General features: G+C 71.9%; 102 protein-coding genes, 1 tRNA gene and 1 pseudogene (1 of these 104 running past the window's edge). 66 read left to right on the top strand and 38 right to left on the bottom strand.

Going from position 1 to position 114,013, the window contains the following annotated elements; all coding sequences use genetic code 11:
* Positions 1-312: 312 nt before the first annotated feature.
* Positions 313-915, bottom strand: coding sequence for a hypothetical protein (locus tag ACH4NX_RS23590; RefSeq protein ID WP_351397132.1), 603 nt, complete (start codon positions 913-915; stop codon positions 313-315).
* A 223-nt stretch (positions 916-1,138) separates the two neighbouring features.
* Between ACH4NX_RS23590 and ACH4NX_RS23595 the strand changes: the two are divergent.
* Positions 1,139-1,774, top strand: a pseudogene (locus ACH4NX_RS23595) (penicillin acylase family protein); the annotation flags it as partial.
* 4 nt (positions 1,775-1,778) lie between these two features.
* Here ACH4NX_RS23595 and ACH4NX_RS23600 read toward each other — a convergent pair.
* Positions 1,779-3,407: an IS200/IS605 family accessory protein TnpB-related protein gene (locus ACH4NX_RS23600; protein ID WP_398129873.1), complete on the bottom strand. Its 1,629-nt coding sequence runs from the start codon at positions 3,405-3,407 to the stop codon at positions 1,779-1,781.
* Positions 3,408-3,767: 360 nt separating this feature from the next.
* Positions 3,768-5,033: an exo-beta-N-acetylmuramidase NamZ domain-containing protein gene (locus ACH4NX_RS23605; protein ID WP_398129872.1), complete on the bottom strand. Its 1,266-nt coding sequence runs from the start codon at positions 5,031-5,033 to the stop codon at positions 3,768-3,770.
* Between the two features lie 174 nt (positions 5,034-5,207).
* On the opposite strand from ACH4NX_RS23605, the gene ACH4NX_RS23610 reads away from it, so the two are divergent.
* The 3 genes from ACH4NX_RS23610 to ACH4NX_RS23620 are packed head-to-tail and all read left to right on the top strand — an operon-like array spanning position 5,208 to position 8,273.
* On the top strand, positions 5,208-5,978 hold the full coding sequence (locus ACH4NX_RS23610) for an SDR family oxidoreductase (protein WP_351397128.1): 771 nt from the start codon (positions 5,208-5,210) through the stop codon (positions 5,976-5,978).
* Positions 5,975-7,645 (top strand): AMP-binding protein, encoded by a 1,671-nt coding sequence (locus tag ACH4NX_RS23615; RefSeq protein ID WP_351397126.1) that lies wholly within the window; start codon positions 5,975-5,977, stop codon positions 7,643-7,645. The genes ACH4NX_RS23610 and ACH4NX_RS23615 overlap by 4 nt, the downstream gene beginning before the upstream one ends.
* 34 nt (positions 7,646-7,679) lie before the next feature.
* Entirely contained in the window at positions 7,680-8,273 is a 594-nt protein-coding gene (locus ACH4NX_RS23620; protein WP_351397124.1) for a TetR/AcrR family transcriptional regulator, read from the top strand.
* Positions 8,274-8,327: 54 nt separating this feature from the next.
* Here ACH4NX_RS23620 and ACH4NX_RS23625 read toward each other — a convergent pair whose 3' ends face one another.
* From ACH4NX_RS23625 to ACH4NX_RS23655, 7 genes are all read right to left on the bottom strand, one after another.
* A complete protein-coding gene (locus tag ACH4NX_RS23625; RefSeq protein WP_351397122.1) occupies positions 8,328-9,542 on the bottom strand; it encodes an acyl-CoA dehydrogenase in 1,215 nt (404 codons plus the stop codon).
* A 6-nt stretch (positions 9,543-9,548) separates the two neighbouring features.
* A complete protein-coding gene (locus tag ACH4NX_RS23630; protein WP_398129871.1) occupies positions 9,549-10,574 on the bottom strand; it encodes a phosphotransferase family protein in 1,026 nt (341 codons plus the stop codon).
* A 224-nt stretch (positions 10,575-10,798) separates the two neighbouring features.
* Positions 10,799-11,095 carry a hypothetical protein gene (locus ACH4NX_RS23635; RefSeq protein WP_351397119.1) on the bottom strand — a complete coding sequence of 99 codons (297 nt, stop codon included), beginning with the start codon at positions 11,093-11,095 and terminating at the stop codon, positions 10,799-10,801.
* 125 nt (positions 11,096-11,220) lie between these two features.
* Complete coding sequence (locus tag ACH4NX_RS23640) at positions 11,221-11,571, bottom strand: DUF202 domain-containing protein (protein ID WP_351397117.1); 351 nt, start codon at positions 11,569-11,571, stop codon at positions 11,221-11,223.
* A 2-nt stretch (positions 11,572-11,573) separates the two neighbouring features.
* The gene (locus ACH4NX_RS23645) at positions 11,574-11,966 is read right to left on the bottom strand and encodes a DUF202 domain-containing protein (RefSeq protein ID WP_351397114.1); all 393 of its coding nucleotides are present in this window, start codon (positions 11,964-11,966) and stop codon (positions 11,574-11,576) included.
* Between the two features lie 118 nt (positions 11,967-12,084).
* Entirely contained in the window at positions 12,085-12,594 is a 510-nt protein-coding gene (locus tag ACH4NX_RS23650; RefSeq protein ID WP_398129870.1) for an NUDIX hydrolase, read from the bottom strand.
* A gap of 130 nt (positions 12,595-12,724) precedes the next feature.
* Positions 12,725-13,618, bottom strand: a complete 894-nt coding sequence (locus tag ACH4NX_RS23655; RefSeq protein WP_398129903.1) for a DMT family transporter — start codon at positions 13,616-13,618, stop codon at positions 12,725-12,727.
* A 273-nt stretch (positions 13,619-13,891) separates the two neighbouring features.
* Between ACH4NX_RS23655 and ACH4NX_RS23660 the strand changes: the two genes are divergently transcribed.
* Together ACH4NX_RS23660 and ACH4NX_RS23665 are read left to right on the top strand one after the other, a co-directional pair.
* The gene (locus tag ACH4NX_RS23660) at positions 13,892-14,836 is read left to right on the top strand and encodes a hypothetical protein (protein WP_398129869.1); all 945 of its coding nucleotides are present in this window, start codon (positions 13,892-13,894) and stop codon (positions 14,834-14,836) included.
* A 133-nt stretch (positions 14,837-14,969) separates the two neighbouring features.
* On the top strand, positions 14,970-16,508 hold the full coding sequence (locus ACH4NX_RS23665) for an APC family permease (protein ID WP_351397102.1): 1,539 nt from the start codon (positions 14,970-14,972) through the stop codon (positions 16,506-16,508).
* Between the two features lie 3 nt (positions 16,509-16,511).
* Here ACH4NX_RS23665 and ACH4NX_RS23670 read toward each other — a convergent pair whose 3' ends face one another.
* The 3 genes from ACH4NX_RS23670 to ACH4NX_RS23680 all read right to left on the bottom strand — a co-directional run bounded on the left by ACH4NX_RS23670 (position 16,512) and on the right by ACH4NX_RS23680 (position 19,762).
* The gene (locus ACH4NX_RS23670) at positions 16,512-17,108 is read right to left on the bottom strand and encodes a hypothetical protein (protein WP_398129868.1); all 597 of its coding nucleotides are present in this window, start codon (positions 17,106-17,108) and stop codon (positions 16,512-16,514) included.
* Between the two features lie 632 nt (positions 17,109-17,740).
* Complete coding sequence (locus ACH4NX_RS23675; RefSeq protein ID WP_351397099.1) at positions 17,741-19,138, bottom strand: gluconate:H+ symporter; 1,398 nt, start codon at positions 19,136-19,138, stop codon at positions 17,741-17,743.
* Positions 19,139-19,234: 96 nt separating this feature from the next.
* The gene (locus ACH4NX_RS23680; protein ID WP_351397096.1) at positions 19,235-19,762 is read right to left on the bottom strand and encodes a gluconokinase; all 528 of its coding nucleotides are present in this window, start codon (positions 19,760-19,762) and stop codon (positions 19,235-19,237) included.
* A gap of 137 nt (positions 19,763-19,899) precedes the next feature.
* Here ACH4NX_RS23680 and ACH4NX_RS23685 point away from each other — a divergent pair, with 137 nt between their 5' ends.
* Positions 19,900-20,601, top strand: coding sequence for a FadR/GntR family transcriptional regulator (locus ACH4NX_RS23685; protein ID WP_351397093.1), 702 nt, complete (start codon positions 19,900-19,902; stop codon positions 20,599-20,601).
* Between the two features lie 39 nt (positions 20,602-20,640).
* On the opposite strand, the gene ACH4NX_RS23690 is transcribed toward ACH4NX_RS23685, so the two are convergent.
* The gene (locus ACH4NX_RS23690; RefSeq protein ID WP_398129867.1) at positions 20,641-21,024 is read right to left on the bottom strand and encodes a YchJ family protein; all 384 of its coding nucleotides are present in this window, start codon (positions 21,022-21,024) and stop codon (positions 20,641-20,643) included.
* 82 nt (positions 21,025-21,106) lie between these two features.
* Positions 21,107-21,194: transfer RNA gene (locus tag ACH4NX_RS23695), tRNA-Leu, on the bottom strand.
* A 149-nt stretch (positions 21,195-21,343) separates the two neighbouring features.
* Here ACH4NX_RS23695 and ACH4NX_RS23700 point away from each other — a divergent pair.
* From ACH4NX_RS23700 to ACH4NX_RS23710, 3 genes are all read left to right on the top strand, one after another.
* Positions 21,344-22,669, top strand: coding sequence for a M20/M25/M40 family metallo-hydrolase (locus ACH4NX_RS23700; protein ID WP_351397087.1), 1,326 nt, complete (start codon positions 21,344-21,346; stop codon positions 22,667-22,669).
* 167 nt (positions 22,670-22,836) lie between these two features.
* Positions 22,837-23,070, top strand: a complete 234-nt coding sequence (chpH, locus tag ACH4NX_RS23705) for a chaplin ChpH (protein ID WP_351397084.1) — start codon at positions 22,837-22,839, stop codon at positions 23,068-23,070.
* A 167-nt stretch (positions 23,071-23,237) separates the two neighbouring features.
* On the top strand, positions 23,238-24,029 hold the full coding sequence (locus tag ACH4NX_RS23710; protein ID WP_398129866.1) for a chaplin family protein: 792 nt from the start codon (positions 23,238-23,240) through the stop codon (positions 24,027-24,029).
* Positions 24,030-24,134: 105 nt separating this feature from the next.
* Here the strand turns inward: ACH4NX_RS23710 and ACH4NX_RS23715 are convergent, their stop codons facing one another.
* A complete protein-coding gene (locus tag ACH4NX_RS23715) occupies positions 24,135-24,323 on the bottom strand; it encodes a DUF5703 family protein (protein ID WP_055416095.1) in 189 nt (62 codons plus the stop codon).
* Positions 24,324-24,370: 47 nt separating this feature from the next.
* Here ACH4NX_RS23715 and ACH4NX_RS23720 point away from each other — a divergent pair, with 47 nt between their 5' ends.
* Positions 24,371-25,162 (top strand): hypothetical protein, encoded by a 792-nt coding sequence (locus tag ACH4NX_RS23720; RefSeq protein WP_398129865.1) that lies wholly within the window; start codon positions 24,371-24,373, stop codon positions 25,160-25,162.
* Positions 25,163-25,342: 180 nt separating this feature from the next.
* Here the strand turns inward: ACH4NX_RS23720 and ACH4NX_RS23725 are convergent, their stop codons facing one another.
* A complete protein-coding gene (locus ACH4NX_RS23725) occupies positions 25,343-27,766 on the bottom strand; it encodes a helix-hairpin-helix domain-containing protein (RefSeq protein WP_398128437.1) in 2,424 nt (807 codons plus the stop codon).
* Positions 27,763-28,749, bottom strand: a complete 987-nt coding sequence (locus tag ACH4NX_RS23730) for an aldo/keto reductase (RefSeq protein ID WP_351397072.1) — start codon at positions 28,747-28,749, stop codon at positions 27,763-27,765. The genes ACH4NX_RS23725 and ACH4NX_RS23730 overlap by 4 nt, the downstream gene beginning before the upstream one ends.
* A 112-nt stretch (positions 28,750-28,861) precedes the next feature.
* On the opposite strand from ACH4NX_RS23730, the gene ACH4NX_RS23735 reads away from it, so the two are divergent.
* Positions 28,862-29,917 (top strand): LLM class F420-dependent oxidoreductase, encoded by a 1,056-nt coding sequence (locus ACH4NX_RS23735; protein ID WP_351397069.1) that lies wholly within the window; start codon positions 28,862-28,864, stop codon positions 29,915-29,917.
* 259 nt (positions 29,918-30,176) lie between these two features.
* Entirely contained in the window at positions 30,177-30,965 is a 789-nt protein-coding gene (locus ACH4NX_RS23740) for a ferritin-like domain-containing protein (protein ID WP_351397066.1), read from the top strand.
* 47 nt (positions 30,966-31,012) lie between these two features.
* On the opposite strand, the gene corA is transcribed toward ACH4NX_RS23740, so the two are convergent.
* The gene (corA, locus tag ACH4NX_RS23745; protein WP_351397063.1) at positions 31,013-32,008 is read right to left on the bottom strand and encodes a magnesium/cobalt transporter CorA; all 996 of its coding nucleotides are present in this window, start codon (positions 32,006-32,008) and stop codon (positions 31,013-31,015) included.
* Positions 32,009-32,069: 61 nt separating this feature from the next.
* Between corA and ACH4NX_RS23750 the strand changes: the two genes are divergently transcribed.
* The 4 genes from ACH4NX_RS23750 to mshC all read left to right on the top strand — a co-directional run bounded on the left by ACH4NX_RS23750 (position 32,070) and on the right by mshC (position 35,635).
* Positions 32,070-32,756, top strand: coding sequence for a histidine phosphatase family protein (locus ACH4NX_RS23750; protein ID WP_345591384.1), 687 nt, complete (start codon positions 32,070-32,072; stop codon positions 32,754-32,756).
* Between the two features lie 88 nt (positions 32,757-32,844).
* Positions 32,845-33,435, top strand: a complete 591-nt coding sequence (locus ACH4NX_RS23755) for a DUF3090 domain-containing protein (protein ID WP_398128436.1) — start codon at positions 32,845-32,847, stop codon at positions 33,433-33,435.
* On the top strand, positions 33,399-34,229 hold the full coding sequence (locus ACH4NX_RS23760; RefSeq protein WP_351397056.1) for an SCO1664 family protein: 831 nt from the start codon (positions 33,399-33,401) through the stop codon (positions 34,227-34,229). The genes ACH4NX_RS23755 and ACH4NX_RS23760 overlap by 37 nt, the downstream gene beginning before the upstream one ends.
* Positions 34,230-34,405: 176 nt before the next feature.
* Positions 34,406-35,635: a cysteine--1-D-myo-inosityl 2-amino-2-deoxy-alpha-D-glucopyranoside ligase gene (gene mshC / locus ACH4NX_RS23765; protein WP_398128435.1), complete on the top strand. Its 1,230-nt coding sequence runs from the start codon at positions 34,406-34,408 to the stop codon at positions 35,633-35,635.
* Positions 35,636-35,712: 77 nt separating this feature from the next.
* Here mshC and parJ read toward each other — a convergent pair whose 3' ends face one another.
* The 6 genes from parJ to ACH4NX_RS23795 form a co-directional block, all read right to left on the bottom strand.
* Positions 35,713-36,723 (bottom strand): filament polymerization regulator ParJ, encoded by a 1,011-nt coding sequence (parJ, locus tag ACH4NX_RS23770; protein ID WP_351397050.1) that lies wholly within the window; start codon positions 36,721-36,723, stop codon positions 35,713-35,715.
* Positions 36,724-36,885: 162 nt separating this feature from the next.
* Positions 36,886-37,557, bottom strand: coding sequence for a FadR/GntR family transcriptional regulator (locus ACH4NX_RS23775; RefSeq protein ID WP_351397048.1), 672 nt, complete (start codon positions 37,555-37,557; stop codon positions 36,886-36,888).
* Positions 37,558-37,705: 148 nt separating this feature from the next.
* Positions 37,706-39,322, bottom strand: a complete 1,617-nt coding sequence (locus tag ACH4NX_RS23780; RefSeq protein WP_398128434.1) for an FAD-dependent oxidoreductase — start codon at positions 39,320-39,322, stop codon at positions 37,706-37,708.
* A gap of 8 nt (positions 39,323-39,330) precedes the next feature.
* Positions 39,331-40,869 (bottom strand): glycerol kinase GlpK, encoded by a 1,539-nt coding sequence (glpK, locus tag ACH4NX_RS23785; protein WP_351397042.1) that lies wholly within the window; start codon positions 40,867-40,869, stop codon positions 39,331-39,333.
* Between the two features lie 85 nt (positions 40,870-40,954).
* Complete coding sequence (locus ACH4NX_RS23790; protein ID WP_398128433.1) at positions 40,955-41,749, bottom strand: MIP/aquaporin family protein; 795 nt, start codon at positions 41,747-41,749, stop codon at positions 40,955-40,957.
* A gap of 386 nt (positions 41,750-42,135) precedes the next feature.
* Positions 42,136-42,900: an IclR family transcriptional regulator gene (locus ACH4NX_RS23795; RefSeq protein ID WP_351397036.1), complete on the bottom strand. Its 765-nt coding sequence runs from the start codon at positions 42,898-42,900 to the stop codon at positions 42,136-42,138.
* A gap of 591 nt (positions 42,901-43,491) precedes the next feature.
* Between ACH4NX_RS23795 and metH the strand changes: the two genes are divergently transcribed.
* From metH to ACH4NX_RS23810, 3 genes are all read left to right on the top strand, one after another.
* Entirely contained in the window at positions 43,492-47,004 is a 3,513-nt protein-coding gene (metH, locus tag ACH4NX_RS23800) for a methionine synthase (protein ID WP_351397033.1), read from the top strand.
* A 128-nt stretch (positions 47,005-47,132) separates the two neighbouring features.
* Positions 47,133-47,834 (top strand): HAD family phosphatase, encoded by a 702-nt coding sequence (locus ACH4NX_RS23805; RefSeq protein WP_351397030.1) that lies wholly within the window; start codon positions 47,133-47,135, stop codon positions 47,832-47,834.
* 446 nt (positions 47,835-48,280) lie between these two features.
* A complete protein-coding gene (locus ACH4NX_RS23810) occupies positions 48,281-49,879 on the top strand; it encodes an ABC transporter substrate-binding protein (protein ID WP_351397027.1) in 1,599 nt (532 codons plus the stop codon).
* 110 nt (positions 49,880-49,989) lie between these two features.
* Here ACH4NX_RS23810 and ACH4NX_RS23815 read toward each other — a convergent pair whose 3' ends face one another.
* Together ACH4NX_RS23815 and ACH4NX_RS23820 are read right to left on the bottom strand one after the other, a co-directional pair.
* Positions 49,990-50,661, bottom strand: a complete 672-nt coding sequence (locus ACH4NX_RS23815) for a response regulator transcription factor (RefSeq protein WP_279565151.1) — start codon at positions 50,659-50,661, stop codon at positions 49,990-49,992.
* Positions 50,662-50,675: 14 nt separating this feature from the next.
* Positions 50,676-51,677, bottom strand: coding sequence for a RecB family exonuclease (locus tag ACH4NX_RS23820; protein ID WP_351397024.1), 1,002 nt, complete (start codon positions 51,675-51,677; stop codon positions 50,676-50,678).
* Positions 51,678-52,454: 777 nt separating this feature from the next.
* On the opposite strand from ACH4NX_RS23820, the gene ACH4NX_RS23825 reads away from it, so the two are divergent.
* The 3 genes from ACH4NX_RS23825 to ACH4NX_RS23835 all read left to right on the top strand — a co-directional run bounded on the left by ACH4NX_RS23825 (position 52,455) and on the right by ACH4NX_RS23835 (position 55,647).
* Complete coding sequence (locus tag ACH4NX_RS23825) at positions 52,455-53,858, top strand: site-2 protease family protein (protein ID WP_398128432.1); 1,404 nt, start codon at positions 52,455-52,457, stop codon at positions 53,856-53,858.
* A 59-nt stretch (positions 53,859-53,917) separates the two neighbouring features.
* On the top strand, positions 53,918-54,820 hold the full coding sequence (locus tag ACH4NX_RS23830) for a tRNA (adenine-N1)-methyltransferase (protein ID WP_351397019.1): 903 nt from the start codon (positions 53,918-53,920) through the stop codon (positions 54,818-54,820).
* A 248-nt stretch (positions 54,821-55,068) separates the two neighbouring features.
* On the top strand, positions 55,069-55,647 hold the full coding sequence (locus ACH4NX_RS23835; protein WP_351397016.1) for a hypothetical protein: 579 nt from the start codon (positions 55,069-55,071) through the stop codon (positions 55,645-55,647).
* Between the two features lie 73 nt (positions 55,648-55,720).
* Here the strand turns inward: ACH4NX_RS23835 and ACH4NX_RS23840 are convergent, their stop codons facing one another.
* The gene (locus tag ACH4NX_RS23840) at positions 55,721-56,026 is read right to left on the bottom strand and encodes a ferredoxin (protein ID WP_351397014.1); all 306 of its coding nucleotides are present in this window, start codon (positions 56,024-56,026) and stop codon (positions 55,721-55,723) included.
* 245 nt (positions 56,027-56,271) lie between these two features.
* Here ACH4NX_RS23840 and arc point away from each other — a divergent pair, with 245 nt between their 5' ends.
* The 6 genes from arc to prcA all read left to right on the top strand — a co-directional run bounded on the left by arc (position 56,272) and on the right by prcA (position 62,434).
* Entirely contained in the window at positions 56,272-58,038 is a 1,767-nt protein-coding gene (gene arc, locus ACH4NX_RS23845) for a proteasome ATPase (protein WP_351397011.1), read from the top strand.
* Positions 58,039-58,270: 232 nt separating this feature from the next.
* Positions 58,271-59,782: a depupylase/deamidase Dop gene (gene dop, locus ACH4NX_RS23850; protein ID WP_351397008.1), complete on the top strand. Its 1,512-nt coding sequence runs from the start codon at positions 58,271-58,273 to the stop codon at positions 59,780-59,782.
* A gap of 177 nt (positions 59,783-59,959) precedes the next feature.
* Positions 59,960-60,178: a ubiquitin-like protein Pup gene (locus tag ACH4NX_RS23855; protein ID WP_043374843.1), complete on the top strand. Its 219-nt coding sequence runs from the start codon at positions 59,960-59,962 to the stop codon at positions 60,176-60,178.
* On the top strand, positions 60,168-60,809 hold the full coding sequence (locus tag ACH4NX_RS23860) for an endonuclease VII domain-containing protein (RefSeq protein ID WP_351397004.1): 642 nt from the start codon (positions 60,168-60,170) through the stop codon (positions 60,807-60,809). The genes ACH4NX_RS23855 and ACH4NX_RS23860 overlap by 11 nt, the downstream gene beginning before the upstream one ends.
* Positions 60,761-61,606 (top strand): proteasome subunit beta, encoded by an 846-nt coding sequence (prcB, locus tag ACH4NX_RS23865; protein ID WP_345591412.1) that lies wholly within the window; start codon positions 60,761-60,763, stop codon positions 61,604-61,606. Before ACH4NX_RS23860 ends, prcB begins: the two co-directional genes overlap by 49 nt.
* A 60-nt stretch (positions 61,607-61,666) precedes the next feature.
* Complete coding sequence (gene prcA / locus ACH4NX_RS23870; RefSeq protein ID WP_398128431.1) at positions 61,667-62,434, top strand: proteasome subunit alpha; 768 nt, start codon at positions 61,667-61,669, stop codon at positions 62,432-62,434.
* 60 nt (positions 62,435-62,494) lie between these two features.
* Here the strand turns inward: prcA and ACH4NX_RS23875 are convergent, their stop codons facing one another.
* Entirely contained in the window at positions 62,495-63,511 is a 1,017-nt protein-coding gene (locus tag ACH4NX_RS23875) for a LacI family DNA-binding transcriptional regulator (protein ID WP_351396997.1), read from the bottom strand.
* Positions 63,512-63,618: 107 nt separating this feature from the next.
* On the opposite strand from ACH4NX_RS23875, the gene ACH4NX_RS23880 reads away from it, so the two are divergent.
* The 16 genes from ACH4NX_RS23880 (at position 63,619) to ACH4NX_RS23955 (ending at position 80,064) form a co-directional block, all read left to right on the top strand.
* Positions 63,619-64,878, top strand: coding sequence for an MFS transporter (locus ACH4NX_RS23880; protein WP_398128430.1), 1,260 nt, complete (start codon positions 63,619-63,621; stop codon positions 64,876-64,878).
* Positions 64,879-64,887: 9 nt separating this feature from the next.
* Positions 64,888-66,249: a Pup--protein ligase gene (pafA, locus tag ACH4NX_RS23885; protein ID WP_351396991.1), complete on the top strand. Its 1,362-nt coding sequence runs from the start codon at positions 64,888-64,890 to the stop codon at positions 66,247-66,249.
* A gap of 169 nt (positions 66,250-66,418) precedes the next feature.
* On the top strand, positions 66,419-67,420 hold the full coding sequence (locus tag ACH4NX_RS23890) for an FKBP-type peptidyl-prolyl cis-trans isomerase (protein ID WP_398128429.1): 1,002 nt from the start codon (positions 66,419-66,421) through the stop codon (positions 67,418-67,420).
* Positions 67,421-67,480: 60 nt separating this feature from the next.
* On the top strand, positions 67,481-67,852 hold the full coding sequence (locus tag ACH4NX_RS23895; RefSeq protein ID WP_279565137.1) for an FKBP-type peptidyl-prolyl cis-trans isomerase: 372 nt from the start codon (positions 67,481-67,483) through the stop codon (positions 67,850-67,852).
* Positions 67,853-67,989: 137 nt separating this feature from the next.
* Positions 67,990-68,943 carry a WYL domain-containing protein gene (locus ACH4NX_RS23900; RefSeq protein ID WP_351396985.1) on the top strand — a complete coding sequence of 318 codons (954 nt, stop codon included), beginning with the start codon at positions 67,990-67,992 and terminating at the stop codon, positions 68,941-68,943.
* An 18-nt stretch (positions 68,944-68,961) separates the two neighbouring features.
* A complete protein-coding gene (locus ACH4NX_RS23905; RefSeq protein WP_351396982.1) occupies positions 68,962-70,008 on the top strand; it encodes a WYL domain-containing protein in 1,047 nt (348 codons plus the stop codon).
* A 29-nt stretch (positions 70,009-70,037) separates the two neighbouring features.
* A complete protein-coding gene (locus ACH4NX_RS23910; RefSeq protein WP_398128443.1) occupies positions 70,038-70,298 on the top strand; it encodes a hypothetical protein in 261 nt (86 codons plus the stop codon).
* Positions 70,299-70,384: 86 nt separating this feature from the next.
* On the top strand, positions 70,385-70,579 hold the full coding sequence (locus tag ACH4NX_RS23915) for a hypothetical protein (RefSeq protein ID WP_398128428.1): 195 nt from the start codon (positions 70,385-70,387) through the stop codon (positions 70,577-70,579).
* A gap of 279 nt (positions 70,580-70,858) precedes the next feature.
* A complete protein-coding gene (tatA, locus tag ACH4NX_RS23920; RefSeq protein WP_279565133.1) occupies positions 70,859-71,149 on the top strand; it encodes a Sec-independent protein translocase subunit TatA in 291 nt (96 codons plus the stop codon).
* Positions 71,150-71,196: 47 nt separating this feature from the next.
* A complete protein-coding gene (tatC, locus tag ACH4NX_RS23925) occupies positions 71,197-72,141 on the top strand; it encodes a twin-arginine translocase subunit TatC (RefSeq protein WP_351396975.1) in 945 nt (314 codons plus the stop codon).
* Between the two features lie 79 nt (positions 72,142-72,220).
* Positions 72,221-75,073 (top strand): DEAD/DEAH box helicase, encoded by a 2,853-nt coding sequence (locus ACH4NX_RS23930; RefSeq protein ID WP_398128427.1) that lies wholly within the window; start codon positions 72,221-72,223, stop codon positions 75,071-75,073.
* 365 nt (positions 75,074-75,438) lie between these two features.
* Complete coding sequence (locus ACH4NX_RS23935) at positions 75,439-77,061, top strand: ATP-binding protein (RefSeq protein WP_351396969.1); 1,623 nt, start codon at positions 75,439-75,441, stop codon at positions 77,059-77,061.
* A 26-nt stretch (positions 77,062-77,087) separates the two neighbouring features.
* Positions 77,088-77,465, top strand: a complete 378-nt coding sequence (locus tag ACH4NX_RS23940; protein WP_398128442.1) for a roadblock/LC7 domain-containing protein — start codon at positions 77,088-77,090, stop codon at positions 77,463-77,465.
* Positions 77,462-77,878 (top strand): DUF742 domain-containing protein, encoded by a 417-nt coding sequence (locus ACH4NX_RS23945; RefSeq protein WP_351396966.1) that lies wholly within the window; start codon positions 77,462-77,464, stop codon positions 77,876-77,878. The genes ACH4NX_RS23940 and ACH4NX_RS23945 overlap by 4 nt, the downstream gene beginning before the upstream one ends.
* Entirely contained in the window at positions 77,859-78,479 is a 621-nt protein-coding gene (locus ACH4NX_RS23950; protein ID WP_351396964.1) for an ATP/GTP-binding protein, read from the top strand. Before ACH4NX_RS23945 ends, ACH4NX_RS23950 begins: the two co-directional genes overlap by 20 nt.
* An 88-nt stretch (positions 78,480-78,567) precedes the next feature.
* On the top strand, positions 78,568-80,064 hold the full coding sequence (locus ACH4NX_RS23955; RefSeq protein ID WP_398128426.1) for a cytochrome P450: 1,497 nt from the start codon (positions 78,568-78,570) through the stop codon (positions 80,062-80,064).
* Here the strand turns inward: ACH4NX_RS23955 and ACH4NX_RS23960 are convergent.
* On the bottom strand, positions 80,058-81,023 hold the full coding sequence (locus ACH4NX_RS23960) for a pseudouridine synthase (RefSeq protein WP_351396958.1): 966 nt from the start codon (positions 81,021-81,023) through the stop codon (positions 80,058-80,060). The genes ACH4NX_RS23955 and ACH4NX_RS23960 overlap by 7 nt on opposite strands.
* Before the next feature lie 80 nt (positions 81,024-81,103).
* On the opposite strand from ACH4NX_RS23960, the gene ACH4NX_RS23965 reads away from it, so the two are divergent.
* A complete protein-coding gene (locus tag ACH4NX_RS23965) occupies positions 81,104-81,685 on the top strand; it encodes a GNAT family N-acetyltransferase (RefSeq protein ID WP_351396955.1) in 582 nt (193 codons plus the stop codon).
* Between the two features lie 81 nt (positions 81,686-81,766).
* Here the strand turns inward: ACH4NX_RS23965 and ACH4NX_RS23970 are convergent, their stop codons facing one another.
* On the bottom strand, positions 81,767-82,612 hold the full coding sequence (locus ACH4NX_RS23970; protein ID WP_398128425.1) for a siderophore-interacting protein: 846 nt from the start codon (positions 82,610-82,612) through the stop codon (positions 81,767-81,769).
* A 206-nt stretch (positions 82,613-82,818) separates the two neighbouring features.
* Positions 82,819-83,724 (bottom strand): 5'-3' exonuclease H3TH domain-containing protein, encoded by a 906-nt coding sequence (locus ACH4NX_RS23975; RefSeq protein ID WP_398128441.1) that lies wholly within the window; start codon positions 83,722-83,724, stop codon positions 82,819-82,821.
* Between the two features lie 238 nt (positions 83,725-83,962).
* Here ACH4NX_RS23975 and ACH4NX_RS23980 point away from each other — a divergent pair, with 238 nt between their 5' ends.
* The 4 genes from ACH4NX_RS23980 (at position 83,963) to ACH4NX_RS23995 (ending at position 89,451) form a co-directional block, all read left to right on the top strand.
* Positions 83,963-85,051, top strand: coding sequence for a glycine betaine/L-proline ABC transporter ATP-binding protein (locus ACH4NX_RS23980; protein ID WP_351396950.1), 1,089 nt, complete (start codon positions 83,963-83,965; stop codon positions 85,049-85,051).
* Positions 85,044-87,659: an ABC transporter permease/substrate binding protein gene (locus ACH4NX_RS23985; protein ID WP_351396947.1), complete on the top strand. Its 2,616-nt coding sequence runs from the start codon at positions 85,044-85,046 to the stop codon at positions 87,657-87,659. The genes ACH4NX_RS23980 and ACH4NX_RS23985 overlap by 8 nt, the downstream gene beginning before the upstream one ends.
* Positions 87,660-88,073: 414 nt before the next feature.
* Positions 88,074-88,643 (top strand): XRE family transcriptional regulator, encoded by a 570-nt coding sequence (locus tag ACH4NX_RS23990; protein ID WP_279565120.1) that lies wholly within the window; start codon positions 88,074-88,076, stop codon positions 88,641-88,643.
* 82 nt (positions 88,644-88,725) lie between these two features.
* Positions 88,726-89,451 (top strand): helical backbone metal receptor, encoded by a 726-nt coding sequence (locus ACH4NX_RS23995; protein WP_351396943.1) that lies wholly within the window; start codon positions 88,726-88,728, stop codon positions 89,449-89,451.
* Here ACH4NX_RS23995 and ACH4NX_RS24000 read toward each other — a convergent pair.
* Positions 89,378-90,535: a TDT family transporter gene (locus ACH4NX_RS24000; RefSeq protein WP_351396941.1), complete on the bottom strand. Its 1,158-nt coding sequence runs from the start codon at positions 90,533-90,535 to the stop codon at positions 89,378-89,380. The two genes, ACH4NX_RS23995 and ACH4NX_RS24000, sit on opposite strands and share 74 nt — an antisense overlap.
* Positions 90,536-90,605: 70 nt before the next feature.
* On the opposite strand from ACH4NX_RS24000, the gene ACH4NX_RS24005 reads away from it, so the two are divergent.
* On the top strand, positions 90,606-91,565 hold the full coding sequence (locus tag ACH4NX_RS24005) for a LysR family transcriptional regulator (RefSeq protein ID WP_351396938.1): 960 nt from the start codon (positions 90,606-90,608) through the stop codon (positions 91,563-91,565).
* Positions 91,566-91,751: 186 nt separating this feature from the next.
* Here ACH4NX_RS24005 and ACH4NX_RS24010 read toward each other — a convergent pair whose 3' ends face one another.
* Complete coding sequence (locus ACH4NX_RS24010) at positions 91,752-92,492, bottom strand: gamma-glutamyl-gamma-aminobutyrate hydrolase family protein (RefSeq protein ID WP_351396935.1); 741 nt, start codon at positions 92,490-92,492, stop codon at positions 91,752-91,754.
* Positions 92,493-92,616: 124 nt separating this feature from the next.
* Positions 92,617-93,351: an FCD domain-containing protein gene (locus tag ACH4NX_RS24015; RefSeq protein ID WP_351396932.1), complete on the bottom strand. Its 735-nt coding sequence runs from the start codon at positions 93,349-93,351 to the stop codon at positions 92,617-92,619.
* Positions 93,352-93,425: 74 nt separating this feature from the next.
* On the opposite strand from ACH4NX_RS24015, the gene ACH4NX_RS24020 reads away from it, so the two are divergent.
* The 4 genes from ACH4NX_RS24020 to ACH4NX_RS24035 are packed head-to-tail and all read left to right on the top strand — an operon-like array spanning position 93,426 to position 97,993.
* Positions 93,426-94,790 carry a glutamine synthetase family protein gene (locus ACH4NX_RS24020; RefSeq protein ID WP_398128424.1) on the top strand — a complete coding sequence of 455 codons (1,365 nt, stop codon included), beginning with the start codon at positions 93,426-93,428 and terminating at the stop codon, positions 94,788-94,790.
* Positions 94,791-94,798: 8 nt separating this feature from the next.
* A complete protein-coding gene (locus tag ACH4NX_RS24025; protein ID WP_398128423.1) occupies positions 94,799-96,199 on the top strand; it encodes an aldehyde dehydrogenase family protein in 1,401 nt (466 codons plus the stop codon).
* Complete coding sequence (locus tag ACH4NX_RS24030; protein ID WP_351396923.1) at positions 96,196-96,978, top strand: 3-oxoacyl-ACP reductase; 783 nt, start codon at positions 96,196-96,198, stop codon at positions 96,976-96,978. The genes ACH4NX_RS24025 and ACH4NX_RS24030 overlap by 4 nt, the downstream gene beginning before the upstream one ends.
* 37 nt (positions 96,979-97,015) lie before the next feature.
* On the top strand, positions 97,016-97,993 hold the full coding sequence (locus tag ACH4NX_RS24035; RefSeq protein WP_398128440.1) for a DUF2510 domain-containing protein: 978 nt from the start codon (positions 97,016-97,018) through the stop codon (positions 97,991-97,993).
* A 52-nt stretch (positions 97,994-98,045) separates the two neighbouring features.
* Here ACH4NX_RS24035 and ACH4NX_RS24040 read toward each other — a convergent pair whose 3' ends face one another.
* Positions 98,046-99,248, bottom strand: a complete 1,203-nt coding sequence (locus tag ACH4NX_RS24040; RefSeq protein WP_351396921.1) for an amino acid deaminase/aldolase — start codon at positions 99,246-99,248, stop codon at positions 98,046-98,048.
* Between the two features lie 1,084 nt (positions 99,249-100,332).
* On the opposite strand from ACH4NX_RS24040, the gene ACH4NX_RS24045 reads away from it, so the two are divergent.
* Both ACH4NX_RS24045 and mycP read left to right on the top strand, forming a co-directional pair.
* Entirely contained in the window at positions 100,333-101,286 is a 954-nt protein-coding gene (locus ACH4NX_RS24045; protein ID WP_398128422.1) for a hypothetical protein, read from the top strand.
* Complete coding sequence (gene mycP, locus ACH4NX_RS24050) at positions 101,283-102,488, top strand: type VII secretion-associated serine protease mycosin (RefSeq protein ID WP_398128421.1); 1,206 nt, start codon at positions 101,283-101,285, stop codon at positions 102,486-102,488. The genes ACH4NX_RS24045 and mycP overlap by 4 nt, the downstream gene beginning before the upstream one ends.
* 124 nt (positions 102,489-102,612) lie before the next feature.
* On the opposite strand, the gene ACH4NX_RS24055 is transcribed toward mycP, so the two are convergent.
* Positions 102,613-103,395 carry a serine hydrolase gene (locus ACH4NX_RS24055; protein WP_398128420.1) on the bottom strand — a complete coding sequence of 261 codons (783 nt, stop codon included), beginning with the start codon at positions 103,393-103,395 and terminating at the stop codon, positions 102,613-102,615.
* Between the two features lie 93 nt (positions 103,396-103,488).
* Between ACH4NX_RS24055 and ACH4NX_RS24060 the strand changes: the two genes are divergently transcribed.
* The gene (locus ACH4NX_RS24060; protein WP_398128419.1) at positions 103,489-104,232 is read left to right on the top strand and encodes an SseB family protein; all 744 of its coding nucleotides are present in this window, start codon (positions 103,489-103,491) and stop codon (positions 104,230-104,232) included.
* 16 nt (positions 104,233-104,248) lie between these two features.
* Here the strand turns inward: ACH4NX_RS24060 and ACH4NX_RS24065 are convergent, their stop codons facing one another.
* Positions 104,249-104,605 (bottom strand): DUF1844 domain-containing protein, encoded by a 357-nt coding sequence (locus tag ACH4NX_RS24065; RefSeq protein WP_351401358.1) that lies wholly within the window; start codon positions 104,603-104,605, stop codon positions 104,249-104,251.
* Between the two features lie 399 nt (positions 104,606-105,004).
* On the opposite strand from ACH4NX_RS24065, the gene infC reads away from it, so the two are divergent.
* The 8 genes from infC to ACH4NX_RS24105 form a co-directional block, all read left to right on the top strand.
* The gene (infC, locus tag ACH4NX_RS24070; protein ID WP_351401369.1) at positions 105,005-105,670 is read left to right on the top strand and encodes a translation initiation factor IF-3; all 666 of its coding nucleotides are present in this window, start codon (positions 105,005-105,007) and stop codon (positions 105,668-105,670) included.
* A 110-nt stretch (positions 105,671-105,780) separates the two neighbouring features.
* Positions 105,781-105,975 carry a 50S ribosomal protein L35 gene (rpmI, locus tag ACH4NX_RS24075; RefSeq protein ID WP_003977225.1) on the top strand — a complete coding sequence of 65 codons (195 nt, stop codon included), beginning with the start codon at positions 105,781-105,783 and terminating at the stop codon, positions 105,973-105,975.
* A 100-nt stretch (positions 105,976-106,075) separates the two neighbouring features.
* Positions 106,076-106,459: a 50S ribosomal protein L20 gene (gene rplT / locus ACH4NX_RS24080; RefSeq protein ID WP_003977226.1), complete on the top strand. Its 384-nt coding sequence runs from the start codon at positions 106,076-106,078 to the stop codon at positions 106,457-106,459.
* A gap of 160 nt (positions 106,460-106,619) precedes the next feature.
* Positions 106,620-107,477, top strand: coding sequence for an RNA methyltransferase (locus ACH4NX_RS24085; RefSeq protein ID WP_351401355.1), 858 nt, complete (start codon positions 106,620-106,622; stop codon positions 107,475-107,477).
* Positions 107,478-107,527: 50 nt separating this feature from the next.
* Entirely contained in the window at positions 107,528-108,667 is a 1,140-nt protein-coding gene (locus ACH4NX_RS24090; protein ID WP_398128418.1) for an ATP-binding protein, read from the top strand.
* A 208-nt stretch (positions 108,668-108,875) separates the two neighbouring features.
* Complete coding sequence (gene pheS / locus ACH4NX_RS24095) at positions 108,876-109,997, top strand: phenylalanine--tRNA ligase subunit alpha (protein WP_351401351.1); 1,122 nt, start codon at positions 108,876-108,878, stop codon at positions 109,995-109,997.
* The gene (gene pheT / locus ACH4NX_RS24100) at positions 109,997-112,519 is read left to right on the top strand and encodes a phenylalanine--tRNA ligase subunit beta (RefSeq protein WP_398128417.1); all 2,523 of its coding nucleotides are present in this window, start codon (positions 109,997-109,999) and stop codon (positions 112,517-112,519) included. Before pheS ends, pheT begins: the two co-directional genes overlap by 1 nt.
* Before the next feature lie 452 nt (positions 112,520-112,971).
* Positions 112,972-114,013, top strand: the 5' portion of a protein-coding gene (locus tag ACH4NX_RS24105; protein ID WP_351401347.1) for a transcriptional regulator. 299 nt of this gene lie beyond the right edge of the window; 1,042 of the gene's 1,341 nt are visible here — the first part of the coding sequence; the start codon lies at positions 112,972-112,974; its stop codon lies off the right edge, out of view.

The following is a 114,013-nucleotide window of genomic DNA, read 5'->3' on the forward strand; positions in this document are numbered from 1 at the left end:
TACCCCGGGCAACCGGCCCTGACCCCGGGCAACCGGCCCTGACCCCGGGCAACCGGCCCTGACCCCGGGCAACCGGCCCTGACCCCGGGCAACCGGCCCTGACCCCGGGCAACCGGACGGGCCCCCGACAACCGGACGGGCCCTTCGACCTGACCCCGCGTCACTTGCCACCCCGCCGGGCCACGGATCATTCCGTCAGGTGCGCCAGCGGCAGCGGCACCGGCTGTCGTCGGTGCCGCCACGGGCTCCGCTCACGCACACCCGCACCATCCCCCATGGTGCAGGGAGCCACTGACCACACCCGCCGGCCGGCTACGCCGACATCAGCAACCGTCCGCGCCGGGCGTCCGCCAGCGCGTCGGGGGTGAGGACGGGCCGCGGGACGAGGATTCCGCAGTCCGTGCAGACGGGCCCGGTCGAGGGCTCGTGGTCCAGGTCGTACGTCCAGACGAGGCGCTCCCCGTCGCACACCGGGCACACGGACCCCGGCTCGCGCTCCAGCGCGGAGATCAGGCCGCGCAGCACCTCCGCCAGCGGTCCGTCGGGATGGACCCGGGGGTCGTCGCACCAGGCGACACCGAAACCGCCCCAGGTCAGCCGGTGCCAGTCGTCCACGCTGCCCGGCCTGCGCAGCCCGTCGTGCTTCTCCTTCCTGCGCCGCTCGGCGAACCCGGCCTCGTAGGCCAGCCACACCGAGCGCGCCGCCTCCAGCTCCTCCAGTGCGGCCACGAGCCGCGCTGGGTCGGGAGAGCGGTCCTCGGGGCCGAACCCGGCCCGGGAACACAGATGGTCCCAGGTCGCCCTGTGTCCGTAAGGGGCGAACCGCTCAAGGCACTTGCGCAGCGAATAGCGCCGTAGCGCCAGGTCGCACCGTGGATCGCGGACCTGTCTCGCCAGACTCCGGAAACCGGCCATCGCCCTGCACCTCCGTCACACCTGCACCTGCACTTCGGTCACTTCGGCGTCGTCGTACGGACGTCGCCGAATAGACGTATCGACACGCGATTCGGCTCCATCCGATTTCCGATGCCCCTCATAAGCCGATCCACCCGCTCCAAAAAAAGTGACGCATGTTCATCTTCCAACTCGGAGATACCGGCGGTAACGTCCGGCCCACCCCCAGTCGGGAGGAGCTGCCATGCCACGGCGCACCCCACGCAACGCCCTTGACAGACTGAGAACTCCCCGCGGCTTCCACGGGTTCCTGAAGGGCGCGTCCGTATGCGTCCTCGTCGCCGGACTTCTGTCGCCGCTTTCCCCCGCGATGGCCGTGGGAACGGGCTTGACCTCGGAGAGAACCGCCGAAGCGGCCACCGAGAAGACCACGGAAAAGATCACCGAAAAGATCTCCGCTTCGGCGGCGAACGACCATTGCGGCGGCCAGTGTTCCGACATCCTGCCGCCCGGCCAGAACGGCAACGCCACCCTCGCCCAGATCCTCCTCAACCAGGCCTTCGGCACCCGGCCCGCCCACGCCGAGGACCAGCTCGGGCCCTACGCCGACCTCGCCACCGGCTATGAGGGCCTGACCAACGACAAGATCGACGACTTCTTCAACGACGCCTCCTTCGGCGTCCCCGAGGGCCAGGTCGCCTCCACCGTCCGCCCCGCCGGCCGCGGCGACGTGACCATCGTCCGCGACAAGAAGACCGGTGTGCCGCACATCACCGGCACCACCCGCTACGGCACCGAGTTCGGCGCCGGCTACGCGGCGGCCCAGGACCGGCTGTGGCTCATGGACCTCTTCCGGCACGTCGGACGAGGCCAGTTGACCGTTCCTATTCAGTGAGCAGGAGTGAGTCTTGGGCCCATTCCTGCCTACTGCGGACATCCCGAACGGTTTTGGGTGTCCTGGTCTCCCGCGTTCGCTCCGCGTCCGGTGGCACGGATCGTGTCCGTGGTCCGGGAACGCGGGGGCGGGATCCCTCACGCCCTGGGGTGTCCGGTGGGGCCTGGACGGTCCGATGCCCGCATCCATCGCTCTGGTGGGTGCGGGGCGGTGCCGTCCGACGCCGGACCGGAAACCCCTGGGCGCGTCGCCCGATCGCGATGCTCGCCGCATCGTGACGGGTCGTCCTACGAGTTTGGCTGGTGAGTGGTTTCTGCCAGTGCTGGGCGCCCCAGCGGGAGGTGTAGGCGGGGTCGACCGCGACGATGGTGATGCCGGTTGCGTCAGCCATGGAGGTCAGGCGGGCGCGTAGGCGGCCGGTGGGCATGCCGGAGACCAGCTGCCGGAACCGTTTCCTGCCGCCGTGCTTCTCCCGGGTGGTCTCGGCGGTGAAGTCCAAGTCCTCGACGGCGATCGCCTTCACGCCACAGGACCGGGCCCAGTGCAGGAGGCGGGTCAAGGCGTGGCGGACCTGCGCGTCCCGGTGCTCGGCCGTGCCGGTGAGGTCGTAGAAGAAGCGTCGGGGGTGTCCGGTGGGGTTGCCGTGGGTGTCCAGGCGCCAGGCGGCGAGGTGGTCGGCGTTCATGTCGACCCCGATCACGCCGTCGGCCAGCGCGGAGGTCAGCGGAATCGTCCGCGTCGCGGGGAGTTGCCAGGAGGCGGTGACGTACCAGCGGTCGCGGGCCGTGTCGTGGTGGATGCGGTAGGCGACGGCCCGGTTCGCTGCCGCCCGGTCGGCCCATTCCTGCCCGCGGTGCGCGTACCGGACCCGGCCGGTGAGGACGTACCGGCCGTGCGCCGCATTGGCCAGATGCTTAAGCGGGGCGGGGAGTCTGATGCTGACCTCACCGTCCGGGGTGATGCGGATGGTCTCGTTCCCGAACCGTTTCCCGCTCTCCCCGTCCGCCTGCAGAAACCAGCGCGCCGCCTCCCACCGCTCCCGCCACCGGTCCTCGGTGAGCCGGGCGTCGGGCAGGTGGTGCCGGGTGCGGGCCAGGTGCTTGCCGCCGCGTACGACGTGCACGGTCCCGGTCTTCCAGTCGACGCGTTCCCGTGTCAGCCGGTCCTCCAGGACGTGCAGTCGGCGGGCCTTGGCATGCCACTCCCGCCGACTGCGGTATCCACCCGGCGCCCGCTTGCTGCCCTTCGCGCCCACCGGCATCGACAGCCGCTGCCGGAGCGTACGCACCCCCGCCTCCAACGACTGGATGTGCGCGAGAGCGCAACGGCGGGCCAGCGCCCACTGATCGTGCGTGGCCTTGGTGACCGCACCCGCCCACCGGGCCGAGGACTGCGGTGTCAGTGCCCGCTTGCGCACCGCCCACGCCCCGGCGTCGTGGCCCAGGCCGTTACGGCAGCGCACCTTCAGGTCACGGGAGGCCAGCGTGCCCAGGTGCGCTCCCACCCGCCGCAGCACCTCCACGTCAGCGGCGGTCAGCTGCTTGAGCCGGGTACGGACCGCCACCCCCGACGGGCCCAGCGCGACGAACGGCGCCGCAAGCTCCCGCAGAACACCCACCCCACACCCCCCAACAGGCAGTCAAGCACTGACAAGCACTGGAAGCCCGCTCACCACACTCAACGAGCACATCCGTCAAAGGTCACGCATTCGACCCATGGACTCCCGTTCCCTCCAGCTACAACAGGGCCCAGGACCACCTCGCCCCGACCACACCCCGCACTCACTCAAACGCGCCAGAGCACACCCATGCGCAGTCAGAAGACCAACAGCTTCCAACCCCTTTCGCCGGCGGCGCTCCCGCCGACCAGGGACTGGAGCAGCAGATCTGGCGCAGCGCCCCGTGCGGCTGGCAGAACCGGCCGACCTACCAGCAGGTCGTGGAGTTCACGTCACACCGGTGACCGGCCGGTCACGCGGTCACCTGTAGAGGAGGTACTGGCGGCGCGTCCTGCGGAACGCCGCCAGTTCCGCCTCCCAGCCGCCCACCACCTCGTCGGTGTCCGCACCCGCGTCGATCATCGTGCGCACCCGCGCGGAGCCGGTGAGCTTGTCGATCCAGTGGTCCGACCGCCAGGCGAAACCGTCCCAGGTCCGCTTCGCGGTCACCAGGAGGGCGATGCCGGTGCGCACCGGGTCGAACGCGGCCCGGTCGTGCACATGGAGTTGCACACCGCCGACGGTCTTCCCCTGGAACTTGGAGAAGGTGGGCGCGAAGTACGCCTCCCTGAAGCGCACCCCGGGCAGGCCGAGGCCGTTCGCGGCGGCGGCCCAGCTCCCGTCGACGCCCTCGGCTCCGATCAGCTCGAACGGGCGGGTGGTGCCGCGCCCCTCCGACAGGTTCGTGCCCTCGAACAGACACGTGCCCGAGTAGACGAGGGCGCACTCCGGCGTCGGCATGTTCGGGCTCGGCGGCACCCAGGGCAGTCCGGAGGTGTCGAAGAACTCCGAGCGCTTCCAGCCGGACATGGTCACGGTCTCCAGCGGCACCGGCGACGTCAGGAACTCGCCGTTGAACAGCCGCGCCAGCTCGGCGACCGTCATGCCGTGCGCCTGCGCGATCGGCTGCCGGCCGACGAAGGTCGCGAACTCCTTGTGCAGGACCGGGCCGAGGGCCGCCCGCCCGGTCACCGGGTTCGGCCGGTCCAGGACCACGAACCGCCTGCCCGCGAGCCGGGCCGCCTCCATGCAGTCGAACAGCGTCCAGATGTACGTGTAGAAGCGCGCGCCGACGTCCTGGATGTCGAAGACGACGGTGTCCACACCGGACGCCGTGAAGATGTCCGCGAGCGGCTGCCCGCTCTTCAGGTACGTGTCGTAGACCGGCAGTCCGGTGGCGGGGTCGTCGTAGCGGCCCTCGGAGCCGCCCGCCTGCGCGGTGCCCCGGAAGCCGTGCTCGGGGCCGAAGACGGCGGTCAGGTCCACCCGGTCGTCGGCGTGCATGACGTCGACGAGGTGACGCACGTCCCGGGTGACGCCGGTCGGGTTGGTGACGACGCCGACCTTCTGCCCGTCGAGGAGGGCGTAGCCGTCGTCTGCGAGGTTCTCGAAGCCGGTGCGCGGCCGGCGGCCGCCGTGGCCCCCGGGCGCCGCCTGCGCCGTGCCGGTCGTGGCGGCGGTGGCGGCGGCGGTGGCGGCCGTCACCGCCGCCGTCGTGGCGAGCAGGGACCGTCTGGACAGCGTCATGCGGTGACCTCCGTGATCGCGGCGGGTGTCATGCGCACGCACGCTAACCCGCGCCCCCCGCCGCACGGAACGAGTCGAACCGCGGTTCGCCTCTTCCGTCGCACATACCGACTGGTTAGTCTGGCGCTGCAACGGGGAGCGAGCAGCGCCCGAGCCGTGTGTCGAAGGAGACCGATGGTGGAAGCCGTGCAGAACGCCGGAGTCGTCGTCACCGGGGCGGGAGGCGGCATCGGCGCCGCGCTGGCCCGCCGCTTCGCGGCCGAGGGCGCCCGGGTCGTCGTCAACGACCTGGACGCCGGCCGGGCCGGGGCCGTCGCCGACGAGATCGGCGGCATCGCGGTCCCGGGCGACGCCTCCGCGATCATCACCGAGGCCCGCGACGCGCTGGGCGGCACGGTCGACGTGTACTGCGCCAACGCGGGCGTCGCCTCCGGGGGCACGGAGGCCGCCGACGAGAACGTCTGGGCACTCGCCTGGGACGTCAACGTCATGGCACACGTACGCGCGGCACACGAACTGATCCCCGACTGGCTGGAGCGCGGCAGCGGCCGCTTCGTCTCCACCGTCTCGGCCGCCGGACTGCTCACCATGATCGGCGCCGCGCCCTACAGCGTCACCAAGCACGGCGCGTACGCCTTCGCCGAGTGGCTGTCCCTCACCTACCGCCACCGCGGGATCAAGGTCCACGCCATCTGCCCGCAGGGAGTGCGCACCGACATGCTCACCGCGAGCGGCAGCGCGGGCGAACTGGTGCTCCGGCCCACCGCGATCGAGCCGGGGGACGTCGCGGACGCCCTCTTCAAGGGCATCGACGAGGACCGCTTCCTGATCCTTCCGCACCCCGAGGTCGCCGAGTACTACCAGGCCCGTGCCGTCGAGCCCGACCGCTGGCTGCACGGCATGAACCGGCTCCAGCGGCAGTGGGAGGAGGCGACCGCCCGGTGACCGGCTCCCCTTACTCGGCCAAGCCCTGGCTGGACCTGCTGACCGACGCCCAGAAGGCCCCGCTCGACCCCGACGCCTCCCTGGTGCACGCCCTGCGCCGGGCCGCCGTCGAGGCCCCCGACCGCGCCTTCCTCGCCTACTTCGACGGCCGCCTCACCTACCGCGAGGTGGACGAGCTGAGCGACTCCGTCGCCGGTCACCTCGCCGCGCGCGGCCTGGAGCGCGGCGAGCGGGTCGCGGTCCTGTTGCAGAACTCCCCGCACTTCGTGCTCGCCGTCCTCGGCGCCTGGAAGGCGGGCGCGGTCGTCGTCCCCGTCAACCCCATGTACAAGTCGGGGGAGGTCGGCCACGTCCTCGGGGACGGCGAGGTGGCCGCGCTGATCTGCTCCGACCGGGCCTGGGAGTCGTACCTGCGCGAGACGGCGGCCCACTCGCCGGTGCGGATCGTGCTCACGGGGTGCGAGCTGGACTTCCAGACCCGCCAGGACACGCGCGTACTGGACTTCGAGCGGCCGCCCGCGGCCACCGACGCCGACGACCTCGCGGAAGCGGCCCGCGCCGGACACGAGGCCCCGGCCGGCCGTGACCCCGAGCCCGGCGACACCGCGCTCATCAGCTACACCTCGGGCACCAGCGGCACACCCAAGGGCGCCACCAACACGCACCGCAACATCATGTACAACGCCGAGCGGCAACGCACCGGACTCGGCCTGCCCGACGCTCCGGTCTACTTCGCGCTGGCGCCGCTGTTCCACATCACCGGCATGGTCTGCGAGCTCGGCGCCTGCCTGAACAGCGTGGGCACGCTCGTCCTGGCGTACCGCTTCGAGACGGGCGTCGTGCTCGACGCCTTCGCCGAGCACCGGCCCCACTACACCGTCGGCCCGGCCACCGCCTTCATGGCGCTGGCCGCCCACCCGTCCGTCACGCGCGAGCACTTCGCCTCCTTCGCGAACATCTCCTCCGGCGGAGCCCCGCTGCCGCCCGCCCTGGTGGAGAAGTTCCGCGCGGGCTTCGGGCCGTACATCCGCAACGGCTACGGACTCACCGAGTGCACCGCCCCCTGCGCGTCCGTCCCGCCGCACCTGGAGGCGCCCGTCGACCCGGTCTCCGGGACCCTCGCCGTCGGCGTGCCCGGGCCCGAGAGCGTCGTCCGGATCGTCGACGAGCAGGGCGCGGAGGTGCCCTTCGGGGAACAGGGCGAGATCGTCGTCGGCGGCCCGCAGGTCGTCCCCGGCTACTGGCGGCGCCCCGACGCCACCGCCGAGACCTTCCCCGGCGGCGAACTGCGCACCGGCGACATCGGCTTCATGGACGCCCAGGGGTGGCTCTACGTCGTCGACCGCAAGAAGGACATGATCAACGCCTCCGGGTTCAAGGTCTGGCCGCGCGAGGTCGAGGACGTCCTCTACACCCACCCGGCGGTGCGCGAGGCCGCCGTCGTCGGCGTGCCCGACGGGTACCGCGGAGAGACCGTCAAGGCGTACATCAGCCTCCGTCCGGGTGCCGTGACGGACCCGGACGCACTCGCCGCGTACTGCGAGGAGAGACTGGCCGCGTACAAGTACCCGCGCCAGGTGGAGATCCTGCCCGACCTGCCGAAGACGGCGAGTGGGAAGATCCTCCGTCGGGAACTGCGTTCCCGTACGCACCAGGACGGACAGTGAACGGACACTGAAAACGGAAAGGCAGGTGACGGCAGTGCCCAGGACCACGGACGGGGACGGCACTCCGGTGCCGCAGCGGCTCCTGGCCGCCGCCACCCGGCTCTTCGCGGAGCAGGGCTACGACCGCACCTCGGTACAGGAGATCGTGGAGGCGGCCGGCGTCACCAAGGGAGCGCTGTACCACTATTTCGGCTCCAAGGACGACCTGCTGCACGAGGTCTACGCGCGCGTGCTGCGCCTCCAGCAGGAACGCCTGGACGCCTTCGCGGACTCCGGCGAGCCGGTCGAGAGGCGGGTGCGGGACGCGGCGGCCGACGTCGTCGTCACCACCATCGACAATCTCGACGACGCGTCGATCTTCTTCCGCTCCATGCACCAGCTGAGCCCGGAGAAGAACAAGCAGGTGCGCGCGGAGCGCCGGCGCTACCACGAGCGCTTCCGGGCGCTCATCGAGGAGGGCCAGCAGGCCGGCGTCTTCACCAAGGAGACACCGGCCGACCTGGTGGTGGACTACCACTTCGGTTCCATCCACCACCTGTCCACCTGGTACCGGCCCAACGGCCCGCTCAGCCCGCAGGAGGTCGCCGACCACCTGGCCGACCTGCTGCTGCGCGCACTGCGCCCGTGAGGAGACGCCCCCCGGGCCCGGGGGGCGCCCTTCGAGCGCGGGTACTTCTCCGGTCTACAGGTACTTCTTGAGCTCCCGGCGCGCCAGCGAGCGCTGGTGGACCTCGTCCGGGCCGTCGGCGATCATCAGGGTCCGGGCACCCGCGTAGAGCTCGGCCAGCGGGAAGTCCTGGCTCACACCGCCCGCGCCGTGCAGCTGGATCGCCCGGTCGATGATGTCGACCACCGCGCGGGGCGTGGCGATCTTGATGGCCTGGATCTCGGTGTGCGCGCCCCGGTTGCCGACGGTGTCCATCAGCCAGGCGGTCTTGAGTACGAGGAGCCGCAACTGCTCGACGGTGACCCGTGCGTCCGCGATCCAGTTGTGGACCACGCCCTGCTGGGCCAGCGACTTGCCGAACGCGTCGCGGGAGACCGCCCGCCGGCACATCAGCTCGATCGCCCGCTCGGCCATGCCGATCAGCCGCATGCAGTGGTGGATACGGCCCGGACCGAGGCGGGCCTGGGCGATGGCGAAGCCGCCGCCCTCCTCGCCGATCAGGTTCGACACCGGCACGCGCGCGTGGTCGAAGGTCACCTCGGCGTGACCGCCGTGGTAGTGGTCCTCGTAGCCGAAGACCTGCATGGCCCGGTCGACGGTGACGCCGGGCGTGTCGCGGGGGACCAGCACCATGGACTGCTGGCGGCGGATGTCCTCGCCGTCCGGATCGGTCTTGCCCATCACGATGAAGATCCGGCAGTCCGGGTTCATCGCCCCCGAGATGTACCACTTGCGGCCGGTGATGACGTACTCGTCGCCGTCGCGCTCGATGCGCGTGGTGATGTTCGTGGCGTCCGACGAGGCCACGTCCGGCTCGGTCATCGCGAACGCCGAGCGGATCTCACCGGCGAGCAGCGGCTGGAGCCACTGCTTCTTCTGCGCCTCGTCGGCGAACTGGGCCAGCACCTCCATGTTCCCGGTGTCGGGCGCCGCGCAGTTCGTCGCGGTGGGCGCCAGCTGCGGGCTGCGGCCGGTGATCTCGGCGAGCGGCGCGTACTGGAGGTTGGTGAGACCCGCGCCGTGCTCGGCGTCGGGCAGGAAGAGGTTCCACAGGCCCTGGCGACGCGCCTCGGCCTTCAGGTCCTCCACGACCTGCGGGGTGTCCCAGGGGGAGGCGAGGCGGGCGCGCTGCTCGTGGGCGACCTGCTCGGCGGGGTGGACGTGCTCGTCCATGAAGGCGAGCAGCTTGGCGCGGAGTTCCTCGGTGCGTGCGTCGTACGCGAAGTCCATGGCGGATCAGCCTTCCTGAAGGGTGGTCAGGCCGTGCTCGATGAAGACGGGGACGAGGTCGCCGATGCGGTCGAAGCCGCGGCCGACCGTCTGGCCCAGCGTGTAGCGGTAGTGGATGCCCTCCAGGATCACGGCGAGCTTGAACCAGGCGAACGCCGTGTACCAGGCGACGGCGGACACGTCGCGCCCCGAGCGTGCGGCGTACCGCTCGATCAGCTCGGAGGGCGCGGGGTGGCCCGGGGCCTGCGCCGTGGTGGAGACAGGCGAGTCGGGCATGCCGAGCGGGCTGCTGTACATCACCAGCAGGCCCAGGTCGGTGAGGGGATCGCCGAGGGTGGACATCTCCCAGTCGAGGACGGCCCTGATCTCGTCGTGTTCGCCGCCGATCAGGACGTTGTCGAGGCGGTAGTCGCCGTGCACGACGGTCGGGGCGGGGGAGCGGGGCAGCTCCCGGCCGAGGGTGGAGTGCAGCTCGTCGATGCCGGCCAGGTCGCGGTCGCGGGAGGCGTCCAGCTGTTTGGCCCAGCGCCGCAGCTGCCGGTCCAGGAAGCCCTCGGGACGCCCGAAGTCCGCCAGGCCCACCTCGGCGGGGTCCACCGCGTGCAGCTCGACGAGCGTGTCGGCCAGGTTCAGCACGGCCGCCCGGGTGCGCTCGGGGCCGAGCGGGGCGAGCTGTTCGGCGGTGCGGTACGGGGTGCCCTCGACGAACTCCATGACGTAGAAGGGCGAGCCGATGACCTCCTCGTCCTCGCAGAGGAGGACGGGACGCGGCACCGGTACGTCCGTCGGGTGCAGGGCGCTGATGACGCGGTGCTCGCGCTTCATGTCGTGCGCGGTGGCCAGGACATGGCCGAGCGGGGGGCGTCGTACGACCCAGTGGGCGCTGCCGTCCGAGACCGCGTAGGTGAGGTTCGACCGTCCGCCCTCGATCAGCCGGCCGGACAGCGCGCCGGTCACCAGGCCGGGCCGCTCGTGGTCGAGCAGGCCGCGCAACCGGTCGAGATCGAGTCCGGGCGGGTGGTCGGGGCTCATCGTCGCTCCTACGGGCAGGTGACAGTACCCGAGTCATGATGCCGACCAGTCGGTATGCCGTCCAGTAGGGGGACGGAACGTGATCCGTGCCACGACGGACCGACAGCTCCCGGCGCCGGAGCGCGGGGAGCTGTCGCGGGGAAGCGTGGGGAGGGGATTCGGGGGAGGCGCGGAGGAGGTGCGGGGGCGGGGTGCGCTTGTGGGGGGTGTGGAGGTGTGTGGGGTCAGTGGTCGTCCCAGTGACCCTCGTGCGCGGCGTGCCGGTGGCCGTCGTGGAGGTAGTCGACGTGGTCGCCGTGGCGCACGCGCGCGTGTCCGCAGCCCTCGCCGTGGCGGTGGTCGTGACTCTCGTGCGCGGTGTGCCCCGAGGGCTCGCACTCGTCCCAGTGGCCGCTGTGCTCGCGGTGCAGGTGGCCGTCGTGCGCGTAGTCGAGGTGGTCACCGTGGGGCACCTCGGCGTGGCCGCACTGTGGGCCGTGGGCGTGGTCGTGGGCGGTGTGTTCCTGATGGAGAGTGGTCATGAAGCTCACCTTAACGGCGCATATCCGGACATTCAGCTTGTGTGGTGGCCGGGTACCCCGGAGGGGCGGAACCATGAAGGCGATCCGTCACGCCCGGGGGCCGGCCCCGCGCGTCTTGGAGGACGCTAGAGGACGAGGAACGCGCCGCACACCGCCAGCGCCACCGTGCACAGGGCTGCCGCCGTCGCGCACGGCGGGGTCAGGGCGCGGGGCCTGTTCGCCGAGGCGAGGGTGCGGATGCGGTCGTGGGCGAGGGCCAGGAAGGCCAGCCAGAGGCCACAGCACAGGGCGGTGATGACGACCGTGGCGGGGGTCGCGCCGCCGTGCAGCGCGGTCTTCCCGGCGAGTACGGCGACGACGGTGCCGGACAGGGTCGTGCGGCGCCAGGCGAGCCGGGTGCGTTCGGGCTGGAGTCCGGGGTCGCGGTCGGGCGGGCCGGCGTCCGCGTCCTCACCCGCGTGTGCGTCGGCGCCCACGCTCAGCCCTCCCAGCCGACGAGGACCATGACGACCATCGCCACGGCGACCACGGCGACGACCAGGCTGAGCAGGGCCGGGAAACGGGAGACGGGGAGGTCCTCGCCGCGGCGCATGGCCCGCTCGCAGCGCACCCAGTGGTTCACGGCGCGCAGCGAGCACAGGACACCGGCCGCGAGCAGCGCGAGCGCGAGCCCCACCCGCCAGCCCCAGCGCAGGTCGGGCAGGAACTGGTCCACCGCGAACCCGCCGCCGATCAGGGCGAGGGCGGTGCGCAGCCAGGCCAGGAAGGTGCGCTCGTTCGCCAGCGAGAACCGGTAGTCGGGGGTGTCGCCCTCCCGCCGGATCTCCCCGGGCGCGAACCAGAGCCGGGCGTTCCGTACGAATTCGATCACCCGGGGACCCTACCGGGCGGGGGTGCGATGCCCACGGCGGCCCGGGTGGGACCGGACGTGCGTCCCGCGGCCCCGGCCCGGGGCATGCGTCCTGCGGCCCCGGTGGGAAAAAGGGACGTCACCCCCGCCAAGCCCGCAGCCGCGCGTACGCCGTCAACCCGTCCGGCACCCACTCCCACTCCCCGAGCCGTCGCTCCAGCTCCGCCTCCGTGAGGAACCCGTGCCACGCCACCTCCTCCACCTGGGGCGCGACCGGCCCCTCGCAGCGGACCTCGTAGACCGCCGACCACCAGGTCCGCCCGGCGCCGTCGTCGTACAGGAACTTGAAGAGGTACTCCGGGCGCGGCAGCCCCGCCGCCCCCAGTTCCTCCTCCGCCTCCCGCAGCGCGGCGTCGTCGTAGGACTCGCCCGCGCCCACCACCCCGCCGACGAACATGTCGTACAAGGAGGGGAACACCAGCTTCGTCGGCGTGCGGCGGTGGACGAAGACGCGTCCCTGTGGGTCCCGGGCCCACACGAACACGCAGCGGTGGCGCAGCCCCCGGGCGTACGCGTCGCCTCGCCGGGCCTGCCCGGTGACGCGGTCGTTCTCGTCGACGATGTCGAGGATCTCGTCAGCAGCGCTCATCCGCCCATCCAAGCAGCGGCGGCCCGCTCGCCGCCGCCGCAGGTCCCGCGCGTGCCCGCTGACTCGGCGGCCACCGGCTCAGCGCCGTCGCGGGCCGTGCGCACGCTCCGCTCGCGCGGCGGCCGCCCGCTCAGCGCCGTTGCAGGTCGTGCGCACGCCCGCCCACTCCCGTCCCCTGTGGCATCGCCGGATGCAGGCCCAGCAGGACGATGCCCGCCACCACCGCCGCGAGCCCGCCCGCCTCCCACGCCAGTGCCCCGGCGTCGGTCCGCAGCCGGTCGCCGAGGAAGCCGACCCCGCAGGCGATGCCCGCGAGCGGCTGGGCCGCCGTCAGGGCGGGCAGCGACCTGCGCAACGGCGCCGTCTCGAAAGCGCTCTGGACCAGGATCAGGCCGGTGACGCCGAGCACCACGACCGCGTACGGCTGCCAGCCGGTCAGCAGTTCCGTCGGGCCGCCCGCCAGGAAGCGCCGGCCGCTGACCCGGGTCAGCGCGTCCTGCACCCCGTACACCAGCCCGGCGGCCACGGCCAGCAGCGTCGGTCCCCAGGTCAGCCGGCAACGCCCGGCGCCCGCCGTGAGCAGGACGGACAGGCCCAGCATCCCCCCGACGATCAGCCAGTGCCGTACCGGGTCGGTCACCGCGCTGCCGCCCCGCGGCTCGCCCGCCACGATGAACGCGGTGACCCCGCCCGCGAGCAGCACGAGACCGGCCCAGCCCTGGCGACCGAGCCGCTGCCGGGACTGCACGCGGGAGAGGGCCAGGGCGAAGAGGAGGTTCGTGGCCAGCAGGGGCTCGACGAGAGTGAGCTCGCCGCCGCCCAGCGCGAGGGCGCCCAGCACCATGCCGGCCACCATCAGCGCCATGCCGGCCAGCCAGCGCGGCACCCGCACGAGGTCCAGCAGGAGGCGGGGAGAGAGGAAGTCGCCCAGCGGAGCGCGCTGGGCCGCGTTCTGCTGGAGGACGAAACCGAAGCCCAGACAGCACGCGGCGCTCACGGCGAGAACCAGAACCAGAACCGACACGCTGCGTACCTCGATCGTCAGTCGGGTCACGGGTGCGTAGGGGCCGACTCTAGCCGCGACGGGTGTGGCCCGCGGGGCGAGCGCCGCATCCGGGTGGCGGGGTGGGGGGAGTGCGACGGCCCGTGGCAAGTTCCGTCGCTGACACGTGAGTTGACGCGTGTAACGGGTCTCCGGGCCTTGACGGAAAGCGTTGGCTGCCGGTTTGCTGTGCGTGATCAGTTCATGGCAATCCGGCTACGACGACCTAGCGCGTCGCGTGAGGAAGTTCCCGCGGTGTCCCCACCTCCGCCTCCCCTCGGCCGCGCTCGCAAACGCGCGGTCCAGGCCTTCGACGACGCCCTCGACGACGCCGAACTCATCACAGCCCGACTCGCGTTGGCCCAGGGGCGGTGGCAGTCCGCCCGCTCCCTGCTGGTCCACACGGGTGACGACTGGGACCGCCGCGGGCACCGGGTGACGGTCCTCGCCAAGGAGCCCTACTGCGCCGCCTGGGCCCGCGAGTGGCTGCTCGCCGAACCCGAGTCCGCCGACGCGTCGGTACTGCTCGCCCTCGCCCTGGTCCGGCGGGCCCTGCGCGGCAAGGAGAAGCCCGCCCCGGTCCGGGAGACGTGCCGGAACGCCGCCGCACTCGCCCCGGACGATCCCACACCCTGGCTCGGGCTCCTCCTGCTGGAGCGTTCGCTGGGGGCCGACGACGAGGTCGTCCGGGTCTTCGACCAGGTGCGTGGGCGGCACCCCGACCACCATCACGCCCATCAGCTGATGGTGGCCCGGCTCGCCGAGCGCGGCGGCGGTCCCGACCCGCTGCACGAGGTGTACGACTTCGCCAACTGGGCCGCCGAGCAGGCCCCCGCCGACTCCCCGCTGGCCATCCTCCCGGTCGTCGCGCACGCCGAGCGCTACCGCGTCCTGGCCGCCGCCGGGCACGAGTCCGCCGACCCGAACGCCTCCGGCCACTGGGCCGGCCGCCGCGCCCGGCTGGTGATGAAGGCGGCCTTCGACTGGTGGCTGGAGTGGGAGCAGGACGACCATCCCCGTCGGCTGATCGACCTCAACTTCCTCGCCCACGCGAAGTCCTGCGAGGGCCGGGGCGCCGAGGCCGCCGCCCTCTTCCACCGCATCGGCGAGCACGCCACGCCCGCCCCGTGGTCGTACCCGGACCGCGCCCCGTACCCCGCCTTCCGCGCCGCTCGCGCCAGCGCGCTCGGCACGCCCTGACACCCTCGATCGACTCACTGGAACTGGATTCACGGATTCACGGACGCACTCGACGCACTCGACGCACTCGGCTCACTCGACCAGCACGGCGAACTCGACGAACGCGACGTACAGGAAAGAAGGACGTCCTCCGATGACCACGGGCAGTTCGCGCACGAGCGGACCCAAGAGCGACGGCGGCATCAGCACCTTCAAGGGGCAGGAGCGGGCGCTGCGCGCCGACCGGCTGGGTACGGGGGGTCTGCTCCTGTCCGTCCTCGCCGCCACCGCCCCCCTCATGGTGGTCGCCGGGGTCATGCCCACCACCTTCGCGGTGATGGGCATCGTCGGACAGCCGCTGCTCTTCGTGCTGCTGGGCGTGGTGCTGATCCTCTTCAGCGTCGGTTACGCCGAGATGAGCCGGCACGTCCACAACGCGGGCGCCTTCTACGCGTACATCTCCCGCGGGCTCGGCGGCACCGCCGGCGCGAGTGCCGCCATGGTCGCCCTGGTCGCCTACAACGCCCTCCAGGTCGGCATCTACGGCATCTTCGGCTTCGAGGTCTCCGGACTCCTCGCCACCTACGCCGACCTGGAGGTCGCCTGGTGGATACCGGCGCTGCTGGCCGTGCTCGCGGTCGGCACGCTGGGCCGGCTGAAGATCGACGTCAACGCGCGCGTACTGGGCGTGCTGCTGCTCATCGAGGTCGTGCTGGTCGTCGTGTTCGACATCGCCGCCGTCACCGACCCGGGCGCGCAGGGACTGTCGCTGCACGCCTTCGACCCGGACACCCTGACGGGGGCGGGCGTCGGGACCGCGCTGTGCTTCTGCATCGCCGCCTTCCTCGGCTTCGAGCAGGCGCCCGTCTACGCCGAGGAGACCAGCCGGCCGCACGTACTCGTGCCGCGTGTCATGTTCCTCGCGGTGGGCGGGGTGGCGGTCTTCTTCGCGCTCAGCAGCTGGGCGCTGACCGTGGCCACCGGACCCGACCGGATCGTCGGCACCGCGCGGGAACACAGCGCCGGGCTCCTGTTCTCCCTCACCGAGTCCCGGCTCGGCGGCACCTTCACCGACGTCCTGCACATCCTGTTCGTGACCGGCATGTTCGCCGCCCTGCTCAGCTTCCACAACGTCGTCGCCCGGTACGCCTTCGCCATGGGACGCGAGGGGCTGCTGCCCGCCGCCTTCGGGCGCACCAGCGGCTCCAGCGGCGCGCCCGGCACCGGCTCGCTGCTCCAGACCGCCGTGTCCGCGGTCGTGGTCGTCGGCTTCGCGATCGCCGACGACAAGCCCAACGGCGACCCGACCGAGCCCGTCCTCCACCTGTTCACCTGGGGCGGCAACATCGGTGCCCTCGGCGTGATCGTGCTGATGGCCGCGGCCTCGTTCTCCGTCGTCACCTTCTTCGTACGGCGGGGCGCCGCCGGTGCCCAGGGCGTGCGGCTGGCCACCTCCACCGTCGCGGGCGTCGCCCTGCTGGTGATCGCCGGTTACACGGTCAAGGACTTCGACGTCCTAGTCGGCGCCGGTCCCGACTCCGCCCTGAGCTGGATGCTGCCCGGCATCATCGGCCTCGCCGCGATCGCCGGCCTGGTGCAGGGTCTGCTCCTGCGCTCCCGCGCGCCCGAGCGGCACGCCCGCATCGGCCAGGGCAACGAGGCGTTCCAGCTGGACAAGGCGGCGTCCTCCTGAGCCTCACGGGGAGGAGGACCCGGACGCGGACGCCGGGGACGTGAGCGGGTCCGGGGCGGCGAGCACGAAGGCGCCCTCGCGGGCCGGCTCCGTCCCGCCGTACCGGACACGCACGTCGACCTGCGTCCCCGGGGCGGCGGACACGGCGGGGACGGTGACGGTGAGGCGCAGGTGGTCGAGCCCCCGCGCCGGCAGTGAGGTGAGAGGGCCCGGCACGCTCACCCCGCCGACAAGGACGCCGCCGTCCCGCAGCAGCTCGGCGTGGTCGAAGTACGTGCCGCGCAGCTCGATCGAGATGGGGTCGCCGGGCCGGGCGACCCCCTGGGGTCCCGCGTCCACCGAGGCGATGCCGTAGTCGCACGCCGGGGCGCCGTCCGGAGCCGCCCCGAGCCGCACCGTGGCGCCGGGATGCCGCCGGTGGAACTCCAGCAGGCCGGTCAGTACGTCGTAGGCGGCGTCGTTCTTGCCGCCGTCCAGGCGCCCGGCCGGCTCCGCGTGGTCGCGGGCCGCCGTCTCCCAGCTGCCGCCCCGGCCCTGCGCCGCCAGACAGCCGTTCGCCAGACCGCGCGGCAACCGCCAGTCGGCGGTCGGCGCGACCACGGGGACGGCGCGCAGGACGTCCCCGCGGCCGGTGGCGGGTGCGCGGAGCCGGGTAGTAGAGGCTCCGCGGATCCGGTACGGCGTCCGTGTCGGGTGAGACGGGGCCCGGCGGGAGCCGGGCGGGGGCGGCGAGGGGCCGCGCGCCGTGGTCCTTCGCCGGCGGCTCAGGGCCGGGGGGTGGAGGGCGTGACGGCGGCGGGGGACGAGAGTGGTGCCGGCGCCGGGCTTTCGGCTCGTGGTACGCCCACCGGGCCGCCGCTGCCGTCCGGCCGCCATGAAGGGACGGCCGCGGACGGTTCCGCTTCGCACGGCGTGCCGCCCGGGCCGCCGTTCGACGCTCCGCCCGCCACGCTCACGTCCCGGTCGCCGCGCGGCGGACCGGAGCCGTCGGCGACACAGGAGGCCACCACCACCGCCACCGTCCCGGTGAGGCACAGCCCCGCGATCCGCGTGCCGAGCGAAACCCCCATGACGCCCCCCGACGTGACCAGGTCCCCGGACACGCACCGGGGGCCTTCCATCATCCGGGCGCACGCCCTGACGCGGAAGTGCCGGGAAAGTGCCGGGGAGCGGTGACGCGCGCGGACCCGGGCCGTGGCCGGCCCGGGTCCGTCGAGGTGAAAGCCGTACGGCTATATGACCAGTGACAGCAGCAGGACCAGAGCCCCCGCGACCACCGAGATGATCGTCTCCATCACGGACCAGGTCTTGATGGTCTGCCCGACGTTCAGCCCGAAGTACTCCTTCACCAGCCAGAAGCCGGCGTCGTTGACGTGGCTGAAGAAGAGCGAACCGGCACCGATGGCCAGGACCAGCAGGGCCGCGTGCGTGGTCGACATGTCGGCCGCGAGCGGCGCGACCAGACCGGCCGCCGAGACGGTCGCCACGGTCGCCGAACCGGTCGCCAGCCGGATCGCCACCGCGATCAGCCAGGCCAGCAGCAGCGCCGGAATCGACCAGTCCTCGGAGATCTGCAGGATCATCTCGCCCACGCCGGAGTCGATCAGCGTCTGCTTGAAGCCGCCGCCCGCGCCGACGATCAGCAGGATGCCCGCGATGGGCGCCAGGCCCGTCTCGACCAGACCGGAGAGGCGGTCCTTGCCGAACCCGGCCGGACGCAGCAGCGTGAAGATGCCGACGATCACGGAGGCGAGCAGGGCGATCAGCGGGTTGCCGATCACGTCGAAGGTGCGCTGGACCACGTTCTCCGGGTCGTCGATGATGATGTCGACGAGCGCCTTGGCCAGCATCAGCACGACCGGCAGCAGGATCGTGGCCAGGGTGGCGCCGAAGCCGGGGCGCTTCTCCAGGTCCTCGGACGCGCGCTGCGGGATCATGCGGTCGGGGGCCGGGACGTCCACCCAGCGGGCCGCGTACTTCGAGAACAGCGGACCGGCGATGATCACCGTCGGGATGGCGATCAGGACACCCAGCGCGAGCGTCACACCGAGGTTGGCGCCGACCGCGTCGATCGCGACCAGCGGGCCGGGGTGCGGCGGGACCAGACCGTGCATCACGGACAGACCGGCCAGCGCCGGGATGCCGATGCGCATCAGGGAGTAGTTGCCGCGCTTGGCGACCATCAGGACGACCGGGATCAGCAGGACGATGCCGACCTCGAAGAACAGTGGCAGGCCGATGACGGAGGCGATCAGCACCATCGTCCACGGCATCGACCGCGGGGTCGCCTTGGCGAGGATGGTGTCCACGATCTGGTCGGCGCCGCCGGAGTCGGCGAGCATCTTGCCGAGGATCGCGCCGAGCGCGATCAGGACGCCCACACCCGCGACGGTGGAGCCCAGTCCGCTGGTGAAGCTGGTGATGACCTTGTCCAGCGGCGCCCCGGCGAACGCGCCGAGCGCCAGCGACCCGATGGTCAGCGACAGGAAGGCATGCAGCTTGAACTTGGTGATGAGCAGGACGATGACGGCGATGCCCAGGAGCACGGCGATGCCCAGCTGGGCATGGCCGGCCGAGGTGATCGGCTCGACTGTGTCCGCTGCCAGCACCTCGACGCTGAGTCTGGTCACGGTGGATCCCTTGCGTAATGGGGGGTTGGGGGGAGGACGGGGCCGTGTCCGCGGACGGCGGCACGACCCCGGGGGAGGGAGTGAGGGAAGGGGGAGCTACTGGACCGGCTCGGGGAGATCCTTCAGGGCGTTCGCCGCCCGTGCGGCGATCTCCTCCGGGGCTCCGGCGACGTCCACCGCGACTCCCGCCTCGTCCGGCTCCAGCGGCTGGAGCGTGGCGAACTGGGAGTCGAGCAGGGCCGTCGGCATGAAGTGCCCCTGCCGTTGCGACATCCGGTCCTCGATCAGCTCGCGGCTGCCCGTGAGGTGCACGAAGACGACCCCCGGAGCGGCGGCCCTCAGCCGGTCACGGTAGGACCGCTTCAGCGCCGAACTGCTCACTACCCCGCCGAGCCCCGCCCGCCCGTGCGCCCAGCCGCCGATGGCGTCCAGCCAGGGCCCGCGGTCCTCGTCGGTGAGCGGGGTGCCGGCCGTCATCTTGGCGATGTTGGCCGGCGGGTGGAAGTCGTCGCCCTCGGCGTAGGGAACGCCGAGCCGGGCCGCGAGCAGGGGACCGATGGTGGTCTTCCCGGTGCCCGCTACGCCCATGACCACGACGACGTGGGGGGTATGCAGTTGCTGCATCGCACTCTCGCTGTCTGCTGTCTTCGTCGACACGTGATGTCGACGTAACTGAAACCCATTAGGTACGACGAATTCAAGAGGGTGTGACATATAAGTCTGACTTTTTGTTCCCGTGACGCGCCCCGTACGCTGAGTGCATGAGCACACCGGGTCGAGGGCTGCACGGCCACGTACTGGACACCCTCGGCCCCGCGATCACGGCGGGCGAGTACCCTGCGGGCAGCGTTCTGCGCACGGACGAGCTGGCACAGCGTTTCGAGGTCTCGCGCTCCGTGATGCGGGAGGCGGTCCGCGTACTGGAGTCCATGCACCTGGTCGAGTCGCGCCGTCGTGTGGGCGTGACCGTCCTGCCCGAGTGCGAGTGGAACGTCTACGACCCGCAGGTCATCCGCTGGCGCCTGGCCGGCGCCGAACGCCCGCGGCAGCTGCGCTCCCTGACCGTCCTGCGCTCGGCCGTCGAACCGGTGGCGGCGGGCCTGGCGGCACGGCTCGCCACGCCGGAGCAGTGCGCCGAGCTGACCGAGTGCGCGCTCGGCATGGTCGCCAACTCCAGCGGCCACCAGCTGGAGCAGTACCTCTTCCACGACGTCGCCTTCCACCGCGTCATCCTGACCGCCTCCGGCAACGAGATGTTCGCCCGCCTCGGCGGCGTCGTCGCCGAGGTCCTGGCCGGCCGCACCCACCACGACGTGATGTTCGAGGACCCCGACCCGGCCGCCGTCACCCTGCACGTGCAGGTCGCCGAGGCGGTCCGCGCGCGGGACGCCGAGCGCGCCGAGCGGCTGACCCGGGAGATCACGGTCGGGGCGCTGCAGGAGCTGGACATCCTGGCGCCGTAGCGCGCGGACGGGGGTCTGGGCGGAGGGCTGGACGGGGGTCTACGTGAGGAACTCCCCGTCGACGTACACCCACGCCCCGCCGGCCCGCTCGAACCGGCTCCGCTCGTGCAGCGAACCGCCGCGGTAGGACGCCCGGAAGGTCACGGTCCCGGCGGAGTGGAAGGCGGAGCCGTCGGTCGTGGCCAGGATCTCCAGACCGGTCCACCGCGTCCCGGGGTCGAGGTCGAGACGCTCGGGGCGCGTCCTCGGATGCCACGTCCGCAGCAGATAGCCCGCGTCCAGACGCCCGAAGGCGCTGTAACGCGAGCGCATGAGGGCCTCGGCGGTCGGCGCGGAGGCTTCCCCCGCGTGGAAACGGCCGCAGCACCTCTCGTACGGGTCGGGCAGTCCGCAGGGGCAGGAAGGGGTGGTCATGGCGGCCATTGTGCCCGCTCCGGTTTCCGTTGTGCCCGCTCCGGTTTCCGTCCGGAAAAGCAGAAGACCCCTGCTCGGCAGGGGTCTCAACTGGTGTCCGAGGGGGGACTTGAACCCCCACGCCCGATAAAGGGCACTAGCACCTCAAGCTAGCGCGTCTGCCATTCCGCCACCCGGACAAGGTGTCTGTCGCGCGGGGTTTTGCCCTTGGCGACGACGTAAACATTACCAGGCTTTCCGGGGTGGCCGATCACCCCCTCCTTGGGTCCGGACGGCCGGAGGGGGAGGATGAGGGAGACCCACCAGCAGTGACAGCGGGAGGAACCACGTGAGCGACTCGGGCACGGCCAGGAGCGTCACCGGCGAGGACGAGGTCGTCGACCTCTGCCGCGAGCTGATCCGGATCGACACCAGCAACTACGGCGACCACTCGGGTCCGGGCGAGCGCAAGGCGGCCGAGTACGTCGCCGAGAAGCTCGCCGAGGTGGGGCTCGAACCGCGGATCTTCGAGTCCCACCCCGGACGCGCCTCCACGGTGGCCCGCATCGAGGGCGAGGACCCGTCCCGGCCCGCGCTGCTCATCCACGGCCACACCGACGTCGTCCCGGCCAACGCGGACGACTGGACCCACCACCCCTTCTCCGGCGAGATCGCGGACGGCTGCGTGTGGGGGCGCGGCGCGGTCGACATGAAGGACATGGACGCGATGACGCTGGCGGTCGTCCGCGACCGGCTGCGCACCGGACGCAAGCCCCCGCGCGACATCGTGCTGGCGTTCCTCGCGGACGAGGAGGCCGGCGGGACGTACGGGGCCAAGCACCTGGTGCGCGAGCACCCGGAGCTGTTCGAGGGCGTCAGCGAGGCGATCGGCGAGGTCGGCGGGTTCTCCTTCACGGTCAACGAGAAGCTGCGGCTCTACCTCGTCGAGACCGCCGAGAAGGGCATGCACTGGATGCGGCTCACCGTCGACGGCACGGCCGGGCACGGCTCGATGACCAACGACGACAACGCGATCACCGAGCTGTGCGAGGCCGTGGCGCGGCTCGGCCGGCACAAGTGGCCGGTCAGGGTCACCAAGACCGTGCGGGCCTTCCTGGACGAGCTCTCCGACGCGCTCGGCACCGAACTCGACCCCGAGAACATGGACGAGACCCTCGCCAAGCTCGGCGGCATCGCCCGCATGATCGGCACCACACTGCGCAACTCGGCGGCGCCCACCCAGCTCGGCGCCGGCTACAAGGTCAACGTCATCCCCGGCCAGGCCACCGCCCACGTCGACGGGCGCTTCCTGCCCGGCTACGAGGAGGAGTTCCTCGCCGACCTCGACCGCGTCCTCGGCCCGCGCGTGCGGCGCGAGGACGTGCACGCCGACAAGGCGCTGGAGACCGACTTCGACGGCCGGCTCGTCGACGCCATGCAGACCGCCCTGCGCGCCGAGGACCCGATCGCTCGGGCGGTGCCCTACATGCTCTCCGGCGGCACCGACGCCAAGTCCTTCGACGACCTCGGCATCCGCTGCTTCGGCTTCGCGCCGCTCAAGCTGCCGCCGGAGCTGGACTTCGCGGGCATGTTCCACGGGGTGGACGAGCGGGTGCCGGTGGAGGGGCTCCAGTTCGGCGTGCGGGTCCTCGACCGCTTCATCGACGCGTCCTGACGCGTCCACTGAAACGCGACTCCCGCACGCGCCGGTATTCGGCCGGGCGTGCGGGGGCCGACCGGGAAGAGTGAATGTGCTCATAAGCTCGTAGCCTCATTAGTTCCTCCTCGTTACAGGTGATGCGATCAGCAAGCTGGGATCGCGTTTGCCAACTAGGAGGAACAATGCTCAAGAAGGTCGTCGCCGCCGCGGCTGCTACCGGTGGTCTGGTTCTCGCGGGTGCGGGCATGGCCGTCGCCGACTCCGGTGCCCAGGGTGCCGCCGTGCACTCGCCCGGCGTCCTTTCCGGCAACGTCGTTCAGGCGCCCATCCACGTCCCGGTGAACGTCTGCGGCAACACGATCTCCGTGATCGGTCTGCTGAACCCCGCCTTCGGCAACGTCTGCGTCAACAAGTGACGTTGTGCCTCGCCCCGTGAGGGCCTGAGTCCGTCGGCCCCGGAGCGCACGCCATGCGCTCCGGGGCCGACGGACTTCTGAGGGCCTTCGGGGGTCGGGACGACGGCAACGTCGGAAATCTCAGCGTTCTCGCTGCTACGGGACTAGGCAAGGCAGGGATTCAGGAAATGCGACAGGTCACCCGCAAGGGCCTGATGACGATGGCGGCGGCCACCGGCGTGATCGCCGCCGCGGGCGGCGCCGCCCACGCGGACTCGGGTGCGTACGGCTCGAGTTCGGGTTCGCCCGGCGTACTGTCCGGCAACACGGTGCAGGTACCGGTGCATGTGCCGGTGAACGTCTGCGGCAACACGGTCGACGTCATCGGCGTCCTCAACCCGGCGATGGGCAACTCCTGCGCCAACCAGGGCGGCGACGCGTCCGACGGGTACGGCGACTCCAAGGGCGGGGGCGGCTCGCACGGAGGCTCGCACGCGGACGGGCACGCGACGGACTCACCCGGCGTCGCCTCCGGCAACCACGTCGAGGTGCCGGTCCACGTACCGGTGAACGTGTGCGGCAACAGCGTCGACGTCGTCGGCGTCCTCAACCCGGCCACCGGCAACGACTGCGCCAACGGGGACGGCGGAGACCACTCCACGCCGCCCGGCGGAGGTCACGAGACGCCTCCCGGGGAGCCGGGCGATCCCGGTGAGCCGGGTGACCCCGGTGAGCCCGGAGACCCGGGTGAGCCTGGCGACCCCGGCACTCCGGACACCCCGCCGGGCTCGGGTGACGAGACGCCGGGCGACTCCTCGCACGTCACCCCGCCGGACACCCGGACCGCCGCCCAGCCCGGGGACGACGCGCGGCTCGCCGAGACCGGCAGTGGCCTGCCGCTGGGCCTCGCGCTGCCGGTGGGCGCGGGTGCGCTGCTCGCGGGCACGGTGCTCTACCGCAAGGCACGCGCCTCGGCGTGACGCGAGGGGCCGGCACGACAGCGGGTTCGGTACGACAGTGGGCCCCGCACCGGCGGGGCCCGCTCCGTCTCCGTCACCCGCGTCCGGTCGAGCCCGGTCACCGGCTCACCAGGTCGCGCGTACCTGGCGGATGATCCGCCGCCGCAGCCGCACTTTGCGGCTGCCGTCGCGCAGCAGGCTCAGGCGGTACAACTCCCAGTGTCCGTACTCGGCGTGGTCGGTCAGCAGACGTGTCGTCTCCTTGCGGGAAACCCCGCGCGGCAGGTACACGTCGACAAATTCGTATTCCGGCATCGCATCTATTGTGCGGGCTGGGGCCCGGTACGGATAGCGTCTGCACTATGTCTGATGCTGCGCAGCCCACCGCTGCCGAGGTACGCGCCGCCGCCGAGGCGGTCAAGACCGCGCTCGACCGCCACCTGGCCGCGGTCGAACGCCGGTCGGGGGAGGACGACCCGGCCGTCTACGACGCGTTCAACCAGCTGGCCGCGGCCGCGGAGGCGTACGACGAACTGCTCTACGACCGTTACGACGAGGTCACTCCCTTCGAGATTCCCGGCGCGGACGACTCGCTGCCGCCGTACACGGGCCCCGATGAACCCAACGCGCTGAGCGTCCTGATCCGCCGCGACTACGCCGTGGCCGAGCCGCAGCGGCTGATGGTCCAGGCCCGGCGGGTCGAGGCGGCGGACGACGAGGGGGCGGGCATCGAGGCCTCCGGCACGGTTCACGGTGCGCTCGGCCTGCTGTTCGGCGAGTTCGAGGCGGACGAGATCGCTTCCCGGCACAAGGAGTTCGGTCTGGAGGAGGGCGACTCCACGCTCTGGGTGACGGCCGCGGACGAGGCCGCCGAACCCGGCGAGTGGCTGGAGGCACCCTTCGAACAGGCCGATCCGCAACGGGTGGTCTGCCGCTTCGACGTCAGCGCCGTGTTCGACGACGAGTTCGACGACGGCCTCGAGGACGACGAGGACGACGACGAGGCCGGCGCCGGTGACGTGGAGGAGCTGGAGGAACTGGAGGAGTTGGAGGAGCTGGAGGAAGACCTAGACACGGATCTGGACGAGGACGTTGACGAGGACGACGACCGGGACGAGGACGGGGAGCCGGTGCGGCCGGAGGCGAATCGCTGAGCGGTGCCGGTGAGCGGCGGTTCGGTGTGTGGCGTAGCTGAGCGGCGGCGTTCGGACCGGCAGGTCGACAGGCACGGCGGCGGGGGGGGGGGGGGGGGGGGGGGGGGGGGCCCCCCCCCCCCCCCCCCCCCCCCCCGTCTCCCCGGGTGTCCGGGGCGGGCTACGGGGTGCGGCCCGAGGTCAGTCGGCCACCGGGACCTGCGGCGCCAGCAGCACCGGCAACCGGGTCGTGCGTGGCTTCGCCGGGATCTCGGCCACGGCACGGGGCAGCGCCTGCTCCACGCCGTGCACCACGGACAGATGGCGCGCGGCCCGGCCGAACGCCGTGTAGACCCAGGGGCGGCTGAGGGTCTGCGCGGCGTCGCCGGGCAGGACCACCACCACCGCGGGCCACCGGCCGCCCGCCGCCTGATGGGCGGTCAGCGCCCACCCGTGGCGTACGGACTGCTCCACGCGCTCCTTCGGTACGACGACGGCCCCGCCCGCGCACGACAGGTGCAGCCCGTCGGCGTCGGCCTTCACCACCCGGCCCGGCAGCGTACGGCCCGGCGCGGGGGAGTGGACGACACGGTCGCCGGGGTCGAAGCCGCCGAAGCGGCCGGGGCCCGGGTTCAGCCGCTCCTTCAGTGCCGCGTTGAGTACCCGGGTGCCCGCGGCGCCGCCGTGGCCCGTGGTGATCACCTGGGTCTCCTCTGCGGGGACCCCGATCGCGCGCGGCACCGAGTCCGCGACGAGCTGGACGGTGCGATGCACCGCCTCACCGGCGTCCCGCACCGGCACGATCACGACCTCCTTGCCGGGGGCCTCCACCTGGCCCAGCTCGCCGATGCCGATGCCGGAGACCAGTTCGCCGAGCGGGCCGGGGTCCGGACGCCGCGAGGCGATCTGCGGGCAGACCCGCGCCGCCAGCAGATCGGCGAAGACCCGCCCGGGGCCCACGGACCACAGCACCGCCGGGTCCCCCGCGAGCACCAGGCGAGCCCCGTCCGGCAGCGACTCCGCCAGCAGGGCGCCCGCCTCGACGTCCAGCTGCGGCGCGTCGAGCACGACGAGCAGGTCGAGGTCCAGCGCACCGTCCGCGTCCCGGCCCGGCCCCTCGGCCCCGGTCAGCAGCCCGGTCAAGGTGGCGACGCCGGAGGGACCCGCCGGTACGGCCCCGTCATCGTCAGGGGAGGTGGAGACCCGCCCCGAGCCGTCCGGGGCTGAGAGGTCCGGGGCCGTGGAGTCCGGGGCCGTGGAGGCCGCTGGGCGGGTGCCGGACGAGGGGTCGCCCAGCAGGGCGGCGAAGCGGTCGCGGCCGAGGGGACCGGGCGCGGCGGCCCAGGCGCGCAGGCCAAGGGCGTGCGCGGCGTGCAGCAGGGCCGCCGGTTCGGCCAGGGCACTCTCCCCGCCGGTGTGCAGGACCAGCCCGTGCTCCGCGACGGCACGGATCAGGTCGGCGGCGGAGCCTCGCGCGCCGGCGGCGGCCTGCTCCCAGTCCGCCGCCGAACCGTCCTGCTTCGGTGCCGAGCCGACCAGCCGGGCCAGACCGTCGGCGAGGCTCTCCTCGGCGAGCGCGTACCGCTCCAGACCGACCAGGACGCGGACCGGGCGCTCCTCGCCCTCGTCCGTGCCCTCCGTGTCCTGCGCACCCTCCGTCCCGCCGGACGCGTCCGGCGCGTTGGCCGGGCGGACGCCGGTCTCCTCCAGCGCGTCCTGGAAGGCCAGCGCCTCGCCCTCGGCGAGCGTGCTCTGTACGGCGGCGTCGGGGTCCGGGACGCCCCGCTGGGCCAGCGTGGCCGTGAGCCGCGACAGCTCCAGGGCCGTGTGACCGGCCAGGGCCGCCTGCTCCAGCAGCCACACCGTGATCGCACGGCCGCGGCGCTCGTCGTCCGGGCCGCACGCCGTGCCGAGAAGCGCCCGCGCGAACCCGTCGGCCTGCTCCGGCCGCACCCCGCCGACGCGGAGCAGCTGCCAGGGGTCCGCCCGCAGTGCTTCCTGGGCGCCCTCGCCGAGGAGCGCGGCGGTCTGCGGAGCGAGTGCCTCGGGGGCGCCGCCCTCGGTCAGTACCCGCCGCACGGCCTCGACGGTCTCCGGCGCGGGTCCCGCGGGCCCGGTGACCGTCCCGGCCGGCACCGGCTGTGGCTGTCGTACCGGCTCCGGGGCGGGGCGGCGCGGTGCGGGGGTGGGGTCACCGAAGACCGTGGCCGCGGGCTTCTCGCCGCTCTCCACGGCCCGCACGGCGGCGAGCAGATCGGCCGCCGTGCCGCTGAGCTTGGTCCCGGCGCCGATCGGCGCCTGCTTCTCGGCCTTCCGCCGCTCGATCCGCTCCCGCACGAGCCGCTGGGCGGCCAGCTCGGCCTCGGCCTCGGACACCTGTCCCGCCGCACCGTCGCCGTCGGCGCCGTCACCGCCTGCCTGTCCGCCCTCCCCGGCGGCGGCCTCCCCGGTGGCGGCCCCGGCGACGGCGGCCTCGGCGCCGGGAGCCCGGTCGTCGGCCGGCACCCCGTCCTCGGCGGCGTCCGGCTCGGCCTCGTTCGCGGTGCCCGGGGTCTGAGGCCCGGCGTCCACGGCGTCCACGGCGTCCGCGGTGTCCTCAGAGGCGGGCTCGGGCTCCGTGCTCACAGCGTGCTCCAGTCGTGATCGGGATAGCGGTGCACGGGCGCCGACACGTCGTCGAGAGCCCGGCAGATCTCGTCAGGAAGACTAAGGGTCTCCACTGACAACGCCGCCGTGAGCTGCCGCGCGTTGCGCGCGCCGACGACCGGGGCCACCACGCCGGGCCGGTCGCGGACCCAGGCCAGCGCCACCTGGAGCGGGGTCACCGCGAGCCCGTCCGCCGCTGTCGCCACCGCGTCCACGATGTGGCCGGCCGTGTCGTCGAGGTAGGGCGCGACGAACGGGGCCAGGTGCTCGGAGGCGCCGCGCGAGTCCGACGGCGTCGCCTCCTCGCGGTACTTGCCGGTGAGGACGCCGCGGCCCAGCGGCGAAGAGGGCAGCAGACCGATCCCCAGGTCGAGGGCGGCCGGCAGCACCTCGCGCTCGATGCCGCGCTGGAGCAGCGAGTACTCCATCTGCGTGCTCGCCAGCCGGTTCCGCACGCCCGGCGCCGCCAGCTGCCAGGTCGCGGCCTTGGCCAGCTGCCAGCCGCAGAAGTTGGAGGCCCCCGCGTACCGGGCACGGCCGCTGCTCACCGCCACGTCGAGGGCGTGCAGGGTCTCCTCCAGCGGCGTGTGCGGGTCGAAGGCGTGCAGATGCCACACGTCGACGTGGTCCGTGCCGAGGCGGGCCAGCGAGGCGTCCAGCGCGGAGAGCAGATGGGCGCGCGAACCGTCGAAGCGGCGGTCGGGATCCGGCACGCTGCCGGCCTTCGTCGAGATCACCAGGTCCCGGCGCGGCACCAGACGCTCCATGAGCCGCCCGAGCAGGTACTCGGACTCCCCGTCGCCGTACACGTCCGCCGTGTCGACGAGGGTCCCGCCCGCTTCCCAGAAGGTCTTCAAGAGGTCCGCGGCGTCGTGCTCGTCCGTGTCCCGGCCCCAGGTCAGGGTGCCGAGACCGATGCGGGACACGCGCAGGCCGGTGCGGCCGAGATGCCTCTGCTCCATGAACGCCGACATTACTGGCCACGGCTTGCGCTGTGGGGGCCTGTGGACAACCGGGTTCCCACGCTAAGGTCGGGGCACCAGAGACGTTACTGATCAGTAAGGGGAATCGGCCATGCAGCTCGGGATCAACCTCGGCTACTGGGGTGCCGGAATGGACGCGGACAACCTGGCCGTCGCCCAGGAGGCCGACCGCCTCGGTTACGCCGTGTGCTGGGCCGCCGAGGCCTACGGCTCCGACGCCGCCACCGTGCTCACCTGGGTCGCCGCCCAGACCGAGCGCATCGACGTGGGTTCGGCCATCTTCCAGATCCCGGCCCGCCAGCCCGCGATGACCGCGATGACGGCCGCCACGCTGGACTCCCTCTCGAAGGGCCGTTTCCGCCTCGGCCTCGGCGTCTCCGGCCCGCAGGTCTCCGAGGGCTGGTACGGCGTCAAGTTCGACAAGCCGCTCGCCCGCACCCGCGAGTACGTCGAGATCGTGCGCAAGGCGATGACCCGCGAGCGGCTGTCGTACGAGGGACAGCACTGGACGCTGCCGCTGCCCGGCGGCCCCGGCAAGCCGATCAAGCTGACCGTGCACCCGCAGCGCGAGCACATCCCGCTCTACGTCGCCGCGATCGGCCCGAAGAACCTCGAACAGACCGGTGAGATCGCCGACGGCGCCCTGCTCATCTTCCCGTCCGCCGACCACCTGGAGGACACCGCGATCCGGCACCTGCGCGCCGGACGCGAGAAGGCCGGGAAGACCCTCGACGGCTTCGACGTCTGCCCGACCCTGCCGCTGGCCCTCGGCGAAGACAAGGACGTCACGACGCTCGCCGACACCTTCCGGCCCTACACCGCGCTCTACGTCGGCGGCATGGGCAGCCGCAAGCAGAACTTCTACAACCAGCTGGCCCAGCGCATGGGGTACGAGGCGGAGGCCGCCGAGATCCAGGACAAGTACCTGTCCGGCGACAAGCAGGGCGCCGGCGCCGCCGTACCGCACGACCTGATCGACCGGACGACGCTGCTCGGTTCCGTCGACCGGATCGCGGACCGGATGAAGGCCTACGCCGCCGCCGGTGTCACCACGCTGACGCTCGCCCCCGCGGGCTTCACGCTCGACGAGCGGATCGCCGCGCTCCGCGCCGGCACCGAAGCCCTCGAGCGCGCCGGACTGGCCTAGGGGGCCTGTCTGGGGGCCCGGTAGCTTTCTGCGGCCGTGGTGGGGGCTCGGGGGGTCTTCCCCGCCACGGCCGTCACGGAGAACAACGCTCCCGCGCGCGAGTGGTTACGCCTCCTCGTGTCCCCGCCCGTCCTTCTTCTGGCTGAGTTGGCCGCCGCACCTGTTGCCGAGCCCCCTCTCCCGCACTTGACTCGTACTTCGCGAAGTACGCGGAGTACGCGGACCCGCGAAACCCCGCGGAGGCAGAGAGGTGCCAGCGATGCTTTCGGCCAAGAGTCTGTTCCAGGAGATCCTCGACAACGACGAGTCGTTCCGTCTCTTCTGCTCCATCGCGGCCGGCGGCGAGTCGCAGGGCGGCTGGGAGAACGCGCGCATCGCGGCGCTGGTTCCGGAGAGCGAGCGCGCCCTCGCCCCCAAGATCACCCGGCACGGCGCGGACGAGGACAAGCACGGACGGATCTTCAACGCCCTGCTGAAGAAGCGCGGTCTCGACCCCGTGGAGGTGCCCCCCGAGACCGACTACACCATGCTCCTGGAGCGGCGCGGCATCGGTCTCTCCCACGAGAGGCTCCAGGCGGACCAGCCCCTCACGGTCCGGGACATCATCACCTACCTCGCGCACAGCAGGGTCACCGAGCAGCGCGCGGCCGAACAGATGGCGATGCTCCTCAAGTACTTCGCGGACCACCCGGACCTGGGCCGGGCCGTCCGGATGATCTCGGCCGACGAGGACAACCACCTCGCCTACTCCCACGAGGAACTGCTGCGCTACGCCGCGGCCGGGCACGGCCGGTACATCCGGCGGACGCTGCGCGAGTGCGCGCTCGCCGAGATCCGCGTCCACCGCGACGTCAGCCTCGCGGTGATGGCCCGCATGGGGCGCCTCCTGGGCTGGTCACGCACCAGGTCGGCGACGCTCGCGGCGGGCATCCACGCGATGTACGCCTACGAGCGACTGGCCGGCCGGCGCCGCATGGTCACCCTGCGGCCACCGCGACGGCGCGACGCCCTCGGCGGACCCGCCGCCGCGGCCCCCGAGGTCGCCTGACGACGCCGGCCCCTCCCGCGGATCCGCGGCCGGCCCCGTTGGCCGGTCTACAGCCAGCCCCGGCGCTTGAACAGCCGGAACAACAGCACCTCCAGAGCGGCCATCACCACGATCACCGCCGGGTAGCCCCACTCCCAGTGCAGCTCCGGCATGTGGTCGAAGTTCATGCCGTAGACCCCCGCGAGCATCGTGGGTACCGCCGCCATGGCCGCCCACGCGGAGATCTTCCGCATGTCGTCGTTCTGCCGGACGCCGGTCTGAGCCAGGTGGGCCGAAAGGATGTCGGAGACCAGCCGGTCCAGGCCCTCCACCGACTCGTTCACCCGCGTGAGGTGGTCGCTCACGTCACGGAAGAACGGCCGCGCCCGGTCGTCCACGAACGGCACGCCGGCGCCGAACGCCCCCGTACCGGCCAGCCGGGCCAGCGGCGGCGCCAGCGGACCCGTCGCCCGGCGGAACTCCAGGACCTGCCGCTTGAAGGTGTAGATCCGGGACGCGGTGTGCCGGGAGCCGCCACCGTCCGGCGAGAAGACCTCCGCCTCCAGCTCCTCCAGGTCGTTCTGCAGCTCGACCGCCACCTCCAGGTAGTGGTCGACGGCGGCGTCCGCTATCGCGTACAGCACCGCGGTGGGCCCGTTGCCGAGCAGTTCGGGCTCGTGCTCCAGACGCTGTCGTACGGCCTTCAGCGGGGCGCCCTCGCCGTGCCGGACGACCACCACGAACGCGTCGCCCAGGAAGATCATGAGCTCGCCGGTGGAGACGGCGTCGCTCTCCGGCTCGTACACCACCGGCTTGAGGACGGCGAAGAGCGAGTCCTCGTACACCTCCAGTTTGGGCCGCTGGTGGGCCTTGAGCGCGTCCTCCACCGCCAGCGGGTGCAGCCCGAACTCCTGGGTGACCAGGTCGAACTCCTCCTCCGTCGGCTCGTGCAGCCCGATCCAGACGAAGGCGCCGGCGGTCCGCGCCTCGCCGAGCGCGTCGGAGAGGTCCTCGGGCCCGTCCGTGCGGCGCCCGTCCCGGTAGATGGCACAGTCGACGATCACCGAACGCATTCTCCCCTCACCCCGGTGCCCGCGCACCGCGCCGTATGCCTACCCTGTGCGCATGCCCACGCTGATCCTGGTCAGGCACGGACGTTCCACCGCCAACACCGAGGGGCTGCTCGCCGGCTGGACGCCCGGCGTCGCCCTCGACGAACGCGGGGCCGCACAGGCCGCCGCGCTGCCCGGCCGGCTCGCCGCCCTGCCGCTCTCCGAGGTCGTCACCAGCCCGCTGCAGCGCTGCCAGGAGACGATCCGCCCCCTGCTCGACGCCCGGCCCGAGCTGAAGGCGCACACCGACGAACGGATCGGAGAGTGCCACTACGGCGACTGGTCCGGCCGCAAGCTCGCCGAACTGGCGGACGAGCCCTTGATGGAGGTGGTCCAGGCGCACCCCTCCGCCGCGGCGTTCCCCGGCGGCGAGTCGATGCGCGCGATGCAGACCCGCGCCGCCGAGGCGGTACGCGAGTGGAACGCGCGCGTGGAGCGCGACCACGGCCCCGACGCCGTCTACCTGATGTGCTCCCACGGCGACATCATCAAGTCCCTCGTCGCGGAGGCCCTCGGCCTGCATCTCGACCTCTTCCAGCGGATCTCCGTCGAGCCCTGCTCCGTCACCGCGATCCGCTACACCCGGTTGCGCCCCTTCCTGGTCCGTCTCGGCGACACCGGAGACTTCGCCTCCCTGGCCCCGCACGAGGAGCCCCCGGGCGACCGGGCCCCGGTCGGTGGTGGTGCGGGCGCACCGTGATCGTCGGCCGCAGTAGGGTGAGGCGGTCGCAGCAGTGCCCCCGCATTCCCGCTTTCGCCGCTTCCCCCGACTTCCATGGAGACAGGACGTGTCCCGTCAGGTGTTCCTCTACGACCAACCGGAACGTTTCGTGGCCGGTACGGTCGGGCTGCCCGGGCGCCGTACGTTCTTCCTCCAGGCCACCGCAGGCTCCCGGGTGACCAGCGTGGCCTTGGAGAAGACCCAGGTCGCCGCCCTCGCCGAGCGCATGGACGAACTCCTCGACGAGGTCGTACGGCGCAGCGGCGGCAGCACCGTCGTCCCCGCCATGGCTCCCACCGAGCCCGCCGACACCGCCCCGCTGGAAGCCCCCGTCGAGGAGGAGTTCAGGGTCGGCACCATGGCGCTGGCCTGGGACGGCGAGGACCAGCGCATGATCGTCGAGGCGCAGGCACTCGTGGAGCTGGAGGCCGAGTCCGAGGAGGACATGGCGGAGGCCGAGGAGCGGCTGCTCCAGGACGAGGAGAACGGCCCCCCGATGCTGCGGGTGCGGCTCACCGGCGCGCAGGCCAGGGCCTTCGCCAAGCGCGCCCTCGACGTCGTCAACGCCGGGCGGCCGCCGTGCCCGCTGTGCAGCCTCCCGCTCGACCCGGAAGGACACGTATGTCCGCGCCAGAACGGATACCGCCGCGGAGCGTGACCACCGACGTGGCGGCCGCCGAGTTGCTCGCGCTGGGCGAGCTGACCGTACGCGGACGCATCCGCGACGCCTCCAACGCGGCGCTGTACTGCACGGTGACGCACGAGGGACGCGAGGCCGCCTGCATCTACAAGCCGGTCGCCGGGGAGCGGCCCCTGTGGGACTTCCCCGACGGCGACCTCGCCCGGCGCGAGGTCGCCGCCTACGAGGTCTCCGAGGCGACCGGCTGGGGCCTCGTGCCGCCCACCGTGCTGCGCGACGGGCCGTACGGCGAGGGCATGTGCCAGCTGTGGATCGAGACGGCACCGGAGACGGAACTGCTCGCCCTGGTGGAGGACGAGGAGCCCGGCCCCGGCTGGAAGGCGGTCGCCTTCGCCGAGGTCGGCGAGGGCCGCACCGCGCTGCTCGTGCACGCCGACGACGAGCGGCTGCGCCGGCTCGCCGTCCTGGACGCCGTGATCAACAACGCCGACCGCAAGGGAGGCCATCTGCTGCCCTCGGCCGATGAACGGCTGTACGGCATCGACCACGGGGTGACCTTCCACACCGAGAACAAGCTGCGCACCCTGCTGTGGGGCTGGGCGGGCGACCCGCTCACCGGGGACGCCCTGGCGGTGCTCGACGCCCTCAGGCAGGCCCTGACGGACGACGGAGCCCTGGCCGTCCGGCTCGGCCCGCTCATCACCCCGGCCGAGCTCGATGCCACCCGCGCGCGCGTGGAGGCGTTGCTGGCCGCCGGCAAGCACCCCGAACCGAGCGGCGAGTGGCCGGCCATCCCCTGGCCGCCGGTGTAGCCACCCGGTGTCGCCCGGCCGGTACGACGGCCGGTGCAGCCAGTACGGCCGCATGCGGCGCCAGTACGGCGGGCCGGTGGTCCTGCACAGCGGGCGGTGCCGCGCAAGAGCGCCTTACCGGCCATCCGGACCGGTCCGGTTCGTGTACGGAACATCCGTCCGGTTAGGCTCATGACATGCATGCCTGGCCCGCTTCCGAGGTCCCCGCCCTGCCTGGTCAGGGCCGCGACCTGAGGATCCACGACACCGCGACCGGAGGCCTGGTCACTCTCGACCCCGGTCCCGTCGCCCGTATCTATGTCTGCGGCATCACGCCGTACGACGCCACCCACATGGGACACGCGGCGACCTACAACGCGTTCGATCTCGTGCAGCGCGTGTGGCTCGACACCAAGCGGCAGGTTCACTACGTCCAGAACGTCACCGACGTGGACGACCCGCTGCTGGAGCGGGCCGTGCGCGACGGCGTCGACTGGACCGCCCTCGCCGAGAAGGAGACCGCCCTCTTCCGCGAGGACATGACGGCGCTGCGGATGCTGCCGCCGCGGCACTACATAGGCGCCGTGGAGGCCATACCCGGCATCGTCCCGCTCGTAGAGCGGCTGCGGGACGGGGGCGCGGCGTACGAGCTCGAGGGCGACACCTACTTCTCCGTGGAGTCCGACCCCCACTTCGGCGGTGTCTCCCACCTCGACGCCGCCGCGATGCGACTGCTCTCCGCCGAGCGGGGCGGCGACCCGGACCGGCCGGGCAAGAAGAACCCGCTCGACCCGATGCTGTGGATGGCGGCCCGGGAGGGCGAGCCCAGCTGGGACGGCGGCTCCCTCGGCCGCGGACGACCCGGCTGGCACATCGAGTGCGTGGCCATCGCCCTCGACCACCTCGGCATGGGCTTCGACGTTCAGGGCGGCGGCTCCGACCTCGCCTTCCCGCACCACGAGATGGGCGCCTCGCACGCCCAGGCGCTCACCGGCGAGTTCCCCATGGCCAAGGCGTACGTCCACGCCGGCATGGTCGGTCTCGACGGCGAGAAGATGTCCAAGTCCAGGGGCAACCTGGTCTTCGTCTCGAAGCTGCGCGGCGAGGGCGTCGATCCGGCCGCCATCCGGCTCACGCTGCTCGCCCACCACTACCGCTCCGACTGGGAGTGGACCGACCAGGTGCTTCAGGACGCCCTCGCCCGGCTGGAGCGCTGGCGGGCGGCCGTCTCCCGGCCCGACGGCCCGTCCGCCGAGGCGCTCGTCGAGGAGATCCGCGAGGCCCTCGCGAACGACCTGGACTCCCCGGCCGCGCTCGACGCCGTCGACCGCTGGGCCGCGCTCCAGCAGGAGAGCGGCGGTACGGACATCGGGGCCCCCGGCGTCGTCTCCCGCGCGGTCGACGCGCTGCTGGGCGTAGCACTGTAGTCAGGGCGGACCACCAACAGGCGAACCACGCGGACAGGGGCCGCTTCCCGGCGGGAAGCGGCCCCTGTCTCGTCGGATCAGTCCTCCGACGACTCCTCGTCGTCCCCACTTGCCTTCGGCGGCCTCGGCGGACGGGCCCGGCCGCTGGGGTTGTCCCGCAGATACGGCGTCCCCGGCGTCCCCGGAGCGCCGTCCGTGCCGTCAGCCGTGGCGTGGCCACCCGGTCCGCCCGTCCCGCCGGGACCGGAGCCGTCCCGGCGCCGCAGGTACCGCTCGAACTCGCGGGCGATCGCCTCGCCCGACGCCTCCGGCAGCTCCGCGGTGTCCCGGGCCTCCTCCAGCGACTGGACGTACTCGGCGACCTCGCTGTCCTCGGCGGCCAGCTGGTCCACCCCCACCTGCCAGGCACGCGCGTCCTCGGGCAGCTCGCCCAGCGGGATGCGCACGCCGATCAGGTCCTCGAGCCGGTTCAGCAGGGCCAGCGTGGCCTTCGGGTTCGGCGGCTGCGACACGTAGTGCGGCACCGCGGCCCACAGCGACACGGCCGGTACGCCCGCGTGCGTGCACGCCTCCTGGAGGATGCCGACGATGCCCGTGGGCCCCTCGTACCTGGTCTCCTCCAGATCCATCCGCCGGGCCAGGTCGGCGTCCGACGTGGTCCCGCTGACCGGGACCGGACGGGTGTGCGGGGTGTCGCCCAGCAGGGCGCCCAGGACGACCACCAGCTCGACGCCCAGCTCGTGGGCGAAGCCGAGCAGCTCGTTGCAGAACGAGCGCCAGCGCATGGACGGCTCGATACCGCGGACCAGCACGAGGTCACGCGGTTTGTCGCCGCCGACCCGGATCACCGACAGTCTCGTCGTCGGCCACGTGATCTTGCGGACGCCCGCCTCCACGAACACCGTGGGACGGTTGACCTGGAAGTCGTAGTAGTCCTCGGCGTCGAGCGCCGCGAACACCTCGCCCTTCCACTCCCTGTCGAGATGCGCGACCGCGGTGGAGGCGGCGTCGCCGGCGTCGTTCCAGCCCTCGAACGCGGCCACCATGACCGGGTCGACCAGCTCGGGAACCCCCTCGAGCTCGATCACCCAGCGCCTCCTTCCGACGTGCCCTCGCGTACCCCCCAACCTTACGGCGTGCCGAGGGGCCGCCCGCAGCCCCCTCGCACGGGGGAGTGAACGCATCACTGCCCCGTTCCCGGCGGCCGGACACCCGCCGCCACCACCGGATCGAGCCGGACCGGAGCCGGATCAGAGGGTGGAGCGCAGCCACTGCTCCACGGACGCGATGTGCACCGTCGCCCAGGAACGCGCCGCCTCCGCGTCCCGGTCGCGCAGCGCGGCGAGGATCGCGCGGTGCTCGCGCAGGGTGCGGCCGACCGCGTCCTCCTGGGTGAGCCCGCGCCAGACACGGGCCCGGGTGGTGGGGCCGGACAGCCCGTCGAGGAGGGAGCAGAGCACCGAGTTGCCGGCGGCCCCCACGATGCCCCGGTGGAATTCCAGATCGGAGGCGACCAGTTCCTCCACCGACGGTTCGGCGCCGAGGGCGTCCAGCCGGGCACCGAGCGCGTCCAGTTCCCGCTCACTGATCCGGGAGGCCGCCATCGCGGTCGCGGCCGGCTCCAGGATGCGGCGTACGGCGAGGAACTCCAGCACCGTGTCGTCGCGGTGGAAGTCGACGACGAAGCCGATGGCCTCCAGCAGGAGCTGCGGATCCAGGCTGGTGACGTAGGTGCCGTCGCCCTGCCGCACGTCCAGGATCCGGATCAGGGACAGGGCGCGTACGGCCTCGCGCAGGGAGTTGCGGGACAGCCCCAGGCCGGCGGCGAGCTCGCTCTCCTTGGGCAGCCGGTCGCCGGGCCGCAGCGCGCCTGAGACGATCATGTCCTTGATCTTCTCGATGGCCTCGTCGGTGACCGCCACGGCCGACCTCCCTGTGCTTCGAAGATGCCACTCAGACATCCGATGTCTCACGACATTATGGGGGTCGGCGCGGCCTGCCAGGCACACGCGCGTGGGGGCGGCGGCTCCATCGGCGCGGGCCGCCGCCCCCACCCGGCCGGGCCGGGTCCTACTTCTTGTCGAGCAGGTCCTGGACCTTGGCGCGGACGTCGTCCGTGGCCAGGCCGCGGATCGTCAGCGTCGTCCGCCGGCGCAGCACGTCGTCCTGCGTCTCGGCCCACTCGTTGTCCCGGGCCCACACGACCTGCGCCCAGATCTCCGGGGCGTCGGGGTGCACCCGCTCGGCCAGCTCCGGGTTGTCGTTGGCCAGGCGCGCGATGTCGAAGGCCAGCGAGCCGTAGTGCGTGGCCAGGTGCCGGGCGGTGTCCGCCGCCATGCGCGGGCCGGGAGCCGGGCCGTCCACCAGCAGCCGGTGGGCCACCGCGCGCGGGTTGGCGACGCCGGGCAGCGGCAGCTTCTTCGGCAGCGAGGCGATCGGCTCGAAGTCGTCGCCCAGCGGATGGCCCGGCAGCGCCTCCAGCTTCTGCATGACGGTGCGGCCGATGTGACGGAAGGTGGTCCACTTGCCGCCCGCGACGGACAGCATGCCTCCCCGGCCCTCGGTGACGACCGTCTCGCGCTTGGCCTTCGCGGTGTCACCGGGACCGCCCGGCAGCACGCGCAGACCCGCGAAGGAGTACGTGATCAGGTCCCGGTCGAGCTGCTGGTCGCGGATGGAGAACGCGGCCTCGTCGAGGATCTGGGCTATGTCCTTGTCGTTGACCGCGACATCCGCCGGGTCGCCCTCGAACTCCTCGTCGGTCGTGCCGAGCAGCAGCATGTCCTCCCAGGGGAGGGCGAAGGTGATCCGGTACTTGTCGATCGGTGTGGCCAGCGCCGCCTTCCAGGGCGCGGTGCGCTTGAGCACCAGGTGCGCGCCCTTGGAGAGGCGGATGGACGGCGCCGCCTTCGGGTTCTCCATGCGGCGCAGGTGGTCGACCCAGGGGCCGGTGGCGTTGAGCACCAGACGGGCGCTGACGCCGAACTCGTCGCCGCTCAGCCGGTCCTTCAGCTCGGCGCCGGTCACCCGGCCCTTGGTGAAGCGCAGGCCGGTGACCTCGGCGTGGTTGAGGACGACCGCGCCCGAATCGACCGCCGCGCGGACGGTCATCAGCGCCATGCGGGCGTCGTTCATCTGGTCGTCGCCGTACACGGCCACGGCCTTGAGGTTGTCGGTGCGCAGCTCCGGCACGTCCTGCGCGGCCTTGGCCGGCGAGAGCAGGTGGCCGACGCCGTCACCGAACGCGGACAGCGCCGAGTACGCGAAGACACCGGCGCCGAGCTTCGCCGCGCCGTGCGGCCCGCCCTTGTACACCGGGAGGTAGAAGGTGAGCGGGTTCGCCAGGTGGGGGGCCACCTGGCGGGAGACCGCACGGCGCTCGAAGTGGTTCTCCGCCACCAGCTTCACCGCGCCGGTCTGCAGGTAGCGCAGTCCGCCGTGGAGCAGCTTGGAGGAGGCGGAGGAGGTGGCACCGGCGAAGTCGCCGGCATCGACCACGGCCACCCTGAGGCCGGACTGCGCGGCGTGCCAGGCGGTGGAGATGCCCAGGATGCCGCCGCCGATCACGAGAAGGTCGTACGACGCCTTGGAGAGCTGCTCCCGGGTCTCGGCCCGGCTCGGGTTCGAGCCGGAGGCCGGGTGCGTCCCCAGGGCAGGCACGGACTGCAGGGTGGACTGAGTGGTCATTGCGGTTCTTACTCCTCGTCCTCGAGCCAGCCCATGGTCCGCTCGACGGCCTTGAGCCAGCTCTTGTACTCACGGTCGCGGATCTCCGCGTCCATGCGGGGGGTCCACTCGGCGGCCCGCCGCCAGTTGGCGCGCAGGTCGTCGGTGCTGTTCCAGAAGCCGACGGCGAGACCGGCGGCGTAGGCGGCGCCGAGGCAGGTGGTCTCGGCGACCATCGGGCGCACCACGGGCGCGTCCACGAAGTCGGCGAGGGTCTGCATCAGCAGGTTGTTGGAGGTCATGCCGCCGTCGACCTTGAGGGCGGTCAGCTCCACACCGGAGTCCTTGGTCATGGCGTCCGCGATCTCCCGCGTCTGCCAGGCGGTGGCCTCCAGCACGGCGCGCGCGAGGTGCGCCTTGGTGACGTACCGGGTGAGGCCGGCGATCACACCGCGGGCGTCGGAGCGCCAGTACGGGGCGAACAGGCCGGAGAAGGCCGGTACGAAGTAGGCGCCGCCGTTGTCCTCGACCTGCATCGCCAGCGTCTCGATCTCGGCGGCGGTGGAGATCAGGCCCATCTGGTCGCGCATCCACTGCACCAGCGAACCGGTGACGGCGATCGAGCCCTCCAGGGCGTAGACCGGCTTCTTGTCGCCGATCTGGTAGCCCACGGTGGTCACCAGGCCGCTGTACGAGTTGATGATCTTGTCGCCGGTGTTCATCAGCATGAAGGTGCCGGTGCCGTAGGTCGACTTGGTCTCGCCCTCGGAGAAGCAGGTCTGGCCGAACAGGGCCGCCTGCTGGTCGCCGAGCGCGGAGGCGACCGGGATGCCGCCGAGCAGCTCGCCGAGGCGGCCGCCGGTGATCTCGCCGTAGACCTCGGCGGAGGAGCGGATCTCGGGGAGCATCCGGGTCGGCACGCCGATGGACTCGGCGATCTTCTCGTCCCACTGCATGGTGTGCAGGTTCATCAGCATGGTGCGGGAGGCGTTGGTGACGTCGGTGACGTGCTTGCCGCCGTTCACCCCGCCGGTCAGGTTCCAGATGACCCAGGTGTCCATGGTGCCGAAGAGCAGGTCGCCCGCCTCGGCGCGCTCGCGCAGACCGTCGACGTTGTCGAGCAGCCAGCGGGCCTTGGGGCCGGCGAAGTAGGAGGCGAGCGGAAGGCCGGTCTCGCGGCGGAAGCGGTCCTGGCCGACGTTGCGGCCCAGCTCCCGGCAGAGTGCGTCGGTGCGGGTGTCCTGCCAGACGATGGCGTTGTGGACGGGCTCACCGGTGTTCTTGTCCCAGACGAGGGTGGTCTCGCGCTGGTTGGTGATGCCGATGGCCTTGATGTCGTCGCGGGTGATGCCGGCCTTCTCGATCGCGGAGGCGACGACCTCCTGGACGTTGGTCCAGATCTCGGTGGCGTCGTGCTCGACCCAGCCCGGCTTGGGGAAGATCTGCTCGTGCTCCTTCTGGTCGACGGAGACGATGCGTCCGTCGCGGTCGAAGACGATGCAGCGCGAGGAGGTCGTGCCCTGGTCGATGGCGGCGATGAAGGGGCCTGCGGTGTGGGCGTCGGTCACGGTGTGCTCCTGGGTTTCCGTGGTGTGGTGGTCGGTGCGTACGGCGCGTGTGCTGTGGCTCGATGATGGCCGAGCGGATGTCCGCTCAGGCGAACGCGACGTTGTAGACACCTCCGGCGATCGCGCCGCCGATCAGCGGACCGACGACCGGGACCCAGGCGTAGGACCAGTCGGAACCGCCCTTGTTGGGCAGGGGCAGCAGGGCGTGCACGATGCGCGGCCCGAGGTCGCGGACCGGGTTGATCGCGTAGCCGGTCGGACCACCGAGGGAGAGGCCGATCGAAACCACCACGAACGCGGTGATCAGGGCGCCCAGGGTGCCGAGGCCGTTGCCCTCGTCGTTCAGGCCCTGGGTGAGGATGGCGAGCAGCAGGACGAAGGTGCCGATGATCTCGGTGGCGAGGTTCTGCACCACGTTCCGGATCTCGGGCCCGGTGGAGAAGACGCCCAGCACCGGGCCGGCGCCCTTCTCCTGGGCCTCGACGGCCTTGGCCGGGGTGTCCCGCGTGCCGGGCGCGCCGACGATCTCCGGGTCGGTCAGGTGGGCCTGGAAGTGGCCGTAGTAGGCGATCCAGACCAGGACCGCGCCGATCATGGCGCCGAGGATCTGACCGGCGAAGTAGGTGGGGACGTTGCCCCACTCGCCGTCCTTGATCGCGATGCCGACCGTCACGGCCGGGTTGAGGTGGGCGCCGGACAGGGGGGTCGAGATGTACGCCCCCGTCATGACGGCGAAGCCCCAGCCGAAGGCGATGGCGAGCCAGCCGGCGTTTCGGGCCTTGGAGGCCTTGAGTGTCACGGCGGCACAGACGCCGCCGCCGAGCAGGATGAGTATGGCGGTACCGATGGTCTCGCCGATGAAGATGTCGGAGCTGGACACCCGCGACTCCTTTGTCCTTCGTCCAGGGAATGCCGAACCCCCGGGTCCCTCCGGGTGTTCCGGCGCCCTCGGTGTGAGAGCGATGGCGGCCCTTGGCGTTGTCACACTCTAACGCGTATTGCCGGTAGGTGTTCGACAATGCCGACCGATGGACGCGAGTCTCGTCCCGGCGTCACGTATGCGTCAAGAGCCCTGTTATCGAAAACACGATCGTTATTGATCGTCGTGGACTATCGATCTTGGGCGCGTGGTCTGGGGCGTGTGGTCCTGGGCGCGTGGAGCTGGGCGCGGTGTGCTCCGCCGGGAACGCCGAAGGCGACGAAGGCCGGAACGCGTTCGGCGTTCCGGCCTTCGTTGTCCCGCACCGTCTCCGCGTGCCCGGCCGGCTAGAACCGCCCGGCGCCCAGGTCCCGCGACACCGCGCGGGCGCAGTCCCGTACCGCCGCGACCAGCTCGGGCCGCAGCTCACCGTCCCGGCCCAGCCGTTCCACGGCCCCGGTGATGCCGACCGCGCCGACCGGCATGCGCCTGCGGTCGTGGATGGGGGCCGCGATGGACGCGATGCCCTCCCAGGTCTCCTCGACGTCGGCCGCGTAGCCACGCGCGCGCGTGATGTCCAGGATGTGCTCGAACCCGTCCGGCTCGCAGACGGTCCGGTCCGTGTACGCCTTGCGGTCGGCCTCCAGCGCCTCGCTGTGCGCGACCGGGTCGTACGCCGACAGCACCTTGCCGAGCGCCGTGGAGTGCAGCGGCTGCATGGCCCCGATCTCCAGCACCTGCCGGCTGTCGTCGGGCCGGAAGACGTGGTGCACGATCAGGACGCCCTGCTGGTGCAGGACGCCGAGGTGGACGCTCTCCCCGCTCGACCGGGCCAGGTCGTCCGTCCACACCAGGGCGCGCGCCCGCAGCTCGTGCACGTCGAGGTACGTCGTGCCCAGGCGCAGCAGCTCCGCGCCCAGCTGGTAGCGCCCGGAGGTGTCGTCCTGCTCGACGAAGCCCTCGTGCTGGAGGGTGCGCAGGATGCCGTGGGCGGTGCCTTTGGCCAGGCCCAGCGACGAGGCGATGTCCGACAGGCCGAGCCGCCGCTCGCCGCCCGCGAGCAGGCGCAGCATCGCGGCCGCCCGTTCGAGCGACTGGATGTTCCGTGCCATCGACGTACTGCCTCCGTCCCCTTCGACTGCCGACCTCGGCGTCGCTGACGTCGTTCGGCAATGCCGAACAATACCGGTCCATGCCGACCTCCCGCTAATGGTCGGCGGGCAACTGTCGCACTTCGGCCACGTCCCGGTGGCCCGGACCGTCCCTCCGGTGGCGGCCGGGGAGGGGCGGACGCCGCCTGCCCCGGGCCCGCTTCCGGGTGGCCGCTCCCGACCCGTGCCCGAATCGTCCCCGGACCCGTCGCCGTCTCGTTTCCGGCCCGTGGCTGTCCCGTCACCGCCTCGTTCCTGGGCCCGTGGCGTCCCGTCCCCGGGGCCGTCATGTCGCCGCGTCCCCGGTCGTTTCCGGTCCGTCCCTGGCTCGTCCCGGCCTCCCCGGGCCGTTTCAGGGGACCGTTTCGGGGCCGAAAGGTCACCCCTTCGGCGGGCATCCGCCCCCGCCGCACTAGTCCGTCTCGTGGACGCCTCGACCATCACTCCCCGGTCCCGGCTACCCTGGCGGCGTGCGTTCTCCCCCGGACGTTCCCCGCGGACGGCACCGGGCAGCGCAAAGCCGACAGCCGTCGCATCCTAGGGAGCCCCTTCATGGCCTCGTCGCCGTCCACCCCGTCCGCCGACACCCGGACCCGTGTGTCCGCCCTCCGCGAGGCGCTCGCCACCCGTGTGGTGGTCGCCGACGGCGCGATGGGCACCATGCTCCAGGCGCAGAATCCCTCGCTGGACGATTTCCAGCAGCTGGAGGGGTGCAACGAGGTCCTGAACCAGACCCGCCCGGACATCGTGCGCTCGGTGCACGAGGAGTACTTCGCCGCCGGCGTCGACTGTGTGGGGACCAACACCTTCGGGGCCAACCACTCCGCGCTGGCCGAGTACGACATTCCCGAGCGTGTCCACGAGCTCTCGGAGGCCGGCGCCCGGGTGGCCCGCGAGGTCGCCGACGAGTTCGCCGCGCGGGACGGCCGGCAACGCTGGGTGCTCGGTTCCATCGGCCCCGGCACCAAGCTCCCCACCCTCGGCCACGCCCCGTACACCCTTCTGCGGGACGCCTACCAGCGCAACGCGGAGGGCCTGGTCGCGGGCGGCGCGGACGCGCTTCTGGTGGAGACGACACAGGACCTGCTGCAGACCAAGGCCTCCGTGCTCGGCGCCCGGCGCGCCCTGGACGCCCTGGGCCTCGACCTGCCGGTGATCTGCTCGGTGACCGTGGAGACGACCGGCACGATGCTGCTGGGCTCGGAGATCGGCGCCGCGCTGACCGCGCTGGAGCCGCTCGGCATCGACATGATCGGCATGAACTGCGCGACCGGCCCGGCCGAGATGAGCGAGCACCTGCGCTACCTCGCCCGCCACTCCCGGATCCCGCTGTCCTGCATGCCCAACGCAGGTCTGCCGGTCCTGGGCAAGAACGGCGCCCACTACCCGCTGACCGCACCCGAACTGGCCGACGCGCAGGAGACCTTCGTACGCGAGTACGGCCTCTCCCTGGTCGGCGGCTGCTGCGGCACCACACCCGAGCACCTTCGCCAGGTCGTGGAGCGGGTACGGGGCACCGCCCCCACCGAGCGTCACCCGCGCCCCGAGGCGGGCGCGGCCTCCCTCTACCAGAGCGTGCCGTTCCGGCAGGACACCTCCTATCTCGCGATCGGCGAGCGGACGAACGCCAACGGGTCGAGGAAGTTCCGCGAGGCCATGCTGGAGGGCCGCTGGGACGACTGCGTGGAGATGGTCCGCGACCAGATCCGCGAGGGCGCGCACATGCTGGATCTGTGCGTGGACTACGTGGGCCGCGACGGCGTCGCCGACATGGAGGAGCTCGCCGGCCGTTTCGCGACCGCCTCCACCCTCCCGATCGTGCTGGACTCCACCGAGGTCGACGTCCTGCGCGCCGGGCTGGAGAAGCTCGGCGGGCGTGCGGTGATCAACTCGGTGAACTACGAGGACGGCGCCGGCCCGGAGTCGAGGTTCGCGAAGGTCACGAAGCTGGCGCGGGAGCACGGGGCGGCGCTGATCGCGCTGACCATCGACGAGGAGGGCCAGGCCCGCACCGCCGAGAAGAAGGTGGAGATCGCCGAACGGCTGATCGACGACCTGACCGGGAACTGGGGCGTCCACGAGTCCGACATCCTGATCGACTGCCTGACCTTCACCATCTGCACCGGCCAGGAGGAGTCCCGCGGCGACGGCGTCGCCACCATCGAGGGCATCCGCGAGCTCAAGCGGCGCCACCCGGACGTGCAGACCACCCTCGGTCTGTCGAACATCTCCTTCGGCCTGAACCCGGCCGCCCGCATCCTGCTCAACTCCGTCTTCCTGGACGAGTGCGTGAAGGCCGGTCTGGACTCGGCGATCGTGCACGCGTCGAAGATCCTGCCGATCGCCCGCTTCGACGAGGAGCAGGTCACCACGGCCCTGGACCTGATCTACGACCGCCGCCGTGAGGGCTACGACCCGCTGCAGAAGCTCATGGCGCTCTTCGAGGGGGCCACCACCAAGTCCCTCAAGGCGGGCCGGGCCGAGGAACTGGCCGCGCTGCCGCTGGACGAGCGCCTCAAGCGCCGCATCATCGACGGTGAGAAGAACGGCCTCGAGGCCGACCTGGACGAGGCCCTGACCCAGCGTCCGGCCCTCGACATCGTCAACGAGACCCTCCTGGACGGCATGAAGGTGGTCGGTGAGCTGTTCGGCTCCGGCCAGATGCAGCTGCCGTTCGTGCTCCAGTCCGCCGAGGTCATGAAGACCGCGGTGGCCCACCTGGAGCCGCACATGGAGAAGACCGACGACGACGGCAAGGGCACCATCGTGCTGGCCACCGTCCGCGGCGACGTGCACGACATCGGCAAGAACCTCGTCGACATCATCCTGTCCAACAACGGCTACAACGTCGTCAACCTCGGCATCAAACAGCCCGTCTCCGCGATCCTGGAAGCCGCCGACGAACACCGCGCCGACGTCATCGGCATGTCCGGACTGCTGGTCAAGTCCACCGTGATCATGAAGGAGAACCTGGAGGAGCTCAACCAGCGCAAGCTGGCCGCCGACTACCCCGTGATCCTCGGCGGCGCGGCCCTCACCCGCGCCTACGTCGAGCAGGACCTCCACGAGATCTACGACGGCGAGGTCCGCTACGCCCGCGACGCCTTCGAGGGCCTGCGCCTGATGGACGCCCTGATCGGCATCAAGCGGGGCGTGCCCGGCGCGAAACTGCCCGAACTGCGCCAACGGCGGGTCCGCGCCGCCACCGTGGAGATCGAGGAGCGCCCCGAGGAGGGCCACGTCCGCTCCGACGTCGCCACCGACAACCCCGTGCCCACCCCGCCGTTCTGGGGCACGCGCGTGGTCAAGGGCATCCAGCTCAAGGAGTACGCGTCCTGGCTGGACGAGGGCGCCCTCTTCAAGGGCCAGTGGGGCCTGAAGCAGGCCCGTACCGGCGAGGGCCCCTCGTACGAGGAACTGGTCGAGACCGAGGGACGGCCGAGGCTGCGCGGCCTGCTGGACCGGCTCCAGACGGACAACCTGCTGGAGGCGGCCGTGGTCTACGGCTACTTCCCGTGCGTGTCCAAGGACGACGACCTGATCGTCCTCGACGAGGCGGGCAACGAACGCACCCGGTTCACCTTCCCGCGCCAGCGCCGAGGCCGCCGCCTGTGCCTGGCCGACTTCTTCCGCCCCGAGGAGTCCGGCGAAACCGATGTCGTCGGCTTCCAGGTCGTCACCGTCGGCTCCCGGATCGGCGAGGAGACGGCCCGCATGTTCGAGGCCAACGCCTACCGCGACTACCTCGAACTCCACGGCCTGTCCGTCCAGCTCGCCGAAGCCCTCGCCGAGTACTGGCACGCCCGCGTGCGCTCCGAGCTCGGTTTCGCCGGGGAGGACCCGGCCCAGATGGAGGACATGTTCGCCCTGAAGTACCGGGGCGCCCGCTTCTCCCTCGGCTACGGCGCCTGCCCCGACCTGGAGGACCGCGCCAAGATCGCCGACATGCTCCAGCCGGAACGCATCGGCGTCCACCTGTCCGAGGAGTTCCAGCTCCACCCCGAACAGTCCACCGACGCCATCGTGATCCACCACCCGGAGGCGAAGTACTTCAACGCCCGCTGAGGCGCTCGGTACCCGCTCCACAGGCCACATCCGGCGTTCCCGTCCCGCACGACGTACACTGGTCGGTCCATTGCAGGCCGGTTCCCTTCGTGGGAACCGGCCTGATCGTCCCTCAAGGAGGTACGTGGATGACCAGTACGGTCCCCGCGCTCGGAACCCGTACGGCCGAAGGCTCAGCCCTGCAGGCCGTGCTCCTCGACATGGACGGCACCCTCGTGGACACCGAGGGCTTCTGGTGGGACGTCGAGGTCGAGGTCTTCGCCTCCCTCGGCCACACCCTCGACGAATCCTGGCGCCACGTGGTCGTCGGCGGCCCCATGAGCCGCAGCGCCGGATTCCTGATCGAGGCCACCGGGGCGGGCATCTCGCTCGCCGAACTCAGCGTGCTGCTCAACGACGGCTTCGAGAAGCGCATCGGCCGCACCCTGCCGCTCATGCCGGGAGCCGCCCGGCTGCTCGCGGAGCTCTCCGCGCACGAGATCCCCACGGCCCTGGTGTCCGCCTCGCACCGGCGCATCATCGACCGCGTGCTGACCTCGCTGGGCGCCCAGCACTTCGGTCTCACCGTCGCCGGCGACGAGGTGCCGCGCACCAAGCCCCACCCCGACCCGTACCTGGCCGCCGCGGCCGGACTCGGCGTGGACCCGGCCCGGTGCGCCGTCGTCGAGGACACGGCGACCGGGGTCGCCGCCGCCGAGGCCGCCGGCTGCCACGTCGTCGCGGTGCCCTCGGTCGCGCCCATCACCCCCGCCGCCCGGCGTACGGTGGTCGGCTCCCTGGAAGACGTCGACCTGACATTTCTGCGCGGTCTGATGACCCAAATGCGTTAGCCGTTCACCCAGCGTGCAGTGGCGTTAACGCGGCAATTCCGGGAACCACCGCGCGAGGCAACGCGAGGACGCGTAGGGAGGGAATTGCCGCTGTTCCGGATGGCCGAATTCAGGCAGCTATCGGCAGAACCTTCTGTGTGATGTTCCCCACGCGACCAGGGGTCGACAGAGGGGCCCGGCTGTGCTGCCGGGTGCCTGGCGAACGTTGTCGAGGTGCCCTTGTGTCCTGATTGATGAAACGCTGCACTAATCCTTCCACTGTCGGGTTTTCGGTGCGTCCACGCCCGGTTTCACTCCGTGATGAGGGCTCAACTCCGGTGGCTGCGAACCCCCGTGCGGGCGCGGACTAATCTCGTCGAGAGAACATCGGCCACTACCCCCGTGATCCGCCGCGACACCCCCTGCATGCCGGATACACGGACCGACAGCTCTGGAGAAACTCGAGCATGAACCGCAAGACTTTGGTGCTGCCGGCCGTCGTGGGCCTGCTCGCGCCGGTGCTCGCCGCCTGCGGCGGGTCCGACAGCGGCAGCGACGGGGACGCGGTCGTCGTCGGCACCACGGACCGGTTCACCGCGGAGGCGGCACCCGCGCCCCTCGACCCGGCATACGCCTACGACGTCGGCCTCTGGAACATCCTGCGGCAGACCACGCAGACCTTGATGATCCAGCCCCGTGGCGACGGTGAACCCGTACCCGAGGCCGCCGAGCAGTGCGGATTCACCGACACCGGTAACGAGCGCTACTCCTGCACCCTGCGTGACGGCCTGAAGTTCGCCAACGGCGACTCCATCACCGCGGAGGACGTCAAGTACTCCATCGAGCGTGCCCTGGCCATCAAGGCCGACAGTCAGGTGCACACCCTGCTGTCGACCGTCGACACCGTCGAGACGCAGGGCGACCGCGAGGTCATCTTCCACCTCAACACCGCCGACGCCACCTTCCCGTACAAGCTGACGACCCCGGTCGCGGGCATCGTCAACAAGGACGATTACGCGAAGGACAAGCTGCGCGACGGCTTCGAACTGGACGGCTCCGGCCCGTACACCATGAAGGCGGAGGTCGAGGACGGCGTACTGACCAAGTCCGTGTTCACCAAGAACCCCAACTACAAGGGGAGCCTGGAGGTGAACAACGACAAGGTCGAGGTGGTGTCGTTCGCCGACGCCGAGGCCATGGGTGAGGCGCTCGACAAGGGCGACATCGACCTGATGACCCGTGCGATGACGCCGGAGCAGATCCAGACGCTGTCCAAGTCCACGGACGGCGACGTCGACCTGATCGAGGTGTCCGGCCTCGAGATCCGGTACCTGGCCTTCAACACGGACGCGCAGACGGTGAAGGACAAGGCCATCCGCAAGGCGGTGGCCCAGCTCGTCAACCGCAGCGCACTCGTCTCCGCGGTCTACGGCTCCCAGGCCGAGCCGCTGTACTCGACGGTCCCGGCCGGCATCACCGGGCACTCCAACTCGTTCTTCAACACGTACGGCGACCCGAGTGTCCCCAAGGCCAAGGCCATGCTGGAGGAAGCGGGCATCGCCACTCCGGTGAAGTTCACCATGCACTACACGACGGACCACTACGGTGCCGCGACCAAGCAGGAGTTCGAGCACCTTCAGAAGCAGCTGAACGACAGCGGCCTCTTCGACGTCGACATCGAGGGCACGCCCTGGGAGAAGTTCCGTGACGCGGAGCTGGACGGCGAGTACGACGTCTTCGGCATGGGCTGGTTCCCCGACTTCCCCGACGCGGACAGCTTCATCGCGCCCTTCCTCGACAAGGGCAACACCCTCAACTCGCCGTACCTGAACCCGGAGATCATCGGCACCCTGATCCCCGAGTCCCGGCGTGAGGCCGACCGGCTCTCCGCCGTCGACACCCTCAACGAGATCCAGGACATCACCGCCGACGACGTCCCGATGATCCCGCTGTGGCAGGGCAAGCAGTACGTCGCCGCCCGGGACGACATCACGGGCACGGCCTACGTCCTCAACTCCTCCTCGACGCTCCAGCTGTGGGAGCTGGGCCGGGGCGTGAGCGGCTGACGCCCCGCCGGCCACAACCCGAAGGGCGCCCTCTTCCAGTCGGAAGAGGGCGCCCTTCGTGGTACGTGAACACCGGTGCCGGTGCCGGTGCTCGCACCGTACCGAGCGGCCTACTGCGCGCCGGGGCGGACCAGACCGCTCTCGTACGCGTACACGGCGGCCTGCACCCGGTCGCGCAGGCCCAGCTTGGTCAGCACATGCCCCACATGCGTCTTGACGGTGGTCTCGCTGACGAAGAGATCGGCCGCGATCTCCGCGTTCGACAGGCCGCGGGCCACCAGCTTCAGCACCTCCACCTCACGGTCCGTCAGCGTGTGCAAGGTGTCCGGCACCGGCTCGTCGCCGGACGGCAGATGCGTGGCGTACTTGTCGAGCAGCCGCCGGGTGATACTCGGCGCGAGCATCGCCTCACCGCTCGCCACCACACGGATGGCCTGCACCAGTTCGTTGGCCGGGGCGTCCTTCAAAAGGAACCCGCTGGCTCCCGCCTTCAACGCCTCCACCACGTATTCGTCGAGGTCGAAGGTGGTCAGCACCAGTACCTTCGCCGGACCGTCCCGCTCGGGCCCGGTGATCTGCCGGGTCGCCTCCACACCGTCCATCCGCGGCATGCGGATGTCCATCAGCACCACATCGGGCTGCAGCGCCCGCACCTGGTCGAGTGCTTGGAGGCCGTCTCCGGCCTCGCCGACGACAGCGATGTCCTGCTCCGCCTCCAGAATCATCCGGAAGCCCGTGCGCAGCAGCGGCTGGTCGTCGACCAGTAGGACGCGGATGGCCACGTAAGTCTCCTTCGCTAGTCCGCTCCCATTCTGCCCTGCTCCGCGCGACCGGAGTCGGCCACCCTCACCGGCAGCGGGTAGGGCGGGGGAGTACCGCCGAACTCCGGGCAGTGCGCCTGGTGGTCGCACCACCCGCACAGCTTGGTGGGACGCGGCCGCCAGTCACCCGTCTCGGTCGCCAGCCGGATGGCCTCCCACAGCGCCAGCAGCTTGCGCTCGACCCGCTCCAGGTCGTCGATCACCGGGTCGTACGTGAGCACGTCACCGCTGCCGAGATAGACGAGCTGCAGCCGCCGCGGCACGACCTTCTTCAGCCGCCACACCACCAGCGCGTAGAACTTCATCTGGAACAGCGCGCCCTCGGCGTACTGCGGCCGGGGCGCCTTGCCCGTCTTGTAGTCGACGATCCGCACCTCGCCGGTGGGCGCCACGTCGACCCGGTCGATGATGCCGCGCAGCCGCAGCCCGGAGTCCAGCTCGGCCTCCACGAACAGCTCCCGCTCGGCGGGCTCCAGCCGGCTCGGATCCTCCAGGGTGAACCAGCGCTCGACCAGCCGCTCCGCCTCACTGAGCCACCGCGCCAGCCGCTCGCCCTCCGGGTCGTCGGCGAACAGCTCACCGACCTCCGGCCTGCTCTCCCGCAGCCGGTCCCACTGGCCCGGGACCAGCGACCTGGCGCGCGGTGCGGTGCGCTCGGCCGCCGGGGCGTCGAAGAGCCGCTCCAGCACCGCGTGCACCAGGGTGCCCCTCGTCGCCGCCTCGCTCGGCTTCTCCGGCAGGCGGTCGATGACCCGGAACCGGTACAGCAGCGGGCACTGCATGAAGTCGCCGGCCCGGGAGGGCGAGAGCGAGGCGGGCGCCTTGGCCACCGGTACGGCCGTGGGCACGGGTGCGGGCGCGGAGGCCGTGGTGGTGGCCGCCGCGGCCGGCGCCGCGTCCGCGTCGTCCGCCACCGTCGCCGCCGATGGGGCGGATCCGCCGGCGTCCTGGGCGACATCCTCGATGCTCGTCTCCATGCCCACAGACCTTACGGCCCGCCACTGACAGCGCCCCAGTCCGCGGCCGTGACCCTTGCGACGGAAGGGAAGCACAGGGGTGCCGGGGCGGAACGGTTCGCGACGGACGCATACCATCGACACGAGACCCTCCCGCCCGGCAGGCGCGGGAGACGCTTCGAACGAGGGGACACCGTGGACGTGAGCGGCGGGAGCGGGCAGCCGCGGTCCGGCAACGACGAGTCGGCCGAGCCCCAGGCAGGGCCCCCGGCCCAGGCCGCCGACGCCACCCAGCCGGGACCCGCGGATTCCGGCCCACCCGGGAAACGACCCGTGGACCGGCCCCGGACGACGGGCGAGGCCTTTGAGGAGCAGCAGCCCGGAAGAGCGCCGGGGACCGCAGAGAGCCGCCCACTGCCACTGGCCCCCGAAACACCGGGCCGTGAGACGCCATCCGGTGAGCCGGGCCGCGTCACGCCCACGCGTGACCCTGACCCCGAGACGCCGGGTGCGCGGACGCACGGCAGTGAGGGGCCCGCTCCCCGGACGCCGGGCTCCGAAACGCTGATCCTCAAGGCGCCGGATCCGGCAACGCCGGAGGAGAGGCCCGAGCGAGCCGCCGCCGGACGGAACGAGACCGCGCGGAACGAATCCGGGCGGAACGAATCCGGGCGGAACGAATCCGGGCGGCACACTCCGGACGACGCCGCCCCGGAGTCGCACCCGTACCCGCACCCCTACCCGAATCCGCAGACCCCCGTCCCCCCGGCCGACCCCACCGGCTCGGCACGGCCCCCGATGCCTGGAAACGACGGCCCGGGCGACCCGGCATCGGAGCCGGGCTCCGAGGGCGGCGGCACCGTCCACCCGTCGACGGACCCGTCCGCCGGCACCGAAGGACCCCGGCCGGACTCCACCCAGGCCCGCGACGACCGTCCCACCCACGCGCCCGCGCAGCCCGGCCCGGACGATCGCGGCCCCCACGCCGACAGCCCCCGCACCGCTGCCCACGAGAGCGCCGGGCCCGGCCCGGGGCGGCCACCACAGCGCCGGCCGGAGCCCGGGGGCGGGCTGCTGATGGGCCGGCCCTTCGGTGTGCCCGTCTATGTCGCGCCCAGCTGGTTCCTGGTCGCAGCCCTGATCACCTGGGTGTTCGGCGGCCAGCTGGACCGCGTGCTGCCCGAGCTGGGCGCCGCACGCTATCTGGTCTCGCTCTTCTTCGCGGTCGCCTTCTACGCCTCCGTCCTCGTCCACGAACTGGCCCACACCGTCGCAGCCCTCCGCTTCAAACTCCCGGTCCGCCGCATCCAGCTCCAGTTCTTCGGCGGCGTCTCCGAGATCGAGAAGGAGGCCGAGACCCCCGGCCGCGAGTTCGTACTGGCCTTCGTCGGCCCCCTGCTCTCCCTCGTCCTCGCCGGCGTCTTCTACGCCGCCCTGCTGCCCGTCGACCCCGACGGTGTCCCCGGCGTCCTGCTGGCCGGCCTGATGATCTCCAACCTCCTCGTGGCCGCCTTCAACCTGCTGCCCGGCCTCCCCCTGGACGGCGGCCGGATGCTCCGCGCGGTCGTCTGGAAGATCACCGGCAAGCCCATGCACGGCACGATCGCCGCCGCCTGGGTCGGCCGGGCCCTCGCCATCGCCGTCCTGATCGGCCTGCCGCTGCTCACCCAGTCCCTCGGGTCCGGCGCCGCGGACGACGTCGGCATGGACACCATCCTGGACGCCCTGCTCGCCGCGATCCTCGCCGCGATCATCTGGACCGGCGCCGGAAACAGCCTGCGCATGGCCCGCCTGCGCGAACACCTCCCGGAGCTGCGCGCCCGCGCTCTCACCAGGCGCGCCGTCCCCGTCCCGGCCGACACCCCGCTCTCCGAGGCCCTGCGCCGCGCCAACGCCTCCGGGGCCCGCGCCCTGGTCGTCGTCGAGGGCGGCGGCAGGCCCGTCTCGCTCGTCCGCGAGGCCGCCATCGTCGGCGTACCCGAGCACCGCCGCCCCTGGGTACCGGTCAGCACCCTCGCCCAGGACCTCACCGAGGGCATGCGCCTGTCCGCCGAACTGTCCGGCGAGGAACTCCTGGACGCCCTGCGCGCCAGCCCGGCGAGCGAGTACCTGGTGGTCGAGGAGACCGGCGAGATCTACGGTGTCCTCTCTGCGGCCGACGTCGAGCGGGCCTTCGTCAAGGCCATGGCCCGCCCCTCCTGACCACCACCCCGGCCACCGGCGTGGTCGGCGGCCCCGCCGGGGACCGGTAGGCTGGTCACATGTCCGAACCGACCGGTGCCGCCCGCAGGCGCGGGCCCTTCAAGGTCGGGGACCAGGTTCAGCTGACCGACCCCAAGGGCCGCCACTACACGTTCACGCTCGAGGCCGGGAAGAACTTCCACACCCACAAGGGTTCCTTCCCCCACGACGAACTGATCGGTGCTCCCGAGGGCAGCGTTGTCCGCACCACCGGGAACGTCGCCTACCTCGCGCTGCGCCCCCTGCTCCCCGACTACGTCCTGTCCATGCCCCGCGGGGCAGCCGTCGTCTACCCGAAGGACGCGGGGCAGATCCTCGCCTTCGCCGACATCTTCCCCGGCGCGCGCGTCGTGGAAGCCGGTGTGGGCTCCGGCTCCCTCAGCAGCTTCCTGCTGCGCGCCATCGGCGACCAGGGCATGCTGCACTCCTACGAGCGCCGCGAGGACTTCGCCGACATCGCCCGGCAGAACGTGGAGCGCTACTTCGGCGGCCCGCACCCCGCCTGGCAGCTCACCGTGGGCGACCTCCAGGACAACCTGTCCGACGCCGACGTCGACCGCGTCATCCTCGACATGCTCGCCCCCTGGGAGTGCCTGGAGGCCGTCTCCAAGGCACTCGTGCCCGGCGGCATCCTGTGCTGCTACGTCGCGACGACCACCCAGCTCGCCCGCACGGTCGAGTCCATCCGCGAGATCGGCTGCTTCAACGAGCCGACCTCCTGGGAGTCGATGATCCGCAACTGGCACGTCGAGGGCCTGGCCGTCCGCCCGGACCACCGGATGATCGGCCACACCGGCTTCCTGCTGACCGCCCGCCGCCTCGCGGACGGCGTCGAGCCGCCCATGCGCCGCCGCCGCCCCGCCAAGGGCGCCTACGGCGAGGACTACGACGGCCCCAACGCCGGTGGAGGCTCCGGCCGCTGAGGCGGCCCGTGCCGCGATCAACGTACAGGCGCCGTGGTGGACTTTCCGCAACTGTCCGGGAACTCCACCGCGGCGCTTTCGCGTTGACCCGGCGACCGGCGACCGGCGACCGGCGACCGGCGACCGGCGACCCCGCGTGCGGCGGCGCGGCCGGGCCGAGTACCCACCCCGCCGTTCCCCCGCACTGTGACGTGTGGCACGATGCTGGCCACCCCCCGCCGGCACAGCCCTCACAGGAGACACTCCTCGTGCAGCACCCCGCCGTTCCGGACCTGTCACACACGCACGCCCGCCCGATCCACTGGGTCGCCACCGCCACGGCCCTCGCCGCGGTCGTGGCCCTGTCCTCGGTCCTGCAACCCGACGCCGCCACGGCGGCGCAGACCGCCGCCCCCGAACCGAAGAACGCCCCGGCGCACATCGCGCCGCCCGATCCGGCGGCCGTCACGTTCCCCCTGGAGTGCGGCCCGGTCGAGGCGCTGGTGCGGAAGCAGGCCTCCGGAGACCTCGACGGAGACGGTCGGCCCGAGACGGTGGCCGTCGTGCACTGCGACGCGCCCATGGGCACACCGCCCGACGGGGTCTACGTCATCACCCGGGACGCCGAAGGCGGCAAGCCCCGCGTCGTGGCCACCCTCGTGAACCCCCGGGACCGCCGGACGGTCACCGAATTCGCGGTGCGCGACGGCGCCGTCCGCGCCACGCTGCTCGGCTACTCGTCGGCCGACGTGCCCAGTTGCTGCCCCGACGTCACGGACGACGTGAAGTGGCAGTGGAGAAACGGCGCGTTCGTCCGCGACACGCCGTCCCAGGCACGCACCGTCTGACCCGCGGCCCGCGACACACGGTGTGACACACCCGACAGCAGTCACGGAGCGTGCGGGCAAAGTCACATTTTGGTCACTCTGTGTCCGGCCCGTAGACCTCGGCCCTGTCCGAAACGCGACGTACGTGGATGCACTCGCCCGGACACTCCTTCGCGGAGTCGACCACGTCCGCGAGAAGCGGCAACGGCACGGGCGTTGTCGCCCCCGCGGCCTGGAGCAGCTCGTCGTCCGCGCCCTTCACGTAGGCCAGACCGTCGATGTCCAGCTCGAACACCTCCGGCGCGTACTGGGCGCAGATGCCGTCGCCGGTACACAGGTCCTGATCGATCCAGACCTCCAGTGCCTCGCCGTCGACTCCGGCCTCCTGCTGCACAGTCATCTCTCCTGCCGTTTCCTACGCCGAGCCGTTCGGGAATCCGGCCAGCTCTGACGGGTGTTGAACGCTTCGACCCTACCCCCGGCTGGGTTCCACTCACGTTCCGTGGGTATTCCCCTGGCGTGAGGGAGAGCGCAAGGGTGAAGATCGGACACACCCCGACAGTCTTTGTGATCTAGGGGTTTCAATCGACACCCACCCAGGTAGGGTCTGGAAGCGTCCAGCTCCCCTTGGAGGAGGTGAGGACCGTGGCAGCCCACGACGACGACATGAACCGCGGCATCCGCCCGGGACGCGGGTCCGAGGACCCGGCCGGGCAGGTGGCCTACCTTGAGCAGGAGATCGCCGTCCTGCGACGCAAGCTCGCCGAATCTCCGCGGCACACGAGAATTCTCGAAGAGCGGATTGTCGAGCTGCAGACCAACCTGGCCGGCGTGTCCGCCCAGAACGAACGACTCGCCGGAACACTCCGCGAGGCCCGCGACCAGATCGTGGCCCTCAAGGAAGAGGTCGACCGGCTGGCCCAGCCACCGGCAGGCTTCGGAGTCTTCCTGCAGGCCAACGAGGACGGCACCGCCGACATCTTCACCGGCGGCCGCAAACTCCGGGTGAACGTCAGCCCGAGCGTCGAGCTCGACGAGCTCCGACGCGGCCAGGAAGTGATGCTCAACGAAGCACTCAACGTGGTCGAGGCCATGGAGTACGAGAGCGTCGGCGACATCGTCACCCTCAAGGAGATCCTCGAGGACGGCGAGCGAGCCCTGGTGCTCGGCCACACCGACGAGGAGCGCGTGGTACGGCTCGCGGAGCCGCTGCGCGGCATCAACATCCGCCCCGGCGACGCCCTCCTGCTCGAACCCCGCTCCGGCTACGTCTACGAGGTCGTTCCCAAGAGCGAGGTCGAGGAACTCGTCCTCGAAGAGGTCCCCGACATCGGCTACGAGCAGATCGGCGGCCTCGGCGGACAGATCGAAGCCATCCGAGACGCTGTCGAGCTCCCCTATCTCTACCCCGACCTGTTCCGGGAGCACGAGCTGCGACCCCCCAAGGGCGTCCTGCTCTACGGGCCTCCCGGATGCGGCAAGACGCTCATCGCCAAGGCCGTGGCCAACTCACTGGCCAAGAAGGTCGCCGAGGTGACCGGCCAGGCCTCGGGCAAGAGCTTCTTCCTCAACATCAAGGGCCCCGAGCTGCTCAACAAGTACGTCGGCGAGACCGAGCGGCAGATCCGCCTGGTCTTCCAGCGGGCCCGGGAGAAGGCCAGCGAGGGCACCCCCGTCATCGTCTTCTTCGACGAGATGGAATCCCTCTTCCGCACCCGCGGCTCCGGCGTCAGCTCGGACGTGGAGAACACCATCGTCCCCCAGCTGCTCGCCGAGATCGACGGCGTCGAGGGCCTGCAGAACGTGGTCGTGATCGGCGCCTCCAACCGCGAGGACATGATCGACCCCGCCATCCTGCGGCCCGGCCGGCTCGACGTGAAGATCAAGATCGAGCGTCCGGACGCCGAAGCGGCCAAGGACATCTTCGGCAAGTACCTCACCGAGCGCCTCCCGCTCCACGCCGACGACCTCACCGAACACGAGAAGGACAGGTCGGCCACCGTACAGAGCATGATCCAGACCGCGGTGGAACAGATGTACGCCGAATCCGAGGAGAACCGCTTCCTCGAGGTCACCTACGCCAACGGTGACAAGGAAGTCCTCTACTTCAAGGACTTCAATTCCGGCGCCATGATCGAGAACATCGTGGGCCGCGCCAAGAAAATGGCGATCAAGGACTTCCTGGAAGCCAACCAGAAGGGCCTCCGCGTCGCCCACCTCCTCCAGGCATGCGTGGACGAGTTCAAGGAGAACGAGGACCTGCCCAACACCACCAACCCGGACGACTGGGCCCGCATCTCCGGAAAGAAGGGCGAGCGGATCGTGTACATCCGTACGCTCGTCACCGGAAAGCAGGGCGCGGACACCGGACGCTCCATCGACACGGTGGCGAACACCGGTCAATACCTGTAAAAGGCGGGGCGGCTGCGGGTGCCCACAACGGGTACCCGCAGCCGACTGTTTTCCGGAGCCCCGACTGGAGCAAGGCAATGCCGCAAATGATCTCCCCACCAGCGCAAAGGCGTTCTAGGCTCTTCCATACCGCCGAGTCGCGCAGTGCGGGGACGGGCACCGCACACGCATCGGAGCGCCAGCGGTACTTGAGCGGCGCCCACCACGGGCGCCGCCGGGCAAGGAGGGCCGCATGACCGTACGGCGAGTAATGGGCATCGAGACGGAGTACGGAATCTCCGTCCCCGGCCACCCGAACGCCAATGCCATGCTCACCTCGTCCCAGATCGTCAACGCCTACGCGGCGGCGATGCACCGGGCCCGCCGGGCCCGCTGGGACTTCGAGGAGGAGAACCCGCTCCGGGACGCGCGAGGCTTCGACCTCGCCCGTGAGGCCGCCGACTCCAGCCAGCTCACCGACGAGGACATCGGCCTCGCCAACGTGATCCTCACCAACGGAGCACGGCTCTACGTCGACCACGCCCACCCCGAATACAGCGCCCCGGAGGTCACCAACCCGCGCGACGCCGTCCTGTGGGACAAGGCCGGTGAACGCATCATGGCCGAGGCCGCCGAACGAGCCGCCCAGCTGCCCGGCGCCCAGCCCATCCACCTCTACAAGAACAACACCGACAACAAGGGCGCCTCCTACGGCACGCACGAGAACTACCTGATGAAGCGGGAGACCGCCTTCTCGGACATCGTGCGCCACCTGACACCCTTCTTCGTCTCCCGCCAGGTCTTCACCGGCGCCGGCCGCGTCGGCATCGGTCAGGACGGGCACGAGCACGGCTTCCAGCTCAGCCAGCGCGCGGACTACTTCGAGGTCGAGGTGGGCCTCGAGACCACGCTGAAGCGGCCCATCATCAACACGCGCGACGAACCGCACGCGGACGCCGAGAAGTACCGGCGACTGCACGTGATCATCGGCGACGCCAACCTGTCCGAGATCTCGACCTATCTCAAGCTGGGCACGACGGCCCTGGTGCTCTCGATGATCGAGGACGGGTTCATCGCGGTCGACCTGGCCGTCGACCAGCCGGTCCGCACCCTGCACCAGGTCTCGCACGACCCCTCGCTCAAGCGTCTGATCACCCTCCGCAGCGGGCGCACCCTCACCGCGGTACAGCTCCAGATGGAGTACTACGAGCTGGCCCGCAAATACGTGGAGGAACGGTACGGCTCGGACGCCGACGACCAGACCAAGGACGTCCTGGGCCGCTGGGAGGACACCCTCAACCGGCTCGAGAACGACCCGATGACCCTGGCCGGCGAGCTGGACTGGGTCGCCAAGCGGGAACTCATGGAGGGCTACCGCCGCCGGGACGACCTGGACTGGGACGCCGCCCGGCTGCACCTCGTGGACCTCCAGTACGCCGACGTACGGCCCGACAAGGGCCTGTACAACCGACTGGTGGACCGGGGCCGCATCAAGCGGCTCCTGGACGAGACGGAGGTCGAGCGGGCCCGCACCAAGCCGCCGGAGGACACCCGCGCGTACTTCCGCGGACGCTGTCTGGAGCAGTACGCGGACGACGTCGCGGCGGCCTCCTGGGACTCGGTGATCTTCGACCTGCCGGGCCGGGACTCACTGCAACGGGTCCCAACCCTGGAACCGCTTCGCGGAACGCGTAACCACGTCAAGGAGCTGCTGGACCGCTGCCGCACCGCGGAAGACCTGGTCAAGGTCCTGGCCGGCGGATAGGCGGGCCGAGCGGGTACACGGACGAGACCGCCGGACAGGGTGGAAACCCGCCCCGTCCGGGAACCATCGAGATGGCCCCCGTTCGTTGGAGAAACGCGGGGCCGATGTCGGACCCGGCTTGTAGGGTCTGATCTTGACCGAGCAACTGTGTCGGGCGAACCGAGCGGGGTGAGGGTTATGGCGACCAAGGACACCGGTGGCGGGCAGCAGAAGGCCACGCGTTCCACCGAGGAGGTCGAGGAGCAGGCGCAGGACGCACAGGCTTCCGAGGACCTCAAGGAGCGCCAGGAAAAGCTGAACGACGACGTGGACTCCGTCCTGGACGAGATTGACGACGTCCTCGAAGAAAATGCCGAGGACTTCGTGCGCTCCTTCGTTCAGAAGGGTGGAGAGTGACTTCACCTTCGCTTCGAAGGGTGCGGTGGGGGGGTTGGGATTGTCCGACGAAAGCGTGAAGCGCTGCTCGCGGTGCAAGCAGTACAAGCCGCGAGCAGCCTTCGCGAGTAACAAGGCGATGAGGGACGGTATCCAGGCGTACGGCCGGGAGGGCTCCGCGGCGTACTACCGGCAGCGCCAGGATGCCCGCGGTAGGAAGCCCCGCCCGAGGGTTGCCGCACCGGAAGGGCACAAGTACTGCCGGCGCTGCGGGGAGATTAAGCCGCACTCCGAGTGGGATCGCAACAGGACTGCCTCCGACGGCCTGTCGACAGCCTGCAAGGCCTGCCGGGCAATCGAAGGGCGGGCACGTCATCTGAAGCGCCAGTACGGCCTCACCGAAGCCGAGCGTGACGCGATGGTCGCCGCCCAGATGGGCCTCTGCGTGATCTGCCTGAAGGTTCCGGCCGCACACGTGGATCACTGCCACAAGACGGGTAAGGTCCGTGGCGTACTGTGCTTCAACTGTAATTCGGCCATCGGCAAGTTGGGAGACGATCCCGACGCTGTTCGTCGGGCTGCCGCCTACCTGGAGGGAACTTCGTGGAAGCCAACACTCGTAGCACCGGGCGTCTACCAGCTGCCTTCCTGACGCCCGGGTCGTCTTCGTTCATGGACTTCATCGGTGAGCACCAGCCGGACATGCTTCCGGGCAACCGGCAGCTGCCGCCGGTGCAGGGCGTCGTCGAGGCACCGCACGGCACCACGATCGTGGCGGTTACCTTCCCCGGTGGCGTCGTCCTCGCCGGTGACCGACGGGCCACCATGGGCAACATGATCGCCCAGCGGGACATCGAGAAGGTCTTCCCGGCGGACGAGTACTCGGCGGTGGGCATCGCCGGTACGGCGGGACTGGCCGTGGAGATGGTGAAGCTGTTCCAGCTGGAGCTGGAGCACTTCGAGAAGGTCGAGGGCGCGCAGCTGTCCCTGGAGGGCAAGGCGAACCGCCTGTCCACGATGATCCGGTCGAATCTGGGCATGGCGATGCAGGGGCTGGCCGTGGTGCCGCTGTTCGCCGGTTACGACGTGGACCGGGGCCGGGGCCGCATCTTCTCGTACGACGTGACGGGCGGGCGGTCCGAGGAGCGGAACTACGCGACCACCGGGTCGGGGTCGATCTTCGCCCGGGGTGCGATGAAGAAGCTGTTCCGTGAGGACCTGACGGAGGAGCAGGCCACGACGCTCGTGGTGCAGGCGCTGTACGACGCGGCAGACGACGACTCGGCGACCGGTGGTCCCGATGTCGCCCGCCGGATCTACCCGATCATCACTGTGATCACCGAGGACGGTGTCCGCCGGCTGGGCGAGGACGAGGGTGCGGAGCTCGCCCGCGCGGTGCTGGAGCGGCGGCTGGAGCAGCCCGAGGGTCCGCGGGCCGCGCTGCTTTAGCGGGGTGTGTTCGTGTTGTCAGGTGGTCCAGTGACATCTCCAGAAAGGGATGGATAACCGGTGTCGACGCCGTTCTATGTCTCACCCCAGCAGGCCATGGCCGACCGGGCGGAGTACGCCCGCAAGGGCATCGCCCGTGGCCGCAGTCTGGTCGTGCTGCAGTTCGCCGACGGCATCGTGTTCGTCGGCGAGAACCCGTCCCGTGCGCTGCACAAGTTCAGCGAGATCTATGACCGGATCGGTTTCGCGGCCGCCGGTAAGTACAACGAGTACGAGAATCTGCGGATCGGCGGGGTGCGCTACGCGGACCTGCGCGGGTACACGTACGACCGGGACGACGTGACGGCCCGGGGGCTGGCCAACGTCTACGCGCAGACGCTGGGCACGATCTTCTCCAGCCAGGCCGAGAAGCCGTACGAGGTGGAGCTGGTCGTGGCGGAGGTCGGCGACAGCGCCGACGGTGACCAGATCTACCGGCTGCCGCACGACGGCTCGATCGTGGACGAGCACGGCTCGGTCGCGGTCGGTGGCAACGCGGAGCAGATCAGCGGGTACCTGGACCAGCGGCACCGGGACGGTATGACGCTGGCCGAGGCGCTGAAGCTGGCGGTGCAGGCGTTGTCCCGCGACACGAACGGCAGCGAGCGGGAGATTCCGGCGGAGCGGCTGGAGGTCGCGGTGCTGGACCGTACGCGTCCGCAGAAGCGGAAGTTCAAGCGGATCGTCGGAGGTCAGCTGTCGCGGCTGCTGGAGTCGGGTGCGGGAGCCGATGCCGAGGACCTGCCCCTGCCGGACGAGGGCGAGGGCGGGGACAAGGGCGAGGAGTAGCGGGGGGCCGCCGAGTGAGGGCCTTCGAGCGGCGCCGGGTGCCATGTGCCCCGGCGCCGTTCAGTCTTGTGGCGGCGGGGCCGTGGAGCCTCGTACCACCAGGTTCACCGGGATGTCTCCCGCCTCGGGAGTGAGGCCCTCCATGACCGCCAGCAGGGCGCGCATGCCGTGTTCGCCGAAGAGTTCCGCGTCGAGGCGGACGGTCGTCAGTTCGGGGTCGATGGCCGTGGCGAGGCCGAGGTCGTCCAGGCCGGTGACCGAGAGGTCGTCGGGGATGCGGAGCCCGGCCCGTCGGGCGGCCTTGTAGGCGCCGACGGCGAGTTTGTCGTCGTCGCAGACGAGTGCCGTGGGGCGGGGCCCCGGCGCGGTGAGTGCGGCTTCCGTGGCCTTCTGGGCGCCCTCGATGGAGATGGGGGCGCGGGCGGTGCGCAGTTCGGTGCCGGGGGTGGCGGCGAGCCGGGTCGCCAGTTCGCGGGCGCGTACCTCGAAGGTCCAGGACGGGATGTCCGCCGCGAGGTGGAGGAAGTGGCGGTGGCCCAGGGTCAGGAGGTGATCCGCGACCTGGCGGATGCCGTCGGCGATGTCCAGGTTGACGGTCGCGGCGCCGAGGCTGCCGGCGGGGTCGCTGTCCAGCATGACGAGGGGGAGCTGGTCGCCTCTGATCGCGTTGAGCGCGTCGGCGGCCATGGAGGAGGCGATGACGCCGTCCAGGGCGGCCTGTGCGGAGGCGAAGGGGTCGCGGGCGGGGCCGACGCCCTCGGGGGAGGGGTAGAGGACGACTCCGAAGCCGTGTTCGGCGGCGACGCGTGCGGCGCCCGTGTAGACCTCCGCGAAGAACTCGGTGGTGAGGGCGGGTACGACGAGGAGCACGGTGCGGGTGCGGCCGAGGCGGAGGTTGCGGGCGGCGAGGTTGGGGCGGTAGCCGAGTTCGTGGGCGGCTTCGCGGACCCGTTGGGCCGTGGGTTCCGAGACCCGGCCGCGCCATTTGTCGCCGAGGACCAGGGAGACGGCGGCCTGGGAGACGCCGGCGGCCTGGGCGACGTCTCGGCTCGTGGGGCGGGTGCTGCCTCGTGCCACCGTTCGCCTGCGCTTTCGTCTGGACTGGTGAACAGGCGACATGGTACGTATGACGCAGGAAGTTATACGTAAAACTTCGCTGATCGGTGTAGTGGAAGGGGTGGGCCGTGGTCGCCGGGTACCTGGACATTCTTCGGGCGCGGCATGCCGTCCGGCTGCTCGTCGGCACGCTCGTGGGGCGGTTGCCCAACGCCACCGCGGCGATCGCGATCGTGCTGTTCGTGCGGGCGGAGGGCGGTTCGTACAGCCTGGCGGGGGCGTTGGCCGCCGTGTACGGGGTCGCCAACGCGGTGGGGCAGCCGGTGCTCGGGCGGCTCGTGGACCTGTACGGGCAGCCTCGCGTGCAGTTGCCGGCCGCCGTGGTGTCGGCGCTGGCCATGGCCGTGTTCGCCTTCGCCGGGACCGGGACGGTCGCGCTCGCGTACACGGCGGTGGGGGCCGCGGGACTGTTCACGCCCCCGCTGGAGGGCGGGCTGCGGGCGTTGTGGCCGAGTGTGCTGCGCAAGGAGGGCCAGGTGCACGCGGCGTATGCCATGGACGCCGTCGCGCAGGAGGTCATGTTCACCGTCGGGCCGCTGCTCGTGACGGTGTGCGTGTCGCTGTGGTCGCCGCTGGTCGCGCTGCTGGTGCTGAACGCGGTGGGTGTGCTGGGGGCGCTGTCCGTGGTGGTGTCGCCTCCCTCGCGCGCGTGGCGGTCGGCGCCGCGCGAGGCGCACTGGCTGGGCGCGCTGCGTTCGTCCGGGCTGCTGGCGCTGCTGGGTGCCTTCCTGTTCATCGGGATGGCGCTCGGGTCCATCACCGTCGCCTCCGTGCCGTATGCCGACGAGCACGGTGGCGACGCCGTGTACGGCTGGCTGATGGCGGCCCTGGGGCTGGGTGCGCTGATCGGGGGAGCCGTGTACGGGGCGCGGCGGTGGACCGGTGAGCCCGCGCGGCGACTGCGGGTGCTGGTGGCCTTTCTGGCGGTGTGTTATCTGCCGTTGACGCTGATGCCCGGCGTGGTCGCCATGGTCGCGCTGACCGTGCTCGCGGGTGTCTTCCTGGCGCCGTGCATCGCCTGCGCGTTCGTCCTGGTCGACGTGCACGCGCCGCGGGGGACGGTGACGGAGGCGTTCTCGTGGCTGGTGACGACGTTCACGGTGGGTGCCTCGGTGGGTACGGGCCTCGCGGGGCCCGTCGTGGAGCACGGCGGGGCGCTGTGGGGGTTCGCCCTGCCCGGGGCGGCCGGGGTGGTGTCCCTGCTCGTCCTGGCGTGCACCGGGCGGGTCCTCGCTGCTCCCGCCCGGCAGGCGGTGGTTGCGGCTTCATCGGAAAATGATCCAAACCGTGCCGTCGAACCCCGTTTCAGTTCGGGTCATCAGGCGTAATGTTCAGTCATGGACCGCCGCATTTTCGGGCTGGAGAACGAGTACGGCGTCACGTGCACGTTCAGGGGACAGCGCCGCCTGTCGCCTGACGAGGTGGCGCGGTACCTCTTCCGCCGTGTCGTGTCATGGGGCCGCAGCAGCAATGTCTTTCTGCGCAACGGGGCCCGCCTCTACCTCGACGTGGGATCGCATCCGGAATACGCCACACCCGAATGTGACAACGTGATCGAACTTGTCACCCACGACAAGGCGGGCGAGCGCATCCTCGAAGGACTCCTGGTGGACGCCGAACGACGCCTGCACGAGGAGGGAATCGCGGGCGACGTCTACCTCTTCAAGAACAACACCGACTCCGCCGGCAACTCCTACGGCTGCCACGAGAATTACCTCGTGGCCCGGCACGGGGAGTTCTCGCGGCTCGCGGACATCCTCATCCCGTTCCTGGTGACGAGGCAGTTGCTGTGCGGTGCCGGCAAGGTGCTGCAGACGCCGCGCGGTGCCGTGTACTGCGTCAGTCAGCGGGCCGAGCACATCTGGGAGGGCGTCTCCTCGGCGACCACCCGCTCCCGGCCCATCATCAACACGCGCGACGAGCCGCACGCGGACGCCGAGCGTTACCGGCGCCTGCACGTCATCGTCGGCGACTCGAACATGTCCGAGACGACCATGCTGCTCAAGGTCGGTGCCACCGACCTGGTGCTGCGCATGATCGAGGCGGGCACGGTGATGCGCGACCTCACCCTGGAGAACCCGATCCGGGCGATCCGTGAGGTGAGCCACGACATCACCGGGCGCCGGAAGGTGCGCCTGGCCAGTGGCCGGGAGGCGTCCGCGCTGGAGGTGCAGCGGGAGTACTACGAGAAGGCGGTGGACTTCTGCGAGCGCCGAGGCATCCGCACCGGCACCGTCGAGCGCGTGCTGGAGCTGTGGGGCCGCACGCTGGACGCGATCGAGGCCGAGGACCTCGACCGCATCGACACCGAGATCGACTGGGTCATGAAGTACAAGCTCCTGGAGCGGTACCGGGCCAAGCACAACATGACCATGTCGAACCCGCGGGTCGCGCAGATAGACCTCGCCTACCACGACATCCACCGCCGTCGCGGCCTGTACTACCTGCTCGAGAGGAAGGGCCAGGCCGCCCGGGTAGCGAACGACCTGAAGATCTTCGAGGGCAAGTCCGTACCGCCGCAGACCACTCGGGCCCGGCTGCGCGGCGACTTCATCCGAAGGGCTCAGGAGCAGCGCCGGGACTTCACCGTCGACTGGGTCCATCTCAAGCTCAACGACCAGGCGCAGCGCACCGTGTTGTGCAAGGACCCGTTCCGTTCGGTGGACGACCGGGTGGAGAAGCTGATCGCCGGGATGTGATCCGGACGGGATGAGACAGGAGTTCCGCGCGAGAAGCGGAACGCCACACGGGCACCGTACGTTAGCCGTACGGTGCCCTTCTCACGCCGTAGAGTTGCGCGCACTCTCCAAGAACTCATCCAGCAGCTCGTCAAGCAGCATCGACCGATATCGATACGAGGCCCCCACCGTGCGCCGACGCTCACTCCTCATCGCCGTCCCCGCCGGACTGGTCACTCTCGCCGCATGCGGTGAGGAAGACTCCGGCTCGAGCAATGCCGGCGACAGCGCGACGCCCGGGGCGTCGGACACGTCGGCGTCGCCACCGAAGATCGTGGACGGTCCGCTGCCGGCGATCACCGAGGGGACGAAGTTCGGCGAGAAGCCGACGGTCGCCAAGGGCGGTGGCGAGCCCTCCAAGGACCTCGCGGTGAAGACGGTCGTCGCAGGCGGCGGCAGAACGGTCGCGGAGAACGACTTCGTGTCGGCGAACTACCTGGGCCAGATCTGGGAGAGCGCGAAGGTCTTCGACAACTCCTACGACCGCAAGACCCCGCTGATCGTCCAGCTCTCCAAGGAGGCCGGCCTCATCGACGGCTGGCGGTACGCGCTCGTCGGCAAGAAGACCGGCAGCCGCGTCCAGTTCTCCGTGCCGCCCACCTTGGGATACGGCGAGCAGGGCAACGAGCAGGCGGGCATCAAGGGCTCCGACACGCTGGTGTTCGTGGTCGACGTGCAGGACACCTTCAACGCCAGGAGCTCGGCCAAGGGCAAGGAAGTCCCCCAGGACGACGCCGCTCTGCCGAAGGTCGGTACCAACACCGACGGCAAGGCGCCGTCCATCGAGATGCCGAGGACCGACGCGCCGAAGAAGCTCGCAGCGGAGTACGTCCTCGAGGGCGACGGCGCCGAGGTCGGCGCCCAGGAGACCGTGCTCGTGCAGTACAAGGGCGTGGTCTGGGACGGCGGCAAGGAGTTCGACTCCACGTACGGCAGGAAGCAGCTGACGTCGTTCTCGCTCCAGCAGGTCGTCAAGGGCTGGTCGCAGGGCCTGACCGGCAAGAAGGTCGGCAGCCGCGTCCTCGTCGTGATCCCGCCGGAGCTGGGTTACGGCGACAGCCCGCCGGAGGGCAGCGGCATCGAGAAGGACTCCACTCTGGTCTTCTCCGTCGACATCCTGGCGAAGATGTGACGCCTCGGGGATGTCAGACTTGGGCCGTTGCCTTTCCGCAGACAAGCAGGAGCTGAACACGTGAGCATCGACAAGCCCGAGGTCGACTTCCCGGGGGGCGAGCCCCCGGCGGACCTCGAGATCAAGGACATCTGGGAGGGCGACGGCCCGGTCGCGCAGGCCGGTCAGACCGTGACCGTCCACTACGTGGGCGTGGCGTTCAGCACGGGCGAGGAGTTCGACGCCAGCTGGAACCGAGGTGCGCCGTTCCGCTTCCCGCTCGGTGGCGGCCGTGTCATCGCGGGCTGGGACCGGGGCGTGCAGGGCATGAAGGTCGGCGGCCGACGTCAGCTGACCGTCCCGGCCCACCTCGCCTACGGCAACCAGAGCCCGACCCCGGCGATCCAGCCCGGCGAGACGCTGATCTTCGTGGTCGATCTGCTCGGAGTCTGATCGAAGTCCGAACGGACAGTGATCAGAGCCGGTCATCCGGGGTCCATGCCTGTCCGGGCATGGGCCCTCGGCTTTTGCCGGGCCACCGCGGGGCGGTACGGTCATCCGTCGTAAGCACCATAGGGAGAAGGGCGTCGATGGCCATTGCCAAGGCCGAGCGGCTGATGAACCTGGCGCTGTGTCTGCTCGGGACACGGCGGCCACTCAGCAAGCGTGAGCTGCGCGAGTCCATCGAGGCCTACCTCGAAGCGGGGTCCGACGACTCGTTCAACCGCATGTTCGAGCGGGACAAGGACGACCTGCGGGAACTCGGGCTCGTCATCGAGACCGTCGAGAGCCTCGACGGCGAGATCGGCTATCTGGCGCGCCGGGACAGCAACCGTCTGCCGCCCATCACCCTGGACGCCGAGGAGGCCGCCGCGCTCGGCCTCGCCGCCAAGGTGTGGCAGCAGGCCCGGCTGGCCGGGGCCGCGAGCGGCGCGCTGCAGAAGCTGCGCGCGGCCGGACTGCCCGAGGACGTCGACCCGTACGAGGCGCACAGTGCGCTGGAGCCGCGCATCCCGGTGCACGAGGCCGCCTTCGAGCCGCTGATGCTCGCCTGCCGCGACCGCAGGCCGGTCCTCTTCGAGTACCGCAAGGCCAACGCCGCCCAGCCCGAGCCCCGGCACGTCGAGCCGTGGGCGCTGGAGTGCTGGCGCGGCCACTGGTACCTGGCCGGCTACGACCGCGACCGTGGCGCCGAGCGGGTCTTCCGGCTGTCCCGGATCACGGGCAAGGTTCGCTCGCGCGGGGCGCGGTTCACCGCCCCCGTGCCCGACGTCGTCACCGTCCGTGAGACGGTCGCGAGCTGGGCGGGGGAGACCGCCGACCGCTCCGCGCTGATCCGGCTGCGAACGGGCGCGGGGTACCCCCTTCGGGCGAAGGCCGCCGCGGTCCGGGAACTCGGCGACGGCTGGGACGAGTTGGAGATTCCGTACGGTCACGGCCTGGACGCCTGGCTGGTCGAGTTCGGGCCGGACGTGGTGGTGCTGGAGCCCGCGGAGTTGCGTGCGGACGTGGTGGACCGGCTGCGTGCCGTGGCCAAGGGCTGAGGGGGAGCGGACAACACAGTGGCAGGCAAACCGGTCAGGCCCGTGAACGCCATCGACCAGACCCGACGGATGCTGTCCCTGGTGACGTATCTGCGGGAGCGCCCCGGTGCCCGGGTCGAGGACGTGGCGCGCGCCTTCGGCATCACCGAGGACGAGCTGGTCTCCGACCTCGACGTGCTGCCCATGTGCGGCACCAGCTTCCGCGGCGGCGATCTGCTCGACATCGACACCGACGGCGAGCGCATCTGGTGGCACAATCCCGCCGCCCTCGGCGCGGACGCGGCCGAGCCGCTGCGGCTGGCCGCCGACGAGGCCACGGCGTTGCTCGTCGCCGCCCGGGCCGTGGCGACCCTGCCCGGCCTGCGGGAGAGCGACCGGCAGGCGCTGCTGCGGGCGACCGCCAAGGTGGAGACCTCGGCCGGTGAGGCCGCGGGCGCCAGCTCGCGCCTGTCCGTCACCTTCGAGTCCGAGGGCGGCGTCTTCGCCGACGTCGACCGGGCGATCTCGGAGCGCCGCCGGCTGTGGATCCGCTACTACTCACCGGCCCGCGACGAGGTCACCGAGCGCGAGATCGACCCCATCCGGCTGGTCAGCGTCGGGCACACGTACGTCGAGGCCTGGTGCCGCCGCTCCGAGGCCCGGCGCACCTTCCGGCTCGACCGGGTCGCCGAGATCCGCATCATGGACGAGCCCTCCGCACCGCCGGAGGTGGAGCTGCGGGACCTGTCGGAGGGGCTGGTGCAGCCCGCCGCCGAGGACCCCGAGGTCGTGGTGGAGGTCGGCCCCGGCGGGCGCTGGGTCGCCGAGTACTACCCGCACGACAGCGCGGACGAGCTTCCCGACGGCGGTCTGCGCATCGCTCTGCGCACCCCCGACCCGGCGTCCCTGCGGCGGCTGGCGCTGCGGCTCGGGCGCGACGGGCGGATCGTGTCCCCGCCCGAGCTCGCCGGCAGCGCCCGGCAGGCGGCCCGCGAGGCGCTGGCGGCGTACGACGGCATCGAGGCGGTCGGGGCGCACGGCGGGCCGGGGACGGGGCAGCGCGGCGGGCAGGAGCGAGGACTGTGAGCGAGCCCGCGGGGCCGGGCGCGCCGGGTATGACGGCGGCGTCCGCGTTCGCCGGCATGCGGCGCGTGTCCCCGGTCGTGTACAAGGCGGGCTGCCCGGACTGCCGGGGCAGCTTCGAGCTCGCCGCGAGCGCCCTGCGCCTCGCCATCGGCGCCACGAGCCGCACCACCTTCTACTCGTTCACCTGCCCCGAGTGCGGGTCCGCCGTCCGCAAGCCGGCGGGGGAGCGGGTCGTGGAGCTGCTCACGGGCGGCGGGGTCAGGACCCTGCGGCTGCACTCCACCGTCTAGGACCGGCGACCGCACCGGCGTTTCGGCATCGACGTCCCGGGGCCGGCGTTCACGACCAGTCAGCGGGACGGTCTAGGCTCGGTGTCATGTTCTGGCCGATGTTCGCGGTTGCCGTGGGTTTCCTGGGTCTCGCCGTCCTCGCGGTGTTCGCCGTGAAGGTGTTCGTGGAGGCGCGGCGCCTGGGCCGGCAGGTGACGGACTCGGCGCACCGGATCAGCCGGGCGGCGGAGGAGCTGGAGCGCGCGACCGAGAGCGCCGTGCGCGCCGTGGACACGCTGTGAAGGCCTGATCACCGCCGCGGACCCTCGCGCGTGACCCCACGGACGCGGGTGAGTCGCGTTTTGGGGCACTTCGCCCTGTCACCCCACGGGCCCCTGAAGGTACGCTGCTGGTCGCGACCCGGAAAAACGAGGCCCGGTCGCGGACGGGAGTACGCACAGGGATTGCCTCACGTTTACCCCTGAGCGTTACGATCGCTGCACAAGACGATCGATCGGACGCATGTCCGACCGGTCGGACAGCACCCCCACCCAGCCGCCTCGGTGAGAAGGTAAAGACTTATGTTCGGAAGGCTCGGCGCCCCCGAGATCATTCTCATCCTCGTCGTCATCATCCTGCTGTTCGGCGCGAAGAAGCTTCCGGACATGGCGCGGTCGCTCGGCAAGTCGGCGCGCATCCTCAAGAGCGAGGCCAAGGCGATGAAGAGCGAGAGCAAGTCGGACGACGCCGCTCCCGCCGACCCGCCCAACACCCCCGAGCAGGCCGCGGCGCAGCGCACCATCAAGGCCGCCCCCGGCGATGTGACCAGCTCCCGGCCGGTCTCCGAGCCGACGGACACGACCAAGCGCTGACGCAGGGCCGGTGACCTCCGGCCCGCCGCACGAGATGGGAACGTGGGTTGCTGAAGCCTGCCCGCAACAAGGAGAAGGATCCCGAGGGGCGGATGCCCCTCGCGGAGCACCTTCGTGAGCTCCGCAACCGGCTCGCGAAGGCGCTGCTGGCCATCGTCGCCGTCACCGTCGTCGCCGCCTTCTTCTACGAGGAGATCGTCAACGTCCTCACCGAGCCGATCCTTGAGTCGGTCGGCTGTGAGAAGTCGTTCGAAGAGCTGGCCACGTCCGGCTCTGAGCCATGCGCGCAGATCACTCTCAACGGTCTGCTCGGCCCCTTCACCCTGGCGCTGAAGGTGTCCCTGACGGCGGGCATCGTGCTGGCCTCGCCGGTCTGGCTGTACCAGCTGTGGGCATTCGTCGCCCCGGGGCTGCACAGGAACGAGAAGAAGTACGCCTACGCGTTCGTCGCCACCGGTGCCCCGTTGTTCCTGGTCGGTGCGTACTTCGCCTACGCGGTGCTGCCCACCTCGGCGAAGGTGCTGATCGAATTCACACCGAGCGACGTCGACAACCTGCTGCCACTGGACGAGCTGCTCGATCTCGTCACGCGCATGGTGATTGTCTTCGGCCTCTCCTTCGAGCTGCCTCTGCTGCTGGTGATGCTCAATCTCACCGGAGTGCTGTCCGGCAAGCGCATGCTCGGGTGGTGGCGCGCGATGATGATGGGCATCACGCTGTTCGCGGCCATCGCCACGCCGAGCACGGACCCGCTGACCATGATCATGCTGGCGGGACCGATCTGGGTTCTGTACTTCGCCGCGGTCATCATCGCCCTGCTGAACGACCGCCGCAGGTCCCGCCGCGAGGCTCTGGAGCCCGACGACGACGAGGCGTCCGAGCTGGATCTCACGCCCGACAGCATCGACGAGATCGAACCCGTGACGACCGCCCGCGCCCTGCCCGAGCAGACCACGAGGGACCGGGTCAACGGCTACGACGACGTGACCTGAGGCACGCCGGGGCGGTGACGGTACACGCCGCCGCCCCACGGAACGCCTCACGGTCTCCGTCGCGGGACCGATCCCGATAATGATCGTCCTGTTGTCAGTGCGGCCCGGTACGCTCGAAAGCACGATGACAGAGGATCTCTCACCGGCCGAGCGGTACGCGGCAGCCCGCCAGCGCGCTGCCGAGCAGGCCACCGCGCTCGCCTCCTTCCGCGAGATGTACGACTTCGGCCTCGACCCCTTCCAGATCGAGTCCTGCCAGGCGCTCGAGGCGGGCAAGGGTGTGCTGGTGGCCGCGCCCACCGGTTCCGGCAAGACGATCGTCGGCGAGTTCGCCGTCCACCTCGCCCTCCAGCAGGGCAAGAAGTGCTTCTACACGACGCCCATCAAGGCGCTGTCGAACCAGAAGTACGCCGACCTCAGCCGTCGCTACGGCGCGGACAAGGTGGGCCTGCTCACCGGCGACAACAGCGTGAACTCCGACGCCCCGGTGGTCGTGATGACCACCGAGGTCCTGCGGAACATGCTGTACGCCGGCTCCCAGACCCTCCTCGGCCTCGGGTACGTGGTCATGGACGAGGTGCACTACCTCTCCGACCGCTTCCGCGGCGCCGTCTGGGAGGAAGTGATCATCCACCTCCCCGAATCCGTGACCCTGGTGTCACTGTCGGCCACCGTGTCGAACGCGGAGGAGTTCGGCGACTGGCTCGACACCGTGCGCGGCGACACCCAGGTGATCGTCTCCGAGCACCGGCCCGTGCCGCTGTTCCAGCACGTGCTGGCCGGGCGCCGGATGTACGACCTGTTCGAAGAGGGCGAGGGCCGCAAGAGGGCCGTCAACCCCGACCTCACGCGCATGGCGCGCATGGAGGCGAGCCGCCCGTCCTACCAGGACCGCAGGCGCGGCCGGGCCATGAAGGAGGCCGACCGGGAGCGGGAGCGCAGACAGCGTTCCCGCATGTGGACGCCGGGCCGGCCCGAGGTCATCGAGCGGCTCGACGCCGAGGGACTGCTGCCCGCGATCACCTTCATCTTCAGCCGCGCCGCCTGCGAGGCCGCCGTCCAGCAGTGCCTGTACGCCGGGCTGCGGCTCAACGACGAGGAGGCGCGGGACAGGGTGCGCGCCCTCGTGGAGGAGCGCACGGCCTCCATCCCCACCGAGGACCTGCACGTCCTGGGGTACTACGAGTGGCTGGAGGGCCTGGAGCGCGGCATCGCCGCCCACCACGCGGGCATGCTGCCGACGTTCAAGGAGGTCGTCGAGGAGCTCTTCGTCCGCGGACTGGTCAAGGCCGTCTTCGCGACCGAGACCCTCGCCCTGGGCATCAACATGCCCGCCCGCTCGGTGGTGCTGGAGAAGCTCGTCAAGTGGAACGGCGAGCAGCACGCCGACATCACGCCCGGCGAGTACACGCAGCTCACCGGCCGGGCCGGCCGGCGCGGCATCGACGTCGAGGGCCACGCCGTCGTGCTGTGGCAGCGCGCCATGAACCCCGAGCACCTCGCGGGACTGGCCGGCACGCGCACGTACCCGCTGCGCTCCAGCTTCAAGCCGTCGTACAACATGGCGGTCAACCTGGTCGAGCAGTTCGGCCGGCACCGTTCGCGGGAGCTGCTGGAAACCTCCTTCGCCCAGTTCCAGGCGGACAAGTCGGTCGTCGGGATCTCCCGGCAGGTGCAGCGCAACGAGGAGGGTCTGGAGGGCTACAAGGCCTCCATGACCTGCCACCTCGGCGACTTCGAGGAGTACGCGCGACTGCGCCGCGAGCTGAAGGACCGCGAGAGCGAGCTGGCCCGCCAGGGCGTCAACCAGCGGCGCGCCGAGGCCGCCGTGGCGCTGGAGAAGCTGAAGCCGGGCGACGTCATCCACGTGCCGACGGGCAAGTACGCGGGCCTCGCCCTGGTGCTGGACCCGGGACTGCCCGCCGGACGGTCCAACGGCCACCGCGGCTTCGAGCACCACGACGGGCCCCGTCCGCTGGTGCTGACCGCCGAGCGGCAGGTCAAGCGGCTGGCGTCGATGGACTTCCCGGTGCCGGTCGAGGCGCTGGAGCGGATGCGGATCCCGAAGTCCTTCAACCCGCGCTCGCCCCAGTCCCGCCGCGACCTCGCCTCCGCGCTGCGCACCAAGGCCGGGCACATCCCGCCGGAGCGGGCCCGCAAGAAGCGCTCCCAGGCCGCCGACGACCGGGAGATCGCGCGGCTGCGCAAGGACATCCGCGCCCACCCCTGCCACGGCTGCGACGACCGCGAGGACCACGCGCGCTGGGCCGAGCGCTACCAGCGGCTGCTGCGCGACACCTCGCAGCTGGAGCGCCGGATCGAGGGCCGGACGAACACCATCGCCCGCACCTTCGACCGGATCGTCGCGCTGCTGACGGAGATGGACTACCTGCGCCGCGACGAGGTCACCGAGCACGGCAAGCGTCTCGCCCGGCTCTACGGCGAGCTGGACCTGCTCGCCAGCGAGTGCCTGCGCGAGGGCGTCTGGGAGGGGCTCTCCCCGGCCGAGCTCGCCGCCTGCGTCTCCGCACTGGTCTACGAGTCCCGGGCGGCCGACGACGCGATGGCGCCGAAGCTGCCCTCCGGCAAGGTCAAGGCCGCGCTCGGCGAGACGGTCCGCATCTGGGGCCGGCTCGACGCCCTGGAGGAGGACTTCCGGATCAGCCAGACCGAGGGCGTCGGCCAGCGCGAGCCCGACCTCGGCTTCGCCTGGGCCGCGTACATGTGGGCGTCCGGCAAGGGCCTCGACGAGGTGCTGCGCGAGGTGGAGCTGCCCGCCGGTGACTTCGTCCGCTGGTGCAAGCAGGTCATCGACGTCCTCGGCCAGATCTCCGCCGCCGCGCCCGCCGCGGGCTCGACGGTCCCGAAGAACGCGCGCAAGGCGGTCGACGAACTGCTGCGCGGGGTCGTCGCCTACTCGTCGGTGGGCTAGCCACCGCATCGTCTCGAAGGCCCGGCGGTATGTCCGCCGGGCCTTCGCGCGTTCCACGGGCCTTCGGCGCCTCTTTCACTCATCACGGTGAGTGATATTCGTACGCTCACCCGCCATGACGCCGGGTGTTCGAACGACTCCTGAGCGTACAAATGGGCCCGAGGGTACTCCAGTCCCGGTGTCCGTTTCAGGTGCTTGCTGAATATGACATGGCGATGATCCCCTCGGACTAAGCTCGCCCGCAGCGCACCGAGTTGAGGTGTAATCGCGCGCTTGTTCCCAATGTGCCGAAGATGCCGACAACTCCCAGAGATACCCCGCCGCAAGCTCCCCCATCCCAGCCGATTCTTTTTCCAGAGGCCTACATGGTGAGTGTTGATTCCCCTCCAGGTCGCCGTGAACTTCCCTTCGCGCGCACCCTGTTGCTGCCGGCCATACTGATGGCCGCGGCCACCGGAGCCGCCGTCGCCGTGGTGGCGGAACCGGCCCGGCTCGCCGTCGGCCTGTGCGGTGCCCTCGCCACACTGCTGGTGATCGCCGCGGCGGCCGAAACGGCGCGCCGCGGCCGTGCGCTACGGGTCCTGCGTGCCGAGCACGCCCGTCACAGCGCGTATCTGGAACGCCGGGCCGCGAGCCACCACGAGGAGATGGTCCGCCTCGGCGGCGAAGTCCTGCCCAACATCCTGGACTTCATGCGAAACGGGAGCACGCCCGAAGAGGTGATGCGCCGCCTCGGCGAGGTGGACCCGTCGTACGTCGAACTCGGTGAGCCGCAGCGCAGGATGATCCGGATGATCTGCGACATCGTCGATCACCAGGACTCCATGCGTGAATCCGCCGAGCGTTCCTTCGTCGACATCGCCCGCCGCGTCCAGGCGATCGTCCACCAGCAGAACAAGGAACTCCGCGAGATGGAGGAGGACCACGGGCGCAACCCCGAGGTCTTCGACGACCTCCTGCGCATCGACCACGGCACGGCCCTGATCGGCCGCCTCGCCGACTCGGTCTCCGTCATCGGCGGCGGCCGGCCCGGACGCCAGTGGCCCAAGCCGGTGGCCCTCTACAGCGTGCTGCGCGGCGCCATGTCGCGGATCCTGCAGTACCGCCGGATCAACCTGGCCTCCATCGCCAAGGTCAACATCAAGGGCACCGCGGTCGAGCCGGTCATCCACGCCGCGGCGGAGCTCCTCGACAACGCCACCCGCTACTCGCCCCCGGGGGCGAAGGTGCACGTCACGGCGACCGAGGTGCAGAGCGGCGTCTGCATCGAGATCGAGGACGCCGGCGTCAGCCTCAGCGAGGAGTCCCGCGCCCGCATCGAGGGGCTGCTGGAGCACGCCAAGCGCGGCACCGACGTGCAGGACCTCGCCCACCACCCGCGCCTCGGCCTGTCCGTGGTGGGCCGGCTGTGCACGCAGTACGGCATGGACGTGTCGCTGCGGGCCTCCGCGTACGGCGGCGTCCGGGCCATCCTCATCGTGCCCAGCAAGATGATGACCACCGAGCCCGGAGTCGGACTCGCCCACGGCATCGGCGCGACGTCGATCCCCCACCCGGGCCCGGACGCCCTCCCCGGACCCGAGCGCACACCCAAGAAGCGCCGCCCCACCAGCCCCCGTATCCCGGACTCGGTCCTGCTGGAGGACGACGTTCCCGAGGTGACCGAGTGGACGGCGGGCGGACTCCCGCAGCGCCGCAGCCGGGTCAAGATGCCGCTCAGCCAGCGCCTCGCCGAACAGGCCGTGTGGGAGCGGGAGGACGCCGAGCGCGAGGCCCGCCTGGCCGCCGAGCGCGCCCGCAACGGCATCCCGGTGGCCGCGGCCCCGGAACCCGGGCCGAAGAAGGACGAAGGGCTCCCGCCGGGGCACTTCATCGGCGCCTTCTGGGAGGGCCTCAAGCAGCACTCGGGCAGCGCCCAGGCCCACCAGCAGTCCAGCAGCAACGAGCCGGCCCACGCCCCGGCAGACGACGAGGGGAACCTCAAGTGATCGAGCAGCAAGGCAAGTTCGACTGGATGCTCCAGGACCTCTACGACGGTGTCCCGGGCATCGAGATGATCGTGGTGCTCTCCGCCGACGGCCTGCGCATCGCCCGCTACTCCGGTGACCCCGACGCCGCCGACCGGGTCGCCGCGGCCTGCGCGGGACTGCAGAGCCTGGCGAGCGCCGTCAGCCAGGAGATCCCGACCAGCGACGGTGCGATGAAGATGGTCCTCATCGAGATGAACGGCGGCTACTTCTACCTGATGGCCGCCGGTGCCAACGCCTACCTCGCCGTGCTCTCCGACGTCCGCTGCGAGCCCGGCCGGATGGGTCTCAGCATGGCCGACCTGGTCGCCCGGATCGGGCCCCACCTCACCAGTCCGGCCCGGCGCAACGGGCAGACCGTATGACTCCTCCCCAGCGCCAGAGGCGATCTCCCGGACAGGAGCCGTCCGCCGCGTCGACCTCTGCCGCACCGTCCCGCAAGGACGACGCAACCCCCAACCCCGAGCGGCTGTTCGTCATCGGCGGGGAGGGGAGCGGCGAGCGCGCCGACATCGACCTGGTCACCCTGATCGTGGCCCGCGACGAGCCGCCGGTGTCCGCCACACCGGAACAGGCGGCGCTGCTGCGGCTGTGCGTCGCGCCCCTGTCCGCAGCCGAGCTGTCGGCCTATCTGGGCCTGCCGTTCAGTGTGGTGACCGTGCTGCTCACCGACCTGCTGGCGACGGAACTGGTGCAGGCCCGCGCCCCGGTCGTCCGCCAGAAGGTCGCCGACCGAAACCTCCTCGAAGCGGTGATGCATGGACTACAAAAACTCTGACACGATTCCGGGCCCGCGGACGGAGGACCGGCTGCCGCACACGGCCGAGGCCGCCGTGAAGATCGTCATCGTGGGCGGCTTCGGGGTCGGCAAGACCACCATGGTCGGCTCGGTCAGCGAGATCAGACCGCTGACCACCGAGGAGACGATGACCCAGGCCGGAATCGGCGTCGACGACAACTTCGGTTCCGCCTCCAAGACGGCCACCACGGTGGCCATGGACTTCGGCCGGATCAGCATCACCGACCAACTGGTGCTGTACCTCTTCGGCACCCCCGGCCAGGAGCGCTTCTGGTTCCTGTGGAACGGCCTGTTCGAGGGCGCGCTCGGCGCGGTGGTACTCGTCGACACCCGCCGCCTCGACGTCAGCTTCGACGTCATGGGGCGCCTGGAGGAGCGCGGTGTGCCCTTCGTGGTCGCCGTCAACACCTTCCCCGACGCGCCCCGCTATCCCGTCGCGGAGCTGCGAGCCGCGCTCGACCTGGCCGAGGAGATCCCCATCCTCGACTGCGACGTGCGGCGCCGCGCCTCCAGCCGGGACGTCCTGCTGACCCTGACGCGCTTCCTGCACGCCATCGCCATGAAGGGCGCGCTCACCTGACCCGGCGCGGCCGAGCCCGCCCCGGCACGGCCGCCCGACCCCCTCGAACCCACACGCTTGACCCACACTTCTGTTGCGGAGCGACACTGTGACGCCTGAACGCCACTCCCTGACCGGAACGGGCGACCCCCTGTTCGAACCGCCGCCCGGCTGCCCCGCGCACGGCGTCGGACCGGGCGGACTGCACCGGCTGCACGAGGCGGACGACCTGGACGAGCTGTACGAGAAGCTGCGCGAGCAGCACGGACCGGTGGCGCCGGCGCTGCTCCACGACGACGTACCGATGTGGGTGGTCCTCGGCCACGCCGAGAACCTGCACATGGTGAGCACGCCCGCCCAGTTCTGCCGCGACAGCCGTATCTGGACCCCGCTCAACGAGGGCATGGTCAAGCCCGACCACCCGCTCATGCCGCACATCGCCTGGCAGCCCATCTGCTCCCACGCCGAGGGCGACGAGCACAAGCGACTGCGCGGCGCGGTCACCAGCGCCATGTCCGACATCGACTACCGGGAACTGCGCCGGCACATCAAGCGGTACACCCAGCGCCACGTCAACCGGTTCTGCGAGGCGGGCCGCGCCGACCTCGTCGGCCAGTTCGCCGAGCACCTGCCGATGGGCGTGATGTGCCATCTGCTCGGCATGCCGGACGAGTACAACGACCGGATGGTCGAGGCCGCCCGCGACATGCTCAAGGGCACCGAGACGGCGAACGCCAGCCACGCCTACGTCATGGCCGCCCTGGACCGCCTCACCACCGCCCGCCGGGCCAGGCCCGAGGACGACATCGCCGGCCGCCTCGTCACCCATCCGGCAGGGCTCACCGACGACGAGGTCAGGGAGCACCTGCGGGTGGTCCTCATCGCGGCCTACGAGGCGACCGTCAACCTCATCAGCAACGTGCTGCGCGTGGTCCTCACCGACCCGGGTTTCCGCGCCCAGCTCAGCGGCGGCCAGATGACGGTGCCGGAGGCGGTCGAGCAGTCCCTGTGGGACGAGCCGCCGTTCAGCAGCGTCTTCGCCTACTTCGCCAAGCAGGAGACCGAACTGGGCGGTCAGCGCATCCGCGCCGGTGACGGGCTGCTGCTCGGCATCGCGCCCGGCAACGTCGATCCGCGCATCCGCCCCGACCTGGCCGCGAGCATGGAGGGCAACCGTGCCCACCTCGCCTTCGGCGGCGGCCCGCACGAGTGTCCGGGCCAGGACATCGGGCGTGCCATCGCCGACGCCGGGATCGACGCGCTGCTGATGCGGCTGCCGGACGTCCAGCTCGACTGCGACGAGGACGAACTGCGGTGGCGGTCGTCGATCGCGTCGCGGCACCTGGTGGAACTGCCGGTGCGGTTCGAGCCGAAGGCTCAGCAGGACATCAGGCAGCAGCCCAGCCACGCCCCGGCACCCGAGCGGCGCACCGCCTGGCACGTCGGCATCCCGCGGCCGGAAGACCGGCCCGAGCCGCAGCCCCCGGCGTACCCGCCGGAGCCGGTGTCGGTGACGGCCGCGGAGCCCCAGCAGGCGCAGGGGCCGGAGCGGGTCCGTCCCCGCGGTGCCTGGCAGCGCTTCCTGCTCTGGTGGCGCGGCTACTGACGGCCGGCGGCCCAGTCCTCGTACGCCGTCCAGGCGCCGAGGGAGCGTCCGCTGCGGAAGCGGTGCTCCCGCCCCGTGACCGGATCGGTGAAACCCAGCTCCCGCGCCAGCAGTTGCAGCGGGCGCCGGAAGTCGCCGGCCGGCACGGGGGCGGCCACCTCGGGGTAGAGGGGGTCGCCGAGGATCGGCACGCCGAGCGCGGTCATGTGCACACGCAGCTGGTGCGTCTGGCCGGTGCCGGGCACCAGCCGGTACCGGCCCAGCCCGCCGCCCGGGCCCGGGCGGCGCCCGGTCAGCTCGACGCGGCTCACCGCGTTCGGCTCCCCCTCGATCTCCCGGGCGGCCAGTACCCCCCGCTCCTTGAGGATCCGGCTGCGTACGGTCCGGGGCAGGACGAGCGCCGGATCGTACGGGGCGACGGCCTCGTACTCCTTGCGCACCAGCCGGTCGCGGAACAGGCCCTGATAGGCGCCGCGCTCCTCGGGACGCACGGTGAACAGGACGAGGCCGGCGGTGAGCCGGTCGAGGCGGTGTGCCGCGCCGAGCGCCGGGACGCCCAGCTCCCGGCGGAGCCGGGCGAGCGCGGTCTCGGTGACGTGCCCGCCGCGCGGGGTGGTGGCCAGGAAGTGCGGTTTGTCGGCGACGACGATGTGCTCGTCGCGATACACGACCTCCACCGGGAAGGGCACCGGCACCTCGGCGGGCAGCTCGCGGTGGAACCACACGAACATGCCGGGCTCGTACGGCGCGTCCGACGGCACGGCCCGCCCGTCCGCCCCGACGAACAGCCCGGCGTCGAACATGCCGCCGACCACGCCGGCGCCCGCGCCGGACAGCCGCTGCGTCAGGTGTTCACGCACCGTGGACCACGGCCCGGCCGCGGGCAGCCGCACCCGCACCGCGTCGATGCCGTCGCGCTGCGGGAGGGGTGAGGGCGGGGGAGGAGTGCGGCGTCTCATCGCCTGCCAGCGTACGAGGACGAGGGCCGACGGCGGAAAACCGCTGGGCCGTCGGCCGGCCCCGTTGGCAGGATGCGGCCATGCCCTACCTGACGAGCCCGGTCCTTCCCGCCGGCACCCTCTCCCGCACGCCGCAGCCCTCGATCCCCACCGGCGACGGGCTGCTGCTGCGCCCGTGGCGCCCCGAGGACGCGCCCGCCGTGCACGCGGCCTTCCAGGACCCGGTGATGCACCGGTGGCACATCCGCACCGCCGACTCCGAGGAGGAGGTGCGTGGCTGGATCGCCGAGTGGCAGCAGGGCTGGGCCGGTGAGCGGAACGTGCAGTGGGCCGTGGCCGACGCGGCCGAGGACCGGCTCCTCGGCCGGGCCGCCCTGCGGGAGGTCGTGCTCGGCGACGGGGTGGCCGAGGTCGCCTACTGGACCACGGCCGAGGCCAGGGGCCGGGGCGTCGCCGCCCGCGCCACGAAGGCGCTCGCCCACTGGGCCCTGGACGAGATCGGCTTCCAGCGCCTGGAACTCACCCACTCCGTCGCCAACGAGGCGTCCTGCCGGGTCGCCGGGAAGGCCGGCTTCGCCCTGGAGGGCACCAAGCGCGGCGCCCTGCTCCACGCCGACGGCTGGCACGACATGCACCTGCACGCACGCGTACGCGGGGACTGAGGCGCCGTCTCGCTCACACGCCCGGCGTGCGGTCGTGGACGGCGTGGCCCCGGGGGCGGGTCGTCCGGCCGGTGCTGGCCGCTACACGGCCGGAGCGGCGCCTTCCTGCTCCGCCTCGATGCGTGCGTTCCAGTCCTGCTTCGAGGCCTGCCAGCCGTCCTCGTTGTGACCGAGGCGCCAGTAGCCGGAGATGGAGAGGTCCTCGCGGGGGATCCCGCGCTCCACCCGCAGAAGCTTCCGCAGTTCCTTCACGCAGGCCGCCTCGCCGTGCACGAAGGCGTGCACCCGGCCCTCGGGGAAGTCCAGGCCGCGCAGGGCCTCGACCAGGGCCTGGCCCACCGGACGGTCGCCGCGGTGCAGCCAGACGACCTCCACGTCGGAGTCGATCTTCTGCTCCTCCTGGGCTCCGTCGACCTCGACGAAGGCGAAGGCGCGGGCGCCGTCCGGCAGCGCCTCCAGGGACCGGGCGATGGCGGGCAGCGCGCTCTCGTCACCGGCGAGCAGATGCCAGTCGGCGGCGGGATCGGGGGCGTAGGCGCCGCCGGGGCCCAGGAAGTGGACGGTCTCGCCAGGCCGGACGCGCTTCGCCCAGGGACCGGCCAGTCCCTGGTCCCCGTGGATGACGAAGTCCAGCGTCATCTCGTGATGCTCGGCGTCCCAGTGGCGCACCGTGTACGTCCGGGTCACCGGCCACTGCTCGCGCGGGAACTCCTCGCGGATCCGTTCCATGTCGAAGGGCTCCGGATAGGTCGCGCCCGAGGCGGGGAACAGCAGCTTCACATAGTGGTCGGTGCAGGTGTCCGCCGGCAGCCCGGCGAGTTCCTCGCCGCCGAGCACCACGCGCTGCATGTGCGGGGTCAGCCGCTCGGTGCGGACCACCTGTGCGGTGTGCGGCTTGCGCGGCTTGCGTCCCGGACGGTCTGCCATGACGGCCTCCCTGATCCCTGCGTGAGGGCTCCCTGAGTTAGGTTTACCTAAGTTAGCATCCCCGCCCCACTCGGCACGTCATGGAGGGGTGCCCCACGAAGCCCCCACGCGCAAGGTACGGCTTCCCCCGGTCGGGGCGCCGATTCACCCCGCGGGCATCGCCTGCCCCGGCGGCGCGGACCCGGGCCGGCGCGAACCGGGCCGGCTCAGGCGGTGAGTGTGGTCAGCAGCCGCTGCAGTGATCCGCCCAGGCCCCAGCGGGCCGCCAGCGCGTCCAGGGCCGCCGCGTCGCGCGGGGCGTGCGGCAGCGCGGTGCCGACGTCCGGCAGCGGGACGTCGTCGGCGACCCGGACGACCTTCGGGGCGACCGCGAGATACGGGCGGGCCTCGGTCAGCCGCTTGCGCTGCGAGGGCGTGAGCTTCGCCCTCGGGTCGTCCACGGCCGCCTGGATCCCGGCCAGGTCCCCGAACTCGGCGAGCAGCTTGGCCGCCGTCTTCTCGCCGATCCCCGCCACGCCCGGCAGGCCGTCGCTCGGGTCGCCCCGCAGCAGCGCCAGATCGGCGTACCCGCGGCCGTCGACGCCGTACTTCTCGCGCAGCGCGGCCTCGTCCGTGAGATGGAGCGTGCCGACACCCTTGACCGGGTAGAGCACGCGCACCCCCCGGGCGTCGTCGACGAGCTGGTAGAGGTCCCGGTCCCCGGTGACGATGTCGACCGGGCCGGTGGCCCGCGCCGTGTACGTGCCGATGACGTCGTCCGCCTCGTACCCGGCCACACCGACGCGGGCGATGCCGAGGGCGTCGAGGACCTCCTCGATGACCGGTACCTGGGGCGAGAGCGTGTCGGGCACCTCCTCGGTGTCCGGGCCCTCGGTGGTCTCCTCGGCGACGCGGTGCGCCTTGTAGGTGGAGATCAGCTCCACCCGCCACCCCGGGCGCCAGTCGGCGTCCATGCAGGCGACCAGATGGTCGGGCCGGTGGTCCTTCACCAGGCGGTCGATGAAGTCGAGGAGTCCGCGCACGGCGTTCACCGGCGTGCCGTCGGGGGCCTTCACCGAGTCCGGCACGCCGAAGTAGGCGCGGAAGTAGAGGGAGGCGGTGTCGAGAAGCATCAGTCGTCCGGTCACGCCTCGCATCATGCCGCAGGACCCGTGGACGGATGATGGAGGGCGTGTGAACTGGGTCACTCATGTGTTTGGGCCGGGGCGATCAGGGCAGGCGCGCACCCGGGCAGAAGGTGGTTGATGCGTTCAACTGTTAGCGAGTCTTCGTAACGCTGAGTCGCAGCATGCTGAGTCGCAACACCGAGTCTTCACGCCCGTGTCCCTGCCCCCGATGCAAGAGGTAAGCGTGTCAGCCAGGCTAGAAGCCGAAAACCTGTACAAGGTCTTCGGCAAAAAACCGGACCAGGCAGTCGATCGACTGCGCAAGGGAACCAACCGCGAGGAACTGCGCGCCGACGGCACCACGGCCGCCGTCATCGACGCGTCCTTCACCGTGGAACCCGGGGAGATCTTCGTGGTCATGGGCCTGTCCGGGTCCGGCAAGTCCACGCTCCTGCGCATGCTCAACGGTCTGTCGGAGCCGACCGCCGGGCGCGTCCGCTTCGGGGGACAGGATCTGACCGAACTCAGCGACCGCGCACTGCGCGAGGTCCGCTCCAAGCAGATCAGCATGGTCTTCCAGCACTTCGCGCTCTTCCCGCACCGCAGCGTCCGTGACAACGCCGCCTACGGTCTCGAAGTGCAGGGCGTGCCCCGCGCCGAGCGCGAACGCCGCGCCGACGAGGCGCTCGCCCTGTGCGGCCTGGCCGGCTGGGAGAAGTCCTGGCCCGACGAGCTGTCCGGCGGTATGCAGCAGCGTGTCGGCCTCGCCCGCGCGCTCGCCACGGACGCCGACCTGCTGCTGATGGACGAGTCCTTCAGCGCCCTCGACCCGCTGATCCGCCGCGACATGCAGGACCAGCTGCTCGACCTGCAGAAGACCCTGAAGAAGACCATCGTCTTCATCACCCACGACCTCAACGAGGCCATGCGCCTGGGCGACCGCATCGCCGTGATGCGCGACGGCGAGATCGTGCAGATAGGCACCGCGCAGGACATCCTGATCCGCCCCGCCAACGACTACGTCGCCTCCTTCACCCGGGACGTCGACCGCTCCCGTGTGCTCACCGCGGGCTCCGTCATGGAGACGGAGACGCGCGGCGACGAGGCCGACTGCGGCTGCGAGACCGCCACGCCCGACACGTCGTTCGCGGAGCTGTGCGCGATCAGCGCCCGTGTCTCCCACTCGGTGGCGGTACTCGACACCGACCGCCGGCTCGTCGGCGTCGTCCCGGCCCGGCGGCTCGTCGGCTTCCTCGGCGACGAGGACACCGTCCCCGGTGTCTGCGACACCCCGCGGGACAAGGGCGGCGAGAAGGTGATGTCCCGTGCCTAGAATCCCCCTCGGTGACTGGGTCAACAGCACCGTCGACTGGCTGCTCGACAACGTCTCCTGGCTCTTCGGCTTCCTCGAGACCCTCTTCACCGGCGCCTACGACGGCATCAACGCCGTCCTCCAGGCCCCCGAGCCGCTGCTGCTCGCCGGCATCTTCGCCGTGGTGGCCTTCTGGCTGCGCGGCACCCTCGCCGGTGTCCTCTCCTTCGCGGGGTTCGCCTTCATCGAGTCCCTCGGTCTGTGGGAGAACTCGATGGTGACCCTGGCGCTCCTGCTGGTCGCCACGATCATCGCCCTGATCGTCTCGGTGCCGGTGGGTATCTGGGCGGCCCGCTCCGACCGGGTCAGCGCGATCGTCCGGCCGGTGCTGGACTTCATGCAGACGCTGCCCGCGATGATCTACCTCATCCCGGCGATCCTGTTCTTCGGGACCGGATCGGCCCCGGGCATCGTGGCCACCCTGATCTTCGCGCTCGCCCCCGGCGTGCGCATGACCGAGCTGGGCATCCGCCAGGTCGACAAGGAGCTGGTCGAGGCCGCCGAGGCCTTCGGCACCACCCCCCGCAACACCCTGCTGCGGGTCCAGCTCCCGCTCGCGCTGCCCACGGTGATGGCGGGCGTCAACCAGGTCATCATGCTCGGCCTGTCCATGGCCGCGATCGCCGGCATGGTCGGCACCGGCGGACTCGGCGGCGACGTCATGGAGTCCATCGGCCAGCTCAACGTCGGCCTCGGCGCCGAAGCCGGTCTCGCCATCGTGATCCTGGCGATCTACCTGGACCGCATGACCAGCGCGCTGGGCACGCACGTCTCGCCGCTGGGCCGCCGCGCCGCCGCCAAGGTCCGTGCCGCCCAGGGTCTGAAGATCTGGTCCTACCGGCCCCAGCCGCAGGTCGCCGTGATCGGCATCGTGATCCTCGGCCTGGTGGCCGGCGGCATGGGCATGTTCGGCGGGTCCGACGACTCGAAGAACGTCGCCGGCGGCAAGAACGTCGGCGAGGGCAAGAAGGTCAGCCTCGGCTACGTCCCCTGGGACGAGGGCATCGCCTCCACCTTCCTGTGGAAGGAGATCCTCGAACAGCGCGGCTACGAGGTGAAGGCCACCCAGTTCGACGCCGGGCCGCTCTACACCTCCCTGGCACAGGGCGACATCGACATCGTCACCAACTCCTGGCTGCCGACCACCCACGAGCAGTACTGGAAGCAGTACGGCGAGCGGCTCGACGACCTCGGCTCCTGGTACGACGAGACCACCCTCGAGCTGACCGTCCCCGCCTACATGGAGGACGTCAACTCCCTGGCGGACCTCAAGGGCAAGGCCGGCCTGTTCGACGGGAAGATCACCGGCATCGAGTCCAGCGCCGGTGAGATGGCCCTGCTGAAGAGCAAGGTCCTCAAGGAGTACGGCCTGGACAAGGAGTACAAGGTCGTCGACAGCTCCACCCCGGCGATGCTGGCCGAGCTGAAGCGCGCCATGAGCAAGAAGGAACCGATCGTCGTCACGCTCTGGTCTCCGCACTGGGCGTACAACGACATGGACCTGAAGAAGCTCAAGGACCCCAAGGGCGCCTGGGGCTCGGGCGACGGCGTGCACACGCTGTCCCGCAAGGGCTTCGCCGGCGACAACCCCACCGTCGCCAAGTGGCTCAAGGACTTCTCGATGACCGAGAAGCAGCTCACCAGCCTCGAGGCCGAGATCAACAAGGCCGGCAAGGGCAAGCAGCAGGACGCCGTCCGCACCTGGCTGGGGGCCAACCCGGGCGTCGTCGACGAGCTCGCCCCCGTCCAGGGCGGCGCCGGCGCCACCCCGGCCGAGGCCGAGCGCGCGCTGGACGTGGCCTGGTTCCCCTGGGAGGAGGACGTCGCCGTCACCTACCTGTGGAAGAACGTCCTGGAGCGGCGCGGCTACAAGCTGAACCTGAAGCAGATGGACGTGGGCCCCGTCTACACGGGCCTGGCCTCCGGTGACCTCGACCTCAACTTCGACGCCTGGCTGCCCTACGCCCAGAAGAACTACTGGGACAAACACAAGAACAACCTCAACGACCTGGGCACCTGGTACGAGCCGACCTCCCTGGAGATCGCCGTCCCCTCGTACGTGAAGGACGTCAAGTCACTCGCGGACCTCAAGGGCAAGGCCGACCTCTTCGACGGGAGGATCATCGGCATCGAGCCCGGCACCGGCCAGATGCAGCTGCTCAAGAACGAGGTCATGCCGGGCTACGGTCTGGAGGACGAGTACGAGGTCGTCGACGGCTCCACGCCGGCCATGCTGGCCGAGCTGAAGCGTGCCCTGGCCAAGAAGGAGCCGGTCGCGGTCGTCCTGTGGTCGCCGCACTGGGCGTACAGCGACTACGAGCTGACCAAGCTGAAGGACCCCAAGAAGGCCTTCGGTGAGGGCAACACGATCCGCACCATCTCCAGCAAGGCGTTCCCCGAGCAGTACCCGCAGCTCACCGAGTGGATCAAGGGCTTCCACATGACCGAGGACGAGCTCGGCACCCTGGAGGCCGAGATCAAGGACCGCGGTCAGGGCAAGGAGGAGGAAGCCGTCGCGGCCTGGCTGGAGGAGCACCCGGACATGGTCGGCCGGATGACCCCGCAGTAACGCGCGGTAGCACGCAGTAGCACCGGACCGGTACGGTTCCCCGTACCGACCGCCCCCGAGGGGTGGGCCCGGCGCGCGCCTCCTGACGGAGCGCGCCCGGGTCCACCCCTCGGGTCGTCCGAGGCCGGGACACGGTACGGATTTGGACAACCACGGAGTGCCAACCCCTTGCCTGAACCCCGCGCCGCCGAGGCACGAGGGGCCGGCGGGAACACGGAGGGCCGCCCACGCCTTGAACGGGTAGGGCGTCCGGCGCGTCGGACGGGCCGCCCGTGAGATGGCGAGAAACGTGAGGTCTTGGCCACCGCACCGTGACGTCGACGTGACGGCCGCGTGAAACGGTTTGCCGAACATGCGTAGGGTGCAGAGAACTCATCAGGGATACGGCGACGGGTGGAGGAGGGAGCCGGAGCGATGGGCGACCACAAGGATCAGCACCTTCGGGTGGGCGCGGCCGTGCGGCGGCGGCGCCGCGCCCTCGAGCTCACCCTCGCCGTCGTGTCCGAGCGCAGCGGCCTTTCCGTACCCTTCCTGAGCCAGATCGAGAACGACCGGGCGCGGCCCAGCCAGAGCTCCCTGGAGAAGGTGGCCGACGCGCTGCGCACCACCGCCGTGGAACTGCTCGCCGCCGCCGACCCCGCGTGCAGCGTGGACGTGGTCCGGGCCGAGGACCCCGATCCGGAGCTGGCGCCCAAGGTGCGTTCCCTGGTGCGCGGACACCACCAGATGCACGCCTCCGAGTTCACCGGAGACCACGACGCGGGCCGCGAACTGCAGTACCGCAACGACCAGTTGATGTTCGTGACCGAGGGCGCCGTGGAGATCGAGGCCGAGGGCCGCGCCTACCGGCTGGGGCGCGGCGACACCCTGTACCTCACCGGAGGAGTACGGCACCGGTGGCGGGCCACGGTGCCCGACACCCGGCTGATCGTGGTCGCCGTCGCCGAGCACATCGAGGCGGTACGGGACGGGCCGCGCCGGTGAGGGCACGGGCGGGAGCGCGACGGGGACGGGCGGGAGCGTGATGGGGACGGGCGGGAGCGTGATGGGGACGGGCGGGAGTCCGATGAGGGTCGTCTCCCTCGTACCCTCGCTGACCGAGGCCGTGGCGCTCACGGTCCCGGGGGCGCTGACCGGCGCCACCGACTGGTGCACCCACCCGGCCGGCCTCGACGTCGTGCGCGTCGGCGGCACGAAGAACCCGAAGACCGAGCGGATCCTCTCCCTCGCCCCCGACCTGGTGGTCGCCAACGAGGAGGAGAACCGCGCCCCCGACCTCGACGCCTTGCGCGCCGCGGGCGTCGAGGTGCTGGTCACCGAGGTCCGCACCGTGCCGCAGGCCTTCACCGAACTGGACCGGGTACTGGCCGCCTGCGGGTCGCCGTCCCGGCCCCGGTGGCTGGACGAGGCGGAGGCGGCCTGGTCGGCCGCCCGGCCGGCGCCGCCGGAGCGGCGTGCCACGGCCGTCGTCCCGGTCTGGCGCAGGCCCTGGATGGTGCTGGGCCGCGACACCTTCGCGGGGGACGTACTGGCCCGCCTGGGCATCGACCATCTGTACGCCGGGCACGCGGAGCGCTACCCGAAGGTTCCGGTCGAGGAGCTGCGGGCGGCCCGCCCGGACGTCGTGGTCCTGCCGGACGAGCCGTACCGCTTCACCGCCGACGACGGCCCGGAGGCCTTCCCGGGCCTGCCCTGCGCCCTCGTCGACGGGCGGTACCTCACGTGGTACGGGCCGTCGCTGGCCCGGGCACCCCGGGCGCTGGGCGCGGCCCTGCGAGCAGCGCGCCGCTGACCAGGCCGCGCGCGGTGTACACGGCGGCGACGGCCCAGGCGACGACGAGGAAGGCGTACAGGACGGCGGTCAGCCCGTCGTAGACGGCGAGCCCCGTGTGCCGGGCCAGGGCCTCGGCGCCCGTGACACAGGTGCCCACCGGGAAGGTGAACGACCACCACGTCATCGAGAAGCCCATGCCCTCCCGCCGTGCCCGCACGACATGCGCGGCGGCGAGGCACAGCCACATCAGCGCGAAGCCCATCACGGGCACGCCGTACAGCACGGCGAGAACCTCGAAACCCTCCGCGTACGGGCCCGGTACCACCCCGGGGGCCACGTCCGCGAACTTCCCCACGGCGGTCGTCGACTGCCCCAGCGGGCCCAGCACCAGGAACAGCGACGGGGTGAGCGCGAGCGGCAGCGGACCACCGGTGAGCAGCCGGCCGAAGATCACCGGCAGCGTCACCAGGGTCGCGAGCAGACTCACCCCGAACATCGCGACACAGGCGAGCAGCAGCGTCTCGCGGGGCTGTCCCGGCGGGAGGTGCGGGACCAGCAGCGGTCCGACGGCCGCGGACACCATCGGCGCGACCAGCGGCAGCAGCCACACGGGACTGGCCTGACCCGGTTCGATCCGGTGCCGTACGGCCATCAGGTACGGCACGGTGACCGCCGCCGCGAGCCCTATGACCGTACCGGCGGTGAACAGCACCGTGTCCAGGGCGACGGCGGCCCGGGTGCCGGTCCAGTCCCGTCCGACGGTCACGGCGCCGCCGCCGACGGCCAGCAGGGCCATCGACAGACAGCCGTAGAAGGGGGCCGCCGCCGGGTCGAGGAGGTGGGCGCGGGCCTGGTCGCGGTGGTGGAGCCAGTGCAGGGACCGGGCCACCAGCAGGGCGGCCAGCGCGGCGAGGGACAGCGCCCAGACCGCGGCGCAGACGGCGCGCAGCCCGGGCACGTGCCAGGGGAGCGCGGCTCCCGCGGTACCGACGATGGAGGTGCCCATGACGCACGCGTACCAGTTGGGCCCGAGATGCCGGACGGCCGGGGCACGCCGGCTCGGGGCGGCGGGAGCGGACAGGGGCTGGGCTGCGGTGACCATGCGTCCACGGTCGCGGTGGCCGAATCACCTGACCAGGGGCCCTGTTCCTATGAGGGCATAAGCTGGGGTTATGGGCAGCAGTGCGGGTGGTACGGGCGGTACGGAGGGCGGACAGGAGGCACCAGGGCGGCACGCGACGGGCTCGCTGGCGCACCGGGTACCGGATCTCGGGGCGATGGAGCTGCTGCTGGCGGTGGCGCGCCTGGGCAGCCTCGGCGGGGCGGCGCGCGAGCTGGGCATCACGCAGCCGGCCGCCAGCAGCCGCGTCCGCTCGATGGAACGTCAGCTGGGGGTGGCCCTGGTGGACCGGTCGCCGCGCGGTTCCCGGCTGACCGACGCCGGCGCGCTGGTCACGGACTGGGCGCGCCGGATCGTGGAGGCGGCCGAGGCGTTCGACGCGGGCGCGCAGGCGCTGCGGGACCGGCGGGACTCGCGGCTGCGGGTGGCGGCGAGCATGACGATCGCGGAGTACCTGCTGCCGGGCTGGCTGGTCGCGCTGCGCTCCCAGCTGCCGGACACGGCGGTCTCGCTGCTCGCCGGGAACTCCGCGGCGGTGGCGGAGCGCCTGTTGTCCGGCGAGGCCGACCTGGGTTTCGTGGAGGGGGTGAGTGTCCCGGCGGGTCTCGACTCGGCCGTCATCGCCCGTGACCGGCTGATCGTCGTGACCGCACCGGGCCACCCGTGGGCCCGTCGGCGGCGCCCGCTCGCGGCGGCGGAACTGGCGGCGACCCCGCTGATCCTCCGGGAGAAGGGTTCGGGCACCCGGCAGGTGCTGGACGCGGCCCTGGGCGGTCTGGCCCGCCCCCTGATCGAACTCTCGTCGACCACCGCGGTGAAGGCCGCGGCCGTGAGCGGCGCCGGCCCCTCCGTCCTCAGCGAACTCGCCGTCGGCGAGGAGCTCACCACCCGGCGGCTGGTGAGCGTCCCCGTGGCGGACGTCGCGCTGGCCCGGGACCTACGAGCGGTGTGGCCCACCGGCCATCGCCCGACGGGCCCGGCCCGGCAACTGCTGTCACTGACCCGGGGGTAGGACCGCCGGGGGGCGCCACGGCGGGTCCCGTCCCGAGGGTCTCGAAGGCGGGCGCGTCGGGTACTCCGTCGGTCCGGACCCGGACCCGGAGCCCGGAGCCCGGAGCCCGAAGCCCGGAGCCGGGCCCGGCGCGGGGCGGCTCGCGCGCACCGGTCCGCTCTTCCCGGCGCCCCGCCACGGCCGCCATCACCGGACCCGAGGACTCGTCCCCGGCATCGCGGGAGTGGTCTCGGCTCGGTCCGGCCGCGCCGCGTCCACCAGTGCCCGCATCACCCGTACGTCCTTGTCCATCTCCGGATGCCACTGCACACCGAGGACCCAGCCCGGGGCGGACGGCAGTTCGACGGCCTCCACCGTGCCGTCCGCCGCGTGGGCCGACGCGACGAGACCCGTGCCGAGCCGGTCCACCGCCTGGTGGTGGTACGTCGGCACGAACGTCTCCTCGGGTACGGCACCGGCGTACAGCGACCCCGGCACCGGTGTGACCGGGTGGCCCCCGAACACGCCCACCACCTCGGCGTGGCCCTCGATGTGCTGGACGAGGGTGCCGCCCAGGGCGACGTTGAGCAGCTGCATGCCCCGGCAGATGCCCAGCAGCGGCACGCGCGCGGTCAGGGCCGCCCCGATGAGCGCCAGCTCCCACGTGTCCCGGGCCCGGGCGGGCGGGCCGGTGCGCGGGCCGGGCTCGGCGCCGTAGCGGACCGGCTCCACGTCCGGGCCGCCCGCGATCACCAGCCCGTCGAGGCGGGCGACGGTGGCGGCGGCGTGCTCCGGCGCGTCCGGCGGCAGCATCACGGCCAGTCCGCCCGCCCGCTGCACGAGCCGCGGGTACCCGGCCGGCAACAGCGCCGCCTCCAGCTCCCACACGCCCCAGCGCGCCCCGGACTCCAGATACGTACTGACGCCGATCAGCGGCCTGCCCGCCATCCGACCTCCTGGCAACGAACCGTCGATGGACCGTGGGTGAATCGTCCTGCCAATGGGTCGCCGGCACACCTTTGCCGCGCGACGTGCGGCACGCGCCCGTGCGGCACGCGCCCGCGCAGGACGCTCACGTCAGAAACCCGCGCAGCAGCGCCGCCGTCCCCGCGCAGTGCTCCCGCGCGATCTCCCGCGCCGCCTCCGCGTCCCCGTCGAGCACGGCGTCCACCAGCGCGATGTGCTGCCGCTGGGAGTGCTCCAGGTTGCGCACCAGCAGCGGGATGCAGTCCAGCAGGTCGTTCAGGGTGGCCCGGACGGCCGCGTACTGCGCCGCCAGGGCCGGTGAGCCGCACAGCTCGGCGAGGGTGAGGTGCAGCATCGTGTCCAGCCGCCGGTACTGGGCCAGAGGGGCGTCCCGCGTGCCGGCCAGCGCCTCCCGCAGCCGTGCCGCCCGCGCGTCCGTCAGCCCGTGCGCCGCGCACAGCCCGGCGGCGCCCACCTCCAGCACCTCCCGGAAGCGCAGCACGTCCTCGATGTCGACCCCGGCGACCCGGCGCCGCAGCTCGTCCTCGCCGCCCGCGTCCGTTCGCGGCAGCACGAACGTTCCGCCGTACCGGCCGCGCCGCGCCTGGACCAGCCCTTGGTCCTGGAGCACCCGCAGCACCTCGCGCAGCGTCACCCGGCTGATCCCCAGCCGCTCCGCCAGCTCCCGCTCGGCCGGCAGCCGCTCGCCCCCCGACACCAGGCCCAGCCTGACGACCTGGAGGATCTGCTCCAGCGCCTCCTCGAAGCCGTTGCCGGCCCGCACCGTCCGCAGCACCGGTGCGAGCCGGTCCGTCACACTCCCGCCGGTTTCCTCCGGCATGCGGCCGCGCCCCCTTCCCAAGCAATGGTTCCCCGCCATACCTTATGGCTCCCGGCCACAAGGAGGCTCTCCCCGTGCCAGACCGCACACCCCCACTCGGGGTCGAGGAACTGCACGCCCTCGTCGCCGCCGGTGACATCGACACCGTCGTCCTCGCCTTTCCCGACATGCAGGGACGCCTCCAGGGCAAGCGGTTCGCCGCGCGCTTCTTCCTCGACGAGGTCCTGGGACACGGCACCGAGGGCTGCAACTACCTCCTCGCCGTCGACGCCGACATGAACACCGTCGACGGCTACGCGATGTCCTCCTGGGACCGCGGCTACGGCGACTTCGCCATGCACGCCGACATGGACACCCTGCGCCGCCTGCCGTGGAACGAGGGCACCGCGTTCGTCGCCGCCGACCTCGCCTGGGAGGACGGCTCCCCGGTGCTCGCCGCGCCCCGCCAGATCCTGCGCCGCCAGCTGGAGCGGCTCGCCGAACACGGCTGGACCGCACGGGTCGGCACGGAGCTGGAGTTCATCGTCTTCCGCGACACCTACGAGCAGGCCTGGGACGCCGGCTACCGAGCCCTGACCCCGGCCAACCAGTACAACATCGACTACTCGGTCCTCGGCACCGGCCGCGTCGAACCCCTGCTGCGCCGCATCCGCAACGAGATGGCCGGCGCCGGCCTCACCGTCGAGTCCGCCAAGGGCGAGTGCAACCCCGGCCAGCACGAGATCGTCTTCCGCTACGACGAGGCCCTGGTCACCTGCGACCAGCACGCGGTCTACAAGACCGGCGCCAAGGAGATCGCCGCCCAGGAGGGCATGTCCCTCACCTTCATGGCCAAGTACGACGAGCGCGAGGGCAACTCCTGCCACGTCCACCTCTCCCTCGCGGACGCCGACGGTGACAGCGTCATGGCCGGCGAGGGGGAGGGCGGCATGTCGGAGGTCATGCGGCACTTCCTCGCCGGACAACTGCTGGCGCTGCGCGAGTTCTCCCTCCTGTACGCCCCCCACATCAACTCCTACAAGCGCTTCCAGCCCGGCTCCTTCGCGCCGACCGCCGTAGCCTGGGGCCACGACAACCGCACCTGCGCCCTGCGCGTCGTCGGCCACGGCCGCTCCCTGCGCTTCGAGAACCGGCTGCCCGGCGGCGACGTCAACCCCTACCTCGCGGTGGCCGGCATGGTCGCGGCCGGACTGCACGGTGTCGAACAGCGGCTGGAACTGCCCGAGCCGTGCCGGGGCAACGCCTACACCGCCGGTTACGAGCGCGTCCCCACCACGCTGCGCGAGGCCGCCGAGCTCTGGGAGAACAGCACCCTCGCCAAGTCCGCCTTCGGCGACGAGGTCGTGGCCCACTACCGCAACATGGCGCGCGTCGAACTGGACGCCTACGACGCCGCCGTCACGGACTGGGAGCTGCGCCGCTCCTTCGAACGCATGTGAGGCACCACTTGTCCCACGAGCTCCACGAACTGCGCGTACTCAACCCCGCCACCGAAGAGATCGTCGCCACCGTCCCCGCCGCCTCGCCGGCCGACGTCGACGCCGCCGTCGTACGGGCCGCGCGGGCGCAGACCACCTGGGCCGCCCTCGCGCCCGGTGACCGCGCCCGGCTGCTGCGCCGCTTCGCCACCGCCGTCGACGAGCACCTGGAGGAGCTGGCCCGGCTGGAGGTCCGCGAGGCCGGGCACACCATCGGCAACGCCCGCTGGGAGGCGGGAAACGTCCGTGACCTGCTCGACTACGCCGCCGGGGGAGTGGAGCGGCTCAGCGGACGGCAGATCCCGGTCGCCGGCGGCCTGGACGTGACGATTCTCGAACCCCTCGGCGTCGTCGGCGTCATCGCGCCCTGGAACTTCCCCATGCCGATCGCCGCCTGGGGCACCACCCCGGCACTGGCGGCGGGCAACGCCGTACTCCTCAAGCCCGCCGAGACGACCCCGCTGACCGCGCTCCGCCTGGCCGAGCTGGCCCTGGCGGCCGGACTGCCCGAGGGCCTGTTCCAGGTGCTGCCCGGACACGGGCCCGTCGCGGGCGACGCGCTCGTCGGACACCCGGGCGTGGCGAAGATCGTGTTCACCGGGTCGACGCCCGTGGGCCGGCGGGTGGCGGCCAAGGCCGCGGCGCTCCTCAAGCCCGTCACCCTCGAACTCGGCGGGAAGAGCCCCAACATCGTCTTCGCCGACGCCGACATCGAGGCCGCCGCCGCCACCGCGCCCATGTCCTTCCTCGACAACTGCGGCCAGGACTGCTGCGCCCGCACCCGCGTCCTGGTCCAGCGCACGGTGTACGACCGCTTCCTCGCCCTCCTCGCCCCCGCGATCGAGTCCGTCCTCGTCGGTGACCCGGCCGACGAACGGACCGACATGGGCCCCCTGATCTCCCGGGCCCAACTGGAGCGCGTCCGCTCCTACGTCCCCGCCGACGCCGACGGCATCCGCGGCAGGGCGCCCGAGGGCGGCCCCGGTTTCTGGTTCCCGCCCACCGTCCTGACCGGTGTCGACGCGCACGCCCGCGTGGCCGTCGAGGAGGTCTTCGGGCCCGTCGCCGTCGTCCTGCCCTTCGAGGACGAGGCCGACGCGATCCGCCTGGCCAACGCCACCGACTACGGCCTGGCCGGCTCGCTCTGGACCCGGGACGTCGGCCGTGCCCTGCGCGTGTCGAGCGCGGTCCGCGCCGGGAACCTGTCCGTCAACTCCCACGCCGGCGTCCGCTACTGGACGCCCTTCGGCGGCTTCAAGCAGTCCGGCCTCGGCCGCGAACTCGGCCCGGACGCGCTGACCGCCTTCACCGAGACCAAGAACGTCTTCGTCAGCAACGTCCCGTCCAGCACGGAGGAGTCCGCACAGTGAGCGAAGACATCGTCTGCCGCAGGCTCGTAGGCCGTACCGCCGTCGTCACCGGAGCCGGCAGCGGCATCGGTCTCGCGACGGTCCGCCGGCTCGCCTCCGAGGGGGCGCACGTCGTCTGCGGCGACGTGGACGAGACCCGGGGCTCGGCCGCGGCCGAGGAGACCGGCGGCACCTTCGTCAGGGTCGACGTCACCGACCCCGAGCAGGTCGAGGCGCTGTTCAAGGCGGCGTACGACACCTACGGCAGCGTCGACGTCGCGTTCAACAACGCCGGTGTCTCCCCGCCCGACGACGACTCCATCCTGGAGACCGGCCTGGAGGCCTGGAAGCGCGTCCAGGAGGTCAACCTCACCTCCGTCTACCTGTGCTGCAAAGCCGCCATCCCCTACATGCGGCGCCAGGGCAGGGGGTCCATCATCAACACCGCGTCCTTCGTGGCCCGGATGGGCGCGGCGACCTCGCAGATCTCGTACACCGCGTCCAAGGGCGGTGTCCTCGCCATGTCGCGTGAACTGGGCGTGCAGTTCGCGCGGGAGGGCATCCGCGTCAACGCCCTGTGCCCCGGCCCGGTCAACACGCCGCTGCTGCGGGAGCTGTTCGCCAAGGACCCGGAGCGGGCCGCGCGCCGCCTCGTCCACATCCCGCTCGGGCGGTTCGCCGAGGCCGAGGAGATCGCCGCCGCCGTCGCGTTCCTGGCCAGCGACGACTCCTCCTTCGTCAACGCCGCCGACTTCCTGGTGGACGGCGGGATCTCCGGGGCGTACGTCACACCGCTGTAGCCGGGCGCGGACAACGTCCTAAGGTGCCGGGATGAGCATGACGCCGCCGCCCGGCTGGTACCGCGATCCGTCGGCCCCGTACCAGGAACGCTGGTGGGACGGCACGACCTGGACGGAGCACCGGCGCGCGCCCGGGACCACTGGGTACGGCGCGGCCCAGCAGCCGCTCCAGCAGCCGCTCCAGCAGCCGCTCCAGCAACCGCTCCAGCAACGGCCACCGCGGCAGCCGGGCGCCGGCACCGGGCGTGCCAAGACCGTCGCCCTCGTCACCGCCGCGGCCGTGCTGGTCGCGGCGGTCGTCACCGGCGTTCTCGTCCTCGGCGAGGACGACGGCGCCGGCCCCGACGCGCGGACCCCGCCGGCCACGGCGACCGCCCCCGGCCCGGCACCGGCGAGCACGGAGCCGGCCCCCTCGCCGACGCCCTCCGAACCCTCCGCCGACGACCCGGCCGTGGTCGAGGACCCGCTCAACGGCATCACCTTCCCGCTGCCGGACGGCTGGGCCCGGCCGGAGCACATCGCCCAGAACGACGTCATGATGACCACGGACGGCACCTACGACTGCCCCGCCGACGGCAGTGTGTGCCGGCACGGTCTCGTCATCTCCCGCACCGTCACGGCGAACGCCGAGTCCGCCCCGAAGGCCCTCGCCGAGGAGGACATCGAGGACGCCGCAGACGACGCCTACGACCGCGACCTGATCGGCAACAAGCCCTTCGGCGGCATCGAGTCCCACGAGGAGGTGGCGTCCGGGCCGGTCGCGGTGGCCGGACGCGCCGGGTACTACGTGCGCCGGCGGGTGACGACGGCCAAGGGCCCCGGCGGGTACGTGCAGTCGATGGTGTTCCCCTCCACCGTCGGCACGGAGTCCCCGATCCTCGTCCGCTACGTCTTCGACGCCGGAGAGGACGGGCCGCCGCTCGACGTCATGGACCGCATCACCGAGGGCATCCGGCCCGTCGGCGACGCGGACACCGGCGGCGGGGTCGGCAGCGGCATCGGCCCGTCGAGCTGACCCGGCCGGCCCGCGGAAGGCGCGCCCTTCCTGTGGTCAAGGCGTGCCCTGCCTACAGGAAGGCGTGTCCCTCGCCCCGGTACGTCGGCACCGTCGCCGTCACCGCGTCCCCCTCCACCAGGTGCAGCGCGTCGAACCGCTCGCACAGCTCACCGGCCTTGGCGTGCCGGAACCACACCTTGTCGCCGATGAGGAGGTCGTCGGCGGGCGACCCGATCAGCGGCGTCTGCACCTCACCGGCGCCCTCCTGGGAGTCGTAGCGCAGCCCCTCGGGGAGATACGGCACCGGCAGCCGGTCGGCCCCGGGCGCGCCGGAGGCCGGATAGCCACCGCCGAGGACGGCCACGACCCCGACCCCCGGCCGCCGTACGACGGGCTGGGCGAACAGGGCCGCCGGACGGCCCCGGAACGACGTGTAGTTGTCGAACAGCCGCGGCACGTACAGCCCGGACCCGGCGGCGATCTCCGTGACCGCGTCCTCCGCGGCGGTGTGCTGCACACTGCCCGTGCCACCGCCGTTGACGAACTCGAGGCCCGGCACCACGGCCCGCACCGCCCGCACCACCGCGGCCCGCCGCTCGGCGAGTTCCCGGCGGGCGGCGGCCTGCATCAGCCGCACCGCCCGCGACCGCAGTGGCCGGCCGGCCACCGCGTCCCCGACCCCGGCGACATGGCCCTCGTACGCCATGATGCCGACGACCTCGAACCCCGGCCGGCGGGCGACCGCGCGGGCCAGGTCGGCGACCTGGGCGGGGGAGTGCAGCGGGGAGCGCCGGGCCCCCACCCGCACCCGCCCGCCGAGCAGTTTCAGCGAGGTGTCCAACTCCAGGCAGACCCGCACCACTTCCCGGCCGCCGTCGCGCGCGGCGTCGATGATGCTCAGCTGCGCCGGGTCGTCGATCATCACGGTCACGGCGGAGGCGAGCCCCGGATCAGCGGTCAGCTCGGCGTACCGGGCGCGGTCCGCCGACGGATAGGCGAGCAGGACGTCCTCGAAACCGGAGCGCGCCAGCCACAGGGACTCGGCCAGCGTGAACGACATGACGCCCGCGAAACCGTCCCTGGCCAGGGCGCGTTCGAGCAGGGCCCGGCAGCGTACGGACTTGCTGGCGACCCGGACCGGCTTCCCGCCGGCCCGGCGGACCAGGTCGTCCGCGTTGGCGTCGAAGGCCTCCAGGTCCACGATCGCCACTGGGGCGTCCAGATGGGCGGTGGCCCGGTCGTAACGGGCCCGGTCAGCGGCGCGCGCAGTCATGAACGCAGCCTGCCAGACAGGATTACCGCAGGGTAGGGGGACGTTCCGGGCCAATGCCACGGGCGCGCGGACTGGTTCCCCGCCGGGTGGGGTCACGCCGTAGAGTGACGCGCACGCACGGCGCGACGGCCCGGGCGGCGGGACCCCGGGGCCCGCCGGGACGGCGGTCGGCCCGTGCGGGTATGCGTGCCCGGGACGGATCGGTCCGCGCCGGGCCGGGGCAGGAGACCACATCACCGGCCCGCGTCGGAGAACGGCCCGGGCCCGAGGAAACGGGGGGTGCATGAGCACGGAAGCACGCCGGGCCTCCCTTCCCCCGCACCCCTCGACCCCGCCCCGCCCCGACGCCCTTCCGCACCCCTCGGCCCCGCCTCGCCCGGACACCCTTCCGGACACCGGCACCCCGCCTCGCCCCGACACGCCCCCTCGCGCCGAGGTGCCCTCTCGTCGCGCCGCCGACGCGCCCCCCGGCGCCGACGTGCGCCCGGGTACACCGTCCCGTCCGGGCACGCCCCCTCGCGCCGACGCGCGCCCCGGGGCGCCGGCCCGCCCGGACACCCCGCCACGCCCTGCCGCGCCGCCCCACCCGGCCGTCCCGCCACGCCCCGCACCGACGCGGGCGGCGGGCGAGGGGCAGGAGCACAGGCACGGCGTGCGACGGCCGGAGGCCGCCGCGTCGGACGACCGGGCGCCGTCCGGGGACGGTGCCTCCGGGAGCGCCAGGCCGCCCTCCCCGCGATTCCGCCCCGTCCGCTCCCGCGGCACCGACCCCGCGCCCCCGCCTCCGCGCGCCTCCGCCCGCTTCCCCGACGCCCCGCCGGCCGTGGGCCACCGGGCCCCGGGCGGGAGCGGTCCGGCACAGGCCGCCCGCGCCGCCGGATCCCCGCCACGCCGTACGGACGCCCCCGCCGAGTCGCCGCCTGGCGGCGCCGCGTCGCAGGCGGAACCGCCGCGGCGTCCGGCCGGCCCTCCCGCCCACCACCCCGGCGTCCCCGCCCAGAGCCCGTCCGAGACGACCAGACGCCTCCGGCCGATCCCACCGGAGCCGGAACCGGAACAGGAGCCGCAGCCGCAACCGCAGCCGGTGCGGGAACCGGAAGGGGAGCGGCAGGGGCCGGAACAGAAGCCGCGTCCGGCGGCCGAGCCGCCGGGCGGCTCCCTCGGCGCTCCCGACCCCGCCCTGTCCTGGAGCGCCCCCATGGTGCCCGGCGACGGGCGGCCACGTGTGTCGTTCGGGGCGCCCGAGGGGTACGACGGGCTCGCCCGGCCGCGTCCGCTCGGTGGGCGGCTGCGGCCCCAGGCCGTCGCCGCGGCCGTCTGTCTCGTGCTCGGCATGGGACTCGTCACCGGTGCCGTCACCGGCAGCTGGCTCGCCGGCGACTCCGGGGACGGTGGCGCGCGCAGCGCGTTCACGGAGGCCGCAGGGCTGTGGCACAGCGTCCCGGTCGACCGGCTGTTCCCGCCCACCGTGCGGGGGCAGGGCGCCGGACCCGGCGGCGCCGACCGCACCTGGACGCGGGTCGCCGTCGCCCCCGACAGCGACTGCGAGCGCGCCTTCGACCCGCTGCTGGCCAAGGTCCTCGAGCCGGTCGGCTGCCGGCGCCTGCTGCGCGCCACCTACACCGACGCCACCCAGAGCCACGTCACCACCGTGGGCCTGCTCTTCGCCAAGGCCGACGCCGCCGCCATGACCTCACTGGCGGGCAGGTTCGAGAAGGAGGGCCTGGACCGCCGCGCCGACCTCATGCCGCTGCCGTACGCCGCGAAGGACACCGCCGCCGCCGGCTTCGGCGCCCGGCAACGCGCCGCGTGGACCGTCTCCGTCCTCACCGACGCCCCCGTCGTCGTCTACGCCGTCTCCGGCTGGGCCGACGGCCGCGCCGCCGGCGAGCCGGAACCCGCCGAGGAGGCCATGGAGTCCGGCGCCACCTCGGCCCCCGCCCAGGCCGGACTCGGCCACGAGGCGCAGGGCCTCGCCGACCGCGTCGAACGCGCCCTGCGCAAGAACGTCGGCCCGGCCACGGAGCACCCGTCGTGAACCCCATCGGCACCGTCGTGAACACCGCCGGGGCCCGGACCCGCAGGACAGGAACCCTGAGCCTGCTCCTCGCCGCCGCCCTCGTCCTCGTCCCGGCCCCCGCCGCGCACGCCGACGGCATCCGTGCCCAGCAGTGGGCCCTGGACGCCATGCACACCCAGGAGGCGTGGCGCACCACCCAGGGCGCCGGCGTCACCGTCGCCGTCCTGGACACCGGCGTCGAGGCCGACCACCCCGACCTGGCCGGCAACGTCCTCCCCGGCAAGGACCTGGTCGGCTTCGGCGCGAGCGAGGGCGACCGCGAATGGGCCCGGCACGGCACCGCGATGGCCGGGATCATCGCCGGCCACGGTCACGGGCCCGGCAACGCCGAGGGCGTCATGGGCATCGCCCCACAGGCGAAGATCCTGCCGCTGCGCGTGATCCTGGAGGACGGCGACGACTCCCGGGCCGAGGCCCGCAAGACCCGCGGCAACGCCCTCGCCGAGGGCATCCGCTGGGCCGCCGACCACGGCGCCGACATCGTCAACCTCTCTCTCGGCGACGACTCCGCCTCCGCCCACCCCGAACCCGCCGAGGACGAGGCCATCCAGTACGCGCTGAAGAAGGGCGTGGTCGTCGTCGCCTCGGCCGGCAACGGCGGCGAGAAGGGCGACCACATCTCCTACCCGGCCGCCTACCCGGGCGTGATCGCCGCGACCGCGGTCGACCGCTACGGAACCCGCGCCTCGTTCTCCACCCGCCGCTGGTACGCCACGGTCAGCGCCCCCGGCGTCGACGTGATCATCGCCGACCCCGACCACCGGTACTACGAGGGCTGGGGCACCAGCGCCGCCTCCGCCTTCGTCTCGGGTGCCGCCGCCCTGGTGAGGTCGGCCCACCCGGACCTCACCCCGGCCCAGGTCAAGAACGTCCTGGAGGACACCGCCCGCAACGCCCCCGCCAAGGGCCGCGACGACTCCCGCGGCTACGGCTTCGTCGACCCCGCCGCCGCCATCGAGGCGGCCGGACGACTGAAGCCCGAGGGACTGAAGGCGGCGGCGTACGGCGAGGAGTACTTCGGTTCCGGCCCGGACGCCCCCGCCTCCGACGACGACACGTCGGCCTGGGCGGCCCCGCTGGCCGGCGGCGCGGGCGGTGTCATGATCGTCGCGGCCGTCGTCCTGTGGCGGGGCCGCCGCGAACGCCACGACGACATCTGACCCCGGGCGCCGCCGCCCGTCACGAAGGCTTGTGGCCCCGGGGACCGCCGCCCGCTACGACGACCTTTGGCCCTGGGGGCCGCCGCCCGCTACGACGACTTCTGGCCCCGGGCTCCGCCGCCCGCTACGACGGCCTCTGCCCCCGGACGTGCCCGCCCGCGCCGGCGGACACGGACACCGCCGCCTTCGCCGCCGTCTCGGTCAGAAAGACCCCCTCCGCCAGGGTCGCGCTGCCCCGCGACAGCACCGCCACCAGATGGTCGCGGCCCTCCGACGTGACCCGCCCGATGCTGTTGACCACCCACAACCCGGTGGTGCCGCGCCGCAGCCACCCGTTCTTCAGCGCCCACGCCCCGCCGTCACCGCCGTCGGCCGCCGCCGACACCCCCCACCGCTGGCCGTCGGCGATCCGCCCCATCAGCCCCCGCACGTACGCCCGTGAGGCCGCGCTCAGTTGCGAACCGTCCGCCAGGAACACCTGGCGCAACAGCGTGACCTGGTCGGCGGCCGTGGTCTGCGTCAGCCCCCACAGCGGGCCGTCCCCGCCCTCGGTCCCCGTGAGCCCGAAGCGTTCGTTCGCGGCGTCGAGCCCGTCCGCAGTCCCGATGGCCCGCCACAGCGCCGACGCCGGTTCGTTGTCACTGTTCCCGATCATGGCGAGGGCGTACGCCCTCTCCTCGGCGGTCAGCGCCCGCCCCGTGTCCTGCGCCCGCAGCAGCAGCGCCGCCAGGATGTCGACCTTGACGATGCTCGCCGTGTCGAAGACACCCGCGCCGTACGAGGCGCTCTCGCCCGTTTCCGCGTCGAGCACCGCCACCGACACCTCGGCGCCGTCCGCCACGGTCACCGACGCCATGGCCGCGGCCAGCACCGCGTCACGGTCCACGACCGGCCCGACCGTCTCCACCGATGCCTCCCCGCCCACGGGTACCGAGGCCGACGACGATACGACGCCGCCCGCACCCGGGCGCGCGTGAGCCCCCCGATAGGCTCGGGGACCGTGGCGAACAAGAACATCCCCGACTCCGGCTACTCCGACGACGACGGCTCCGCCGACCCCCGGCTGAGCGCGGCGCTCGCCGCCTGGGCCGAGGACCGCACCGCTCTGACACCCGTGCTGGAGGCGCTGGCGGACGCCCGGCTGCTCGTGCCGGTCGTGGCCGTCCTCGGGGAGGCCGAAGAGGACGAGAAGGGGCTGCGCCGCGAGAAGACCAGCGACATGGCGGTGCCGACGCTGAAGGCCGGCGGCCGTACCGCCCTGCCCGCCTTCACGTCCACCGACTCGCTCGCCCGCTGGGACCCCGGCGCCCGTCCCGTCGCCGTACCCGTGCACCAGGCGTTGCGGGCCGCCGCGCACGAGAAGGCGGACACGGTCGTACTGGACCTGGCCGGACCGGTGCCGTTCGAGCTGACCGGAAAGGTGCTGCTGGCGCTGGCCGAGGGCCGTACGACGACCGATCCGCTCGCCGACCCGGCCGTCGCCCGGGCGGTACGCGCCGCCGTGGCCGCCGAGCCCGCCGTACTCCGCGCCCACCTCGGGCCGGGACCGGCCGACGGAACGCTGGCGCTGCTCCTGGATCCCGCGGTGGACCCGGCGAAGGCCGCCCGGGCCGTCGCCGAACGACTGGCCGCCGACGAGACGCTGAGGGCCCGCCTGGAGCGCGGCCTCGACCTGGCACTGCTGTCGGCCGGGGCGACGCCGCCGGGCGAGCCCTTGTACGTGCGGGACAGCGTCAGTCGCTGACGCCGACGGTGACGGCTCAGCCGTAGACCGGGCCGGTGTACTTCTCGCCCGGACCCTGGCCCGGCTCGTCCGGGACGAGCGACGCCTCGCGGAAGGCCAGCTGGAGCGACTTCAGGCCGTCGCGCAGCGGAGCCGCGTGGAAGGAGCTGATCTCGGTCGCCGTCGCGTCGAGCAGACCGGCCAGCGCGTGCACCAGCTTGCGGGCCTCGTCCAGGTCCTTGTGCGACTCGCCCTCCTCGCTCAGGCCCAGCTTCACGGCGGCGGCGCTCATCAGGTTGACGGCGACCGTCACGATCACCTCGACCGCGGGGACCTCCGCGATGTCGCGGGTCATGGCGTCGAAGTCGGGCGTCTCAGGAGGGGTCTCACTCATGCCGCACACGATAGGGCCCCGCACCGGCCCTCTTGACAGCAGGAGGGGCGGGCGACAGCCGGTTGGTGCACGCGTTCCGGAGCTGCTAACCTTGTGTAACGACCGGTCGGACACGCACGCCCCACGGCAGCGGGTCCGGCCCACAAGTGGAGGCTCCGAACTCCCACCTGGCCGTCCCACGGACGGCGGGTCACCGGTCAGGCGGTCCCGTCCCAGCGGCGGCGACCGGCCCGAAATCGCGCCCCGCGGCCATCGCGGCGGTGCTCCGGTAGTAGTCCGAGGAGCCCCGCCTGTGATCGTCCGGGGCATTTTTGTTGCGCCGGCGCGGTTAGGTCTATCGAACACAGACGTTACGCGGCTGTCCGCCAGACCGTCGCGTGGTGCTACCGAGGAGGATCCATCAGCGCCGAGCCCCGCATCAACGACCGGATTCGCGTTCCCGAGGTGCGACTTGTCGGTCCCAGCGGCGAGCAGGTCGGGATTGTCCCGCTTGCCAAGGCCCTGGAGCTTGCGCAGGAGTACGACCTCGATCTCGTCGAGGTCGCGGCGAACGCCCGTCCGCCCGTGTGCAAGCTCATGGACTACGGGAAGTTCAAGTACGAGTCGGCCATGAAGGCCCGTGAGGCGCGCAAGAACCAGGCGCACACGGTCATCAAGGAGATGAAGCTCCGGCCGAAGATCGACCCGCACGACTATGACACCAAGAAGGGTCACGTCGTCCGGTTCCTCAAGCAGGGCGACAAGGTCAAGATCACGATCATGTTCCGTGGTCGCGAGCAGTCCCGGCCGGAGCTCGGCTACCGACTGCTGCAGCGTCTCGCGGAGGACGTGGCCGACCTCGGGTTCGTGGAGTCGAACCCGAAGCAGGACGGCCGAAACATGATCATGGTCCTCGGTCCGCACAAGAAGAAGACCGAGGCGATGGCCGAGGCTCGCCAGGCGCAGGAAGCCCGCAAGGCGGACGCGAAGGCCAACCCCGGCAAGTCGCAGAACGCCGCGGAGTCGGACGAGGTGGACGCCGAGGCACCCGACGAGGTGCAGGCCGAGGCTCCCGCCGAAGCGTGACCCCCGGGGACACCGTCCCCAGGACGTAACCGATACAAGAGCGACGCTCCATCCGTGCCCGGTTTCACGACCGGGCATCGGAGCGCCACCGACGAGGAGAGAACGGCGCTATGCCGAAGAACAAGTCGCACAGCGGTGCCAGCAAGCGCTTCAAGATCACCGGCTCCGGCAAGGTGCTCCGTGAGCGCGCCGGCAAGCGCCACCTGCTCGAGCACAAGTCGTCCCGCGTGACGCGTCGCCTCACCGGCAACGCCGAGATGGCCCCGGGCGACGCCGCGAAGATCAAGAAGCTTCTCGGCAAGTGACGTCGCGGCGCCTTCACTGAGCGCCGTACGTCGGGACCGGGACCCAATCGATACCGGGCCGCGTGAGGACCACCGCGGCCCCGCTACAAGGAGTTAAAAAGTGGCACGCGTCAAGCGGGCAGTCAACGCCCACAAGAAGCGCCGGGCGATCCTCGAGCAGGCCTCCGGCTACCGCGGTCAGCGTTCGCGCCTGTACCGCAAGGCCAAGGAGCAGGTCACCCACTCGCTGGTCTACAACTACAACGACCGCAAGAAGCGCAAGGGTGACTTCCGCCAGCTGTGGATCCAGCGCATCAACGCCGCTGCCCGCGCCAACGGCATCACGTACAACCGCTTCATCCAGGGCCTGAAGGCCGCCAACGTCGAGGTCGACCGCAAGATCCTCGCCGAGCTGGCCGTCAACGACCCGAACGCGTTCGCCGCGCTCGTCGAGGTCGCCCAGAAGGCGCTGCCGAGCGACGTGAACGCGCCGAAGGCCGCGTAACGCCGCGCCGGCTCCAGGCCGACGTGACTGTGCGGACCCGCGGGATCACCTGCGGGTCCGCTTGCGTCTGCCGTCTTGTGTCGAATCGCGCGTGCGGGCCGGTTGTGGCTGGTCGCGCAGTTCCCCGCGCCCCCAGGTCACATCTTCGAAGGTACGTCGCATGGTTGCTGCTCCCGAGCTGATCTCCCCCCGTTCCCCCCGGGTCGCCGCCGCTCGTCGGCTGGCCAAGCGGAACTTCCGGGGCAAGGAGCGGCTGTTCCTGGCCGAGGGGCCGCAGGCCGTACGGGAGGCTGCGGCGCACCGGGCCGACGACGCCGCCACGCTCGTCGAGGTGTTCGCCACCGTCGAGGCCGCCGAGCGCTACGCCGACATCATCGGCGCCGCCCGCGACGCCGGCGCCCGCGTCCACCTCGCCGCCGAGCAGGTGATCGAGGACATCTCCACCACCGTCACCCCGCAGGGCCTGGTCGGGGTGTGCCGGTTCCTGGACACCCCCTTCGACGAGATCCTCGCCGCCCGCCCGGCGCTCGTCGCCGTCCTCTCCCACGTCCGGGACCCCGGCAACGCCGGCACCGTGCTGCGCTGCGCCGACGCCGCCGGCGCCGAGGCCGTCGTGCTCACCGACGCCTCCGTCGACCTGTACAACCCCAAGGCCGTACGCGCCTCCGTAGGCTCCCTGTTCCACCTGCCCGTCGCCGTCGGCGTACCCGTCGAGCGAGCCGTCGCGGACCTCAGGGACGCCGGGGTGCGCGTCCTCGCGGCCGACGGCGCGGGCGAGCACGACCTCGACGCCGAGCTGGACGAGGGCACCATGGGCGGTCCCACCGCCTGGGTCTTCGGCAACGAGGCCTGGGGACTCCCGGAGGAGACCCGTGCCCTCGCCGACGCCGTCCTGCGCGTCCCGATCCACGGGAAGGCCGAGAGCCTGAACCTGGCCACCGCCGCCGCCGTATGTCTCTACGCGTCCGCGCGTGCACAGCGCGCCGCCGGAGGGTGCCGCTCCGTCACCGAGAGCTAGTAGGGTGACCAGCTCAAGGCCCCTGCGCGGTTGAGAGGTGGGGTACGGGGATGAGCGTCGGCACGAGCAGCGCACCGGGAGCACGGCAGGCGCCGCGTCCGCCCGCGCCCCGCGCACCCGGCGATCTCGCCGACCTCGGCATCGACCCGGACCATCTGCCCGACGGTCTGGTCGTCGCCGACGAGCACGGCCACGTCATCTGCTTCAACGCCGCCGCCGCCCGCATCACCGCCACCCCCGCCGCCGAGGCCCTCGGAAAGCGCCTGGAGCAGGCCCTGCCCCTGGAGGACCTGGAGGGCCGGCGCTGGTGGCAGCTGACCGACCCCTACGGCGGCCTCGCCATCCGCGTCCGCCAGCCCGAGCGCAACCTCCTGCTCCCCGGCGGCCGTGAGGTCCTCGTCTGCGCCCGCTACGTCCGCACCGAGCCCACCGGCCCCGTCCACCGCGTCGTCGTCACCCTGCGGGACACCGAGGCACGCCGCCGCACCGAGCGCAGCCACGCCGAGCTGATCGCCACCGTCGCCCACGAACTGCGCTCCCCGCTCACCTCCGTCAAGGGCTTCACGGCCACGCTGCTGGCCAAGTGGGAGCGGTTCACCGACGACCAGAAGCGGCTCATGCTGGAGACGGTCGACGCCGACGCCGACCGCGTCACCCGGCTCATCGCCGAACTGCTGGACATCTCACGCATCGACTCGGGCCGGCTGGAGGTCCGCCGCCAGCCCGTCGACATCGGCGCCGCCGTCGGCCGCCACATCCAGGCCTACGTCGCCGCCGGCCAGGAGGCCGACCGCTTCCTGCTCCGCCTCGGCCGGCCGCTGCCCGACCTGTGGGCCGATCCCGACAAGGTCGACCAGGTACTGAGCAACCTGCTGGAAAATGCCGTGCGGCACGGAGAGGGAACCGTCACCATTGACGTCACGCCCACGGCGTCCCCCCGGGAAGGGGAGGAAGCCGGCACGTCGGTCACGGTGAGCGACGAAGGGGCCGGCATCCCGGAGGAGTCCATGAACCGCGTCTTCACCCGCTTCTGGCGGGGCAGCAAGCGCGGCGGCACCGGCCTCGGGCTGTACATCGTCAAGGGCATCGTCGAGGCCCACGGCGGCACCATCACGGTCGGCCGCGCCCCCGGCGGCGGCGCGCAGTTCCGATTTACGTTGCCCGTGGCGGCTCCCGCGTATCTCACCTGAGACGGTCCGGGACCCCCACGGGCGCATTCGCCTTCCTTCACCCCGTTAGACTCGGCCTCTGGCACCTTTGTGTCCCGCAGGCGGAGACGCACAGACGGAGACGCTCGGACGGAGACGATCCGTCACGGAGATGCCGCGTCGCACAGGCGCTTCGTCCACGAGCCGGTGACGGGGACCATCAGCCAGCCAATCGGAAGCACGGGAAGAGATGTCGGCACCGAATAAGTCGTACGACCCTGTCGAGGTCGAGGCGTTGAAACCGGAAGAGATCGAGCGCATGCGGGACGAGGCGCTCGCCGCCTTCGCCGCAGCGAGTTCCCTCGACGCGCTCCAGGAGGCCAAGGTCGCCCACACCGGCGGCACCTCGCCGCTGGCGCTGGCCAACCGCGAGATCGGCGCCCTGCCCCCGCAGGCCAAGGCCGAGGCCGGCAAGCGCGTCGGCATGGCCCGCGGCGCCGTGAACAAGGCGCTCGCCGCCCGCCAGGAGGAGCTGGAGGCCGAGCGCGACGCGCGCGTCCTGGTCGAGGAGGCCGTGGACGTCACGCTGCCCTACGACCGCGTCCCGGCCGGCGCCCGCCACCCCCTCACCACGCTCTCCGAGCGCATCGAGGACGTCTTCGTGGCCATGGGCTACGAGGTCGCCGAGGGCCCCGAGGCCGAGGCCGAGTGGTTCAACTTCGACGCCCTGAACATCGGCCCGGACCACCCGGCCCGCGGCGAGGCCGACACCTTCTTCGTGGAAGGCCCCGAGGGCGGCGCCGAGTCCGGCGTCGTGCTGCGCACCCACACCTCGCCCGTGCAGATCCGCTCCGCGCTCACCCGTGAGCTGCCGGTCTACGTGATCTGCCCCGGCCGCGTGTACCGCACCGACGAGCTGGACGCCACGCACACCCCGGTCTTCCACCAGGTCGAGCTGCTCGCCATCGACGAGGGCCTGACCATGGCCGACCTCAAGGGCACCCTGGACCACATGGTCCAGTCGCTGTTCGGCGCGGAGATGAAGACCCGGCTGCGGCCGAACTTCTTCCCCTTCACCGAGCCGTCCGCCGAGATGGACATGCTCTGCTACGTCTGCAAGGGCGCGTCCGTCGGCAACCCCGACCGGCCCTGCCGCACCTGCTCCAGCGAGGGCTGGATCGAGCTGGGCGGCTGCGGCATGGTCAACCCGCGGGTGCTCGTCGCCTGCGGCGTCGACCCGGAGAAGTACAGCGGCTTCGCCTTCGGGTTCGGCATCGAGCGGATGCTGATGTTCCGCCACAACGTCGAGGACATGCGAGACATGGTCGAGGGTGACGTGCGCTTCACCCGGCCGTTCGGGATGGAGATCTGATGCGGGTCCCGCTTTCTTGGCTGCGGGAGTACGTCGACCTGCCGGCCACACAGACCGGCCGCGACGTCCAGGCCAAGCTCATTTCGGCCGGACTCGAGGTCGAGACCGTCGAGCACCTCGGTGCCGACCTCAAGGGTCCCCTCGTCGTCGGCCAGGTGCTGACCATCGAGGAGCTGGAGGGCTTCAAGAAGCCGATCCGCTTCTGCACCGTCGACGTCGGCCGGGCCAACGGCACCGGTGAGCCCCAGGAGATCGTCTGCGGCGCCCGGAACTTCGCCGTCGGCGACAAGGTCGTCGTGGTCCTCCCCGGCGCCACCCTGCCCGGCGGCTTCTCGATCAGCGCCCGCAAGACCTACGGCAAGACGTCGCACGGCATGATCTGCTCCGGCGACGAGCTGGGCATGGGCGACGACGGGTCGCACGGCATCATCGTGCTGCCGCCGGAGACCGAGGTCGGCAAGGACGCCATCGAGCTGCTGGAGCTGGTCGACGAGGTCCTGGACATCGCGGTGACCGCCAACCGCGGCGACTGCCTGTCCATCCGCGGCGTCGCCCGCGAGACCGCCATCGCCTACGGCCTGCCGCTGCGCGACCCGGCCCTGCTCGACGTGCCGGGACCGAACGCCTACGGCTACCCGGTGAAGATCGCCGATCCCACCGGCTGCGACCGCTTCACCGCCCGTACGGTGACCGGCCTCAGCACCGAGGCGCGCTCCCCGATCTGGCTTCAGCGCCGGCTGCAGAAGGTCGGCATGCGCCCGATCTCGCTCGCCGTCGACGTCACCAACTACGTGATGATGGAGCTCGGCCAGCCGCTGCACGCCTACGACCGCACCCTGGTCCAGGGCACCATCGGCGTACGCCGGGCCGAGGAGGGCGAGAAGATCGTCACCCTCGACGGCACCGAGCGGAAGCTGCACGCCGAGGACCTCGTCATCACCGACGACCGCGGCCCGATCGGCCTCGCCGGCGTCATGGGCGGCGCCAACACGGAGATCGCCGACCACGACGCCGCCGAGAACGGGGGGAGCGCGACGACCGACGTGGTCATCGAGGCCGCCCACTTCAACCAGGTGGCCATCGCCCGTACCGCCCGCCGCCACAAGCTGTCCTCCGAGGCCTCCCGCCGCTTCGAGCGCGGCGTCGACCCGCAGGCCGCCGCCGCTGCCGCGCAGCGCACCGTCGACCTGCTGGTGCTGCTCGCGGGCGGCACCGCCGAGGCCGGTGTCACCGAGATCAGCGCCCCGTCCGCGCCGCACAGCATCAGCGTCCCGGCCGACCACCCGGACAAGGTCGCGGGCGTGGAGTACGGCCGCGAGACCGTCGTACGCCGCCTCCAGCAGGTCGGCTGCGACGTGTACGGACAGGACGAGCTGATCGTCACCGTGCCGTCCTGGCGGCCCGACCTCACCGACCCGAACGACCTGGCCGAAGAGGTCATCCGCCTGGAGGGCTACGAGAACCTGCCCTCCACGCTGCCCAGGCCCCCGGCGGGCCGCGGCCTGACCTCCCGCCAGCGGCTGCACCGCCGCGTCGGCCGCGCGCTGGCCGGCGCCGGTTACGTCGAGGCGCCGAACTACCCGTTCGTCAGCGAGAAGGTCTTCGACCAGCTCGGGCTGGCCGCCGACGACCCGGCCCGCCGTGTCGTCAAGCTGGTCAACCCGCTCAGCGACGAGGAGCCCGCGCTGCGGACCTCGCTGCTGCCGGGCCTGATCGGCGCGTTGCGCCGCAACGACGGCCGGGGCGCGCACGACCTGGCGCTCTTCGAGACAGGCCTGGTCTTCCACCCGCGCGACGAGCGGAAGACCGCCGCCAACCTGCCCGTCGACCGGCGCCCCGGCGCCGACGACCTCGCCGCGCTGGACGCCGCGCTGCCCGACCAGCCGCGGCACGTCGCCGTCGTCCTGGCCGGCGCCCGCGAGCAGGCCGGCTGGTGGGGCAAGGGCCGCCCGGCCGACTGGGCCGACACCATCGAGGCCGCCCGGTCCGTCGCCCGCGAGGCCGGCGCCGAACTGGGCACCCGCAAGGGTCAGTACGGCCCCTGGCACCCGGGCCGCTGCGCCGAGCTGACGATCACCGTCGACGGCGCCGAGCGGGTCGTCGGACACGCCGGTGAGCTGCACCCGCGCGTCCTGAAGACGCTGGGGCTGCCCGCGCGGACCTGCGCGATGGAGCTGGACCTCGACGCCGTGGCGCGGGCCGGCGACGACACCCCGCAGGCGCCGGGCATCTCCACGTTCCCGGTCGCCACGCAGGACGTCGCCCTGGTGGTCGACGAGTTCGTGCCGGCGGCGGAGGTCGAGGCGGCGCTGCGCGAGGGCGCGGGTGAACTGCTGGAGTCCATCCGGCTCTTCGACGTCTACGACAACGCGGAGCAGCTGGGCGAGGGGCGCAAGTCCCTGGCGTACGCGCTGCGCTTTCGCGCGGCGGACCGGACGCTGACGGTCGACGAGGCCTCCGCGGCTCGCGACGCGGCGGTCGCCCTGGCGGGCGAGCGTGTCGGAGCGGTGCTCCGGAGCTGACGGTTCACAAGGGGCGGGGGGTTTCTGCCGGGTGGCGACTGCGAGTGCGTCGTGGTCGTTCGCGCAGTTCCCCGCGCCCCTTCTAGGCCCGTCGCGGTGACGCCGCTGAGGGGCGCGGGGCTGTGTCATGTGCGGCTTCGCCGCGTGGGCGCGACCAGCCACAGCGAACCCGCGGCCGACGACGCGCCGCGATCCTCCACGCACCCGGCGGAGCCGTCCGCCCCGCCACGGAGTGTCGGGCAGGCGGCAGGACGGACGGCGTGGACACGGGCCGCCGCACTGTACGAGGGGGAGCCGGCGGCCCGGCCGGCCTCTTGCGAGGCAGCTCAGTCAACCGGCCCGGGAACCGCCCACGACAGCGCACGCACGCCACGGATGCGCGTACTCCGTTCACACCCCGTGTGAGGACCGACGCACTACGCTGTCGGCACCGAGTCACCCGGGGGGCACCCATGCAGCCCAACACCCTGCTCGACGCGATCCTGGACGAGGCCGGGATCTCGCACGCGGGACTGGCCGCGCACGTCAACCAGGCGGGGCGGGCGCGCGGGCTCGCACTGCGCTACGAACACACCGCCGTCGCGCGGTGGCTGAAGGGGCAGCGGCCGCGCGGCCAGGTGCCCGACCTGATCTGCGAGGTCCTCGCGTCCCGGCTGCACCGGCCTCTCACCCTCGACGACATCGGCCTCGGCGTGCCCGGCGAACCGGCCGCCGCGCACACCGGCTCGCTGTCCGGGTTCGTGGAGCGCGCGACCGCCCTGTGGCGTTCCGACCAGCAGCGGCGCCCGCACATCCTCGGCGCTCCCGCGCTCACCGGCACACCCGCCGTGATGCCGGTGTGGGAGTGGGAGAACCCGCCCGAGGACGTGGACGTCTCCCGCGGCGGCCGGCACCGGGTCACCGCGGCCGACCTGGAGATGCTGCGCTGCGCCCGCGCCCACTACGAGCAGATGTACCGCAAGGCCGGTGGCATGGCGACCCGCGCCCGCATCGTCGGCTTCCTCAACTCCGAGGCCGCCCCGCTGCTGCGCGGCGGCTACACCGACGCCACCGGCCGCCAGCTCCACCGGGCCACCGGCGGTCTGGTCGCGGTCGCCGGCATCTGCGCGTACGACTCCGACGCGCACGGCCTCGCGCAGCGCTACTTCCACCAGGCCCTGCGGCTCGCGAAGGCCAGTGGCGACCGGGGCCTGGGCGCCTACGTCATCGCGCTGCTGGTCAACCAGGCGCTGTTCGTGCGGGAGAACCGGCAGGCCGTCGCCTTCGCCGAGGCCGCCCTGCGCGCCGCCGGCCGGCACATCACCCCGGCCCTCGCCTCCGACCTGTACGCGATGCAGGCCAAGGCCTACGCCCACCTCGGCGACGGCACCAGCGCCCTGTCCTGCATCCGGCGGGCCGAGCAGGCCGCCGAACGCATCCGGCGCGGTCACGAACCCGACGAGACCGGCTATGTCCAGCCCGGCCTGGTCAACGTCCAGGTCGCCGAGGCCCTGC

This window comes from Streptomyces sp. NPDC017225 (assembly GCF_044331465.1).
Classification (GTDB): domain Bacteria; phylum Actinomycetota; class Actinomycetes; order Streptomycetales; family Streptomycetaceae; genus Streptomyces.

Coding starts and splice junctions, on each gene's coding strand:
- ACH4NX_RS23665 (WP_351397102.1), top strand. CDS start 14,970: ATGACCACGGGCAGTTCGCGCACGAGCGGACCCAAGAGCGACGGCGGC.
- ACH4NX_RS23630 (WP_398129871.1), bottom strand. CDS start 10,574: ATGAGCCCCGACCACCCGCCCGGACTCGATCTCGACCGGTTGCGCGGC.
- ACH4NX_RS23910 (WP_398128443.1), top strand. CDS start 70,038: ATGACGGCGGCGTCCGCGTTCGCCGGCATGCGGCGCGTGTCCCCGGTC.
- ACH4NX_RS23720 (WP_398129865.1), top strand. CDS start 24,371: ATGTCTGATGCTGCGCAGCCCACCGCTGCCGAGGTACGCGCCGCCGCC.
- metH (WP_351397033.1), top strand. CDS start 43,492: ATGGCCTCGTCGCCGTCCACCCCGTCCGCCGACACCCGGACCCGTGTG.
- ACH4NX_RS23735 (WP_351397069.1), top strand. CDS start 28,862: ATGCAGCTCGGGATCAACCTCGGCTACTGGGGTGCCGGAATGGACGCG.
- ACH4NX_RS23750 (WP_345591384.1), top strand. CDS start 32,070: ATGCCCACGCTGATCCTGGTCAGGCACGGACGTTCCACCGCCAACACC.
- ACH4NX_RS23625 (WP_351397122.1), bottom strand. CDS start 9,542: ATGGACTTCGCGTACGACGCACGCACCGAGGAACTCCGCGCCAAGCTG.
- ACH4NX_RS24010 (WP_351396935.1), bottom strand. CDS start 92,492: ATGGCGGGCAGGCCGCTGATCGGCGTCAGTACGTATCTGGAGTCCGGG.
- ACH4NX_RS23690 (WP_398129867.1), bottom strand. CDS start 21,024: ATGGCCGCCATGACCACCCCTTCCTGCCCCTGCGGACTGCCCGACCCG.
- ACH4NX_RS24015 (WP_351396932.1), bottom strand. CDS start 93,351: ATGCCGGAGGAAACCGGCGGGAGTGTGACGGACCGGCTCGCACCGGTG.
- ACH4NX_RS23795 (WP_351397036.1), bottom strand. CDS start 42,900: ATGGCACGGAACATCCAGTCGCTCGAACGGGCGGCCGCGATGCTGCGC.
- ACH4NX_RS23610 (WP_351397128.1), top strand. CDS start 5,208: ATGGTGGAAGCCGTGCAGAACGCCGGAGTCGTCGTCACCGGGGCGGGA.
- ACH4NX_RS23975 (WP_398128441.1), bottom strand. CDS start 83,724: ATGCTTCTCGACACCGCCTCCCTCTACTTCCGCGCCTACTTCGGCGTG.
- ACH4NX_RS24040 (WP_351396921.1), bottom strand. CDS start 99,248: ATGACTGCGCGCGCCGCTGACCGGGCCCGTTACGACCGGGCCACCGCC.
- ACH4NX_RS23710 (WP_398129866.1), top strand. CDS start 23,238: ATGCGACAGGTCACCCGCAAGGGCCTGATGACGATGGCGGCGGCCACC.
- ACH4NX_RS23840 (WP_351397014.1), bottom strand. CDS start 56,026: ATGACTGTGCAGCAGGAGGCCGGAGTCGACGGCGAGGCACTGGAGGTC.
- ACH4NX_RS23605 (WP_398129872.1), bottom strand. CDS start 5,033: ATGACGCTGTCCAGACGGTCCCTGCTCGCCACGACGGCGGCGGTGACG.
- ACH4NX_RS23830 (WP_351397019.1), top strand. CDS start 53,918: ATGTCCGAACCGACCGGTGCCGCCCGCAGGCGCGGGCCCTTCAAGGTC.
- ACH4NX_RS23825 (WP_398128432.1), top strand. CDS start 52,455: ATGCCTGGAAACGACGGCCCGGGCGACCCGGCATCGGAGCCGGGCTCC.
- tatA (WP_279565133.1), top strand. CDS start 70,859: ATGTTCGGAAGGCTCGGCGCCCCCGAGATCATTCTCATCCTCGTCGTC.
- ACH4NX_RS23935 (WP_351396969.1), top strand. CDS start 75,439: ATGGTGAGTGTTGATTCCCCTCCAGGTCGCCGTGAACTTCCCTTCGCG.
- ACH4NX_RS23990 (WP_279565120.1), top strand. CDS start 88,074: ATGGGCGACCACAAGGATCAGCACCTTCGGGTGGGCGCGGCCGTGCGG.
- ACH4NX_RS23930 (WP_398128427.1), top strand. CDS start 72,221: ATGATCGTCCTGTTGTCAGTGCGGCCCGGTACGCTCGAAAGCACGATG.
- ACH4NX_RS23900 (WP_351396985.1), top strand. CDS start 67,990: ATGGCCATTGCCAAGGCCGAGCGGCTGATGAACCTGGCGCTGTGTCTG.
- ACH4NX_RS23805 (WP_351397030.1), top strand. CDS start 47,133: ATGACCAGTACGGTCCCCGCGCTCGGAACCCGTACGGCCGAAGGCTCA.
- pafA (WP_351396991.1), top strand. CDS start 64,888: ATGGACCGCCGCATTTTCGGGCTGGAGAACGAGTACGGCGTCACGTGC.
- ACH4NX_RS23680 (WP_351397096.1), bottom strand. CDS start 19,762: ATGCAGCAACTGCATACCCCCCACGTCGTCGTGGTCATGGGCGTAGCG.
- ACH4NX_RS23715 (WP_055416095.1), bottom strand. CDS start 24,323: ATGCCGGAATACGAATTTGTCGACGTGTACCTGCCGCGCGGGGTTTCC.
- ACH4NX_RS23650 (WP_398129870.1), bottom strand. CDS start 12,594: ATGAGCGCTGCTGACGAGATCCTCGACATCGTCGACGAGAACGACCGC.
- pheT (WP_398128417.1), top strand. CDS start 109,997: ATGCGGGTCCCGCTTTCTTGGCTGCGGGAGTACGTCGACCTGCCGGCC.
- pheS (WP_351401351.1), top strand. CDS start 108,876: ATGTCGGCACCGAATAAGTCGTACGACCCTGTCGAGGTCGAGGCGTTG.
- ACH4NX_RS23590 (WP_351397132.1), bottom strand. CDS start 915: ATGGCCGGTTTCCGGAGTCTGGCGAGACAGGTCCGCGATCCACGGTGC.
- ACH4NX_RS23820 (WP_351397024.1), bottom strand. CDS start 51,677: ATGGAGACGAGCATCGAGGATGTCGCCCAGGACGCCGGCGGATCCGCC.
- ACH4NX_RS24090 (WP_398128418.1), top strand. CDS start 107,528: ATGAGCGTCGGCACGAGCAGCGCACCGGGAGCACGGCAGGCGCCGCGT.
- ACH4NX_RS23740 (WP_351397066.1), top strand. CDS start 30,177: ATGCTTTCGGCCAAGAGTCTGTTCCAGGAGATCCTCGACAACGACGAG.
- dop (WP_351397008.1), top strand. CDS start 58,271: ATGACCGTACGGCGAGTAATGGGCATCGAGACGGAGTACGGAATCTCC.
- ACH4NX_RS24000 (WP_351396941.1), bottom strand. CDS start 90,535: ATGGTCACCGCAGCCCAGCCCCTGTCCGCTCCCGCCGCCCCGAGCCGG.
- rpmI (WP_003977225.1), top strand. CDS start 105,781: ATGCCGAAGAACAAGTCGCACAGCGGTGCCAGCAAGCGCTTCAAGATC.
- ACH4NX_RS23760 (WP_351397056.1), top strand. CDS start 33,399: ATGTCCGCGCCAGAACGGATACCGCCGCGGAGCGTGACCACCGACGTG.
- ACH4NX_RS24065 (WP_351401358.1), bottom strand. CDS start 104,605: ATGAGTGAGACCCCTCCTGAGACGCCCGACTTCGACGCCATGACCCGC.
- ACH4NX_RS23940 (WP_398128442.1), top strand. CDS start 77,088: ATGCTCCAGGACCTCTACGACGGTGTCCCGGGCATCGAGATGATCGTG.
- ACH4NX_RS23780 (WP_398128434.1), bottom strand. CDS start 39,322: ATGACCACTCAGTCCACCCTGCAGTCCGTGCCTGCCCTGGGGACGCAC.
- ACH4NX_RS23635 (WP_351397119.1), bottom strand. CDS start 11,095: ATGACCACTCTCCATCAGGAACACACCGCCCACGACCACGCCCACGGC.
- ACH4NX_RS23950 (WP_351396964.1), top strand. CDS start 77,859: ATGGACTACAAAAACTCTGACACGATTCCGGGCCCGCGGACGGAGGAC.
- ACH4NX_RS23730 (WP_351397072.1), bottom strand. CDS start 28,749: ATGGAGCAGAGGCATCTCGGCCGCACCGGCCTGCGCGTGTCCCGCATC.
- ACH4NX_RS23965 (WP_351396955.1), top strand. CDS start 81,104: ATGCCCTACCTGACGAGCCCGGTCCTTCCCGCCGGCACCCTCTCCCGC.
- chpH (WP_351397084.1), top strand. CDS start 22,837: ATGCTCAAGAAGGTCGTCGCCGCCGCGGCTGCTACCGGTGGTCTGGTT.
- ACH4NX_RS23810 (WP_351397027.1), top strand. CDS start 48,281: ATGAACCGCAAGACTTTGGTGCTGCCGGCCGTCGTGGGCCTGCTCGCG.
- ACH4NX_RS24035 (WP_398128440.1), top strand. CDS start 97,016: ATGACGCCGCCGCCCGGCTGGTACCGCGATCCGTCGGCCCCGTACCAG.
- mshC (WP_398128435.1), top strand. CDS start 34,406: ATGCATGCCTGGCCCGCTTCCGAGGTCCCCGCCCTGCCTGGTCAGGGC.
- ACH4NX_RS23685 (WP_351397093.1), top strand. CDS start 19,900: ATGAGCACACCGGGTCGAGGGCTGCACGGCCACGTACTGGACACCCTC.
- ACH4NX_RS23945 (WP_351396966.1), top strand. CDS start 77,462: ATGACTCCTCCCCAGCGCCAGAGGCGATCTCCCGGACAGGAGCCGTCC.
- ACH4NX_RS24005 (WP_351396938.1), top strand. CDS start 90,606: ATGGGCAGCAGTGCGGGTGGTACGGGCGGTACGGAGGGCGGACAGGAG.
- ACH4NX_RS23995 (WP_351396943.1), top strand. CDS start 88,726: ATGAGGGTCGTCTCCCTCGTACCCTCGCTGACCGAGGCCGTGGCGCTC.
- ACH4NX_RS23960 (WP_351396958.1), bottom strand. CDS start 81,023: ATGAGACGCCGCACTCCTCCCCCGCCCTCACCCCTCCCGCAGCGCGAC.
- ACH4NX_RS23915 (WP_398128428.1), top strand. CDS start 70,385: ATGTTCTGGCCGATGTTCGCGGTTGCCGTGGGTTTCCTGGGTCTCGCC.
- ACH4NX_RS24085 (WP_351401355.1), top strand. CDS start 106,620: ATGGTTGCTGCTCCCGAGCTGATCTCCCCCCGTTCCCCCCGGGTCGCC.
- ACH4NX_RS23970 (WP_398128425.1), bottom strand. CDS start 82,612: ATGGCAGACCGTCCGGGACGCAAGCCGCGCAAGCCGCACACCGCACAG.
- ACH4NX_RS23855 (WP_043374843.1), top strand. CDS start 59,960: ATGGCGACCAAGGACACCGGTGGCGGGCAGCAGAAGGCCACGCGTTCC.